Here is a 113,819-nt window from a genome sequence, read left to right on the forward strand (position 1 = left end):
CATCTGGTCGAAGACCGGCAGGTTGCCTGCATAGGTCAGGATGCGGTCTATGGCCTCTTGCGGAATTTCGGGGCCGATGTCGTTGATAATCAAACAGCGCAGACGTTCGGCCAAAGGCCCCGACGCCATGCGCATGCCCACCAGCCCGCCCATCGACGTGCCCAGCCAAGCGGCCTTATCGACGCCGAAGTGATCCAGCAGATCCACCGCGATGCCGGACAGATATTCGATGGAATATTCCGCCTCGGGGTCTTGGCTCCAACTTGATAGGCCGCGCCCGATGGTGTCAGGGCAGATGACGAAATAGCTGTCGCTTAGCGCGGCGGCGATTTCATCGAAATCGCGCCCCGTTCGCGCCAGCCCGTGCCACATCACCAGCGCGGGTTTGCCCGCATCGCCCCAAAGCGTGACGTGGATTTCATGGTCCATGACCGGGACAAAGGCAAAGCGCGGGCTCATGTGCGGGCCCCTTTCGCCATGATCGTGCCAGCCAGCCCTTTGGGAAAGAAGTAAACGAGCAGGATAAAGATGATCCCCAGCCAAAACAGCCAGCGATGCGGGTCAAGCAGATAGGGCAGGACGGGGATGTTTGCCGTAGCCTCGGCCGCGACGCCCATCAGATCGCGCAGGTAATATTGCGCCAGAACCATCAGGACCGCACCGTTCACCGCGCCCCACATGGTGCCCATGCCGCCGATCACCACCATCAGCAGAATGTCGATCATGATCGAAAAGTTCAGCGCGGTGTCCGGCCCGGTGTATTTCAGCCAGATCGCATAGACCGTCCCGGCCAGAGACGCGATGACAGCGGCAATCACGAAGACCGCCGTGCGATAGGCGACGACGCGATAACCGATTGCCTCGGCCCGCGCCTCATTTTCACGGATGGCTTTCAGGACCGTGCCAAAGGGCGAGGCGACGATGCGCAGCAAGGCGATGAACAGGATCAGGCTGGTGGCAAAGACAAAGTAATAGGCCGCCAGTTTGCCATTCAGTTTGACGCCGAACACCTTGACGACCTTGCCGTCGGCATCGGTGACCAGCTTGTAGGCGGTCTTGAACACTTCGGGCGTTTTGTAGGTGATCCCGTCCTCGCCCCCGGTCAGTTGCGATAGCTGAGAGGCCAGCACCATCACAACCGAGGCAACGGCCAGCGTGATCATCGCAAAGAAGATCGCCTTGACCCGCAGGGACAGAAGGCCAATTGCGATGGCCACAACGATGGACACCAAAACGCCCGCAAGCGCGCCCAATGCCACCGCGTCCCAGCCCGGTCCCATCTGGCGCAGGGCGATGGCGGCACCATAAGCGCCGAAGCCAAAGAACATGGTATGGGCAAAGCTGACGATGCCGGTGTAGCCGATCAGCAGGTCATAGCTGGCGACCAGAACGACGAAGATACAGATCCGGGCCGCCACCTCGATCGAGCGGACGTCTTGGAACAGGAAAGGGGCGAACAGCAGCAATGCTCCGATCAGCAGGACGATGGCTTTGACGATGCGGGTGCCGTTGGTAACTTGGGTCATCGGAGCCTCACTTCACTGCCGGACGCAGGCCATTGGGCCGCCAAAGCAGCACGGCCATCATCAGGATCATATTCGACGCAAGCGCCAGTTTCGGAGCCAGAAAGCCGATGTAATTGGCCATCAGCCCCACAAGGATCGCGCCAAGCAGCGTGCCTTGGATCGACCCAAGCCCGCCGATGATGACGACGATAAACACCACGATCATCATCTCGGCCCCCAGCGCGGGGGTGATCAGCGTTTCATACCCGGCCCACATGGCCCCGCCCAGCGATGCCAGCGCCGACCCGGCCATAAAGACGCCGATGAACAGCCGATCAATGCGGAAGCCAAGCGCCTCGACCATCTCGCGGTTCTCGACCCCGGCGCGGATCAGAAGACCAATGCGGGTGCGGTTCAGAACAGCGTAAAGCGCGATGTAGACGGCCAGCCCCAGCAGGAAGGCAAAGGCGCGGTAAATCTCGATCGTGACATCGCCAATCAACCACGACCCCTGAAGAAAGTTCGGGCGCGGCACCGATAGGGGCGATCCGCCCCAGATCGCCAGAATGGCCTGTTCGGCCACGATCAACGCGCCCATGGTGATCAGGATTTGGCGCAGGTGATCGGCATAGACCGGACGGATGACGACGGTTTCAAAGAACCAGCCCGCGGCAAGGCCAAACAGGATTGCCGCCGTAAAGGCCGCCATCAGCGCCAGCATGTTCAGCGCGATGCTATCGGCCCCCAGCCAGCCGCCCAGCCATGCCAGAACGGAGGCTGCAATAAAGGCGCCGAAGCTGACAAAGGCGCTATGCCCGAAGTTCAGAACATCCATCAGGCCAAAGACAAGGCTCAGGCCCGAGGCCATCAGGAAGATCATCATCCCCATCGCAAGCCCCGCGACGGTCAGCGTCACCCAAGAGGATGGTGCCCCGATCAGGATAAATGCGATGACGGACACCGCCACGGGCAACAGATACACGCCGCCAAGCCGCGACAGGGTTGCGGAAATTTGGGTCACGTTTTGTCCCCCTAAACCGATAGGCCAAGCAACTGGTCTTGCAGGGCGCTATTGGCGACGAAATCCTGCATGGTGCCAGCGTGGGCAATGCGCCCGTCGTCGATCACGGCCATGTTCTGACCAAGCGAACGAGCGAATTCAAAGTTCTGCTCCACAAGTAGGATCGTTGTGGATTGCGCGATTTCGCGGAAGGCCGCAGCCATGTTGTCGATGATCGCCGGGGCTAGGCCCTTGGTCGGCTCATCAATCAAGATCAGCTCGCGCGGTTCAATGATGGCGCGGGCCACGGCCAGCATTTGTTTCTGCCCGCCCGACAGCGACCACGCGGGTTTGTCCCAGAACTTTTGCAGCGCCGGGAACAGATCATAGATATAGGTCAGCCGCTTTGGGTCGAAGGTGCCTTTGGCGGTGGCGAGGATCATGTTTTCCTCGACCGTCAGCCCGCCGAAAATACCCATGTTTTCGGGTACAAAGGCGATGCCAAGCCGGGCGATGTCAACCGTGTGCAGCCCGGTCAGATCACGGCCACGAAAGGTGACGGACCCCGGTGATGGCTGCCAAAGCCCCATGATTGACCGTAGCGTGGTTGTTTTGCCCGCGCCATTGCGGCCCAGCAGGACAAAAACGCCGCCTTCGGGCACCTCGATCGAGACATCGTGCAACACAGCGTATTGGCCAATGTTGGTTTTCATATTTTGCAGCGAAAGCAGGGTCATGCGACCTCCGACGATTTGCCGAGGTAAACATCGCGCACGATCTGGCTGCTCATGACCTCATCGGGGGGGCCATCGGCCAGCAATTCACCGTTGTGCAGCACGATGATCCGGTCGGCCAGCGCGCGCACCACATCCATCTTATGTTCCACCAATAGGACGGTCTTGCTCTGGTCGTGCTTGATCTCGGCGATCAGGTCCAGCACGTCCGGCGCGTGGTCAAGGCTCATGCCTGCGGTGGGTTCGTCGAACATGTAAATGTCAGGCTCCATCGCCATCAAAAGCGCCACCTCCAGCTTGCGCTGATCGCCATGGGGCAGGGTGGCGGCGGCCACATGGCTCACGTCTTGTAGCCGCGTCGCCTCAAGATAGCGTTCGGCCTTGGCGGTCAGTTCGGTCATCCGGGCGGCAGGGCGGAACAGGCGGCGGCCATCGCCGCTTTTGGCTTGTACCGCCAGACGGATGTTTTCCAGCACGGTCAGTTGCGGAAACAGGTTGGTCAGCTGAAACGCCCGGCCAATGCCGTGATGCGCACGGGCCGAGGGGGCCATCGACGTCAGATCAACACCGTCTTTCAGAACCTTGCCCGCGCTTGCGGGCAATTGGCCGGAAATCAGATTGAAATAAGTGGTCTTGCCGGCACCGTTGGGGCCGACGATGACCGTCAACTCTCCGGGGCGAAATTCACAAGAGACCGCGTTCACGGCGACATGGCCGCCGAACCGAATGGTCAGATCCTGCGTGACAAGCGAAGGGTGGGACATGGGAAAACCTGTTGTAAATGGCCCCGGCACCTTGGGTTGGGTGTGTGACACGTGGTCAGCGCCGGGGCCTATCCAGATCAGTTGGTGCGACCGATCGGGATGTTCATTTCTTCGGGCTTGATTTCGCGGACCAGTTCCGGGATCGCCCAATCGACGTTGTCATCGACCTTGATCTTGAAGTGGTACATCGACTGAAGTGCCTGATGGTCTTCGGGGCGGAAGGTCATGGTGCCTTTGGGGGTTTCCCACGACATGCCTTCCATCGCGGCGATCAGGCTTTCGGTGTCCCACTCATCGGCGGTTTCCAGCGCCTTGACCACGGCCAAAGCTGCCGCCATGCCGCCTGCGGTGAAGAAATCGGGCGGGCCGTCAAAGCGTTCCTGGTGCGTGGCGACCAGCCAGTCGTTGATCTCGTTCTTGGGGGCTTCGTAGTAGTAGTAGATCGCGCCTTCCATGCCCGGCACGCGTTTGTACGTGGGCAGAACGGGCAGGATGTGACCACCGGTCGAGATTTCGATGCCATAGCGTTCGGGCTGCATGTCTTTGATCTTGCCCATCGGATCACCGCCGCCAGCAACATAGATCAAGATGACCTTGCGGCCTTCTTTGTCCTTCAGCGCGTTGAACATGCGTTCGGTCGCGGCGGTGAAGTCGGTGGTGCCTTGCGGGATGTACTCTTCGGTTTCCACGGTCGCGCCGGTGCCTTCCAGTGCCGATTTGAACGCGGCGATGCCGTCACGGCCAAAGGCATAGTCTTCGGCCAGCGTGGCGACGTGCAGGTTGGCGTCGGGCTTCAGCGCCAGCGCTTGGGCCTGCATATCCATCGAGCTGTTGCGCGAGGTTTTGAAGATATAGCGGTTGCTGTCCGGGCCGGTCAGGCTGTCGGCAACGGCGGGTTCAACGATCAGGATCTTTTCGTATTCCTCGGCGATGGGCAGCAAGCCCTTGGTCACGCCGGACGAGGTGGCGCCAACGGCCAGGATCACGTCGTCATCCTCAAACGCTTCGGCCAGAACGGCGCGGGCCACGTCGGGTTTGAACTGGGTGTCCTTGTGGACGATTTCGATCGGGTGCCCTTTGACGGTGTTTGTGCCGCCCGTGGCATATTCCAGACCCAAGGCAAACCCGGTTTGCGCTTGCTTGGAGAACACCTCGAACGAGTGGCCCGAAATACCATGGACCAATGCGATCTTGACCGGATCTTCGGCATATGCCGAACCGGCGACCGACAGCGCCACCGCGGTGGCACCGATCAGTTTAAAAACGGATTTCATTTCAACCTCCCTTGACGCCGGGGCTGTACAATCGTTGCGCGTGGCCGCTGCGTCCTGTTATGCCTCATGCATGGGGCACAGCCTTCCAGAGGGCGCGGAGTCGGGCAAGATCGTGGAAATACGTATCGAAGACAGCTATCGAGATGGGGCCTTTGCCGAGCTGGCATTCGCCTATGCGCCGGTGGGTTTGGTGGTGACCGAAAATCGGGTGATCCGCGATTGCAATCGGGCCTTCGCCGAGATGTTTCAATACACCTGCGATGATCTAAGAAATCAAATCTTTTCAATTCTCTATCCGTCGGACGAAGAATTCGTGAACATCCGCGACAGGGGCATTGAACAGCTGCGCGAAACCAACCGCTATTGGGATGAACGGATCATGGCGCGGAAGGATGGATCGCTGTTTTGGTGCCGCGTTCGGGGGCATTCTTTTACCCCTGATGACCCGCTGATGCGCGCAGTCTGGAGCTTTGCCGACCTAAGCGCCACGCGTCCTTATATGCCGCTGACTCGGCGCGAACGTGAAATCGTTTCGCATTTGGCCGAGGGGCTGACCAGCAAGGAAATCGCCCTGCGTCTGGATTTGTCGCACCGCACGGTCGAGGTGTATCGCGCCAAACTGCTGAAGAAATTCGGGGTCAACAACACCAGCGGGCTGTTCCAATCGCTGGGCGGGATCGGCAAGGATCATGTGGTCAACCGCGATAGCAAGGCGTGACGCGACGGGCGGATTGACGCCCCCGCACAGCCGCGCCACGATCCCGCAAAAGGAGAGGATCTGATGAACCCGGCAGAATGGCTCTATCGTACAGCGCGGCGCGTGCCCGACGCACCGGCTTTGATGACCGGCACCCAGTTGCGCATGGATTATGCCGCCTTTGACACGATGGCCGCGTCGCTTGGCGCGGCGTTGCAGGCGCAGGGGATTGGGTATGGCGAACGGGTCGGTGTGTTCATGTCCAACCGGATCGAATATCTGATTGCCCTATACGGCATCTGGTACGCCGGGGCGGCGGCTATTCCGATCAACAGCAAACTGCATGTGGCCGAGGCCGCTTGGATCTTGAACGACGCGCAGGCGCGGATGTGTTTTGTGTCGGGCGATATCGCGCAGGATCTGGACGCGCCTGGGGTGGAGCCGGTGTTCGTCGAAAGCGATCATTTCGCCCGGATGTCGTCGTTTCAGCCGATGGACACGCCCGCGACGCTGGATAGCGATGACATGGCGTGGCTGTTCTACACCTCAGGCACGACGGGCAAGCCCAAAGGCGTGATGATGACCGCCGGGAACATTCAGGCCATGGCGCTGAGCTATTTCGTCGACGCCGATGATGTCAGCCCCGAGGACGCCATTCTTTACGCCGCGCCCATGTCGCATGGGGCGGGGATTTATAACTTCATGCATGTGATGCGCGGGGCGCGCCATGTGGTGCCGGACAGCGGCGGGTTTGAACCGGCCGAGATTTTGGCATTGGCCCCCGAGGTCGGGCCGATCAGCATGTTCGCCGCCCCAACCATGGTGCGCCGTTTGGTCGATCACGCCAAAGCCACAGGTCAAACCGGCGAGGGGATCAAGACCATCGTCTACGCGGGCGGGCCGATGTATCTGGCCGATATCATTGATGCGGTCGACGTCATGGGGCCGCGCTTTGTTCAGATCTACGGTCAGGGCGAATGCCCGATGGCCATCACCGCACTGTCGCGGGCCGATGTGGCAGATCGAAGTCATCCGCGCTGGCGCGAACGGCTGGCCTCGGTCGGGGTGGCGCAATCGGTCAGCCGGGTGCGCATTCTGGGCGAGGACGGGGCCGAACTGCCACGCGGTCAGGTTGGCGAGATCGCCGTGCGGGGCGATGGCGTGATGAAGGGCTATTGGCAGAACCCTGAGGCTACGGAAAAGACCATTCGCGACGGCTGGCTTTGGACGGGCGACGTTGGGTTCATGGATGACGACGGCTATGTCACCATGCAGGACCGGTCCAAGGATATGATCATCTCGGGCGGGTCGAACATCTACCCGCGCGAGGTCGAAGAGGTGCTTTTGGCCCATGACGCCGTGCAAGAGGTGGCGGTTGTCGGCAAGCCGCATGTCGATTGGGGCGAAGAAGTGATTGCCTTCGTCGTGGCCAAGCCGGGAGCTGCCGTCAGCCCGGAAGATCTCGATGCGCTCTGCCTTGCCAACATCGCCCGGTTCAAGCGGCCCAAGGGCTATCGCTTTGTTGAGGCGCTGCCCAAGAACAACTACGGCAAGGTGCTCAAGACCGATCTGCGTCAGACCCTTACCCAAGAGACGGCCCCATAGGGCCGCCTCTGATGGTTTCGTGAGTGGTCTTAGCCGAACAGGAAGTGCCCGCTCAGATCCGAGAAGTTGACATCATCCACTTGCAGGATGTCGCCATCGCCAAAGTCGAAGATCACATCGCGGTCGTCTTCGATGACAAAGGCCTGCGCCTCGGCCTCGGATGTGATGTTGGCAAAAGCCAGTAGCAGTTTGTCATTGCCGTCGCCAAAGTCCCGGATCCGGTCGCTGCCCGCCCCGGCGGTAAAGACAAAGGTGTCGTTGCCAGACCCGCCATCGAGCGTATCGTTGCCCGACCCGCCGAACAGCAGGTCATTGTCATTGCGCCCATCGATATTGTCATCGCCAGAGCCGCCAATGATGGTGTCGTCGCCGTCATAGCCATCCAGCGTGTCATTGCCTTCGCGGCCTTCGATCCGGTTGTCGGCGTCATTGCCGTTGATGTCGTTGTTCAGCGCATTGCCCCAGACGTCGGCGGCGTCGTCAGTATCAAAGCGGCCAAAGTCCAGATCGGCCCCCATGATAAAGCTGGCATCGCCGCGACCATAGTCCGCCGTGCCTGCGATGCCTTCGACGACCAGGATGTCACCCGGCAGGGTTTCCGACCAATCGCCGGAGGCGGCAAAGCTGTCGGTGATCGCTGCCAGCTCATCCCCGCCTGTGCCGGTGGTGTCGTTTCCGGTGCCAGTGGTGTCTTCTCCGGTTCCCGTTGTGTCGTTCCCGGTGCCGGTTGTGTCTTCACCGGTGCCCGTTGTGTCGTTTCCGGTGCCGGTTGTGTCTTCGCCGGTTCCCGTCGTGTCGTTCCCGGCGCCCGCCGTATCATCACCCGTGCCAGTCGTGTCCGAGCCAGCCACGGCCGCATCATAGGCGGCCAGAAGGTCCGCATCGGCGACCGTCACATCGGCAAAGACAAAGGTTTCGAAGTTCTTGGCCAGCGTGGTTTCGCCGTTCAGGCTGACCATGCGGCTGGACGATCCGGTGATGGTGTAATCGGCGATATTGCCGGTGAAGATGATGGTGTCATCGCCCCCTTCACCATCGACAGTATCATTGCCAGTGCTGGCCAGAACGGTGTCATTGTCATTGCCGCCCTTGATGGTGTCGTTTCCGGTGCCGCCGAACAGCAGGTCATTGCCGCCCGCGCCTTCCAGCAGGTCATTGCCATCGTCGCCAAGCAAAGTGTCATCACCGCCGCGCGCGAACATGCGGTCATCGCCAGCGCCGCCCTCAAGCCGGTTGCCACCGTCGTTGCCCAACATGTTGTTGTCCATGGTGTTGCCAAAGGCGTCGAGGTCGGTCTGGTTTGAGAACTCCATCGCGTCCAGATCGGTGCCCATGACAAAGCTGACGTCCGAGGCGTGCCGATCCCACCAACTTGCCCCCGCGATCGTGGACAGGCCAGTCTGGTCGCCATTTTCGAAGACAGAGAGGTCGTAAGTCGTGTCGGTTCCCGATCCGTCGGTCGTGTCGGTGCCCGATCCGTCAGTTGTGTCGGTGCCGGACTCATCGGTTGTGTCGGTGCCGGACCCGCCGGTCGTGTCGGTGCCCGATCCGTCAGTCGTGTCGGTGCCCGATCCGTCGGTTGTGTCAGTGCCGGACCCGTCGGTTGTGTCGGTTCCCGATCCGTCGGTTGTGTCGGTTCCCGATCCGTCGGTTGTGTCAGTGCCCGATCCGTCGGTTGTGTCAGTGCCCGATCCGTCGGTTGTGTCTGTGCCCGATCCGTCGGTTGTGTCAGTGCCGGACCCGTCGGTTGTGTCAGTGCCGGACCCGTCGGTGGTGTCGGTGCCGGACCCATCGGTGGTGTCAGTGCCCGATCCGTCGGTTGTGTCTGTGCCGGACCCGTCAGTCGTGTCGGTTCCCGATCCATCGGTGGTGTCTGTGCCCGATCCATCGGTTGTGTCTGTGCTCGATCCGTCGGTTGTGTCAGTGCCAGATCCGTCGGTTGTGTCATTGGCAACGGCGTCGGTCCACGCGGTCATCAGGTCGGTTGCTGCGATCAGCGTGCCGTCGAAGACGAAATTCTCAACGCTGTTCGTGGTGGTCGTCCCTTCGGCGTTGCTGATAACAAAGCCGCCGCCCGTTTCCGAGATCGTGTAGTTGGCCAATGCGCCGATGAAGATCACCGTGTCGATATCGCCTTCGCCGTTGATCTGGTCCACGCCGCCGCTTGCCAGAATGACGTCATCGCCATTGCCCGCGTCAATTGTATCGTCGCCCAGATCGCCGAACAGCGCGTCATTCTGGTTGCCGCCATCAAGGTAGTCATTGCCTTCGCCGCCCAAAAGCGTGTCACTGCCGCCCTTGCCGAAGATCCGGTCATCGTCGCCGTAACCTTCCATCCGGTTGGCGTTGTCATTGCCGATCATGTTGTTGTCGAGCGCGTTTCCCACAACATCCAAATCCGAACCGGCGGCAAACTGCATCGCGTCCAGCAACGGCCCCATCACAAAGCTGACCGAGGCGTTCTCCCGTTCCCAACCGGTGGTTCCGTCGATGGTGGTCATGCCAGTGGTGTCCATCGGCGACCAGTCAATGTCAGATCCGGGGATCGTGCCGGGGTCATTGGCCCCGCCGGTGGTGTCATTGCCTGTGCCGGTCGTGTCCGTGCCGGACCCGTCCGTGGTGTCCGATCCGTCGCTGCCGTCGATCACAGTACCTTGATCGGGGCGCGGGGTCGGGTCGGGCAGGACGATTGCGCCGGGGTCGGCAGCCAAATCGGTGGCCATGTCCAGCAGCGTGTCATCGGTGACCGTCCCATCGGCAAAGGTGAACTTTTCCACCGTGTTGAACCGGGTCGTCGCGCCGTCCTTGGTCAGGAACAGATCGCCGCCCCATTGCTGAACCGTGTAATCGGCCAGCGCACCGGTCAGGATCACCGTGTCGGTGCCGCTATTGCCGATGATCGTGTCCTGCCCGCCCGAGGCATAGACCGTGTCATTGCCAGAGCCGGTGTCGATCAGGTCATCGCCAATGTTGGTGTGCACGATATCTGAGCTGTCGACAGTCTGAATGAACGATCCGTCCGCGTGGCTATAGACATCATCGGCCTTGTTCGAGGCGACCAGTTCACGGAAATAGATATCGTTGGTCGCCGGGTCCGTCGGCGCACCCCAGCGTTCGCCGGGGTTATAGTAGGTGGCAGTCGACATATAGGATTGTTCCGCGCCAAGGCGGATCATAGCGTCAACCGTCACCGTGTTGTTCTGGTCGCGCCCGCCGTGGAAGTTGACGTCGCGATTGGTCCAGTCCACCTGCACCGTATTGCCACTGGCCGAGGTGTAGGAGGCAAAGATCACCGCATGGCGGACATTGACGATGTCCAGCCCGGTGAATTCGCTGTCATAGACATCGCGCAGCCACAGCGCATAGCCATTGCCGCCGCCGCCCTTGTTATGAGTGCCGTCCATGCGGAAATCGGTGACGGTGACATCGGTGCTTCCGGCAAAGGTGATGCCGTGCGAAATCGCCTCATCAATGCGTAGATCGGTCAGGACGGCCTCGGTCACGCCGCCCATCATGATCATCATATGGCCCTGACCGGCCTTGGTGTTGTTGAAGTTCGACGCGACGGACTCGCCATAGGGGCCTTCCATGCGGAACCCGGTCAGGGTGTTGCCTTCCAGAATCTTGCGAGTCTGAACTTCAGAAATCGCCGGGTCATAATCGAAGGTCAGGGGGGAATCGAAGGTGATGTCATCGCCATTCACCTCAGTCACTTCGACAAGGATCGTGCGCAGGTCTTTGTCTTTGCGCCACGACGTGTCGCCGATTTCGTTCAGGAATTCGGTCGTGTTTTCCTGCGTGATGTAGATGAAGTCGCCCACAGCGATGGAATGGCCCGCATCCACCGTGATGGTGGTGTCGCCAACCGATGCCGCCTGTGCCAACCCGGTGGTGGCCAGAATTTCGGGCTTGTGCAGTTCGTGGCCCACCTGAATGCCTGGCGCGGTGCCAAGGCCCGAGGGCACGGTGATTGTGGTCAGGTTGCTGCCTGCGCCAATAAGCGAGACAAAGGATTTGCCGATAACGACGGTATCTTCGAAGTGATAGGTTCCTTCCTGCAAACGAAATGTTGTGTGTTCGCTCGCAGAATCAATCATAGATTGCAATTGCGCAGCAGTCGTGCCCAAAGGCACGTCGACGATCACGTCGGCCATGTGTCATTCCCCCAGAAATGTATCAGGCCCCCGAGTGGCAGCTCGGGAGTCGCAGCAGCAGTGCCGACACTTGGCAACTATGTGTCGGCTGAGTCATCTATGGGTTGTGTTTGGGAAGCGCTCAGGTCGCGGATTTTGACGTCAGCGACAGATTGGCAGCAGAGTGCATTCCCAGCGCAACCCCTTGCGCTCAACCCTTACGATAGCCAAGATTATCGTTAGATCAAGAGACAAAAACAACTTATCGACGTGATTGCGCCACCTTACAGGACGATTTTGATGTGATTTTCACATTGTTGTCACATTTCAAACATGTGAATTTGGGGCCGCTAGGGAGTCTGTTTGAACCACTTTATGTGGCAATTTGAAATGCGTCGGCGACGCTGCCGCTCCGATGGGCGGCGAATATGCATTTATAATCAATGCACTATATCGGCCCTTCGTTTGCTGCGTCTGGTTGGGGCGAAAGCGTTCTGCGCAAGGTGGATCGCTTAGGTACGGATCGGGCTTTTCTGGAAACAATAGTGGCCGACTCGCCTTTTGCGGGTGCCGAGTTTCTGTGCTGGTGATGGCTTACCGGGCGCGGTGTGCGCCGTAAGCGACAGAAGGTGCAGCTTAGAGGGATATTTTCATCCGTCGATGACACTTCGCCTCTGGGTTGATTCGCGGGTCGCTTAAGCCCTATTCGCCAGACGCGGGTTCACTCTACATGATCGGGCAGGCGGTACTGTTTGGTTTTGCAGTCGGGGGCCAGCTCGATATAGCCCATATCCAGAAGCCGTTTCAGGCTGCGGTGGAATGTTGCGTGTTTCATCTCGGAAATCGCACGGTCACGGCGCACGGCGTCGGATGTCACGATCCCTGAGCCTTCGGTCTGAGAAGCCGCGGAATGAAAAGCGTAAAGGACATCGCGTTCGTTCCGGGACAAATCGTCCAGGCCCATGTCTTTTTCCATCTGCCAAAGGGCCGACCGCAATTTTGCCAGCCCAGTGAGCGGCGACATCTCAATACCTTCCAAAAATCACTTGTTCCGTATTGGTAGAAATCAAAAGCCTATGAGGCAAGCGTTTTGAGCCGCTAGGCGGGCGCGTTTAGCGGGTATTCTGGCACGCCAATTCCCCGAAAATCTGCGCGGACTCTCTTTTCAATAGTTTCCGTGGATACAGTGCGCGGGTGCCAGCCCCCGTCATATTTCTTTGGTGGAATGTCCAAAACAAACGTCGGCAAGGCATCTCGGCCTTTTGGGGTGGTTGTATCGAAGGCAAGTCCGCCGAACTGTTGGAAAAATCGTTTCCATTTCCGGCGTAGATTGTTGGCATTGGCACGGGATTTTCCATTTGGTTTGCCGGGCAATGGTACACGCAATGGAACGGAAAACACGCGCCCCCATGTGTTGGAGGACGCGTGCCTAATTCATTCAATCAGTATCGAACTGATATTTATTTTTTGTCGAGGTATTAGGCGAGCAAATTGAACGTTTCACCACCGATAAGCAGATTAATCTCAGACTGGGCGCCGCCATCCACCAGCGCCCACAGAATTGTCTGCGTGGGTTTGTAGATGACGAAGGCCTCGGTCACGCCTGCAACGCCTGCGTTCGGCGTTTCGGTAAAGTTGACCTGGAACTGGTCGGCGGTGCCTGCCGCGCCGAACTGCAAAACGTCGCCATCAGCTGCATTGTAGTCCTGAATCCAGTCCGACCCGTGGTTCACATTGCCGATATGGAAAAACCGGTCCGCGCCCGCGCCGCCGTTCACCCGGTCATACCCAAAGCCGCCGTTGATGAAGTCATCGCCATTGCCGCCAAAGATTTGATCCGACCAAGCCTGCCCGGTCAGTTCGTCATTGCCGTCGCCGCCAAGGATCAGGTCAACGCCAAAGCCGCCAATGATCGTGTCGGTGCCGGCGTCGCCGCGCAATTCGTCATTGCCATAGCCGCCGTCCAGATAGTCGTCGCCGTTGCCGCCATAAATTACGTCGCGCAGGTCATCCTCGCTCGTGCCGCCGACAAGGCTATCGTTGCCGTCGGCCCCAATCAGCGTGTCGGTGCCATCAAGGCCCAGCAGAGTATCATTGCCGATATCGCCGCGCAGCAGGTCATCGTTGGCCGTGCCCTCGATCAACTGATCGGACATCGGAACCGCGACGCTGGCAGAGGTCACGGTTTCCGAGGTGTAGAAGGTGTCCTGCACAGTGACAGCGACGCTGAGGTCCTTGCCGCCTTGGGCCGAGGTAATTTCGAAAGTCGCTTCGGTCGCGCCCGCGATTTCAACGCCATCAGCAAGCCACTGATAGCTGTAGCCACGAATTCCGTCTTCGTCCGAAAGGCCGGAAACATCCGCCGTGACGGTTTCGCCAACCTCTGCCGTGCCGGTGATGCTGGCCGCGCCGGTCAGCGGATCCTGTACGTTGTTGATCCGGGCGGCAAAGCCGCGCGTCACAACCTCGTCGGACAGGAAGCGGTCGGTAAAGCTATATTGAACCGACATCGTATGGTTCACGTCGGCTTGGGTCAGGGTGTAGCTTGCGCTGGTGGCACCTTCGATCGCCTCGCCGCTTCGCAGCCATTGGAACGTGGCATCTGCCGGGTCAAACCCGTCGGTGTCACTGACGGCGGAAACGTCTGCCGTTAGGATCGCGTCTTCGTAGGCGTCGCCGCCGATCGAAATATTGCCTGAGGCTTGATAGTTCCGCGCCGTGGACAGAAGCGTTAGCGTGCTGCCGTCATGCATGGTGATGACGCGGTCATTGCCCACTTGCTCAACGCTCAGCTGGTCCATCTCGGCGTCGGTAAAGGCGCTGAAGTCCAGCACGTCGCCGCTGCGGCTGTAGCCGCTGATGGTGTCATTGCCGAAGTCGCGGTCAAAGACGAAGGTCGTGGGATGCACCGACGATCCGTTGCTGATGAGTAGGTCATCGCCCGCGCCGCCGTTCAGCGTGTCGTTGCCCTGATAGCCGTCCAGTGTGTCATCGCCGCCACCGCCGTTGATGTAGTCATCGCCGGTGCTGGAATAGACGCTGTCGGCGGCTTGGGTGCCAATGAAGGTCACGCCATCCTGATTGTCGAGGTCGAAGTTGAAGAACGTGCTATAGCCGTTCACCCCGCTCAGGTCCAAATGGGTGACCCAGTCGAAGGACAGTTGCGTCCGGTCTGCGCCGATTAGCTCGACGCCAGCCGCGTCATCCAAGGTCAAGGACCGCACGCTGCTAGAGATGGTGTAATCGTCGAACATGAAGGTGTCGGTGCCGTCACCGCCGATCACGGTGTCATCACCACCGCCGCCATAGATCAGGTCGTCGCCTGCACCCGCATCAATCAGGTTGCTGTCGCCATCGCCATAGATCGTATCGTTGCCCGCGCCGGACACTAGGTTCTCCATCGCAATCAGTGCTTCGCGGGTCGTTCCGGTCATGTTCTGGGCATAGCCGCTGGCCAGTGACAGCACATGATCGTCGTCCGAGTTCAGGATCAGCGTATCGGCACCTTCGCCGCCATCGAACCGATCCACCCCGCGCGATCCGACGATCGTGTCGTCGCCGCTACCGGCGCGCACCCAATCGTCGGTGCCGTCATTGGTGACCAGTGAATCGTGACCCGCCGTGCCGTCGATGACGGTATAGTTCGTGACGTCGTTGTATGCGGTCCACTGAAGGTCGGCGCCTTGCTGCCAGAACGCCAGAATGCCATCATCGGTGGCCGCTGTGATGTTCAGGCCATTATTGCCGATGTCGTCGATATTGTGGGCCACCATGAACCAATCGCCCACGGTGCCGTCATCCGCGATGTAGACGGTTTGCGACGTGCTGCCGTACTGCTCGGACAAGGTGCCAGTGATCTGCGACAGCTCTGCCGACAGGTAGGCCCCACCGCCGGGCGCCGCGATCAGAGAGATCTGGCCAGCGGCATAGTCGAACCCGTCGGGCATCACGGTTTGCAGAGTGACCGCGCCGTCTTTGTACACGGCCAGTTTCAGGGTCTGGTCGTCTTTGTTGTAGAAGGCCGCCGCAAAGGCACCATCGCCCAGATAGGCGTATGCCGCGTCGTGCTGGATATAGTCGTCGGGGTCAGAGCTGAACAGCGTGATCAATTCGTCCTTCGCGGCAGCGCCGCTATCGGTGTCGAATGTGTAGGTCTGGGCCATCACCTCATAGATGGTGTTGTCATCCCGGTCGCGGGTGGTGTCGTTTTCGTAGAACACGACAAAGCCATCATCCGTGGCGGCGATCCCGAATTGGTCGGGGAAATTGCCGACATCAAGAAAGGTGCTGTCCTGAATTGCGCCGGTGCTCGGGTCGACCACAACCATCGTGTAGTTGCCCGCATAGCGCCCCTGATAGCCGATCAGCACGTTGCCATTGGCCAAGGTCGTGACCGTCTGGCCGTTGAGCGGGTCATAGGTGCCGCCCACCGGGTCTTGATAGATGATATGCGGGGTGTCTTCGCGCGCGGTGCCATCGGCATCAAACGTCGCCATGTACAGCGTTGTTTCGATCGACGGGCGGGACGATGCGACGGTGCTTTCGTTTTCGTCGAAGGTTTCGATCCAAGTCACCGCAAAACCGCCGCCTTGCAGCTTGGTCAGCTGCGGCGCCAGCGTCTGGGCCTGTTCGAAGGGATTGTAATAGGTGTACGTGCCCTCGCCAAAGGGCAGGGTTGTGGCGATCTCGGTGCCGGTATTGTCGAAGATCTTCACATAGATCTGGCCCGAGTCCACGTCCTGATAGCCGCGCGCGACGGTTCCGTCTTCAAGGCTGATCACAAGGCGGCTGTAGGACGTCACTTCGCCGGAGGACACATAGGCGCGGTCTTCGTCATTGGTTTTCACAAAACCCTTAGCGAAAAACGGCAGGCTGCCGGTGGTCAGGTCTTCGGTGGTGCCGTCCGGGTGCTGAAGCGTTTCAACATCGCGCAGCAGGGTGTTCCCGGCCTGAAACAGGTTGATGCCCGACAGGTATTGGAAATGCGACAGGCGGTGGGTGTAGCCATCGTACAGAATCGGGTCGACTTCGGTCACGGCGAAATAGGGGTTGCGGTCGGTGTGGGTCTGACCGCTGGCCAGTTCAACAACCACGGTGTCGTCGCCCGCGCCCCCATCCACACGTTTGATCCAGCCGTATTGCATCGCTTCGACCATGATGGTGTCTTCGCCGTCATTGGTGTTCAGAATGTCCGTGCTGGTCATGTCGGAGGACTGAAAAACATCGTTCAGATTCGTGCCGATTTTGGTGGCCATGATGTGTCCTTTCGGTCCGGGGCAGTGTCGCGGCGGCGCGCGCAAATTGGAGGGGGCAAAGAGGCAAGCCGATTGGCTTGATTTATTTCAAGGATTGGAATTTTTCGATTTTCTTGATTGGGCGGATCGGGCCATCGGCATTGGAATTCTTGCCGATGGGCTGCGTAGAATGCGAAAACGCGGAGAATGGCGTAACGCATAGGAATGAAAGGATGTTTCCAAACACAATCCAAAATCCCTTTTTGCAACGGCCAAGTGACACTTGCCGCATTGGTTTCTGATTTTTGCAAAAAAGACGATCCTGCCCGAAAATCGGGCGCCGCGCAAACAGCACGGAAATCACGTACACGAAAACTACTGGGCTCAAAGAACCATGTTTCATGTGCGATGGCAACAATCTAGCCAGCGATTACGCTGTCATATACCGATCAAATCTATTGGAGATTTGGTGGAGCCAAGGGGAGTCGAACCCCTGACCTCTTGCATGCCATGCAAGCGCTCTCCCAACTGAGCTATGGCCCCGAACCGTGTCGTGCGTTTAAGCAACTGCGCGGGCGGGATCAAGTCGAAAAACCCCGCCTCGCAAACTTTTTTCGGATCAGACGTCGTCGTCTTCCGAAGCGACGTCGGCGATGTCGTCAAGCGACACGTTTTCGTCATCGTCATCGTCTTCCAGAACATCATCGCCCAGATCGACATCAACGTCATCATCCAACACATCGTCATCATCGATGTTCGATGCTTTGGCTTTGGCTTTTGCGGTCACCGCGTCTTCGGCGTCGGCGGCAATCATGCGCGCTTTCTGCGATTCGAACTCGACCACCTCGCCGGTGTACGGGCTGACGATCGGGTTGCGGTTCAGGTCATAAAACCGCTTGCCGGTCGTCGGGCAAACGCGTTTTGTGCCCCATTCTTCTTTGGGCATGGGTAATTCCCTTTTTCTGTTGTCTTGTCGACGATCGAGGCCACCTGCCATATCATGACGGATGTGTCAAAGCATTTGGCGGAATGGCAGCAAAGAGGCACTGTATATGGGCGAGTTAGAGCTTCCGGGCAACCCTCCGATCGCACTTGTTGTGCGTCGGTCGGCGCGGGCGCGTCGGATCAGTCTGCGGCTATCGCAGCTGGACGGGCGTGTGACGCTGACATTGCCGCAGCGATTGCCGCTGGATGAGGGGTTGGAGTTCGCCCGCGAAAAGGAACAATGGCTGCGCGATCACCTTCAGGCACAGGGCGCAGTCCGTCAGGTCGGCATCGGCGAGGCGGTTCCTTTGGAAGGGCGCATGGTGCCGGTCGTTGCGGGGCAGGGGCGGCGCGTGGTCGATACGGGCGATGCGCTGGCGGTGCCGGGGGCAGCCGATCAGGTGGCCAAACGGCTTGAGGCCTACCTCAAGCAACGTGCCCGTGACCGGCTGGCCGAAGCCTCTGACCACTATGCCGCCAAGCTGGGGCGCCCTTACACACGCCTGACGCTGCGCGATACGCGGTCCCGCTGGGGGTCGTGTAGCGCTGATGGCAAGCTGATGTATTCGTGGCGTTTGGTCTTGGCCCCGGCTTGGGTGCTTCGCTATGTGGCGGCGCATGAGGTCGCCCATCTGGCCGAGATGAACCATTCGCAGCGCTTCTGGGATGTGGTCACCGATCTTTACGGGCCATGGAAGGATGCGCGCGGGTGGCTGCACGAAAACGGCGCTGATTTGCATCGGTATCGCTTCGGCAATTGACGGCCCGCAGGTTTGTGATCACATTCGCCCTATGCTAGCGACTCAACGCCCTGCGGATTCCGCCTCTTCTGCCCATGATCGCGTCTATCGCGGTCTGCGCAGCCGTATCATGTTTGGTGAAATCCGCCCCGGTCAGGCCTTGACCCTGCGCGGGATCGGCAAGGAATTCGACGTGTCGATGACCCCCGCGCGTGAAGCGGTGCGCCGTCTGGTGGCCGAAGGGGCGTTGACCCTGTCCAGTTCGGGCCGCGTGTCCACGCCAGAGCTTAGCTCAGACCGGCTCGAAGAATTGGCCGCGCTGCGGTCGCTGATTGAGGTAGAACTGGCCAGCCGCGCCCTGCCACGGGCGCATATGGCGTTGATTGATCGCCTTCAGTCCATCAATAGCGTGATCGGCGATGCCGTCGCCAACCAAGATGCGGTTGGCTATATCCGCTACAATCTGGATTTTCACCGCACGCTATACCTGCGGGCGCAGGCCCCGGCGATGTTGGCCATGGCGGAAACCGTCTGGCTGCAATTGGGACCGACCATGCGGGCGATGTACAGCCGGTTGCGCGGGAACGAGCCGCCAAAGTTCCACCGCCTGATCATCGCCGCGCTAAAGGCCGGGGATGAGCCCGGCCTGCGGCTTGCAGTGCGGTCGGACGTGACGCAGGGGCTGCGCCACCTCAGCAGCTTGGGCTTAGATCTCTAGGCCGCGCTTGCCCATCGACATGAATTTCTTGCGACGGTCGCGGATCAACGCTTCGGGCGATTTGTCGGAAAGGCCAGCCAGCAGCGCCTGAATGGTTTTGCCCACCTCGGCAATCGCCTGTTTGGCGTGTCGATGCGCACCGCCCGACGGTTCGGGAATGATCCGGTCGATCACACCCAGCGAATGCAGATCTTGCGCGGTCAGGCGCAGGGCCTCGGCGGCTTCACGCATCTTCTCGGCGTCTTTCCACAGGATCGACGCGCAGCCCTCGGGCGAAATGACCGAATAGACCGAATGTTCCAGCATCGCGACACGGTTCGCGGTGGCAAAAGCCACAGCGCCGCCAGATCCACCTTCGCCGATCACCACAGAAATCAGCGGCACGCCGATTTGCAGGCATTTTTCGGTCGAACGGGCAATCGCTTCGGACTGGCCACGTTCCTCGGCGCCTTTGCCGGGGTAGGCACCGGGCGTGTCGACCAGCGTGATTACGGGCAGGCGGAACCGGTCGGCCAGATCCATCAGGCGGATCGCCTTGCGATAGCCTTCGGGGCGCGCCATGCCGAAGTTATGGGTGATGCGGCTTTGGGTGTCGTTGCCCTTTTCATGGCCGATCACCACAACCGGTTTGTCGTGGAACCGAGCAATGCCGCCCATCACGGCGTGGTCATCGGCAAAGTTCCGATCCCCGGCCAGCGGTGTGTATTCGGTGAACAGCGCATCGATGTAGTTTTTACAATGCGGGCGTTCGGGGTGGCGGGCCACCTGACATTTGCGCCACGGCGTCAGCTTTTTGTAAAGGTCGATCAGCATGGCGTCGGCCTTGGTGTCCAGCGCCTTTGCTTCGGCCTCGATATCCATATCCTCGTTGGTCCGCGCCATTGTGCGCAGTTCTTCTGCCTTGCCTTCAATTTCAGCCAAGGGTTTTTCGAAGTCGAGGTAATGTGTCATCGCGTCGCTCTCTTAACGTTGTGGCGTATATGGCGTGGGTTTGGCCCGGATGCAACAAAGCTTGATGCACGGGCGGCGCTTGATGCGAAATTCCCGGTGGGTTTCCCATTGACCGACACTTGCGATCTGACTTCAACTGATGGCGAATTTTGATCAGAGGTTTTGTCATGCATCCTGTTTCCATTTGCGAGCTTCCAGAGCAGCGCTATTTGGGTTTGATTCACACCGGCCCCTATCCGACGATCAGTTCGACCTTTGTTAAAGCCTTGGATGCGGTCACTGCGCACAATCTTTGGCCGCAGGCCAAGGCGGTTATGGCGACCTATTTCGACGATATGACACAGGTCGCACCCGAAAAACTGCGCAGTCTGGCAGGGATTTTTGTCGATCCTGGCGTTGCCGTTCCTGAAGGCATGACAGATGGTTATGTGGCGGGCGGGCGCTATGCCAAGATGGTCTATACCGGGCCTTACAGTGGGATCAGCCAAGCCTACGGCGACTTGTACGGCACGTGGATGGCGCAGAACGGCGAAACGCCAAGTTATGGGCCTTCGTTTGAGATTTATCCCAACTCGCCCAGTGACACGCCCGAAGATCAGTTGATCACCGAGATCTACGCGCCGCTTAGCTCAAAGCCCTAGCAGCACCGGAATCATCGACGCGATCAGAAGCGCGGCCATGGTCCAGTTGAACAAGCGTAGACGAACCGGGTTGGCCAATAGCCGCCCGACGTTTTCGCCGATCACCACCCAAGTGGTGGTCGATGCGCTGCCGGTCAGGACATAGGCGAAGGCGATCAGGGCCACTGCGGCCACTTCGCGCCCATGGGCATAAAGCGAAATCGCCCCGAGCGCCATGGCCCAGCCTTTGGGGTTTACCCATTGAAAGGCCGCCGATTGCAGGAAGGTCAGAGGCTTGCCAACGGCTTTGCCCTCTTTCGGGGCACCGGATTGGGCGATCTTCCACGCCAGATAGACCATGTACAGGATCGAGGCGACCTTCAGCACGGTTTGCAGGGGTGGCCAGATTTCAAACAGTTGCATCACCCCCAGACCGACCAGCATAATCATCGCCGGAAAGCCAAGAATGATGCCAAGCATATGCGGGAAGGACCGGCGCAGCCCATAGTTGGCGCCTGATGCCATCAGCATCAGGTTGTTCGGGCCGGGCGAAAACACGGTCACAGCAGAGAAGGTCAGAAGGGCGAGAAGAAGATCGAGTGTCATTTGGACAATATTGCGCTAAGTTCGCTGCATGAAATTGCGAATTTCACCAATTTGCGCATCTGGATGCAATAAATGTCTGAAATTGACGAAATTGACCGCAAGATATTGCGTGAGCTAACCCGCGATGGTCGGCAAAGCAATCTGGCCTTGGCGGACCGGGTTGGGCTGTCGCCCTCGGCTTGCTTGCGCCGGGTGGCGGCGCTTGAAAAATCGGGGGTTATCAAGGGCTATCGCGCGGTGTTGAACCCCGATCAGGTCGGCGCGGGCTTTGTGGTCTATGTGATGGTCGGGCTGAACCTGCACACCCGCGACTCGCAGCACGCGTTTGAAAAGGCGATCTCGCGCAGTCCTGAGGTGCGCGAATGCCATAACGTGACGGGCACCGTAGAATATCTGCTACGGATCGAGGCGGCGGATCTGGCCGCGTACAAGGTGTTCCATACCGAAGTGCTGGGCACGCTTCCGCAGGTGCATTCCATCACGTCATACGTTGTCATGGGCTCGCCCAAGGATGAACGTGCCTAGGGTCTAGGCGCGCATCAGGTCCGGCAGATCGCCCGTGATCCCCGCGGCTTCGCGTAGCGCCCCGCGCCGCAGGGACGGAACCGCGTTGACCAGCCCCATGCCGATGTCACGGCCAAGCCGCAGCAAGGGGTTGTCGTTGGAAAACAGGCGGTTGAACAGGTCTGTCGCGGTGGCCAGTGTGGCGGTATCAAACCGCCGCCATTGTTCGTACCGAGCCAGAACTTGTGGCAGGGTGAAATCTTCGCCGCGCCGCTGGGCATGCGTGATGACATGCGCCAGCGCGGCCACATCGCGCAGACCGGCGTTCAGGCCCTGACCCGCAATCGGGTGCATCCCATGCGCCGCATCGCCCACCAGCGCCAAACGGTCGCCAACAAAGCTATTGGCCAGCGTCAGGTTCAGCGGATAGGTGAAACGCTTGCCCGCCAGTTCGATCTTGCCCAGAAAATCGCCAAAGCGCGGGCGCAGCACGTCCATGTAGGCATCATCGGGCAGGGCGTTGATTTGTTGTGCCGTCGCGGTCCGCTCGCTCCAGACGATCGAGCTTTGGTTGCCGGGCAGCGGCAGAATGGCCAACGGGCCGGGCGGCATAAAGAACTGATGCGCCACGCCGTTGTGCGGCAATTCGTGCGAAATGGCGCAGACCAGCGCGGTCTGGCCGTAATCCCATCCGGTGCGCCGAATGCCTGCGCGGGCGGCGGTGCCAGACGAACGGCCATCCGCGCCAACAATCAGGCGGGCGGCAATCGTGTCGCCATTGGCCAAGGTCAGCGTTGCGCCTTCTGGGGTGACATCCTGCGCGACAACTGTCTGACCGCTCAGATGGTCGATCAGGTCTGCATCGCTCATCGCTTGCAGCAACCGGCGACGCAGGAACCGATCTTCCAGCATAAAGCCCATGGGGCCTTCTTCGATTTCCGCCGAATCGAAGTGCAGGCCCAGAAACACGCGGCTGTCGCCCACGCGCCCGTCTGTCACTTTGATCTCATGCATCGCTTGCGCGTGTTCGGCCAGATCGCCCCAAAGGCCCAAGGCGGCCAGCATCCGCTTGGATGATAGCGCCAGCGCATAGCCGCGCCCGTCAAATTCGGCCCCGCTGCGAACCGGTTCGGGCAGGGCGTCAATCACAATGCTGCTGAGGCCCGCACGGGCCACCGCAAGGGCAAGCGCGGGACCGTTCAGGCCGCCGCCGACAATGGCGATATCATAGCGTTTGGTCATGGGCTGAACTATGGTGCTCTGCCCGGCATTGTCCATGCGCTGCGCTGCCGCTACCCTGCAAAAAATCGTCAGCGGAGGATGGCATGGCCGATTGGACTGGGAAAAGCGCAGCAGAGCTGGGGCGTGGGATCGAAGCCGGGGACACCGACCCGCGTGATTTGACCGAATCCTTCCTTGAGGCCATTGCCGGGGCCGAAGTCGCGCCGCGAATCTACGCCCGCCTGACCGAAACCCGCGCCCGTGCCGAAGCCGCCGCCGCGGCGGAACGGGCCAAGCTGGGACTGCGTCGGTCGCCCTTGGACGGTGTGCCGATCAGCTGGAAAGACCTGTTCGATACGGCGGGATGCGCGACCGAAGCCGGGTCGGCCTTGCTTAAGGGCCGCGTGCCGGATGCCGATGCCGAGGTTCTGCGCAATGCGACCGCCATGGGTCTGGTGTGTTTGGGCAAGACGCATATGTCTGAACTGGCCTTTTCCGGGCTGGGCCTGAACCCGGTCACCGCAACGCCGCCTTGTGTGAACGATGCCGGTGCGGTGGCTGGCGGATCATCGTCTGGCGCGGCGACCTCGGTGGCGTTTAGGCTGGCTGCGGCGGGCATTGGCTCTGATACGGGCGGTTCGGTGCGCATTCCGGCGGGCTGGAACGATCTGGTGGGCTTGAAAACCACTGCTGGGCGGGTGCCACTGACGGGCACCGTGCCGCTGGCCACCAAGTTTGACACCATTGGCCCCCTGACGCGCACGGTTGAGGATGCCGCACTGCTGCTGGCGGCGCTTGAGGGTGGAAAAGCCGCCGATTTGGCCGGTGCACCCGATGCATCACAGCTGCGGTTTGCCGTGCTGAAAACCATCGCGCTTGACGATCTGCGCGATGCGCCGAATGCCGCCTTTGCCTCGGCAATCGAACGGTTGGAGCGTGCAGGCGCTCAGATCACCTATATTGACGCCCCCGAGGTTGAAGGGCCAATGGCCGATGCCGCGCTGCTCTATACGAGTGAGGCATGGGGGATTTGGTCTGACACCATCGAAAACGCGCCCGACTTGCTGTTCCCGCCGATCCTTGAACGGTTCCGGGCGGGCGGCGCGTTCAAGGCCAGTGACTATGTGGCGGCTTGGATCCGGCTGGAGCGGATGCGCGCAACCTGGGCGGCACGGGTCGCGGGCTTTGATGCGGTGCTGACGCCGACTGCGCCGAACCTGCCGCCGCAAGTGGACAAGCTGATGGAGCAGGGTGACTATTACGTCACCGAAAACCTTCTGACGCTTCGCAATACTCGCATCGGCAACCTGACGGGCGGCTGTGCGATCACCCTGCCAACGGGTGTTCCAAGCTGCGGCTTGCAGTTGATCGGCCCCGCAATGGGCGAGTCGCGGCTGCTGCGCGTGGCGACCTCGGTAGAGCGGGCGTTGCGCTAATAAGCGTTCAGAATTCATAAGAAAAACACAGTTGCGGCATTCTGGCCACAGATGCGGCAATGGCGTCCGTTTTTCTGGACGAAGTGGATGGCTGCGCGTATCCTCGGGGGAAACGGGGCGAAAAACGACCCCGAACCTTGAGGCGACATGGCAAACTATCCTGAGCGGTTTTCGAACCTACCGCTATACGCATTCCCGCGTCTGCGCGCGCTGCTTGACTCGCATGAGCCCGGCGGCCCGATCGTTCACATGACGATCGGAGAGCCCAAGCACGCATTCCCGTCATGGGTGCGCGATGAGATTGCCGAAGCCTCTGCTGAATTTGGGAAATACCCGCCGAACGACGGCTCGCCCGAATTGCTGGCCGCCATCGCAGCATGGCTTGAACGGCGCTATGGCGTGCAGGTCGATCCTGGCACGCAGATTATGGCGCTGAACGGCACGCGCGAAGGGCTGTACAACGCCGCGATGGCGCTTTGCCCGGAAACCAAGAACGGCAAACAGCCCAACATCCTGATGCCGAACCCGTTCTATCAGGTCTATATGATCGGCACGATGACCGCCGGTGCGCGGCCTGTTTTTGTCAATGCTACCGCCGAAACCGGGCACTTGCCTGATTTCAGCGCGGTCGCGAAGGACGTGCTGGACCAGACGGCGATGGTGTACATCTGTTCGCCCGCCAACCCGCAGGGCGCGATTGCCAGCCGGGACTACTGGGCAAACCTGATCCGTCTGGCGGAAAAGCACGATTTCCGCGTTCTGGCCGATGAATGCTATTCCGAGATTTACCGCGACACGCCGCCCGTTGGGGCCTTGCAAGTCGCCCGCGAGATTGGTGCGGACCCAGAGCGTGTGGTGATTTTCCATTCGCTGTCCAAGCGGTCCAATCTGCCGGGCCTTCGGTCGGGGTTTGTCGCGGGCGGGCCGGAAACGCTCCGGTATATCAAGCAGTTGCGGTCCTACTCCGGTGCGCCGCTGCCCCTGCCGATTGACCGCGTGTCGGCGCGGGTTTGGTCGGACGAAGACCACGTGACCGCCAGCCGCGACCTTTACCGCGAAAAATATGCGGCGGCGGATCAGATCTTTGCCGGGCTGCCGGGCTATCTGTCGCCTGCGGCTGGGTTTTTCCTGTGGTTGCCCGTCGAAGACGGTGAAGCGGCCGCAATGAAACTATGGACACAGACAGGCGTGCGGGTTCTGCCCGGCGCGTATCTGTCGCGCGATACCTCGGCCGGGAACCCCGGCACGGGCTATATCCGGGTCGCTATGGTGGCCCCAATAAACGAGACGCAAGACGCGCTTATCAAGCTGCGTGATTGCTTGTACGGATAGGACGAGGCGAAAATGGCATATCAGGCACGGGGCAGGGACCCTCTTTTCGATAGCAACATGCAAGCAGCCATCGAGAAACGCGGGAAAGAGTTGCTGGGGTTGGGGCTGATCGCCCTGGGCCTGATGGTTTCGGCCATGATCTATTCCTATTCGCCCGAAGATCCCAGCTGGCTGTCGTCCACCGACGCGCCGGTTCAGAACTGGATGGGTCATCTGGGGGCCTCGATTGCCGCGCCGCTGTTCATGATTGTCGGCATGGGAAGCTGGGGCCTTGCGGTTATCCTGTTGGCTTGGGGCCTGCGCTTTACACTGCACCGGGGCGATGAACGCGCCGCTGGAAGCCTTGTCTTTGCACCGATCTGGATCGCGCTGGCCGCCATTTACGGTGCGGGCCTTCCGGTGCCGGGCGGCTGGCCGCACAGCTTTGGTCTGGGTGGTCTGTTTGGCGATATGATGATGGGTAGCCTGATCAACCTGTCGCCCTTCAGCCCGGAAACCAGCCTGAACCTGATCTCGCTTGTTCTGGGGTTTGTGATTGTCGGGTTTGGCGCCTTTATCCTTGGCTTTACCCGTAGCGAATTGACGTTGATCGCCCGCTTCCTCGTGGTGGGTGTGATCATGGTTTATGCCACCTTCATGGCACTGCTGGGGCGTGGTGCCTCGGGTGCCGTGCATGCCGCACAGGCCATGCAGTCGCGTCAGGCTGAACGCCGAGATGCCGCGCGCCGTCAGGCCGAAGAAACCGCCGCCTTTGAGGCCGAGATGATGGGCCAAGTGCCTGCTGCACCGGCCCGCAGTCAACCGCTGGTGCAACGCGCTGCGCAGCCGGAATATGAAACCGATCTGGCCTTTGCTGACCCTGCGCCCGAACCGGACATGCCCGAGGCCGCGCCCAAAGGTGGTTTTCTGGCCCGTATGCCGAAGCTGGTGAAGCGTGCGCCTCAGGCCCAGCCGCTGCCCGAACCGGAGCTGTATAGCCCGCAGCCTTTGGCCCCCGTAGCCGAAGCGCCTGCCGATGACCGGATTCGCGCCAAGATCGCCGATGCGGTGAAATCGCGCGTGCGCACCGCGCCGATGGTCAATGTGCCCGCGCCCGCCGTCAAAAGCGCCGCTGCCCCGATGTATGTCGAAGAACCGCATCCGGCGCATAGCGTCCGATCCGAACCGCCGCTGCGTGCCCCAAGTGCCCAGCCGATGGTTGCGGCCCCGGCCGTTGCAGCGCCCAGCACCCTGCCGCCCGTTCCCGAAATGGCCGCGGCCCCGGCGGTGACCAATTTCACCCATGTGGACGATGATGATTTCGGCCAAATCGATGAATACGCGCGGGCCGATGACGATGACCAAATGGATGATTCCGTCATCGCCTTTGATGATGACGAGGACGACGACTACGACGATTACGACTACGCCGCCCCTGCCGCCCGCATCGCGGTAGAGCCCGCCAAGCCGAAGAAAGTTGTCCAGACGCCCGTTCGTAAGCCGACGCAACTTTCGCGTCGTGCACAGGCCGAAGCGCAGCCGCAACTGCGGTTCGAAGAGCCCGCGTCGGAATATGATCTGCCGCCGCTGGCCCTGCTGATGGACCCCGCCCAGATCGAACGCCACCACCTGAGCGAAGAGGCGCTGGAAGAAAACGCCCGCATGCTTGAGGCGGTTCTGGACGATTACGGCGTAAAGGGTGAAATCGTCTCGGTTCGTCCCGGCCCCGTTGTCACCATGTACGAATTGGAACCTGCACCGGGTTTGAAGGCCAGCCGCGTGATCGGTCTGGCCGATGATATCGCCCGCAGCATGTCGGCCCTGTCGGCCCGTGTCAGCACCGTTCCGGGGCGCAGCGTCATCGGTATTGAACTGCCGAACGCCAACCGCGAAATGGTGGCTTTGCGCGAAATCCTTGGTGCACGTGACTATGGCGACGGCAAGCACAAGCTGCCCTTGGCCTTGGGCAAGGATATCGGCGGCGAAGCGGTCATTGCCAACCTGGCCAAGATGCCCCACCTGCTGATCGCCGGTACGACTGGTTCGGGTAAGTCGGTGGCGATCAACACCATGATTCTGTCGCTGCTGTATAAGCTGACGCCGGATGATTGCCGCCTGATTATGATCGACCCCAAAATGCTGGAACTGTCGGTTTATGACGGCATTCCGCACCTTCTGTCGCCGGTTGTGACCGATCCCAAAAAGGCCGTGGTGGCCCTGAAATGGGTCGTGGCCGAGATGGAAGAACGCTATCGCAAGATGTCCAAGATGGGCGTCCGCAACATCGACGGCTACAACAGCCGCGTCGAAGATGCGCTTGGCCGTGGCGAAATGTTCAGCCGCACGGTTCAGACGGGCTTTGATGAAGAAACCGGCGATCCGATCTTTGAGACCGAAGAATTCGAGCCGAAGAAGATGCCCTATATCGTCGTGATCGTCGACGAAATGGCCGACCTGATGATGGTTGCGGGCAAGGAAATCGAAGCCTGCATTCAGCGCCTTGCGCAGATGGCGCGGGCCTCGGGCATTCACTTGATCATGGCCACGCAGCGCCCGTCGGTGGATGTGATCACCGGTACGATCAAGGCCAACTTCCCGACCCGGATTTCGTTTCAGGTGACCTCGAAAATCGACAGCCGCACCATCCTGGGTGAAATGGGTGCCGAACAACTGCTTGGTATGGGCGATATGCTGTACATGGCGGGCGGTGCGAAAATCACCCGCTGCCACGGTCCGTTCGTGTCCGACGAAGAGGTTGAGGAAATCGTCAACCACCTCAAGGCATTCGGCCCGCCCGAATATGTCGGCGGCGTGGTCGATGGCCCGGACGAAGAAAAAGAAGCCTCCATCGACGCGGTGCTTGGCCTTGGCGGCAACACCGATGGCGAGGATGCGCTGTATGATCAGGCCGTTGCGATTGTCCTGAAGGACCGCAAGTGTTCGACATCCTACATTCAGCGCAAATTGGCGATTGGCTACAACAAGGCTGCGCGTCTGGTGGAACAGATGGAAGATCAGGGCGTTGTGTCCGCAGCGAACCACGTCGGCAAACGCGAAATTCTGGTGCCCGAGCAATAAGCCAGGCCCGGTTATCCAATATCATCGGCATGCTATCGCTTGCGCGAGGCACCCGTGACATAAACAGGCCAAGGGGCGGGGTTGTATCCCCGCCTTTTTGTCATAGGTGAGGTTTATGAAAAAACTGCTACTCGCACCGGTCCTATGGGCCAGTCTGACAATCCCCGCGCTGGCCGATCAGCTATCGCTTGGCCAGATTTCGGATTACCTAAACTCATTCACCAACGCCCAAAGCCCGTTCACCCAGATCAATGCCGATGGCACGATCAGCACGGGCACGCTCTATATCAAGCGTCCGGGTAAGGTTCGGTTTGAATACAATCCGCCGGATGCCGCGCTGGTTTTGGCGCAGGCCGGGGCGGTGGCGATCTTTGACACCAAGCTGGGCGGACAGCCGGACACCTATCCGTTAAGTCGCACACCGCTGAGCATTATTTTGGCAAAAACGATCAATTTGGGACAGGCCGATATGGTGACAGGCGTTGCCTCGGACGGGACAACGACCACTGTCACGGCCCAAGACCCGGAGAATCGTGAATATGGCAGTATTGATTTGATCTTTACCGCCGACCCGACCGAGCTGCGCCAATGGGTCGTCAAAGATGACACAGGCGGGGCGACGACGGTGATCCTTGGGGCGCTCGAAACAGGGGGCGACCTGCCGAACCGTCTGTTCGACATCGAAGCGCAGAAATTGAAGTAAGGTCTAGCGGGCTGGCGCGGCTTAGAAACCGCGCCGCCCTATCCGATCAGCGGCGTGCCGCCCGGCACGATGCCAACTGCGCCTGATATACGCGCGACCGTTCGCCGACCTCATCCGCCACACGCATCAGCCAGCTTTTGGCGCGATAGGTGCCGCGGGAAAACCCGGTGCGGCCTTCGTGATAGGCCAGATACTGCGACCGCGCGTCATGCAGAGAAATTCCCAGCTCTTCCGTGGACTTGGCCATGTACCACCCCATGAAATCGGTCGCGTCGCGAATGTCATCGCGCTGCGCGCCGCGCTTGCCGGTGATGTGGCGATATTCATCCCAGGTGCCATCCAGTGCCTGCGAATACCCATAAGCCGAGCTTTGACGCCCAACCGGAATGACGCCCAGCTTGAACCGCAGCGGCGTGCGTGCATTCGCGATGAATTTGCTCTCTTGATAGATCGTCGCCATCTGAACATGGACCGGCACGCCGTAACGGCGTTCGGCCGCGCGGAAGGCACGGATAAACGTCGGACGCTGTTGCAAGATCGAACAAGCGTCATCCAAACCGCGCGGCGCGGTGTTCCGTCCCCCGCCGCAGGATGCCACCAGCAGCAAGATCATCAAAATGCGAAGAGTTCTGCTCATCTGCCTCTCGCTATGTTTTTCTGTTTTTTTGCAGTGTAACGGATGCTGCCGCGATGGCAAATCACTTTCGGCCGCCATGATTTTGACGCACGGCATTCCGCCGATTGGACTCTAAAATGATACAATCCCGATGTATCGACTGTACTAGTCTGCGCCACAGTCTGTTTCTGGCGAAATTCGTTCGAAAGTTGGACAAGCCGCCCAGAAAGGGTCTAAATTTGGCCACAGAGAATGAGGCCAATACCATGATGCAAGCACACCGCGCCAAGTACAACCTGGGTCAGGTCGTTCGCCACCGGAAGCACCCGTTCCGGGGAGTCGTGTTTGACGTTGATCCAGAATTCAACAACACCGAGGAATGGTATCAGGCCATCCCTGAGGAAAGCCGCCCGACCAAGCACCAGCCGTTTTACCACCTGCTGGCGGAAAACGATCAAAGCTATTACGTCGCCTATGTGTCTGAACAGAACCTGATCGCCGACTATTCGGGCGAGCCTGTGGCACATCCCGACGTGCCGGATCTTTTCGATGATTTCGAAGACGGCAGCTATTCGCTACACTTCCACATGAACTAAACGCAGTTTGCGCAATGCCCGCCCGGCGGCTGATCCGCCGGACGGGGCACGTTGTTTCACATCAGTAGCCTAGCGCGCAACCATCTTTGCGCGGGTCTGATGCCCCTTCCAACACACCGGATTCATGCAGGAAAATCGCCTGCGCGCCGCCGATTGGGCCCTCGGCCTCCACCACTTTGTGGCCAAGGCTGGCAAGTTCTGCTGCGACCTCGGGGCGGTATCCACGCTCGACCTTTAGCACACCATTTTCGGCAAAACTGCGGGCGCCATCGATGGCGGCTTGCGGGTCCATGCCGTAGGTTTCGATGTTCGAGATCAGGCGCGCATGGCCGTTCGGTTGGTACTGACCGCCCATCACACCAAAGGGCATAATCACCCGCCCGCCTTCACGCATCATGCCCGGAATGATCGTGTGCATGGGGCGTTTCCCGCCAGCCAATTCGTTCGGGTGACCCGGCTCCAACCGGAAGCCCGCGCCGCGGTTCTGGAACAGAATGCCGAACTTTTCCGACGCGATGCCAGAGCCGAAACTGTGGAAGATTGAATAGATCAGCGACACCGCCATCCGGTCCTTATCGACGACCGTGATGTAGATCGTTTCCTTGTGAACCGATTCGGTTAGCGGCGCGGGATCGCCCATCGCGGCCTTCGGATTGATCAGTGCGGCCAAGGCATCGGCGGTTTCTTGCGACAACATATGCGCCACGCGCACGTTTTCATCAGGGTCGGCGATGATCCGGTTGCGGGCGTCATAGGCCAGCTTGGTCGCCTCAGCCTCAATATGCGCGCGTTCGGCCCCGAACGGGTCCATGCCTTTCAGATCGAACCGCGACAGGATGTTCAGAATCAGCAGCGCGGTCGCGCCTTGGCCGTTTGGCGGATGCTCCATCACCTCGCGGTTGCCATAGGTGCCACTGATTGGGATGGTTTGGGTACAAGCGGTGCCTGCGAAATCTTCTGCGCTGTGAACACCGCCAAGGGCGTTCAGCGTGGCCAGCATATCTTCAGCCACTTCGCCTTCGTAGAACGCGCTGCGCCCGTCTTTGGCGATCCGGCGCAGCACTTCGGCCTGACCGGTCAGCGCGAATTTCTCGCCCGTGCGATAGGCTGCGCCACTGTTCAGATACCAATCACGCGCATGGCCTTGCAGCTGTTCGGTCGACCCGGCCCAGTCAAAGGCGACGCGCGGTGCGACGGGAACACCTTCATCGAAATAGCGGATGGCCGGGGCAAGGCTATCGGCGATCCCAAGGCGACCCCAACGGTCCGACATGGTGCAAAAGGCATCGACCGCGCCGGGAATCGTAACGGCGTGGGGCGACAGAATCGGCACTGTGCTATGGCCTTGGGCGCGCAGCATGTCAGCGGTGGCAGCAGCCGGGGCGCGGCCCGATCCGTTCATGCCAATCACGTCTTCGGTTCCCGCATGCGAGATAAGCGCAAAGCAATCGCCGCCGATTCCGGTCATTTGCGGTTCACATACGCCAAGCAGGACAGCCCCGGCGATCGCCGCGTCCATGGCATTGCCCCCGGATTTCAAAACGTCGATTGCGGCGGATGCGGCCAAAGGGTGCGAGGTCGCACACATGCCGTTTTCGGCCAGAACGGGTGATCGGCCGGGGAATTGGAAATCTCTCAAGGGGGCTCCTCCTGTTTTGGCAGAGAATATTCCGCCAAGCCGGGCCGTCAATCTAACGATGTCGAAGGAGAGTAGTACCTCGGCGTCACACACTGGGTGGGGGCTGTTAAAGGTGTGACGCCGAGGGAAGCCATATGCAGCTACAGGTACATGTATGCTGTTTGTTTCAGGCGGGATTACGGACTCAATGGGGCATGTTTGCGGCACCATGAATTTTTGGCGGGAAGGTGCGTAACTGTATGAAAATATGTTAAAAAAGTTCCAGTTTTGGGCAAAAGGAAAATTAGTATCGTCGAAATGACAGGGTCCATTCGTTGCTGGCAGCCCTTCGGCGATACTGAAATGCCGATGTGACGGTCTGAATCAGGTATAGGCCGAATCCACCTTCCGGCAGGTCACCGCCATTTTCACCAAATCCGGGCAGCATCACGTTCTGCAAAAGCCCCGCAGGCATGGGTCGCCCGAAATCTTGCAGGTAGACGTTGATGTGCCGGGGGGTGCGGGCCACGGACAACCCGATGCGGCCCAGTTCAGAGCCGCGATACCCATGTTCGGAAATATTGTTGATCGCCTCTGCCGAGGCGATCTGTAGGTTCGATGTCAGGTCGCCGCCAAACCTGTGCCGTTTCGCGATGGCCGAGATATGCGCCATCACTTTGGTCACTTTGGCGGGATGCGACAGGAAGGTCATGTTCAACAGCGGTATTTCGTACCGATGCCGCGTGTGAATGTGCCTAGGCATTGCCTGCTCTGCCCTGATGCGTCAGCCGGCGCGGGACTGTAGGGCAATGTCCAGATCAGGGTGAATGGTGAACACAGAATTCATGCGCGTCAGTTCGAAGACCTTGCGCACGGCGTCGTTCATTCCAGCAAGTTCCAGCGTTTGCTGGGCATCCAATTGTTTCATGGCACCGACCACGGCGCCAAGGCCGCTTGAATCGATGAACGTGACCGGGGACAGGTCCAATACAAACCGGCCATGGCCACTGCGGGTGATTTCGCGCATCTGGTCCTTGAACTGAATGGCGACCGAGGCATCGATTCGCTGAGTGTTCACCGCGATGACATTGGTCAGACCGACACGACGGGACGTAAGGTTCATTGTTATTTTCCCTAATTGTTGCCCACCGGACGCTAGACGCCAAACCTTACCATTCGGTAAGACTGGCCTGAGTTTTCTGTGGGAGGAAAAAATGCATCAGGTCGTCATCACCGGCGCGTCGCGCACGGCTATGGGTGGGTTTCAGGGCGTCTTTAGCGAGGCGTCGGCCGCTGACTTGGGCGGTGCGGCCATCAAGAACGCCGTTGCGCAGGCAGGAAGCCCGCAGATCGACGAAGTGCTGATGGGCTGCGTTTTGCCCGCAGGTCAGGGCCAGGCCCCGGCGCGTCAGGCCGGGTTCGCGGGCGGGCTTTCGGATGCGGTGCCTGCAACCACGCTGAACAAGATGTGCGGATCCGGCATGAAGGCGGCGATGCTGGCCTTTGACCAGATCGCGCTTGGTCATTGCACCACGATGATCGCGGGCGGGATGGAAAGCATGACCAACGCGCCGTATTTGCTTCCGAAGATGCGGGGCGGGGCGCGGATTGGTCATGGTCAGGTGATCGACCACATGTTCCTTGATGGGCTTGAGGACGCCTATGACAAAGGCCGCCTGATGGGCACCTTTGCCGAAGATTGCGCCGAGGCTTTCCAGTTTACCCGCGAAGCCCAAGACGAATACGCGCTGCGGTCCCTGTCGAACGCGCTTGAGGCGCAGAAATCCGGGGCTTTTGATCAGGAGATCGTGCCGGTTACCGTGTCCAGCCGCCGCGGTGATACCGTGGTGAGTGAGGATGAACAGCCCGGCAATGCACGGCCTGAAAAGATCCCAACCCTGAAACCGGCTTTCCGCCGTGATGGCACGGTGACGCCCGCCAATTCGTCCTCCATCTCGGACGGGGCGGCGGCCTTGGTTCTGACCACGGCCGAGGCAGCAGAGGCGGCGGGCCAGGCACCGCGCGCCCGCATCCTTGGTCATGCCAGCTTTGCCCATGCTCCGGCGATGTTCCCGACGGCCCCGGTGCCTGCGGCGCGCAACTTGCTGGACCGGATTGGCTGGTCGGTGTCCGATGTCGATCTGTGGGAGGTGAATGAGGCCTTTGCCGTTGTGCCCATGGCCTTCATGCATGAAATGGGCCTGCCGCGTGACATCGTCAACGTGAACGGCGGAGCCTGCGCCTTGGGGCATCCCATCGGGGCGTCGGGTGCGCGGATCATCGTGACTTTGCTGAACGCGCTGGAAAAGCGGGGGCTGAAGCGCGGGGTGGCTGCGATCTGTATCGGCGGCGGCGAAGGCACGGCCATCGCGATTGAGCGGCCTTGACGCCCAACGGTCAGGCCCATAGCACCAGACGGGCGCGGCATCATCGCGCCCGCAACAAAGGCATTTTCGCGTGACGACTGACTATTCCGAACTGGCGAACACCATTCGCGCCCTGACCCATGGTGAGACCGACACGGTTGCCCTGATGGCCACCGTCGCCTGCGAAGTGCATCACAGTGACGACCGGTTTGACTGGACCGGGTTTTACCGTGTCACGGCGCCTGAGGTGCTGAAGATCGGGCCCTATCAGGGCGGGCACGGGTGCTTGGTCATTCCGTTTTCCAAGGGGGTCTGCGGGGCCTGCGCCACGCAGAAGCGCGTGCAATTGGTTGGGGATGTTGAGGCCTTCCCCGGCCATATCGCCTGTTCTTCTTCGACCCGGTCAGAACTGGTTCTGCCGGTGGTGAGTGGCGACGGCACACTGCTTGGTGTGTTCGACATTGATAGCAATCAGCCTGATGCCTTCACGGAAAGGGATGCCGAGGCATTGACCGCCATTCTGAATGAGGTCTTTGCCCATGCCCGCTAAGGACCGCCGCGCATGAGCTTTGAGGCTTGGACCGTTTTTGCCCTGTTCTGGGTGCTGTTTGTCACCTCGCCGGGGCCGAATGCGGTGAACTGCATTCAAAACGGCATGACCTTTGGGTTCTTTCGGTCGCTTTGGGGCGTTCTGGGGATTCTGACGCAGGCGCTGTTGTTTCTTGTGCTGTCGGCCGCTGGGATCACCGCGCTGATTGCGGCCTCGCCCACGGGGTTTCTGATTGCCAAGATCGTCGGGGCCGGGTTTCTGATTTTCACCGGCATTCGCAACTGGATCGCGGCCCGCAAACCGCTTGCCGGGGCCAGCCCGGCCAATGGGCGGTCGATCTACGGGCGGGCCTTTATGGTGGCCACGATCAACCCGAAATCCGTGGCGGGGTATCTGGCGGCCTTTTCGCAATTCGTGCAACCCGATGTGCCGATCATGGCGCAGATGTCGGCCATCGTGCCGACCGCGCTGACGATTACTGCGCTAAGCTATTGCGGCTATACTGCACTTGGGGCCTTTCTTGGCCGGTTGGCGCTTGGGGCGGTTGGCAACCTGATCGTGCGCCGGGTGCTGGCGCTTTGCTTTGTGGTCTATGGCGTGCTGCTGGGGGCAAGCGCACTGCCGGGCCGTGGCTGAGGCTTGCCTCTTGGCGCGGCATTTGACATGAGCGTGAGCCATGAGTTCTGACTATGCCCCGCCAAACGATCCGCTAGAGATCCTGCACGCCGATCATGAGATTCTGGTGGTCAACAAACCTGACGGTTTGCTGTCCGTGCCGGGCAAAGGCGAACATCTGGCCGATTGCCTGATCGCGCGGGTGCAGGAGGCCTTTCCGCAGGCGCTGTTGGTGCATCGGTTGGACCGCGATACCTCGGGCGTTATGGTCTTTGGTCTGACGCCCCATGCGCAGCGGCACCTTGGTTTGCAGTTTGAAAAACGCCAGACCCGCAAGGTCTATGTGGCGCGGGTGCATGGGCGGTTGGAGCCGAAATCCGGCACGATTGATCTGCCGTTGATCGTGGATTGGCCGAACCGGCCGCGCCAGATGGTGGACCACGACAATGGCAAGCAAGCAGTGACCGATTACAAGGTGGTCAAAACCTCGGACGTGGAAAGCCGTGTGCGCTTGATGCCCAAGACCGGGCGGAGCCATCAGCTGCGTGTACATATGCTGGCGCTTGGGCATCCGATCCTGGGCGATCCGCTATATTCGGAAGACCATGCCGATTTCCCCCGTATGATGCTGCATTCTGAGGAATTGCGCTTGCGTCACCCGGATGGCGGTTTGGGCATGAGTTTCCGCGCCAAAGCGCCGTTCTGATTTGGTAATCCAGCGGTGCGCCGCTGTCGCGCCGCTCTTTGGGAGCTTGGCCTTGCGGCCAAGCGGCTAGGGGCGTTGCCCCTCTGGGGCCTTCGGCCCCATTCACCCCGCGTATTTGTCAAAGAGAAGAAGCAGGGGGGCTGTGTTCTGCCGCTGACGTGGCGTTTTTGTTTTCTGTCCCTCCGTTCCTTTGTTTGGTGGTCGGAACAAATAAGGAGGACGTGCCGTGGTTGAGGTGGCAGAGCAGGTAAGCGTTTTGGATTTTGGCCGGGTGGCCAAGATGACCGGGCTTGAGGTGTTTCAGGCGATGATGGCGGGCGAGATGCTGCCGCCACCGCTGTCGGCGCAGATCCCGATGGCGATGACCGAGGTGTCGGAAGGGCGGGTTGTGTGGACGACCCGCGCACCGGAGTGGTTCATCAATCCGATGGGGCAGGTGCATGGTGGTTTTGCCATGACCTTGATCGACAGCGCCTGCGGCTGTGCGGTGCATTCAGCGCTGCCCGCGGGCAAGGCCTATACAACGATTGAGACCAAGGTGAACATGACACGGGCCGCCCCGCGTGGTGAGGACATGCGCGCCGAAGGGGTGCTGATTACGATGGGGAGCCGGGTGGCCACATCTGAGGCCAAGATCTATGACCAGAAAGGCAGGGTGGTGGCCTTCGGCACCTCGACCTGCCTTGTGTTCGACATGTAATGGGGTGCCCCGGCCCGTGTGGACCGGGGCGATTTGTTTATGCGTCTTCGGGCGACCAGGCAGAAATGGCTTTGACTTCGAGGAAGTCTTCGAGGCCAAACACGCCGCCTTCGCGGCCATTGCCCGATTGCTTCATCCCGCCGAAGGGCGAGCCAGCGCCGCGCGGCACGCCGTTCATCTCAACCATGCCGGAGCGCAGAACGCGGGCCAGTCGGTTGCGGCGGGCGCCGTCTGCGGATTGGACGTAGTTCGTCAGGCCGTAGGGCGTATCGTTGGCGATGGCGATTGCCTGTTCTTCGGTGTCGAACTTCATGATCGACAGGACCGGGCCAAAGATTTCTTCGTTTGCGATGGTCATATCCGGGGTCACGTCGGCAAAGACGGTGGGACGGACATAGAAGCCTTTGTTCAGGCCCTCGGGGCGGCCCACGCCGCCGGCGACCAGACGCGCGCCTTCGTCGATGCCCTTCTGGATCAGATCCTGGATCTTGTTCCACTGGGTTTCATTGACCACCGGCCCGATGTGGCGACCTTCTTCCGAGGCGGGGCCAACGGTGACTTTGGCGGCGGCTTCGGCGGCGGCATCAACGGCCTGATCGTAGATCGAGGCCTCAACCATCATGCGGCTGGGCGCGTTACAGGACTGGCCCGAGTTCTGCATCATGTGCAGAACGCCGCGCTTGACGGCTTTTTCATCGGCGTCTGCGAAGATCAGGTTCGCGCCTTTGCCGCCCAGTTCAAGGTGGACCTTTTTCAGCGTGTCGGCAGCCGCCTTTGAAATCAGCTTGCCCGCGCGGGTCGAGCCGGTGAAGCTGACCATGTCCACGTCTTTGTGGCTGGACAGCTGCGAGCCGACGCCCACGCCGTCGCCGTTGACCAGGTTGAACACGCCTTTGGGGAAGCCGGCCTCATCCATCATTTCAGCGAAGAGGATGGCGTTCAGGGGGCTTTCTTCGGACGGTTTCAGAATCATCGTGCAGCCCGCGATGGCCGCTGCGATCACCTTGAGCGTCACCTGGTTCATCGGCCAGTTCCACGGGGTGATCAGGGCGCAGACGCCGACACCTTCAAACCGGATCAGATCGTTCGGCGCGTGATCGCCAAGGGGGCGTTCGAACGTGAAGGTTTTCGCGGCGGTCAGGAAGTTTTTGATGTGGTAATAGCCTGCGCCCCATTGCGAACTGCGCGACAGGTCAATCGGTGCGCCCATCTCAAGGCTCATCGCCTGCGCCATTTCCTCGGCGCGGGTTTTGTAGATTGCGGCCAGTTTTTCGACCAGAGCGATACGCTCTTCGACTGGCGTCATCATCCACGCAGGAAACGCGGCCTTGGCGGCGGCGACGGCGGCGTCGGTATCCGCTTGCCCGCCAAGCGAAATCACCGCGCAGGGTTCCTCGGTGGAGGGGTTGATGACCTGATGGTCGCGCCCGTCGATCGGATCGACCCAAGCGCCGTTGATATAGAATTGACGTTTCTCAATCATGGCTAGCCTCCCAGCTGTCTGGAAAAACCCGACCACACGGTCGGGGTTTAAGGGCACTCTGTCACTCGGCTGCGGAACGTGCAAGATGGGCTTGGAAACGAGTCATCACGACCCTACGTCGCATGGTGACCTGCAATACCCTAAAAGGAGGAACCCATGGGCCTGCGCATCAATGACACCATCCCGAATCTGACCGTTGAGACCGATCACGGCACCCTGTCGCTGCATGATTGGATCGGCGATAGCTGGGCGATTCTGTTTTCGCACCCCAAAGACTTTACGCCGGTCTGCACGACCGAATTCGGCGCCGTGGCACAATTGGCGGCAGAATGGGAAAAGCGCGGCACAAAGGTGATGGGCATTTCCGTTGATAGCGCCGAGGACCACAAGAAGTGGAAGGGCGATATCGAATCCTTCGCCGGTCAGCCCGCTGGCTTCCCGATCATCGCCGACACCGATCTGGCCGTGGCCAAAGCTTTCGACATGCTGCCCGCTGAGGCTTATCTGCCCGATGGCCGTACCCCGGCAGACACCGCGACTGTGCGGTCGGTGTTCATCGTTGCGCCGAACAAGAAACTGCAGCTGACCATGACCTATCCGATGTCGGTGGGCCGCAACTTTGCCGAAGTGCTGCGCGCGCTGGACGGTTTGCAGCGCACCTTTGGTCAGCCGCTGGCCACACCGGCGAACTGGCAGACCGGTCAGGACGTGATCGTTGCGCTGTCGCTGGATGATGCGGCGGCGTCTGAAAAATACGGCGATCTGGACAAGAAACTGCCCTACCTGCGCTTTGCCAAAAACCCGGCCTAAGTGGTAGCCCTTGGACCTTGGAAACGCCCGTGCCCCATGGCGCGGGCGTTTTGTTGTGCAAATGTAGCGCAATCGGCCAAGCAATTTCATTCTGCGGTGACTTTGCACCTCGTGCACGGTATCTTTTGACGCAATAACCACAACAATGTGGGCACGAGGCGAGCAATGGTGAAACCGGACAGCTTTTCTGCGCGGTGGACGCAGTTCATGAACCGTTGGGCGGCGCGGTCCAGTGCGCGCGCAAAACCGGCGACCGGATTCGTGTCTCAGCCAGAACCGAAGACGGTTGGATCGGTCGCGCGGGCGCGGCAGTTGCGGGCCGGGAACCTGATGTTCGCGGGACATTTGGTCGAAGCGCCCGGCGCGATGATCTGGGATGTGGATCCGCCGGACGAAGCGTTTGAGGAAGATATCCACGGGTTTTCCTGGCTGGATGATCTGGCCGCTGTGGGCGATGCCCCGGCGCGGGCCTTGGCACAGAAATGGGTTTGGGGCTGGATTGCCCGATACGGGCGCGGCACCGGGCCGGGATGGTTGCCCGAATTGGCCGCCCGACGGTTGATCCGCTGCATTCATCACGCCTTGTTCCTGCTGCGTGGCAAGGAAAAGGCCGAATCTGATCTGTTTTATCGCTCGCTTGCCCAGCAGACGATTTTCCTAAGCCGCCGCTGGCATGTCACCCCGCCGGGTGTGGGGCGGTTTGAGGCGATGGCCGGGGTTATCTACGCGGGTCTGTCGCTGGAAGGCATGAGCCATCACGTGGAACCGGCGCTTAAGGCGCTTTGCCTTGATTGCACCCGCCAGATTGATGCGGGCGGCGGCATTCCAACGCGCTGTCCCGAAGAATTGCTGTTGGTCTTTACCCTGCTGATCTGGACGGCCACGGCATTGGATGGGGCCGATCAGGAAATCCCCGACGAAATCGTGGACGCAGTCACGCGGATTGCGCCGAACCTGCGGGCTTTGCGCCATGCCGATGGTGGGCTGGGGCGGTTCCACGGCGGCGGGCGCGGGTTGGAAGGCCGGTTGGATCAAACCTTGGCCGATTCCGGCGTGCGCAAACAGGTAAGCGGCAAATTGGCCATGGGCTTTGCCCGGTTGGCGTCTGGCCGGACCTCGGTGCTGATTGACTCGGCCCCGCCGCCAACCGGGGACGCATCGTTCAACGCCCACGCCTCGACCCTCGCGTTTGAGCTGACATCGGGACGCAGGCCGCTGATTGTGAATTGCGGATCGGGCATGGTGTTTGGCGAAGACTGGCGCAGGGCCGGGCGGGCGACGCCGTCGCACACCGCACTGTCGCTGGATGGCCTGTCCAGCGCCCGGCTGGGCAAAACGCTTTATATCGGGTCGGCCAAGCGCGAATTGCTGGATGCCGCGCCCAAAACCGTTCCCTATGAGCTGAAACAGGACACCGACGGGTTCCGCTATGAAGGCGGGCATGATGGCTATGTCGGCACCCACGGCCTGACTGTTGCGCGTATTCTGGAGCTGTCCAAAGACGGGCGGACGCTCGCGGGCGAAGATATGCTTCTGGCGCTAGAGGACGATAACAAGCGCCTGTTCGACCGGAAATTCGATGAAAGCAACCTGCACGGCATCCCCTTTGCCCTGCGGTTTCACCTGCACCCAGATGTCGACTCAGCCGTGGATCTGGGCGGCGCGGTTGTGTCGCTTGCACTCAGAAGTGGTGAGATCTGGGTCTTCCGACCGGATGGGGATGTCGAAATGTCGATTGAACCCTCTGTTTATCTGGAAAAAGGCCGTTTGCGGCCCCGCGCGACGAAACAGATCGTTTTATCTGGTCGGGCAATGCAGTATGCGACCCGCATCCGCTGGACCTTGGCCAAGGCGCAGGACACTGCGGTCGCCATTCGCGACTTGGCACAGGACGAGCTGGACCTGATGACCTGAACAATCTGGATGCACACATGACAGACCTTTCGCCCGTTCGCCGCGCCCTTCTTTCTGTTTCCGACAAAACCGGTCTGATCGACCTGGCCAAGGCCCTGGCCGCGCGCGGTGTCGTTCTGCTTTCGACCGGTGGCAGCGCCAAGGCGATGCGCGATGCGGGTCTGGATGTGACCGATGTTGCCGATGTCACCGGCTTTCCCGAAATGATGGATGGCCGCGTCAAGACCCTGCACCCCAAGGTGCACGGCGGTCTGCTGGCGCTGCGCGACAACGATGACCACGTCGCCGCGATGAACGATCACGGCATCGAAGGTATCGACCTGCTGGTCGTGAACCTTTACCCGTTTGAAGCTGCACTGGCCCGCGGTGCCGACTATGACGAGATGATCGAGAACATCGACATCGGTGGCCCGGCCATGATCCGCGCTGCTGCCAAGAACCATTCGTTTGTGACCACCATCGTTGACGTCGAAGACTATGACGCGCTGCTGGCCGAGCTGGACGCCAATGACGGCGCGACCACCTATGCCTTCCGTCAGCGTCAGGCCCAGATCGCCTATGCGCGCACCGGTGCCTATGATGCCGCCGTCAGCACGTGGATGGCCGCAGCCATTGGCGAAACCCAGCCGCGCCGCCGCGTCTTTGCTGGCACCTTCGCGCAAGAACTGCGTTACGGCGAAAATTCGCATCAGTCGGCGGCCTTCTATACCGATGGATCGAACCGTCCGGGCGTTGCTGCAGCCCAGCAGCTTCAGGGCAAGGAACTGTCCTATAATAACATCAATGACACCGATGCCGCGTTTGAGCTGGTATCGGAATTCTTGCCCAAAGAAGGCGCGGCCTGCGCGATCATCAAGCACGCCAACCCCTGCGGTGTGGCCAAAGGCGACAACCTGCTGGACGCCTATACCAAGGCCTTTGATTGCGACCGCACCTCGGCTTTTGGCGGGATCGTGGCGCTGAACCAGCCGCTGGATGCCGTCACCGCCGAAAAGATCACCGAGATTTTCACCGAAGTGGTCATCGCCCCCGGTGCGGATGACGCGGCCAAGGAAATCTTCGCCAAGAAGAAAAACCTGCGCCTTCTGATCACTCCGCAACTGGCCAACACCGCCGAGGCCGGTCTGGCCTATCGTCAGGTGTCGGGCGGGATGCTGGTGCAGGACCGTGACAACGGCTTCCTGACGCTGGACGATCTGAAGGTCGTGACCAAAAAGGCTCCGACAGATGAGCAGCTCAAAGACCTGCTGTTCGCATGGAAAGTGGCCAAGCACGTCAAATCCAACGCGATTGTCTACGTCAAAGACGGTGCGACCGTTGGCGTTGGCGCAGGTCAGATGAGCCGTCTGGATTCGGCTCTGATCGCCGCCAAAAAGGCCGAGCGCATGGCAGACGCCATGGGCCTGCCGCAACCGCTGACCATTGGGTCGGCCGTGGCGTCGGACGCGTTCTTCCCCTTTGCTGATGGTCTGCTTGAGGCCGCCGCCGCTGGTGCCACTTGCGTTATCCAGCCGGGCGGTTCGATGCGTGATGACGAAGTGATCGCCGCCGCCGATGAGGCCGGATTGGCGATGGTCTTCACCGGGATGCGTCATTTCCGTCACTAATTTCGAAAAATCGTGTATAATCACGGGGCGGCCCACCATAGGGCCGCCGAACCTGCCGGGGCCTGCCGCGTGCACCAGTGGGATAAATCGGGAAAACCCGAACCAAAAACAGGTGCGGCATCGAACGAGGCGAGGCAGGCCATGAGCGTTATATTCTGGGCAGGATTCTGGACATTCCTGCTGGATCAGGCGACCAAATATCTGGTTGTCCACACGATGGATCTTCGCACTTTGGGCGAAATCGACGTGATCCCGCCCTATCTCAACTTCCGCATGGCTTGGAATTATGGCGTGAATTTCGGCCTGTTTTCAGGCGAAGCCGATGCGCTGCGCTGGGTATTGATCGGGTTGGCGGTTCTGGTGATCCTGTTCGTGCTGGTCTGGACATGGCGCACGCCTCCGGGACGGCTTGGGCTGATTTCCGCCGGGCTTTTGGTGGGCGGTGCGATTGGCAATATCATTGACCGGGTGCTTTATGGCGCGGTGGCGGACTTTCTGAACATGTCCTGCTGCGGCATCGAAAACCCTTATGCCTTCAATGTCGCCGATATCGCGATTTTTGCGGGCGCTTTGGGGCTTGTCCTGTTCGCCGAAGGCAAAAAGGGCGCGTGACCTTGGCGAGGCAATCCGCTAAAGCTGGGCCAAGACGATTTGGAGGGTGGCAATGACAGGACCGCGTCTGGCAATCCTGCTGGGGCTTTTAGCTGTATCTGCCTGTGGCGGACGGCAAGAGCGTGACATCACGTTGCATGATATGCGGACTAATCAGCGCTCGCCCGAAGAATTCTCGATCCTGCCGGTGAAACCGTTGCAGATGCCTGAAACCACGGCGCTGCCGACGCCTACGCCGGGCGGGGCCAACCTGACCGATCCCACCCCGCTCGAAGATGCCGTCGCCGTTCTGGGCGGCAAGCCGCAGCGCGTGGCCGGTACGGGTGTTCCTGCCGCCGATGTCGGGATGCTGGCGCATGTGGGCCGCTTTGGCACCGATCCGAACATCCGCGCCGATCTGGCCGCCAAGGATCTGGAACTGCGCAAGACCAAGTCGCGCTTCACATGGTCGATCGTCCCGCGTGACGATTACCGCCGCGCCTATCGCAGCCACTTGCTGAATCCCTATTCCGAACTGTCGCGCTTCCGTAAGCTGGGAATCAAGACGCCGGCAGCCCCGTCTGAGGAATAAGCCCTCACAAGGTCGTGCGGTCCCTTGAAGCGGGGCGAGCAAAGCGTAGATTTGCATCGCTGGCCAAAGGAGGGACTGCATGCTTCGGAATGTCTTGAAGGCAACGGTTATTCTTGTGTCATGGGCCTGTGCCGCTATCGCGCAAGAGGCCGAAGACCAAGTCACCACCTTTTCGTTGGACAACGGCATGGAGGTCGTCGTGATCGAAGATCACCGCGCCCCGGTTGTTGTGCATATGGTCTGGTACAAGGCCGGATCGGCGGATGAACCCGCCGGATCGTCGGGCGTTGCGCATTTTCTGGAACATCTGCTGTTCAAAGGCACCAAAACGCTGGAGCCGGGCGAGCTGTCGCGGGTGGTGGCGGAAAATGGTGGGTCTGACAACGCGTTCACCAGCTACGACTACACGGCCTATTACCAGCGCATCGCCTCGGACCGGCTAGAGCTGATGATGCGGATGGAATCCGACCGCATGGTCAATCTGCAACTGGATGAAGGCGATATTGCCACCGAACGCGCGGTCATCATCGAAGAACGCAACCAGCGCACGGAAAACGATCCAAGCGCCCTGTTCCGCGAACAAAACAGCGCAGCGCTTTATATGAACCACCGCTATGGCGTGCCCGTGATCGGCTGGCGCCATGAGATGGAGGGGCTGAATCTCGATCAGGCGCTGGCCTATTACAAACGCAACTATGCCCCCAACAACGCGGTGCTGGTCGTTGCAGGCGATGTTGAGGCCGAAGACGTCCGGCAGCTTGCCGACACTTACTATGGCGCATTGCCTGCCAATCCTGACCTGACCGACCGGGCGCGCCCGCAAGAGCCGCGCCAACTGGCAGAACGGCGGTTGGTGTTCGAAGATCCCCGCGTCGCGCAGCCCTATGTCATGCGCAGCTATCTGGCCCCGGAACGCAACGCGGGCGATCAGAAAGACGCCGCAGCCTTGGTGATCTTGTCGGAAATTCTGGGCGGCGGGCAGACCTCAGTTCTGACGCGCAAACTGGCATTCGATCAAAAACTGGCGGTCTATGCCGGGGCCTATTACGACGCCATGTCGCTGGATCAGTCGAACTTTGGCCTGATCGTTGTGCCCGCGCCGGGGGTGACATTGCAACAGGCCGAAGATGCGATGGATCAGGTTGTGGCCGAGTTCATGGTCGAAGGCGTGGACCCTGCCCAGCTGGAACGGATCAAATTCCAGATCCATGCCCAGCAGATCTATGCCCGTGACAATGTCGATGGTCTGGCCCGCACCTATGGCAGCGCGCTGACCTCGGGGCTGACCATTCAGGACGTTCAGGACTGGCCCGATGTGCTGGCCGCCGTGACCGCCAATGACATCATGGAAGCCGCCCGCAAAGTGTTTGACCGCAAATCCTCGGTCACGGGCTGGCTGCGCCAACCGCAGGAGGCGGCAGAATGAAATATCTACTGGCCTTTGCCCTGACCATCCTGAGCGCCCTGCCACTGCGGGCCGAGATCAACATCCAAGAGATCGAAACTCCGGCAGGCTTTGACGTCTGGCTAGTCGAGGAACATTCGATCCCCTTTGTCGCGCTGGAGTTGCGCTTCAAAGGCGGGGCATCCTTGGATCTGCCGGGAAAACGCGGCGCGACCTATCTGATGACCGGCCTTCTGGAAGAGGGGGCTGGCCCCTATGATGCCCGCGGCTTTGCCGAAGGGGCCGAGGCGATTGCCGCCAATTTCGACTATGACACCTATGACGATTCCATCGCGATTTCAGCCAAGTTCCTGACCGAAACCAGCGATCAGGCCTTGGCGCTGCTACGGGAAAGTCTGATCAACCCGCGCTTTGACGATGTGGATGTGGACCGTGTGCGCCAGCAGGTGCTGACCGGGCTTCAGGGCGATGCAAAAGACCCCGACACCATCGCCAGCAACCGTTTCAGCGCCTTGGCCTATGGGGACCATCCCTATGCCACCGCCTATGAGGGCACGATTGAATCGGTGCAGGCCCTGACCCGCGAAGACCTGCAAGCCGCGCATCAGGGCGCTATGGCCAAGGACCGGGTCTATATCAGCGCGGCAGGCGATATCACGCCCGACGAACTGGCCCGCTTGGTTGACGCGTTGTTGGCCGATCTGCCGGAAACCGGGCTTCCGATGCCCGGCCATGTCGATGTGGCGATGCCGGGCGGCACGATCGTTGTGCCCTTTGAGACGCCGCAGTCCGTGGCGCTGTTCGGGCATGAAGGCATCGCCATCGAAGACCCGGATTATTTCGCGGCCTATGTGATGAACGTCGTGTTGGGCGGCGGCGGGTTTGAGGCGCGCTTGATGGATGAGGTGCGCGAAAAGCGCGGGCTGACCTATGGCGTCTATTCCTACCTCGTGTCGCGCGATCATGCGGCGATTTACGCGGGGCGGGTGGCTTCGGCCAATGACCGCATCGCCGAGGCGATTGAGGTGATCCGCGCGGAATGGGCCAAGATGCGCGACAATGGCGTGTCAGAGGACGAGCTGCGCCGCGCCAAGACTTACCTGACCGGGGCCTATCCGCTGCGGTTTGATGGCAATAACGCGATTGCGAACATTCTGGTGGGCATGCAGATGCAGGGCTTTCCCGCCGACTATGTCGAAACGCGCAATGACCGGGTGACCGCCGTCACGCAAGACGATGTCGCCCGCGTGGCGAAGCGCCTGCTCAAGCCTGAGGCCCTGACCTTTGTGGTTGTGGGTCAGCCCGAGGGGCTGGAGGCCACCGCCAACTGAATGCGAAAAGGGCGGGTCACTGGACCCGCCCTTTTGCAATTACGATCAGACCGAAATCAGTTGATCAGGCCAAGGCCGCGCATGGCGGCGTCCAGCTTGGCGCGAGTGTCTTCGGTGACCGGCATCAACGGCAGGCGCACTTCGTCTTCGCACATGCCCAAACGGCTGAGGGCGTATTTCGCGCCGCACAGGCCCGGTTCGGCAAAGATCGCGTGATGCAGGGGCATCAGCTTATCCTGCAGTTCCAGCGCCTTGACGAAATCGCCCGCTTGGCAAGCGGCCTGCATTTCGGCGCATTGACGCGGGGCCACATTGGCCGTGACCGAAATAAAGCCCTGACCGCCTTGGGCGTTGTAGCCGTGGGCGGTTGCGTCTTCGCCTGACAGGTAGGCGAAATCGGGTGCGCAAACGGTGCGTTCCTTGCAGATGCGCGCCAGATCACCGGTGGCATCCTTCACCGCGACAATGCGCGGCAGCTTGGACAGTTCGGCCATGGTGTCGGGCAGGATGTCCACGGCGGACCGGCCCGGAATGTTGTAAACCACGATCGGAATATTCGCGCTGTCGTGCACGGCTTTGTAATGGGCGTAAAGCCCGCGCTGAGTCGGCTTGTTGTAATAGGGTGCCACAACCAGAACCGCCGATGCGCCAACGCGTTCGGCATGCTGGGTGAAGTGAATGGCTTCTGCCGTGTTGTTCGACCCGGCCCCGGCAATCACCGGAACGCGTCCCGCTGCGGCTTGAACCACGGTTTCGATCACTGCTTCGTGTTCGGCATGGCTTAGCGTCGGGCTTTCGCCCGTGGTACCAACAGGAACCAGACCAGTGCTGCCCTGTTCGATATGCCATTCGACGAGGCGTTTGAGCGCATCGAAATCCACTGCGCCGTTTTTGAACGGCGTGACCAATGCAGGCATCGATCCTTTGAACATCTTACGCTCCTTGTTTCTACGATCGTTCAACATTTCCGTGAAGATTGCGCCAACATGCACCTGAGGTGTTGAAGACGCCTCCTCCGACGATATCCTTCAAGGGGTGTCTATTCCTTTTCACAACGGAAAATGCAAGCAAATGCGACGTCTCCTGCCGGTCCTTTTCCTATTCCTCGCGACGATTTGTCAGGCCCAAGAGGATGTCAGGCCCTTGGCCAAAGCCATGCAGTCCATGCGCGAAGGCAATTGGGCCGCCGCCAAGATCGAGGCGCGGGGCGATGGTCAACACGCGCTGGACGTCATTCTGTGGCATTTTCTGCGGGATGGGCAGGGGGATGTGGCGACGCTTATGGCGTTCTTGGGCCGCAATCCCGATTGGCCGGGGCTTCCCTACCTGAAACAAAAGTCCGAGGCGTTGCTGGCCGAGGGTGACACCGGCGATGTTCTGCGGTTTTTCGCCGGGCATCCCCCGCGCACGGGCGACGGGGCGTTGACCTTGGCGCGGGCGCTACGGGCCAGCGGCAAACAGGCTGAGGCCGACAAGGTGCTGATCGAGGCTTGGACCACGCTGCCGATGTCCGATTCTGAGGTCGCGCTCTATCTGGCCGATCATGGCAAACTGCTGGCTCCCCACCATGAAGAGCGGCTGGACACGGCCTTGTGGAACGGTTGGGAGGTAAACGCCCGCGCGATCCTGCCGCTGGTGTCCGATGGCTATCGCGCCTTGGCCGAGGCGCGGCTTGCTCTGCGCAATATGGACAACGGTGTGGATGGGCTGATTGCCGCCGTGCCTGCCAAACTGGCGAATGATCCGGGCCTTGCCTATGAGCGGTTCTATTGGCGCGACCGCAAAGGCCGCGATGACGATGCGGCGGCGTTGATGCTAGAGAGGTCGGGCGATGTGGCCTCGCTCGGGCGGCCTGAATTCTGGGCCGGGTTCCGCCGCACCGAAGCGCGGGATCTGATGCGCCGGGGCGATTATGCGCTGGCCTATAAGGTGGCCGCGACGCATCAACTGAAAGAAGGCAATGATTACGCGGATCTGGAATGGGTGGCAGGCTATCTGGCGCTGCGGTTTCTGGACCGTCCTAAGGATGCGCTGACCCATTTCGAACATCTGCGCGACGCGGTGGTCACCCCCATTTCGCGTGGGCGCGCCGGTTATTGGATGGGCCGCGCCTATGAGGCGATGGGTGACCCGGCAGGTGCTGCCAAGGCCTATGCCTATGGCGCGGATTACCAAACCTCGTTCTATGGGCTGCTGGCGGCGGAAAAGGGGCGCATCCCCTTCGATATCACCCTGCGCGGGGATGAGACCTTTCCGAATTGGCAAGAGGCGACGTTTTTGGACAGTTCGGTCTTTAAGGCGGCGATCCTGTTGCTGGCCGCTGGGGAGCTGAGCCTGTCGGAACGGTTTCTGACCCATCTGGCCGAATCGCTTGACCGGGTTCAGATCGGGCAGATGGGGCAAATGCTGGTGGATCTGCGGCAACCGCATATTCAGGTGATGCTGGGCAAACGCGCTGCCGATTACGAAATTCAGGTGCCGGGGCCATATTACGCGCTGCATCCCGTCGCCGAAAAGCGCTGGCCCGTGCCAACAGAATTGGTTCTGTCCATCGCGCGGCGCGAATCTGAATTTGACCCGAACGTCATTTCCGGCGCGGGGGCGCGCGGGTTGATGCAATTGATGCCCGGCACCGCCCAAGAGGTGAGTGGCAAGTTGGGGCTCGACTACAGTCAGGGCAAGCTGCTGTCCGACCCGATGTATAACGCAACGCTTGGGTCGGCCTATCTGGCCGAATTGGCCGAACGCTATCAGGGCAACGCGGTTCTGATCGCGGCGGCCTATAACGCCGGGCCAAGCCGCCCTGACCGTTGGATGGAAGACTTCGGCGACCCCCGCACATCGAAGGTTGATGTGGTTGATTGGATTGAATTCATTCCCTTCACCGAGACGCGCAACTACGTGATGCGCGTCACCGAAAGCCTGCCGGTCTATCGCGCCCGGTTGGGCCAGCCGCCGCATCCGGTGCCCTTCAGTCAGGAACTGACCGGTTCAACGCTTTTGCCGCTCTCTCCATAGGGTGAACAGACCCGCCAAAACGATGATCGACGCGCCAATCGCCACATTCGGGCGCAGGGTTTCGGCAAAGACGAAAATCCCGATGGCCGAGGCGATGGGCAATTGCAGATAGGCAAAGGGCTGGACTGCGCTGGCCTCGGCGGCCTCATAGCATTTGATCAGCAGGAAATGCCCGGTGGCGGCGGTCATGCATAGGGTCGCCATCCAGATCCAGTCATACGGGGCCAGCGGTTGCCAGTGGAACACGCCAACAGCGGTGGCCGCCAATGCGCCAACGGTGCCCGTCCAGAAGAACGACGTGGCGGCGGTGTCCCGGCGTGCGGCAAAGCGGGTCAGCAAACCATAGAGCGCAAACATCAGCGAAGCGGCCAAAGCAATCAGCGACTTGGCCGAGAACACGTCCGACCCCGGCTCCAGAATGATGACGACGCCAATAAACCCAACGCCGATCGCCGACCAACGCCGCCAGCCAACGCTTTCGCCAAGGATCGGGCCGGATAGGGCGGCGATCAGCAGCGGATAGCTGGCAAAGACCGCGTGCGTTTCCACCAGCCCCAATTGGGTAAAGGCGATCACGGTGACGCAAATCTCGGCCACCAACAGGACGGCCCGGAACCCTTGCAGCCACGGCTGGCTGGTACGGGCCACATCACGCAGACCGTCGGCACGACGTTGGGAAATCGCGATGACAAAGGCGGCAAAGAACCAGTAGCGGATCATCACCACCATGTAGACGTTGTAAGTGTCCGCAAGATAGCGCGAGATCCCGTCCTGCGTGGCAAAGACGAAGGTCGTGGCGATCATCAGCCAGATGCCAAGTTTGGTGTTGTTGCTGGTCATTCTCAGGCCTTTGCGGCGATGGTCATATGGCGCTTGCGGCCAAATCCGGGAATGCGCTGGGTCTGAAGCCCGGCGGCATCCAACGCGCGGCGCACTGCCCCGGCGGCGGAATAGGTGGCGGCGGTTCCATCCGGCGCGGTGTGCTGGGCCACGGCCGTCAGAAGGTCAGGTTCCCACAGTTCGGGGTTCTTGGCAGGGGAAAATCCGTCCAGAAACCAAGCATCTGCGACATGATTCCATGCTGGCACCGTTTCGCGGGCATCGCCCACGATCATCTCAAACGTCAGATCGGGCAGGGTGATCCGGGTCGCGCCTGCCTCCCAATGAGGGCGCAGTTCCGTGGCGATGTCTTCGACCCCCGGAAACTGGGCCTGCGCGCGCAGCATGTCCGGGGCGGCCAACGGATACAGCTCAAAACTGGTGAAGCGCAGCATGCCGGTCTGGCCGGTGTCGCGCCACAGTTTCAAGGTGGCCAGCAGGTTTAGACCGGTGCCAAAGCCCAACTCGGCAATCTGAAACCCGTCGCGAAGCCGCTCAGGCAGCCCGTTCCCGGTCAAGAACACATGGCGCGTTTCTTCCAACCCATTGTCGAGCGAATAGTAAGGATCATCAAAGCGGCGCGAGACCGGCACATTTCCATCGCGCCAGTCCAGCCCATTCGTCTGGTCGATCATGAGGTAAACCTTTAGGTGTCGGGCAAACGGTGCAGTGATCCGAAGGGAAGATCAATGGCTGACGTGACAATTCGTGGGGCCGGGGCCTTTGGTTTGGCGATCGCCTGGGCGTGCGTTCAGCGCGGGGCGACGGTGCAAGTGGTTGACCCCTACGGCGCGGGCAGCGGATCATCCGGCGGGCTGGTCGGGGCTTTGGCGCCGCATGTGCCGGAGAACTGGAACGACAAGAAAGCCTTTCAACTCGATAGCTTGCTGATGGCCGGGGCCTTCTGGTCCGAGGTTGAGGCGGCAGGCGGCGTGACGGCAGGCTATGGCCGGTTGGGGCGCATTCAGCCGCTACTGGATGACCGCGCGGTGGACCTGGCCAAGGTGCGGATTGAAACGGCGCAGCAGTTTTGGGCCGATCACGCCGAATGGCGTGTGGTGGATCGGGCGGATCTGGGTGATTGGTGCCCGCCGTCGCCCACCGGGCAATATGTGTTCGACACGCTTAGCGCCCGGATGCACCCGCGCCGGGCCTGTGCGGCGCTGGTGGCGGCGCTGGCGGCCAAGGGCGTGACAGTGGTGCCCGAGGCACCGGACAGCGGGCAAGTGGTCTGGGCGGCCGGGTGGCGCGGCCTGCTGGATCTGTCCGATGCGCTGGGCAAGCCGGTTGGAAACGGTGTCAAAGGGCAGGCCGCCTTGCTGCGCTATTCCGTCCCCGACGCGCCGCAGCTTTACGCCGATAGCCTGCACATCGTGCCGCATGCCGATGGGACGGTCGCCATCGGGTCCACCTCAGAACGCGAATTCGACGCGCCGGACAGCGTGGATGCGCAATGCGATGCACTGATCGAAAAGGCCGTGCGGCTGATGCCGGTTTTGCAGGGCGCTGCGGTATTGGAGCGTTGGGCCGGTGTGCGCCCGCGTGCCAAATCCCGTGCGCCAATGCTGGGCGCTTGGCCGGACCGCGCGGGCCATTTCATCGCCAACGGCGGGTTCAAGATCGGCTTTGGCATGGCCCCCAAGGTGGCGCTTGTCATGGCCGATCTGGTTCTGACCGGCCAAGACACCATCCCTGACGATTTCCGGGTTGAGGCGAGTCTCTGACGTAGCGCTTGGCTTGCGCCGACCCGCGCCATGGTATCCCCTGCCCCAAAACGGGAGGATACGATGATTGGTGTGATTTTTGAGGTCGAACCGGCAGACGGCAAAACCGAGGCTTACTTGGAAATGGCGGCCAAGATGCGCCCCCTGGTCGAAGAGATCGAGGGCTTCATCAGTGTTGAACGGTTCGAGAGCCTGACAAACCCCGGCAAGCTGCTGTCGCTGTCGTTCTTTGAGGATGAAGCCGCGCTAGAGCGGTGGCGCAAGCTGGAAGACCACCGCCGCGCCCAAGCAGCTGGGCGCAACGCCTTGTTCGCGGATTATCACCTGCGCGTGGTGCAGGTGATCCGCGACTACACCAAGACCGACAGGGCCGAAGCCCCGCAAGACAGCCGCGACGTGCATGGCGCATGAAAAAGGGGCCTTTCGGCCCCTTTGACGTTTAGCCAAAGACCTTGGTCAGAGCCTTGTCCACCGTATCGGTGATTTGGTCGATGTCATCTGGCGTCGCGATCAGCGCGGGGCTGAAGCACAGCGTGTTGTTATAGCCGGGAACCGAACGGTTGGTCGCCCCGATCATCACGCCCTGCGCCGCGCATTCCGCCACAACGGCCTGCACGCGCTTTTCGTCCATCGGCTCGCGGGTGGCGCGGTCTTGCACCAGCTCGGCGCCTAGGAACAGGCCCTTGCCGCGCACATCGCCCACAACCGCGTGCTTGTTCATCAGCTCATGCAGGTTGCCCATCATCCGATCACCCATGCGGGTGGTGTTGCCCAACAGGTCTTCGTCTTCGATGATGCGCATGTTTTCCAGCGCGGCGGCAGGGCCAGCGGTGCAGCCGCCAAAGGTGCTGATATCGCGGAAATAGTTCAGCGGATCGCTGGTGTCGTCTTTGAACATGTCAAAGACCTTTTCCGTTGTGACCATACAGGCAATCGCCGCATAGCCCGAGGCCACGCCTTTGGCCATGGTCACGAAATCGGGCTTGATGCCGTAATGCTGATAGCCGAACCATTCGCCGGTTCGGCCAACGCCGCAAACCACCTCATCGATATGCAGCAGCACGTCATACTTGGTGCAGATTTCCTGCACACGCTCCCAATAGCCGGGCGGGGGCGCGATGACGCCGCCGCCAGCGGTCACGGGTTCTAGGCACAGCGCACCCACGGTATCGGGGCCTTCGCGCAGGATCACCTCTTCAATCGCATCGGCGGCGCGCTGGCCATAAGCCTCGCCCGACAGATGGCCCCAGCCCTGATCCGCTGCGTGATACTCAAGGCAATGCGGCACCTCGACGAAATCGGGCGCGAATGGGCCGTATTGCGCGTTGCGCTGTTTCTGGCCGCCAGCGGACAGGCAGCCGATGGTGGTGCCGTGATAATCGCGGTCACGATAAAGGATCTTGGTTTTCTTGCCGCCATAGCGTTTGTGCGCGATCTGGCGAACCATTTTGAACGCCTTCTCGTTCGCCTCGGACCCCGAGTTGCAATAGTAGACGCGGGTCATGCCCGGCATCTTCTGAATCAGGCGTTCGGCAAACAGGGCGCCCGGCACGCTACCGGCGGCGCCGGCGAAGTAGTTCAGCTTCATCAACTGGTCGGCAATCGCTTTGACGATGGTTTCGCGGCCATAGCCGACGTTCACCGTCCAAACCGCGCCCGAGACGGCATCAAGGTATTCCTTGCCGTTCTGGTCCCACACGCGCATGCCTTTGCCTTCGACGATGATCCGTGGATCGGACGTTTCAAAGGCTTTGTGCTGAACAAGGTGGTGCCACACATGGGCCTTATCGGCATCAACGACATGGCTTAGATCGTTCTGGGAATAGGTGCCGTCCATGGTGTCCTCTCTCTGCGGGGCGGGTTGCGGGGCAAGACTAGCATGGATCGGGGAAATTTTATCAAGTGGTAAATTGTCGATCCGCAGCGTTTGGTACTGTGCCGCTGCGTTCGTGCCTGACGGATGGGCAAAGCGGGTGCTTTGAGAAAAAATCCACCTTCAGCGAAAAAAGTTTGATTTCGCTCTTGCGCCTCTGAGCCGTGCAGTCTAAATCCCGCCTCCACGGACCGATAGCTCAGCTGGATAGAGTACTTGACTACGAATCAAGGGGTCGGGGGTTCGAATCCTCCTCGGTCCGCCACTTACCCCTAAAGCAGGTAAGTAGACGGAAAAAGCCGCCCCTCGGGGCGGCTTTTCTGCTTTTGGGTCAATGGGTTTTACTGCGGGGAATGCCGCGCCTTGCGGCGCGGCACTGGCTTACCAAACGGCGTGCGCTTCCATTGCGACGGGACCGCCGGGGCGGGCTGTCCAAAGCCGCAGGCCTTTGCCGTCAGAATCGGCGTTCAGACGGATCGGCGCATCATCGAACAGGGGCGACAGGCTGCGGAAGGTAAACTCGGTGGGGCTGCGCCCTTCCAGATCGGCGGCCATCTGGCACAGCATTGTTGCCTGCATCGGACCATGTACCACAAGGCCCGGATAGCCTTCGGTCGTCGTGCAGAATTCCTTGTCGTAATGGATGCGGTGGCCGTTGAAGGTCAGGGCGGAATAACGGAATAGCAAGGTGGGCGTCGGGATCAGCCCCTTGTTTTCCTGTCCGTCCGGCGCTGTGGGCGCGGGTTTCGGTGCGGGCGCACCGGGGGGCGGCACATCGCGGTAAACAATATCCTGCCGCTCGGAAATCACGGTGCGGCCATTGCTGGTGACTTGGTGATCGACGGTCACGAAACACAGCGCGCCCGAGCGCCCTTCTTTCAGCGTCACATCGCGGATGGTCGAGGTGCGCGTGACCTCATCCCCCACAAGGATCGGCCCGTGGAAGGCAAACGACCCCCCTGCCCACATCCGGCGCGGCAGCGGCACGGGCGGCAAAAAGCCCCCAAGTGCGGGGTGGCCATCGCGCCCTAGCGCCGACATGGGCGCGATGGGCTGTGCCAGACACAGGTGGATCAGCAGCGGCGCTTCTGCCCCTACCTCGGACGGCCAGTCGCGGTCGAACGTGGCGGCGAACTGGCGGACGGTGGTCGGGCGCAACACTTCGCTGTCGCTTTGGGTGTTGCCGATCCACTGGCGTAGATGGTCGATATCGACGTGCATTCAGTCCTCCTTGGGTTTCAGGGCGGGCACGGGCCCATAGGGGCGCGGATCGCCTACGACGATGGCGGCGGGCGCAGGATAGGCCACGGGACCGTTCGGGGTATCGACTGTGATGCGCCGCAGGTGCGGATGCGCCGACAGCCCCGCCATATCATTTACCGATGCCAGCGCGATGCCAGCCGCCTCAAGCGCGGTGACGGCTTCGGCATTGGTGCGGCGGGCAAAGGCGGCCTGCACCAGCCCATCGGTCACATCGCGGTTCTTCACACGGTCTACATTGGTGGCAAGACGCGGATCGGTGCCAAGGGCGGCGTCGCCAAGGAACACCTCGCACAGCTGGCGCCATTCGCGGTCCGACTGGATCGAGATCAGGATCGGAGCGCCTTCGCTGGGGTGGAACACGCCATAGGGCGCAATCGACGGATGGGCGAGGCCGACACGTTGCGGGGTCTTGCCGCCTTCGTGGTTCAGCAAAGGCACGGTCAGCCAATCGGCCAGCACATCGAACATCGAGATCTGGATCTCGCAGCCCTGCCCGGTGATCCCGCGTTGGATCAGCGCCTCAAGGATCGCGGCATGGGCCGTGGCCCCGGTTGCGATATCCACCACCGATGTGCCCACGCGCGACGGCTCGGACGGGCCGCCGGTGATCGAACAAAGGCCGGACTCTGCCTGTATCAGCAGATCATAGGCCTTGCGGTCGGCCATCGGCCCCGTTTCGCCATAGCCCGAGATCGAACAGACGATCAGGCGCGGATGCTGGCGGCGCAGGTCTTCGGGCGCAAAGCCCAGCCGTGCCAGCGAACCGGGTTTCAGGTTCTGGATCACCACATCGGACCCCGCGATCAGATCGGCCAGCGCCGTCTTGCCCGCATCCGTCATCAGATCCAGCGTCACGGTTTCTTTGCCACGGTTCAGCCAGACGAAATAGCTGGATTGCCCCTTGGCCACGGCGTCATAGCCGCGCGCGAAATCGCCCTCGGGCCGTTCGACCTTGATCACCCGCGCGCCCGCATCGGCCAAACGCGACGAGGCAAAAGGCGCGGCGACCGCCTGTTCAATCGCCAGAACGGTCAGCCCCTCCAAAGGACGCATCAGAACGACCTCGGCATACCGAGCACGTGTTCGGACACGTAGGACAGGATCAGGTTGGTCGAAATCGGCGCGACTTGGTACAGGCGCGTTTCGCGGAACTTGCGTTCGACGTCATATTCATTGGCAAAGCCGAATCCGCCGTGGAACTGAAGGCAGGCATTCGCCGCCTCCCAGCTGGCCTTGGCCGCCAGCAGTTTGGCCATGTTCGCTTCAGTCCCGCAGGGAAGGCCCGCGTCATACAGCTCACAAGCCTTGTAGCGCATCAGATCGGCGGCCCGCACTTCGATATAGGCCTCAGAGATCGGGAATTGCACGCCTTGGTTCATGCCGATTGGGCGGCCAAAGACTTCGCGTTCAGAGACGTATTTGGTGACCTTGTCGGTGAACCAATAGCCGTCCCCGATGCATTCGGCGGCAATCAGCGCCCGTTCGGCGTTCAGCCCGGTCAGGATGTATTTGAAGCCCTTGCCCTCTTCGCCGATCAGGCTGTCTTCGGGCAGTTCTAGGTTGTCAAAGAACAGCTCATTGGTTTCGTGGTTGACCATATTCGGGATGGGATTGACCGTCATGCCGGTCTTCATCGCCTCTTTGATATCCACAAGGAAGATTGACAGCCCTTCGGACTTCTTCTTCACCTCGGACAGGGGCGTGGTGCGGGCCAGCAGGATCATCAGATCCGAATGCTGAACGCGACTGATCCAGACTTTCTGGCCATTGATCACCCAGCGCCCATCTTTTTTTACGGCAGTGGTTTTTAGCTGCGTGGTGTCGGTGCCCGTGGTCGGTTCCGTCACGCCCATGGATTGCAGGCGCAATTCACCGCTGGCCAGTTTGGGCAGGATGCGCTGGCGCTGCTCTTCCGATCCGTGCCGGACCAGCGTGTTCATATTGTACATCTGCCCGTGGCACGCGCCCGAATTGCCGCCCGCACGGTTGATTTCCTCCATGATCACCGACGCTTCGGTCAGGCCAAGGCCCGAACCGCCGTATTCCTCGGGGATCAGGGCGGCCATCCAGCCCTCTTTGGTCAAGGCGTCAACGAAGGCTTCGGGGTAGGCTTTTTCCTCATCAATCTTGCGGTGATATTCGGCAGGAAACTGGGCGCAAAGCGCCTGAATGCCGTCTCGGATGTCCTGATAGGGATCGGTTGTCATGACGCTCTCCTGCGATCTTGTTGGCGGCAGATAAGCGTCTTAGGGGATATTGCGCAAATATATGTTTTCGATAATTTGCATACAGGATTTGTATGGATAGGCGGAAATGGCACTCGACACCCGGCAGATGCGCTATTTTCTTGAGATCGCCGAACAAGGCAGCATCACCCGCGCCGCGCAGGTGCTGAACGTGGCGCAGCCTGCGCTATCTCTGCACTTGAAGACCTTGGAGGAGCGCCTTGGCACCCAACTGCTGATCCGCAGTCGCAGTGGCGTGACGCCCACCGAAGCGGGGCAAGTGTTGATGCGCCGCGCCCGCGCGATCTTGGACGACATGGCCCGGACTGAGGATGAAATCCGCACGCTAGACGCGGATCCGGCGGGCGTGGTGCGTGTGGGCCTGCCCGGAACCATCAGCGCCCTGCTGACCCTGCCGCTGATCAAAGCAGCCCGCGCACGCTATCCCCGGATCACGATCAACATCGCCGAGGCGATGAGCGGGTTTATCGCCGGTTGGATGAGCGAGGGGCAGGTGGATCTGGCCGTGCTTTACAATCGCAGCAGCGCAGCGGGCGTCATGGCCCGGCCCTTGCTGGAGGAAGAACTGGTCGTGCTGTGGCCCGCCAACGCAAAGCGCCCCGAGGTGATGGCCCTATCTGAACTGCGGGATGAACCGATGGTCCTGCCAAGCGCGCCGCACGGGCTGCGCCAACAGCTTGAACGGGACTTGGGCGCGCTGGATATTCGGCCCGCAATCGCGATGGAGGTGGATTCCTACGCCAATATCAAAGCGCTGGTCGCGGCGGGATATGGCGCATCGGTGCTGCCGCGCCATGCCGTTCAGGCCGAGGTCGCCGAGGGCAAGCTTGGCATCTCGCGCTTGGCGGCGCCGGGGTTGTGGCGTCAGGCGGTGATGGTCACGCCCACAAACCGTCCGGTTACCCGCGCACAGCAGGCGGTGCAGGACGTGCTAAGCCAAGTCGTGGCCGACATGCTGGCCAATGGCGATTGGTCCGGTGCGCGGGCGGTGTCGCCTTAATCGACGGGCAGGCCGCTTGGGACGCTGTCAGGCCGCCCCAGCGGGCGCGACTGTGCGGTTTCCCCGGTCAGGCAATTCAGGAACGCCTCAATGTCGATGATATCCTGTTCGCTCAGATGCACCGGCTGGGTGTCGACAATCGCGGCCTGACGCGCCATTTCCAGCGCGTCACTTTGCACACGGAAATCAGTGCTTTGCAGCCAAGGCACGCGGGGCAGGGTGGCCTTATCGGGCGTCCAACTGGCCCGCATTGCGACGGGATCGGCCATATGGCGGATCATGTCCTTCAGGTCACTATAGGCCCCATTATGCCCATAGGGTCCGGTTAGCGCGACATTGCGCAAGGACGGCGTGCGGAACTTGTAGGCATCGAGCAGGTTTGACGTGGCAAACATCCGGCCCACATCGCGCGGTACGGGGTCGTATTTATCGGTCCGGCCGGGGCCGAATTGCGGGATCGCCATCGCGTGGAACTGCTGATCGCTGAACAGAGGGCCGTTGTGGCAGGCCACGCAGTGCGCCTCACCAAAGAACAGCTCGCGCCCGCGCTCGGCCTCTTCCTGTAAGGGTTTGCCTTGGGTGACATAGGCGTCATAGACGCTGTCGTAGCTTTGCCATTCCGATCCGATGAACGCCGCGATGGAATTGACGATCTGCACGATGGTCAGGTCATCGGGGCCGTTCACCTCGGGGTAGGCCGCAGTGATCATCTGTGTATAGGCTGGGATGTCGCGCACGCGATTGGTGATCTCGGCCCAGCCCAGGTCAATCCGCTTGGCCACGGCCGCGCCGATGGGGTTTTCATGCGCCCCGCCTGCCATTTCATCGGCAGATGTCATCGGGAATAGCGCCTGCGCGGCGATGATCGTGTCCAAACCGGTGGGCAGCAAATCCTTGGCGGGGGTGTCGAATCCCCCGGCGTATTTATCCGACACGGCCACGCGGCCATCGTGGAACAGGTTGGTGATGTCCTTGTGGGCGATGTTCCAAAGCGCAGGCGCATTGCGTGGAATTCGGGCCGAGATTTTGTCCAACCCCTCGGGCGATAGCCGCGTCGGCCCAAGCCCTACGCCGCCTTCGCCAATACCAAGGCTAACGGAATCAGTGCCTGCCATATCGTGGTGATGACACGTCGCGCACGAGATATTTTTGTTCCCGGACAGGATCTTATCGTAAAAAAGCAACTGGCCGATGCGGGCTTTGGCGGGGTCGAATTCATAAAATTGTGACGCGTCTAGACGGTCTGCCACGCTCGGGCTTGCAAGGGTGGTGGCCATAACCAAGGCCGTCCCCAATGTGGAAAGGGTCAATGTGATTTTCATAGGTCCGAACAATTCTGGCAAACGCATAGCGAGGTGAACGAAAGATATAAACAAGTGCGAGCCGCCGAAAAAAAGGCGCTGTTGGGGCAATATTCCCCAGTTTGAGACGATTCACCAAGGAAACAATCTGTTGGCGTTCGGCCAACAGTGGCCAATTGCCTAGCCGTCGAAGGTGCCGAATTGCCCGGCCGAGAAGATCAGCGGCGCACCATCGCGGGTTTCCACCTCGATCACCTGACCGATGACGACCGTATGATCGCCGCCGTCGTGCTGGGCTATGTTGCGGCATTCAAAGCGCGACAGGCAGCCTTCGATCAAGGGGGTGCGATGTGCGCTTTCGCGCCAGTCGATAGCACCGAAGGCGTCGCCGGACCGGGCAAAGCCACTGGACAGCGCGGCTTGACCTGCGCCCAGAACGTGGATCGCGAAATAGTCGGCAGCAACATAGAACGGATAGCGCGAAGACCGTTTGGCAGGTGACCAAAGCACCAGCGGCGGGGTCAAAGATAGGCTGGCAAAGCTATTTGCGGTGATCCCGATCGGGCCGGTTGGCGTCATGCAGGTGATCACCGTGACGCCCGTGGCAAACTTGCCCAAGGCATCGCGGAAGCTGCGGGGGTCTGCCTCCGCCGGGTCGAATATTTGCGCCTGCTCGCTCATGCCATTGCTCTTACGTCAGATTGCCAGATAGGGCCAGCACCCAAGCGGGTACGGCCCTAATCTGGCGCGGTGCGGTGCAATCTCAAGGCTTAATCGTCTGTGTCCATCCAGATGGTGATCGGGCCATCGTTGACCAAGGCGACTTTCATATCGGCGGCGAACTGACCCTTGGCCACAGGAACGCCCTGCTCGGCCAGTTGATCGGCAAAGTAGAGATACAGCGCTTCACCTTCTGCGGGCGGGGCTGCGGTGGAAAATCCGGGGCGATTGCCGCGCCGCGTATCGGCGGCCAAGGTGAACTGGCTGACCACCAAGGCGCTGCCGCCGATGTCCAGAACGGACCGGTTCATCTTGCCTGCCTCATCGGCAAAAATGCGCAGCTTGGCGATCTTGGCGGCCAGCTTATCGGCCTCGGCCTGTGTGTCGCCCTGCATCGCGCAGATCAGGATCACCAAGCCCTGACCGATTTCGCCGATCACGGTGCCATCCACCGTGACCGACCCTTCGGTGACGCGCTGAAGAAGCGCTCTCACAGCTCGTTCGCCCAGGGCGGGTTGGCCCCGGCGCGGCTGACGGTGATGGCGGCGGCGCGGGCGCCCAGATCAATCGCCGGTGTCAGATCCTGTTCCGAGGCATCGGTCAACGCGTCTTTGGTCAGCAGGCCATCGCGGGCCAAACCGGCCAAAAGCCCTGCGTTGAACGTATCGCCCGCGCCCACGGTATCGACCACGGTCGCCTTATGCGCCGGAACCGAGAAACGGCCCCAACGGGTGTAGGCGTCAATGCCTTCCGCGCCTTTGGTGATCAGCACCAACTTGGCCCCACCTGCGACCAGCCCTTCGGGGGAATCGCCGATCCACTCCAGATCTTCGTCAGACACTTTGATGATGTCGGCCTTGGCCAGCATCGCGCCAAGGCGGTTGCGATAGCGTTCTTCGTCCTGAATGAAGCCGGGGCGAATGTTCGGGTCGATCATGATGACGCGCGACGCGGATTCGCGGGCGCATAGCACCGCGTAGCTGTCGGCGGCGGGTTCGGACACAAGGCTGATGCCGCCGAAAAAGCACGCTTCAACACTGTCCGGCAATTCCGGCAGGTCGTCTTGGGCCAGCATGCGGCCCGCCGTGCCTTCGTCATAGAATGCGTATTTGGCGTGACCATCGACCAGCGTCACAAAGGCCAAGGTCGTCGGACGGTTCGAACGCGGGCAGTACTGCACATCGACCTTCGATGCGGCCAAAGTGTCTTGGAGCAGTTGGCCAAACAGGTCAGACGACAGCCCGCCGAAATAGCCCGCAGGGGCGCCAAGCCGTCCAAGCGCAATCGCGGTGTTGAACACAGCGCCGCCCGCATAGGGCGCGAAGGCTTGTTCATCTTGCGTTGAGACACGCGGCAGCATGTCGATAAGGGCTTCTCCGCAGCATAGGATCATGGCTGTCCCTCTTCATTGATGTTTGCGCTAACTGCCCCTGAACCTGCCTTCAGGTCAAGCTCAGATTTCAGTCGGGTCATTGGTTCTGCGCAACGATATAGCCGATCCCGCCGGCGACAATCAGGCCCAGAACAACGGCAATCGCGATTTTCCATGCCGACCACGGACGTTCGCCCTGCACGCGGCCCGTGCGCCCGTTCACCACAAAACGATAGGTCTTGCCCCGGTATTTATAGGCGGCCAGCCAGACCGGCAGCAGGATATGCTTGAAGGTGACATCTGAAATCGTGGTTTCGATCTTGTTGATGCGCTGCGCGTCGCCGCCAATGTCAAAGCGCACGTCCCGTTCGATCACCCGGTCTATGTGCTGGCGGGCCAGAACCATGCCTTCCTCAAGATCGACGGAATAGGCCTCGGCCCGGAACCCGGCAAGGTATTCGGGGCGATACGGTTCCATCGCGGGCAGATCCCAGGGTTCCAACGCCTCGGTGTATTTGCGCGGCAGGGATTTCGACGCCAGCACCAGCACGTCGTCAAAGAACCGCGCCACCCGGCCCGAAGCAAAGCTCCAACGGATTTTGCGTTCCTGTACGGTTTCTTGCTTGCCGTCGCGCATGACGGTTTTGGTGACGTAATAGGCATCGCCACGTTGGCCGGTGTAGCTTGATTTCGTATCGGCGTCGAAGGTCCAGTAGGGCACATATATGCCCTGCATTTTCCGGCCCTTGCGCGCATATTCCTGCAACCCGTTTGGTGCGAACCACAGCTTGCCCAGCCATGTGTTCATCGCATCGCGGGCGCCCTTTTCATCCAGGGCAAAGGGCAACAGCCCCTTGGGTTTGAAATGCCGGTGGGTTCCGGTGTCTGTCACAACGGGCGTGGCGCAGAACGGGCATTCGGTGGCGTGAATGTCGGGGTCAAATTCGATCTGCGCGGCGCAGTTCGGGCAGGTTGTCACACGGGTGGTTTCGATCTCCTGAAGCGGGATCTGGTTCTTCAGCGCTTGGTTGAAGTCCAACTCCTTCACGCCGCCGTCCCACGGGCCTTTTTCCGCCACGGGCTGCGTGTTGCCGCAATGATCGCAGATCAGCTGACCACGCTCGGGATCAAAGGTCAGATCCGCGCCGCATTGATTGCAAGGAAAGCGGTGCTCATCGGTCGGGGCGGCAGGGGGCAGGTCAGTCATGGCGCTTTCTAGGCTGAAGTGGGCCAGATTTTTTGCGATGACCGCTAAATCGTCCAGCCCCGGATCCGTTTAAAATAATAACCGGTTGGTAAAGTAGTGAGTGCGCCCGGCTCTGGTTCCTCTGACAAGCAAGAGGCGGGCGAAGGTTTGTATGGTTACAAGTATCGGTGCAACGCCTTCGGAGTCATGATCCGAAGTGCGTTGTCCCGCAGTATGTAGTGCCGCCATAGGTGGAACACCGCATGCGCGACGATTGTGAACAACAGGATGTTGAACGCGATCTCATGCACTTCGACAAACACCCCTTGCAACGCCTTGGTTCCGCCGCCCGTGTTGAGCGGGACGATGCCGAACGCCTTGATGACATAGGGCGCGCCGATGGCCGTCATGGCGCCGGTAAATACCACGAATGGCAGGCCGAAATACAAGATGCGGTGCACAACCGGGTGCACGCGCTTGGCCAGCGGCGGCAGCTTGGGGCCTGCCCGGCCCGCAAGCCCCTTGATCGCGAAAATCACAAACCACACGACCGACGCGATGGCCAGCAGCAGGCCCACGCCCGCGTGGGTGGCCAAAGCCGCAGCGCCAAGATTGCGCACGTCCTCGGGTTCTACCAAGAAGAAATAGAGGATCAGAAAAGCGCAGGTCCAATGCAGGGTTTTGATGGCGGTGCGTCTTGTCATGGTGTGTTCCTTATGCGCCGGGCGGCGGCGGGGGTGGCATGATGGTGAACAGCTGCGCCAGTTCCTGCACGTCGCCCGCGCGCTTCCAGCCGTCCTGACCGGGGGTCCAGACATGTGTATCGCGTGCCAAACCGCCTGTCTGGGCCATCTTGCCCATATCCGCCTTTGAGAACGGGCCTTGCGTCTGGCCGTTTACGGCGATGTGCCATACATGTTCAACGGGCGGCGGCGGCGGGGCCACGGGTGCGGCCTGCGCGGCGGGCTGCGCGCCCCAGGGGCCTTGGTTGGCCATCATATTGCCCATCTGCATACCCAGACCTGCGCCCATACCCATGCCCATGGCTTGATCGGCCGCGCCGCCTTTGCCCATGGCTTCGGCTGCTTTCCACTTCATGTGGTCGTCCAGATTGCCCGCGATGCCGCGGCTGGTGCGGGCGTCCAGCGCCTTTTCGACCGCCGGCGGCAGCGAAATGTTCTCGATGTACAGTTCCGGGATCGAGACGCCGTAGTCCTTCATCACCGGGTCGATGGCTTGCGCGATCAGCTTGCCCACCTCGGCGGTATTGGCGGCCATGTCCAAGACGGGAATGCCCGATGCCGCAATCGCGCGGCTGAATTCCTGTACGATGATGTTGCGGATCTGAAAGCTGATCTCATCGGCGGTGAATTCACCATCCGTTCCGACGATCTCGGTCAGGAACAGGGCCGGGTCGTTGACCTTGATCGTATAGGTGCCAAAGGCGCGAATGCGGGTCGGCCCGAATTCCGGGTCGCGCAGCATGATCGGGTTCTTGGTGCCCCACTTCAGATCGGTGAAGCGGTTGGTGTTGACGAAATAGATCTCGGACTTGAACGGCGACTGGAAGGCGTGGTCCCAGTGCTGCAAGGTCGTCATGATCGGCATGTTGTTGGTTTCAAGCATGTAAAGGCCGGGTGTGAACACATCCGCCAACTGGCCTTCGTGAATGAACACCGCCGCCTGACCTTCGCGCACCGTCAGTTTGGCGCCGTACTTGATTTCATGCCCTTCGCGTTCGAACCGCCAGACCATCGTATCGCGGGTGTCATCGACCCAATGGATGACGTCGATGAATTCGCCCTTGAGGAAATCGAAAATGCCCATGTCAGGCCCTCCTTCTTAGCTTGGTCCGCCCATCAGCGAGGCGGCAATCTCACGCACGATGGGGCGCGCGGTTTCGGCGCTCATGCCCGGTGTTAGGCGTGAATTGTACAGGATTTTCAGTAAAAGTTCGTCATGCCCCGTCAGCAGCGCGAATTCATCGTCATCGTTAAAGATCGACGGACGCGCGCGCGGGCTGTCATTTCCAAGGCCAAGGCCCTGCGCCACCTCTTCGTGGATGCAGGACAGGCGCATCAGATCGGGGTGTTCGGCGCGGATCACAGCCACCGCCTGCCCATAGGAATACCCGCCCGGCTGGCTGGAAAAGGCGACCACAAGGCAATGGATCGAACGCGGCAGCGTGTCGAAGATGCGCAAGGATGCAGTGTTCAGGTTTGGCACCAGCGACAGGATGCGCGGCTTGATGATCGCTTTGTCATCTTCGCCCACGAACATCACCACGAAATTCGGGTCGCTATCCACCATCGACATGCTGTGCCCGGTCAAAGCCGACAGGCGCTGAACATAGCGGGCAAGGCTGGTGCGGTCTTTTTCGCGCTGGCTGGCGGGGACGGTCGCGCCAAATTCGGCGGCAACGCGGATCGGCCGTTGCCATTTCTTGACCGGCCCAAGCGTGCCGCCGCTGCGTTCCAGCCCGCGGCCCCGCACGTATTCGTCTTGTAGCGCGATGTATTCGAAGTTGCGGGCCAAGGTGGCGGCGTCGAACGGGGTATCGGGCCCGTTTCCTGCATCCGTGCGCAAAAGTCCCTGATCGAGCAAGTCTTGCTCAACACGGGCATAGTACTGGGCAAGCGCCCGGCTTTCGCCGGATCGCTGCGGGGTGGGTGCGCCGGTGGTTTGCAGATTGTCCGGGCGTGCCTGTGGTTTCACGCCATGCGTCACCGGACCCTGAGGGCCCGGAACGCACGCGGCCAGCCAAAGCAGGGCCGCAAAGCCTACGCCACGAATGGGCCAGCCACCGGCCATGTAAATCAGCCCGGCACTGCGGTGCCGGCATTGTCGCCGGTGCCGGTTTTGCGGGCCTTGGCCGATGCCAGCGTATCGCGCAGATCGCTTTCCATCTTCTTCAGCTCGGTCTCGGCGGCAGCGCGGCGGGCCTTGCCTTCGTCGGCGATGCGCAGGCTGTCTTCGATGGTGCCGATCAGATCGGCATTGGCCTGTTTGACAGCTTCGATATCAAACACACCGCGCTCCATTTCCTGACGGATCATGGCGTTGCTGTCGCGCAGGTTCTTGGCATTCGCGGTCAGCAGTTCATTGGTCAGATCATTGGCATCGCGCACAGCAGCGGCGGCTTCGGCGCTGCGCTGGATGGTGACGGCCTGTGCCAGCTGGGTTTCCCAAAGCGGCACGGTGTTGACCAGGGTGGAGTTGATCTTGGTCACCAGCGACTTGTCGTTTTCCTGCACCAGACGGATCGAGGGCAGCGACTGCATCGTCACCTGACGCGTCAGCTTCAGATCGTGAACGCGGCGTTCCAGATCGTCGCGGGCGGCGCGAAGATCACGCAATTCCTGCGCTTTCATCACCTGATCGCCTTCGGCAGCGGCCTGAACTTCGGCTTCTTTGGCCGGGATGTCGTTTTCGTCCAGATCTTTCAGCTTCTGTTCGCCTGCCGCGATATAGAGGGCCAGTTCGTCGTAGAAGTTCAGCGTTTTTTCATACAGCAGATCCAAAGACTTGATGTCCTTGAGCAGCGTATGTTCGTGCTTCAGCAGGTCATCGGTGATCTTGTCGATCTGGCCCTGCACCTCTTCGAAACGGGCGGTGAACTTGGCGAAGGGCGCGGCCTTGCCCAGCAGCTTTTCCCAGAAAGACCGTTCGCGGCGCACATCCAATTCCGAGATCGAAAACCCGCGGATGGTGGTGACAATGCCGCGCAGGCTGTCGCCCGCCGGGCCGACGTCTTTGTTGCGGACGTCTTGCAGCATCGCTTGGCTGATTTCCTGCAATTCGGCCTGCGCAGCGGATCCGAATGCAACGATCGAGTTGGTGTCGCCCATGTCGATTTCGGCCATGCGCGACCGGATTTCTTCGCTGGTGGCCGGATCTGCCTGTTCCAGCGTTACGACAGCAGTGGCCTCTTTGGGTTCGGGCAGAACCACGGCGTTCACTTCGTCCACAAGGGCCAGTGCCTGTTCGGCTTTGGCGCGTACATTCTCTGACATCAGGAGTCCCCTTTCCCAGTTTTACCGCCTCAATCGAGGCGGACTCCTTCGCGCTGCAATCTTTCGCGCAGCACGTCAATTTCGACCGTTAGATCGGCGTTGTTGTCCAACAAAAGCTTTTCAGTTTTCTGACCGAAGCTTTCCTCCAGATCCGTCAGCAGCATCATGTAGTTGCTACGGGCAGTCAGATCTTGGGACCGGCTAAAGATATCGGCGAATTTGGCGGACGCATCACGCGCGCCCATCAAATAAACCCCTAGGTATTTCTTGGCCGCCGTCAGATCGCGCGGGTCTTCTTCGACAGTGCGGATCATTTCGCGTACTTTGACCTGAAACCGTTCGACCCGTGCTTCGACCTGACGGTCGCCAGCGCGGCGGATGGCGTCGGCCATTTCGGTCAGGTAACGCTCGGCCTCATCCACGACTTTGGCAACGCGGTCTTGCTGGAAGGTGTCAACGCCTTCCATCCCTTTGTCTTTCATCGGATCAAGGCCAAAAGCCGCCAGTTGCAGGCCCGTTGCCGCCGCGCCAAAGATCACCGGCGCAATCAGGCCCGGATCGTTTTTCCAAGCGGCTACCGCAACGCCCAGCCCCGTCAGGACCGAGGCGGCAATCTTGCGCGGCATGGCCGGGCGACGCGCCACACGGCGTTCGTTGAACGCGGCCTCAGCCCGCAATCCTTCGCGCAGCAGCCACGCGCCCAAAACCAACAGCCCTGCGCCAACCAAGCCCGTTGCCAGCCCGATCGCGCCATCACTGATCGATGTGAAGGCCAGGATCACCGGCGGGACGAACAACACGTTCGACCGTGCGCCTGCGGGGTCAACCTTGGCGCCACGGAATGTAGATTGCTGGCCCGGTTTGGAGGTTTCGCCGCCCGGACTAAACTTACCGCCGAATCGTTGTGCCATGCTCAAAGCCCCCCAAGCCAACCGCTAGAGGCGCCAAACAACATGATCAGCAATAGAACATAGGCTATTTTCTGTAGGCCGGTTCCCGACATTAAGCTCCACCCAAAACCCTCAAATCTGAGGTAAATCTAGGTGATGCGGCGCAATGCTGCTAGGGGGAACCGTTTGGTTTTCGTCTCAGGCGACCGATCTGCGCGTCATCTGATCGAACAGCTTGTCATTTCGGCTGTCGTCGCCTTCGTCGCGGGCTGTTGCTTCGCGGAAGGTGGCAACCATTTCTTCGGCCAGATCGCCAAGCGCGCGGATATAGCGGCGCTTGAAATCCGGGTCGGGATTTTCCTGATAGTCGATATAGAAGGTGTCGGTGGCCATGGCCGCCTGCGTGATCGTGTTGCGGATATCTTCCAACAACTCTTCTTGGACGGCCGGGTTGTTCTCGACGGTGTCCATGAACACTTCGCGGAAGGCGACGGCATGGGTGGTCAGGTCGTCTTCGTCCAGCGTTTCGATGCGGCGAACGATGGCATTGAGAACGCGGTCGGCGGTTTCAATGAACTTGGCCTCTTCCCCGGCAGACAGGGTGCGGGCGCGGGGGCGGGCATTGGGCGAATATTCGTCCAAACCAAAAGCCAGCAGGCACAGCCCGAAACCGACAAAGCCAATCGCGACGGCCATCAGGGCCGAATCGAATTTCATCAGGCCCAGCATCAGCAGGGCAACCGCCATAAGGCCCGATCCGATCATCTTGCGCGGCCAGTTGGCCACATCGTCCAGCGACTCGCCATTTTGGGCGCGGATGCCTTGGATCAGGAAATGGCCAGCCACCCAAATCACCGCAAAGATCAACGCCCCGGCCACCATGCGGCCCGCGTCGCCGCTGACAAACCAGATCAACAGCGGCAGCGCCGCCAGCTTTAGCAGGTTGACGTTTTCAGGGGTACGGTTTGCACCGATACGACCGATTTTGCCATGCATCGCCATTGGTCCGCTCACATGAAGGTCAGCCAAAAGATCAGGCACCACAGCGCCGACAGCGCCAGGTTCGACAAAGCTCGGTCAGGCGAGGCGAATTTGACGGCGGCCGTGACGGCGACGTCGTAGGTGTCCCGCAGGACAGCGCGCAAATTGCTGAAGATCAGCCAATAAGACGCAAGAAGAATCAAAAGTGCCAGAACCGAGATCATCATGATCCCGAAACTGACGTCCAAAACGGGCGGAAACGTGGCGCTTTGCGGGTATTGTGCTGACACGGGCGCAAATGGCCGTAAATCTGCTAGCGTGTTGCGCGATCAGGTCTTTTTGGTCCACGTGCGGGTTGTTTTGGGGCCGGGGCCGGTGGGCTTGGGGCCACGCCCCGGACCCTTGGGGCCTTGGCCGGGTTTGCCGCCGGTTGGGCGGCCCGCGCCCGGTTTGCCAAAGCTTGGCTTTGCCGCGCCGGGCTTGCCAGCACCGGGTTTGCCTGTGCCCGGTCGACCTGCGCCCGGTTTGCCAAAGTTCGGCTTTGCCGCGCCGGGTTTGCGGGTGCCGCGCAGCGACTGGCCGGGATCGTCGGCGCCTTTGGCGGCCGGTCCGCCCGGACGGCGGCGCGTCGGGGTTGGTTTATCGGACTTTGCGCCCTCAAGGCCCAACTGGTCCCGCATGATCTTGGAGCGCACCTCTTCGACCTCGCCGGTCTTTAGCTGGCCCAATTGGAACGGGCCATAGGACACGCGGATCAGGCGGTTCACCGTCAGGCCGATATCGGTCATGGCGCGGCGAATTTCGCGGTTTTTCCCTTCGCGCAGACCAACCGTCAGCCAAGCGTTGGCCCCCTGTTGGCGGTCTAGCGTGACGATCATCGGCTGAAAGGTCTGACCATCCACGACGATTCCCTTGCGCAAGGGTTCCAGCGTTTCGTCGGAAGGGCGGCCATTGACGCGCACGCGGTAGCGGCGCAGCCAGCCGGTGCTGGGCAGTTCCAACTTGCGCTTGATCGCGCCGTCATTGGTCAGCAGCAACAGCCCTTCTGAATTCAGGTCAAGACGCCCAACGCTGAGGACGCGCGGCATATCTTCGGGCAATTTGTCAAAGATCGTCTCGCGGCCCTTTTCATCGCGGTCGGTGGTCACAAGGCCCACGGGCTTGTGGTACAGCCAAAGGCGCGCGCGCTCAGGCTCGGCGATGGGCTGGCCGTCGACGGCGATCTTATCGGCGTCGGTGACGTTCAGGGCCGGTGAATTGATGATCGCGCCATTGACCGACACGCGGCCTGCTTCGATCATGCGTTCCGCATCGCGGCGGCTTGCGACGCCAGCGCGGGACAGGACTTTGGCGATGCGATCGCCCGGAGGGGTTTCGTTGCTCATACACTGGCCATACTGTATGGCGCGGGTCTGGGCAATCGGGCGTTCGAGAGGCGCGAGAGGCAAATGACATTTACCAGCTTCATGGATCACGCCTTGACCGAGGCGCAGGCCGCCGCCGACCGTGGCGAAGTTCCGGTGGGCGCAGTGATCGTCGATGCCGCTGGTGCAATTGTGGCCGCCGCTGGCAACCGAACGCGGGAACTCAATGATCCAACCGCCCATGCCGAGGTTCTGGCCATTCGCGCCGCCTGCGCCGCATTGGGGCAGGAACGGCTGACGGGCTATGACCTCTATGTCACGCTGGAACCCTGCCCGATGTGTGCCGCCGCCATTTCCAACGCGCGAATTCGGCGGCTGTACTATGGGGCATCAGATCCGAAAACGGGCGGTGTCGAACAGGGGGCGCGGGTGTTCAGCCATCCACAGTGCCACCATGCGCCCGAAGTCTATGAAGGCATCAATGCCCGCCCATCCGAAGAGATGTTGCGCCGGTTTTTCGCGGAGAAGCGCCAATGAGCAAGATTTACCTGTTCAACAAGCCATTTGGCGTGTTGACCCAGTTCACCGACAAAGGACACGAAGGCGCAGAGCGCGAGACGCTGTCGAATTATATCAATATTCCAGATATTTATCCTGCGGGGCGTCTGGACCGGGATAGTGAAGGTCTGTTGGTGCTGACTGATGACGGCAAGTTGCAGGCGCGGATATCCAGCCCGAAATTCAAACAGCCCAAGACCTATCTGGTGCAGGTCGAAGGCACGCGGGATGAGGCGCAACTGGACCAGCTCCGCAAAGGCGTGACACTGAAAGACGGCCCGACCCGGCCCGCACAGGTCGAGGCGATTGACCCGCCCGAGTTGTGGGAGCGTGACCCGCCGGTGCGGTTTCGCAAGACGGTGCCGGATGGGTGGCTGAAGATTACCATCACCGAAGGGCGCAACCGGCAAGTGCGGCGGATGTGCGCCCATGTGGGGCTGCCCTGTCTGCGACTGGTGCGTTGGTCTGTGGGGGCGTGGGATTTGCGGGGGATGCGTCTGGGTGAAGTGCGCGAGGCGCCGCTGTCGGACTTTTATCGCCCGCGCCGCCGGTGAAATCGTAATCCAGCGGTGCGCCGCTAACGCGGCGCGCATGGGGTGCTTGGCCATTCGGCCAAGCGGGTGGGGGCGCTGCCCCCGGCTTCCTGCGGAAGCCCCCCCTGGCGGTATTTACCAAAGAGAAGAAGAGGCGGTCAGACCCATTTGGCCAAGGGCGGCAGGCTCATCAATACGGCATTGGCGTCATGGCCGGTTTCCAGCCCGAATTTGGTGCCGCGGTCGTAGACCAGATTGTATTCGGCATAGAGCCCGCGGTGGATCAACTGCGCGTCTTTGTCGGCTTCGGTGAAATCCTCAACCCGGCGCTTTTCAATCAACGGCAGGAAGGCCGGTAGGAAGGCGCGGCCGATGTCTTGGGTCAGGGCAAAGTCGCGTTCCCAATCGCCTGAATTCTGATCGTCCATAAAGATGCCGCCGACGCCCCGTGCCCGGTTGCGGTGCGGGATGTAGAAATATTCATCGGCCCATTCCTTGAGGCGCGGATATTCATCAGGCCCATGCGGGTCGAGATGCGCCTTTTGGGTGGCGTGGAAATGCGCGGTGTCTTCGGCAAATTCCAAGCAGGGGTTCAGGTCTGACCCACCGCCGAACCACCATGCGTGCGGGGTCCAGAACATGCGGGTGTTCATATGAACCGCCGGGCATTTGGGGTTGCGCATATGGGCAACCAGACTGATGCCTGAGGCCCAGAAGCGTGGGTCGTCCTTCATGCCGGGGATGCCTTTGCGCGCGGCCATGGCCATTTGCGCCCGTTCGCCCAAGGTGCCGTAGACGGTCGAGACATTGACGCCGACCTTTTCGAACACGCGGCCGCCGCGCATCACGCTCATCAAGCCGCCGCCCGCGTCGGATCCGTCGTCGCTTTGGCGTTTGGTGTCGGTAACCTCGAACCGGCCTGCCGCCATGTCCGCGAAGGGGCCAATGCTATGGCTGTCTTCTAGCGCTTCGAAGGCGGCAACGATCTGGTCGCGCAGGTCGCGGAACCATGCGCTGGCGCGGTCGCGTTCGGTCAGAAGCTCTTGGGTCATGTCGGATCTCCGGTGGTTTGGAGCTTGGTAGCGGCTGATCGGGTGGGGGCGCAATGCGGCGCTAGTGCGCGGGGGCCGAGACCGGATCAACCAGCGTGCGCCCGCCATCGACCGTCAGGATCTGGCCGGTGACAAAGCCCGCGCTTTCCGAGGCGAGGTATTGCACGGCTTCGGCCAGTTCCTGCGGGCCTGCGATGCGGCCCATCGGCGTGCGGCTGAGGATATCGTTTCGGAAGTCCGGCTTTTCCTTGAGGATGCCCTTCAGGCTGGCGGACATCACCGATCCGAAGGCCACGGCGTTCACGCGAATACGGTGCGGCGCGTAGGCCACCGCAAGCGAGCGGGTCATCTGATCGAGCGCGGCGGTCGAGATGGAGTAGCCCAGCAAATCTGGGTGCGATCGGCGCGAGGCGATGGAGGACAGGTTGATGATCGAGCCGATTTGACCTTCGGTCTGGCCTTCGGCCTGTTTGATCATCCGTTTGGCCACCATCTGCGACAGGCGCAGTGAGGTCAGCATGTTTTGCTGAAGCAGCGCCTCAACCGAGTTGTCGTCCAGATCCAGCGGATCGCTTGGCAGAATCTGACGACTGCCATTGACCAGAATATCGACGCGGTCGAAGGCATCCAGCGTGGCCGACAGAAGGTTGGCGATGGTCAGCCGTTCCCGCAGATCACCGGCGAAATAGCGGATATGCCCGTCTTCCGGGGCATCGCCGATTTCGGCCTGTAGGCGGCTTTCGTCCATATCGGCAAACATGACATTCGCGCCGTGGTCGGTGAAATGACGGGCAATGGCCAGACCGACGCCATTTGCGGCACCTGTGACAATTGCCGTTTTGCCTTCGATGGAAAAGGACATGCTTGGCTCCTTACGGCTTATCGCCGGGTGCGTTTGGGTTTGCTGGCCCGTAGGATTTTGAACTTCGATCCGCCGCCCAGATCCTCAACCACTCCGAACAGCGTTTCAAGCGTTGCCTCATAGGGCAAGTGGCGGTTGGCCACCATCCACAGTTGCCCGGTCGGTTTTAGGCAAGTTGCGGCATGGGTGATGAAGGCTTGGCCTAGGCCGGGATCCCCGCTGCGGCCCACGTGGAAGGGTGGGTTCATGACGATGGTGTCGGCCAATTGGCGGGCCTGCCATGTGGTGGCATCATCCCAGTGAAAGCGGACGCGGTCATCCGCGACATTCAGCCGGGCGCAGGCCAGCGCATTGTGATCCACCTCAACCAGATCGACCGAGGTGACACCGTCACGTTTCAGCACTTCGGCGGTCAGATACCCCCAGCCGCCGCCTAGATCGGTCACATGCGGGCCAAGTTTGCTTGGAAGTGCCGCGACCAGCGCGGCAGAAGCCGGGTCAATGCCGTCGGCGGAAAACACGCCTTCGATGGTCATATAGCCGTCGCGGTTGGCCGTCGGTCCGGGGCTGGCCCAATCGTCAAAAACGGGCGCGGCGCGGAACCAGAAGACCTTGCCATGGGCCTTGGACTGGGTGCCGTCAATTTCGATGCGGGATTTGACGGCCTTTAGGATCGAATCCACGCCGTCGGTTTTTGCACCGTCCACGATGATCCAGCCGTCAGGCGCCAGCGCCGCAGCTTGATGGATCAAGGCATGGGCCAGCGCACGGGCGCGCGGGATCTGAACGATGCAGGCGGCGATATCGCCGTCAGGCGCGGTTTTCGTCGCAGCGTGGCTGCGGCCAAGGGCGCGATGAACCATCCAATTCGGAGAGATGATTTGCAGACGGTCCGCCGCAATCGCGGGTAGGCTGCCATCGGGGACACCCCCGAAGACAGCGATTGTGCCGCTTTCGGGAAGGGGCACTGCGCCATGGCGCAGGCAATGGTTTATTCTGTCGAAGGTCATATCACTCAGGGCCAGCGCGACGCGCGGGTTATTCCCGTTCCATCGTGCATTGCAGCGGATGCTGGTGGCGGCGGGCAAAATCCATCACCTGACCAACTTTGGTTTCGGCGATTTCATGACTAAAGACGCCGACCACGGCGACGCCTTTCTTGTGTACGGTCAGCATGATTTCAAAGGCCTGCGCATGGGTCATGCCAAAGAACCGTTCAAGGACATGCACGACGAATTCCATCGGCGTGTAGTCATCGTTCAGCAGCATCACCTTATAAAGCGGCGGGCGTTTTGTTTTCGGCTTCGTCTCAACCACGACATCGGATTGATTGCCGCCGTCAAACGGTGCGTCCGGCCCGCATGTCACCACGCGGTTTGGTCTGGGCAGTCGGTCAGTCATGTGAGTCCAATCATGGATCGCTTGTTCTGCAGTAGCCCGTGTATATAACCTGTAAGGCCAGCGAGAAAAGAGGCAGGCAGGGGGCGATTTCAAGAATGGGCCGGAATCTGTTAACAATTGCCTTCGATGCGGACGACACGCTCTGGCATAACGAGCGGTTTTTCAAACTCACACAACAGCGATTCGCCGAACTTCTGGCCGATTATGCCGACCCCAGGGACTTGGATGCGCGGCTATTGGCAGCCGAGCGGCGCAATATTGGGCACTACGGTTTCGGCATCAAAGGCTTTGTCCTGTCGATGATCGAAACGGCAATTGAGGTGACGCAGGAACGGGTGCCAGCCTCGGTGATATCTGAGTTGATCCTGGCGGGCCAAGAGATGTTGCAGCATCCGATTGACCTGCTGCCGCATGCGGCGGACACGTTGGATGCCTTGGCCAGCGATCATCATATCGTTTTGATTACCAAGGGCGACTTGCTGGACCAGGAACGCAAACTGGCGCAGTCCGGTCTGGGCGAGATGTTCGACGCGGTCGAGATCGTCTCGGACAAGAACGCGGCGACCTATTCGCGGATCTTTTCCGGCACGCCGGGGCAGGCGCGGGCGGCGCTGATGGTCGGGAATTCGGTGAAATCCGATGTTCTGCCCGCGATTGAGGCGGGCGCATGGGGCGTTTGGGTGCCGCATGATCTGGCGTGGGATTTGGAACATGCAACGCCCCCTGACACCCACGGGCGCTACCGCGAAATTGCCCATTTGGGCGAATTGCCCGGCCTTGTGTCCCGGATCAGAGAACAATCCACCGAATAGCGATCCATCGCCGGTCTTGCGTTTCCCCAGGGGTAGTGCGCCTATATCTAGTTGTATTGCGACTCGTTCGATACAAAAAACTGTTCAAAAGTAATGCTTTATAAGTTGGCATTGTTGTGATATCCTGACCAAAAGAACAAATCCCACCGGAAAACCGGGGGTGAGGCAGAGAAGGCAGATATCGTGACGGGACGGCGTAAATGGCCGGGCCGAAAGGGCCTATACGTGTTCACCTTTGTGTGGATGTTGATTGTGTTGCCGCTTAGCGTGGCAGCCGCAACATACGCCGCATTCGTTATGGATGCCCGAACCGGTGAAGTTCTTCATGCCAGCAACGCCGACGCTCGGTTGCATCCGGCATCTCTGACCAAAATGATGACGCTCTATGTCGCTTTTGAGGCGGTGCAGAATGGCGAAATTTCCATGGATACGATGGTGCGGGTGTCGCGCATGGCCGCCAATGAAGAACCGTCGCGCCTTGGCCTGAAGGCCGGTCAGCGGATCAAGCTGCGCTATCTGGTGCGTGCCGCTGCGGTGAAGTCGGCCAACGACGCCGCTACCGCGATTGGTGAGGCGATCTCGGGGTCGGAGGCGGCGTTCGCACGCCGGATGAACCGCACGGCCAAAGCCATGGGCATGACCCGCACAACCTTCAAGAACGCCAATGGCCTGACGGAATCGGGCCACCTGTCCACAGCGCGTGATATGTCGATCCTTGGGCGGCACCTGATCTATGATTATCCGCAGTATTATAACCTGTTCCAGCGCCGCACGGCGGATGCCGGCGTGCGGACCGTGTCGCATACCAACCGCCGCCTGCTTGATAGCTACCCCGGCGCGGACGGGATCAAGACCGGATACACCCGTGCTGCGGGCTTTAACCTAGTCGCCTCGGCCGAGCGCGGCAATGAACGTATTATTGCGACAGTGTTTGGTGGCCGATCCACCGCCAGCCGCGATGCCCGCGTCAAAGAGCTGCTGGATATGGGCTTTAAGCGGGCACCATCCAGCGTATCGGTTCAGGCACCGGGCAAGCCTGCGTATTCGGGCAATGTCGCCGCCAAGATCGAAACCGCCGATCCGCGCGCCGGAACGCGGGCGAAATCCATCCGCGTGGCCTCGGCTGCTGTGACCCGGTCCTTGCGCCCTGTGGCCCGTCCGGGCAGCGGATCGACCCCGGCCCAGCCGCTGCTGTTGGCCGAAGTGGATCAGGACAGCCTGCAAGAGCTGCTGCGTGAGGCCCAAGACACAGCCTTGCCGAAAGATGCCGTTCTTGCATCCGCCGAAGTGCCTTCGACCAAGCCCGCCATGCGGCCCGAACATATTTCTCAGGCAGCCCGAGAGGTTGCTGAAATTGCAGAGGTTGAACCCGCGGTTGCCGAACCCGAAGAGCTGGAAGTGGTGGAGCGTGTCTCAACCTCGGGCGGGCGGCATTGGGGTATCAATATTGGCCGCTTCCCGACCAAATTCCACGCGCAAAAGGCGATCCTGAAGACCGCCCTGACCGAGATGGCTTCGCTTGAAGGGTCGCTGCGCAAGATCGTGGACCGCCCAAACGGATATGACGCGAATTTCATGGGGCTGACGCGGGATTCCGCTGACCTGGCCTGCCGCCGCCTGCAAGCGCGGCAGATGGCCTGCTTCATGATTGGGCCCAGCAGTTAGTAATGCAGCTACAGATGGTGCCTTGAAAGGCCGGGTGGGGGCACCCGGCCTTTTTCATTCAGGCCTTTGGCGCGTCGTCGTATTCGCCGCTAAGGATGCGCTGCGCATCGCCTTCGGGGTCTTCGTACTGGCGCGATTTGACCGTAAAGACAAAGGCCGCAAGGCCAATGCCGCCCAGCAACAGGGAAATCGGGATCAGGTAGGCAATAACGTTCATCTGTTTACCTTACGCGCAGCGCATTCAGGGACACCGTAATCGACGAGGCCGACATCGCCAAGGCGGCGATCAGGGGCGAACATAGCCCGGCCACGGCCAAAGGCACGGCAATCAGGTTGTACCATGTCGCAATGCGGAAGTTTTCGCGAATGCGCTTGGTCGCTTTGCGCCCGGTCCGTAGGGCGTCGGCAATTGGAACAAGCGTGCTGCCCAGCAAGACAATGTCTGACGCGACCCGCGCGGCATCTAGCGCCGAAGCGGGCGAGATCGAGACATGCGCACCGACCAGTGCGGCAGTGTCGTTCAGCCCGTCGCCCACCATCAGGACTTTGCGCCCTTGATCGGCCAGATCTAACACCCGCGCGGCCTTATCTTGCGGCAGCGCCTCGGCCACCCATTGTGCGATGCCCAGCCGGTTGGCCAGCCGTTCGACCGCCGGGGTCGTATCGCCCGACATCAGAATGACGGTCTTGCCGTCGGCCTGAAGTTCTTGGACCAGCTGCTCTGCGCCGACGCGCAGGCGGTCAGTGAACAATATGGGCTGCGCCGGGGCGCCCCCGATGCGAATCCAGGCAGCGGTTTGATCGGTCTGGCCGCCGCCGACCCACGCCGCGCGTCCAAGGCGCACGATCTGACCGTTCCAGCGCCCTTCGGTGCCGTATCCGGGGCGTTCAGAGATGTCCGACACGGTCTCAGGCTTGGTGCCAATGGCCTGCGCGGCACGTGTCAGCGCCTCGGACAAAGGGTGCGATGATCCCATGGCCAACGCCATCGCCACACGCAGGGTTTCGGGCGACAGTTGGTTCAGGTTGGTCGGCTCTGGCGCACCAGCGGTTAGGGTGCCGGTCTTATCGAAAACCACTGTGTCCACTTCGGCCAGACGTTCCAGCGCGGTGGCGTGTTTGATCAGCAGACCCTTGCGGAACAAGCGGCCCGACGCGGCGGTCGTCACCGCAGGCACGGCCAGACCCAAGGCGCAGGGGCAGGTGATAATCAGAACAGCGGCGGCAATGTTCAGCGCGGTCCGCAGATCGCCCGACCAAATATACCACCCAAGGAAGGACAGGGCCGACAGGATGTGCACGCCGGGGGCATAAAGCTTGGCTGCTTTGTCCGCCAGCGAGGTATAGCGCGACCGCCCCGATTCCGCGATAGCCACCAGATCGGCCATCCGATGAAGCGAGGTGTCGCGCCCAACGGCGGTGGCGCGGATGGTCAGCGGACCGGTCAGGTTCACTTCGCCCGCGCTGACCGCGATGCCGGGTTCGGCAAACACAGGCAAGGTTTCCCCGGTCAATAGCGACCGATCCAGTTCAGATAGGCCTTCGGTGATCGTGCCGTCCACGGGCATGCGTGCACCGGGGCGGATGCGGATCAGATCGCCGACGCGCAGGTCGGCCACGGCAACTCGTTCTTCGCCTTCGGGCGTCACACGCCACGCGCGGGGCACTTCAAGCGCGGCCAGTTCCTCGGCGGCAGATCGGGCCACGGCACGGGTGCGGTGATCCAGATAGCGGCCAGCCAGCAGGAAAAAGGTCAGGGCAATGGCGGCGTCGAAATAGGCGTGTTCCCCCGACAGCGAGGTTTCCCAAAGCGACGTGCCAACCGCCAGAAGGATCGCCAAGGTAATCGGCACATCCATATTCAATTTGCCGTGCTTCAGCGCAGCCCAGGCGTTGCGATAGAAGGGCTGGGCGGAAAAGCCGATCACCGGCAGGGCGATCAGCGCGGAAATCCAATGGAACATGTCGCGCGTTGCGCCCTCGGCGCCCGACCAAACGGCAATGCTCAGTAGCATTACGTTCATCGAGGCAAAGCCAGCCACCGCCAGCCGCATCAGCAGATCACGACCCGCCTTGTCGGTCTGCGTGGCCGATAGCGCGGTTGCGTCCAGCTCATGCGCCTCATAGCCCGCAGCGGTCAGAACAGGGATCAGGTCCGAGGCCGCTGTGTCAGGCGCGGCTTCGATCTGAACGCGCTTCAGGGTCAGGTTCACACGGGCGGAGTGCACGCCCGGTGTCTTGGCCAAGGCCCGTTCCACCGTCGCGATGCAGGCCGCGCAGTGGATGGTCGGCAAGGACAGCACGATATTGGTGTCCTGATCGGGTAATTCGGCCATGGCTTCGGCAGCCGGGGCCGCCGAACAGGCCGGGCAAGCGCTGATTTGGGGGCGCATGGCTGCCGTCATGATCAGTCCTCGATGTGCAGAATGACACGTTGCTCGAATAGTGTGCCGTCAAGTGCGTTGGCCGACATACGGATGTTCCAGTTGCCCGGCGCCAGCGTTTCGCGGGCCACGTAGGAATGACCGTCGAAGGTGAAATTCGGCGTACGGTCATCTTTGACATGCGTGGCGCGGCCCAGGGTGGCCTCTAGCCGGCCTGCCTGCACGGGTTTGCCATCGGCATCGGTGATCGACAGGATCACCAGCCCGCCCTTGGCATCGGCCCGCACGGTCCAGCCCAGCGATTGCTGTTCTTCCAGACGGTCGTTGAAGCTTTGCGATGCGACGTAAGAGTTTTTGACCTCAAGGCCGGGGAAGGTTTTGACCGCCGAATAGGCTAGGGCAATGTTCACCCCGATGATGACGGCGAAAGCCCCGCCAAAGATCGCCAGTGCATGCCAGCCGGTCAGTCGGAATTCGCGCTTTTCCATCAGTTGGCCTTTCCGTTGAAGATTGTGTCTTTGTAGGCGCGGTCACCGTTCGTCAGGTCTTCGACCCAGAAACGGAAATCGCTGCGCTCGGCCTCGGCCGGATCAGAGCCCGGAGGAGCGATGACATAGACCTTTTGCAGGTACATTTCATTGGCCGTCACATTGACCGAGTCGTAGGGCGTCGCCTCAAGCTGGACCCGCAGATAGGGGTTGCCGGTCAGGGTGATACGGAACGGACGGTCTTCGCCGTGCTTGTTCAGCAGGCGCACGTCATAGGTGTTGCGGATCGACCCGTCAGACAGGGTTACAAAGGTCGGGTTGCGCACCGGGGCCACAGTCATTTCGATCTCGGGGCGAATGAACAGCGCAAAGACCAGACCAATGCCCACAAGGCTCCAGAGCGAGGTGTACATAATGGTCCGGGCGCGGAAAATGTGCTGCCAAACCGGGCGTGGCGGATGGCCTTCGCGTTCGCGCGGCTCATCCGAGAAGGCCAGATAGTCGATCAAGCCACGCGGCTTACCGACCTTCGCCATCATGTCGTCGCAGGCGTCGATGCACAACGCACAGGTGATGCATTCCAGCTGCTGACCGTCGCGAATGTCGATCCCCACGGGGCAGACGTTGACGCAGGCCATGCAGTCGATGCAATCGCCCATACCTTCGCGGTCTTTGCCTTTGCCGCGCGGCTCGCCACGCCATTCGCGGTAACCCACGGTCAGCGTGTCTTCGTCCATCATGGCGGCCTGAATGCGCGGCCACGGGCAGGCATATATACAGATCTGTTCGCGGGCGAAGCCGCCAAAGAAGAAGGTCGTCGCGGTCAGGATCAACATGGTCGTGTAGGCCACGGGATGGGCCTGACCTGTGACCAGATCCACCAGAAGAGTCGGCGCGTCGGTAAAGTAAAAGACCCAAGCGCCGCCGGTTGCCAGACCAATCAGGAACCAGACGAAAAACTTGGTGGCCCGCAGGCGGACCTTACGCAGATCCCACTTTTTCTGGCGGTGCAGGCGCAGACGCGCGTTGCGGTCGCCCTCGATCCAGCGTTCGACAAGGATATAAAGATCGGTCCAGACAGTCTGGGGGCAGGCATAGCCGCACCACACGCGGCCAAGCGCCGAGGTGAACAGGAACAGGCCAAGCCCGGCCATAATCAGCAGGCCCGCGACGAAATAGAATTCATGCGGCCAGATTTCGATCCAGAAGAAAAAGAACCGGCGGTTCGCCAGATCGACCAGAATGGCCTGATCGGGCAGGGCGGGGCCACGGTCCCAGCGGATCCACGGGGCAAGGTAGTAAATGCCCAGCGTGACGATCATGATGATCCACTTCAGGTTTCGGAAATTACCCGATACGCGGCGCGGAAAGATCGGTTCGCGTCCGGCGTACAGGGATGGCGGTTGGCTGTTGTCAGATGAAGACACGGCAGAATCGCTCCGCTTCGCTAATTGGCGTTGTTGCCGTTCTTTCAGGCTGGCTCTTCTGCCTCTTTGACCTGCATCAAATACTGAATCTTTGATCTATCTATTTCGGGCTTCGCGCCGCACCCATTTCAGAAATGCCTTAACCGAGGCACGCTGCACCCCCGGCGCGGTGACAAGGTGGTAGCCTTGGGTTTCTGAGTTCTCGAACAAGCACAGCAGTCGCCCTGATCGCAGGTCTTCTTCGACCCACAGGCGTGCAGTTACGGCGATCCCTTGGCCGCTGCGGGCCCCGTCCAACATCAGGTTGCCGGGCACATGCAGCAAGGACGCAACCCGCGCATTGGTCACGCCTTGCAGCGCCAGCCATTTGCTGGCCTCCGAGGTGCCCAGTTCCTGTAGCCAGGGAAAATCCAGCAGATCATGTGGCGATGACACATCGCGGCCCTTGACCACATCCGGCGCGACCACGGCGGCGATCGAGGTCGGCACCAGCATTTCCGAGTCCAGATCCGGCCAGCCGCCTGCGCCATATCGGATGGCCACATCCACTGCGCCGGGCGTTGGGTCGTTCAGATTGGCATCCACGCTGATCATGATCTCAATGCCGGGATGTTCGGCGCGGAATCCGGCGATGCGCGGCATCAACCAGTTCGAGGCAAAAGACGGCGTGGTGTCGATGTTCAGCGGGCGGGCGGCGTCGGCTTCGGTCAGGTCTTCGACGCAGCGCCAAATCCGCCCGAACCCATCGTGTAAAGCGGCGGCAAGGCGCTGCCCTTCAGGCGTCAAAATCATCGTGCGGCCTGATCGGTCCAGCAAGGTGACGCCCATGTGCGTCTCTAGGTTTTTGAGGTGCTGACTGACTGCTGCATGGCTGACATTCAGCCGCGCCCCGGCCTCGGTCAGTGATCCATAGGTGGCAAAAGCCTCAAACGCCCGCAGGGTCGACAGGGGCGGCATATGTGACCAGTTCATCTGAAAGTCCTGCTTACATGTTTGCAGCCATTCTGATTAAGGGATTGGCCTATTTTCAAGCATATCTTGAACATCACCCTTCAAAAAGGAATTATCGATATGTTGGGAATTCTGTCACGCAGCTTCATGATCGCCACGCATCAGGCGGATCGTCATCATTCGGCCGATTTTGGCCCGACTGAGTCGCAGCGGAAACCCGCGCGGAAGTATCGCAAATCGCAGCGGTTTCAGACCAAAGTTGAAACTTGCGACCTAGACGCGATGATCGGTTCGGCGGCTCGCCGAAACTGACACAAATCGGGGTAAAACCGACCGATTCTGGTTATTGCGCCGCAAATAAGTGCCATTTAGACAAACTATTATATCAGATTGTCTCATGGGGATGCGACGCTGATGCGGTAGGTCTGTACTGGTTGCAGGCTTGTGACGGGCCGGTTTCGGCCGGGCCGTCAATGGTCGACCCGCTGGCTTCGAAGTGTCGGAGCTGACCAAAAAAGGCGCCGGTGACCCTGGAAACGCGCGAACAGGACGGGTCACCGGCGTTGATCCAGCCGATTGATCAACTGGAAAAGAGAAACGCACGCCGTGTTGGCTTAAACACGACATGCACAAAGTTTAGGCCGCCTGTCGCCTGCCAGCTTTGATATGTGTCAAGTCCGCAGGAAATCTAACGTTTGGCCAACGAAAAACGCCGCCCCGAAGGGCGGCGTTTGCTGTTCAAAGGGCGCAGTGATTATTCGCCGCCGCCCAGACCGTGGACATAGGTTGCCACGGCGCGGATTTCGGCTTCAGACAGGCGGCCCGTCCAGTTCGGCATAACGCCATAGCGTGCATTCCAGACCGTTTCACGAACCGCGTCGTAATCGCCGCCATAGAGCCAGATCGCGTCGGTCAGGTTCGGCGCACCTTGGAAGATGTCGCCGCTGCCGTCCTCGGCGTGGCAGGCTGCACAGTTTTCTTCGAAGACCACAGCGCCGGTTTCAACAACCGATGCATCCTTCGGAGCCCCAGACAGGGACATCACGTAGTTGACCACTGCGTCGACATCGCCTTCCTCAAGCAGCTCATCGCGGCCAAAGGCGGGCATTTCCGAATAACGGGCGTCTGCGTCCGTTTCGTTGCGGATACCGTGGCTGATCGTGGTGTGAATGTCCTCGATCGTGCCGCCCCAGAGCCAGTCATCGTCCAGCAGGTTGGGGTAGCCAACAGCACCAGCCGCACCGGACCCGTGACACTGCGCACACCAGGTGCGGAATACAGCGCCACCGGCGTTCAGGGCGTAACCGTTCAGTTCAGGGTCACCCGCGATCTCGGTCAGCTCGGCCGCGGCCAGCTTTTCGTTGATCGCACTGTTTGCCTCTTCGAACTTCGCGATGTCCTCGGCGACCTGGCCGCGGGTCGAGAAGCCAAGAACACCCGGCGTTGCGCCTGTCAGGCCCGGCCATGCCGGATAAGCGATCGAGTAACCGATGCCCCAGACGATGCAGATGTAGAAGGTCCACAGCCACCACTTCGGAAGCGGTTTGTTGTATTCCTTGATCCCGTCCCATTCATGGCCGGTCGTCTCATAATCGAGATCGTCGTGCTTTTTATCGCTCATGTCCTCGCCTCCTTGGTTGCGGCGGGTTTGTCGTCGTGCCGGAACGGGATGTTCGAGACGTCTTCATAGACTTTGCTGCTGCCGGGGCGCATGACCCAGACGATCATGCCCACGAAGAAGGCAAACAGGGCCAGAAGCATCCAGCTGTCGGCGAATTGGCGGAGTAGAGAATAGGTTTCCATTCCCGGCCTCCTTAGCGGCTTGCGTCAGGCGTGAAGGTCGAGAAATCAACCAACGTGCCCAGCATCTGAAGGTACGCAACCAGAGCATCGGCTTCGGAAATTCCGGGCTGACCGTCGAAGTTGCGGACATTCACGTTGTCGCCATAGCGTTCCAGCAGGCCGTCATAGTCGCTGTCGGGATCTGCCTGCGCGGCAAAGTCTTCCTGACCGTTTTCGACCATTTCCTGCGTGTAGGGCACGCCAATCAGCTTATGGGTCCCCAGAAGATCTTCGATGTATTTGCCATCGATCATCTTCTCTTCGAGGAAGCCGTACTTGGGCATGACCGATTCAGGCACAACCGACTGTGGGCTGCGCAGGTGGTCTACGTGCCATTCGTCCGAATAACGGCCGCCAACGCGGGCCAGATCCGGGCCGGTCCGCTTGGAGCCCCACTGGAACGGGTGATCGTACATCGATTCCGCTGCCAGGCTGTAGTGGCCATAGCGTTCGACTTCGTCGCGCATCGGGCGGATCATCTGGCTGTGGCAGACATAGCAGCCTTCGCGCAGATAAACGTCACGACCCGCAAGTTCGAGCGGCGTATAGGGGCGCATGCCCTCTACTTCTTCGATGGTGCTGTCGAGGTAAAACAGCGGTACGATCTGAACCAGACCCCCGATCGTCACCACGAGGAAGGCGAAGATAGCCAACAGCGTGACGTTCTTTTCGAGGATCGCGTGTTTGTCGAGAATTGCCATTATCTCAGACCTCCTTATTCGGCCGGGGTGGCATGTGCCGCGGCGGAGTCGGCATCAACTGCCGGCGAACGCGTCGCGGTCATGTAGAGGTTGTAGACCATGATGATCGCGCCCGTCAGGAACATCACACCACCAAGTCCGCGGACCACATACATCGGGAGTTTCGCAGCAACGGTGTCAGCGAACGAGTTCACGAGGAAACCGTTGGCATCGACTTCGCGCCACATCAGGCCTTCCATGATGCCGGTTACCCACATCGACGCGGCGTAGAGCACGATACCGATGGTGGCCAACCAGAAGTGCCAGGACACCAGGCTCAGGCTGTACAGACGTTCACGGTTCCACAGCTTCGGCACCAGATAGTACAGCGCGCCAAAGGTGATCATGCCGTTCCAGCCAAGTGCGCCAGAGTGTACGTGACCAATGGTCCAGTCGGTGTAGTGCGACAGCGAGTTCACAGCGCGGATCGACATCATCGGACCTTCGAAGGTCGACATGCCGTAGAAGCCCACAGAAATCACCATCATGCGGATCACCGGGTCGGTGCGCAGCTTGTCCCAAGCACCCGACAGGGTCATCAGGCCGTTGATCATACCACCCCAAGACGGCATCCACAGCACAACCGAGAACACCATGCCAAGGGTCGAGGCCCAGTCAGGCAGCGCGGTGTAGTGCAGGTGGTGCGGACCGGCCCAGATGTAGATGAAGATCAGCGCCCAGAAGTGGATGATCGACAGCTTGTACGAGAAAACCGGACGTTCGGCCTGCTTCGGGATGAAGTAGTACATCATGCCAAGGAAGCCCGCAGTCAGGAAGAAGCCCACAGCGTTGTGGCCATACCACCACTGGGTCATGGCGTCCTGTACGCCCGCGAAGACCTGAACAGACTTGGAACCGAAGACGCTGACAGGGATGCTCAGGTTATTGAACACGTGCAGCATGGCTACGGTGATGATGAAGGACAGGTAGAACCAGTTGGCCACGTAGATATGCGGCTCTTTGCGCTTGACGATCGTGCCGACGAAAACGGCCAGATAGGCAAGCCAAACAACGGTCAACCACAGGTCAACATACCATTCGGGTTCGGCATATTCTTTGGATTGGGTTGCCCCCAGCAGATAGCCGGTAGCAGCCAGCACGATCACCAACTGGTATCCCCAGAAAACGAACCATGCCAGATTGCCGCCCCAAAGGCGCGATGCGGTCGTGCGCTGCACCACGTAGAACGAGGTGGCCAGCAGCGCGTTGCCGCCAAATGCAAAAATAACCGCCGAAGTGTGCAGCGGGCGCAGGCGGCCAAAGTTGGCAAAGCCATCCGCCCACTCAAAGTTCAGCACCGGAAAGGCCAACTGAAATGCAATGAACGTCCCGGCCAGAAAGCCGACAACGCCCCAAAGCGCGGTTGCGATTACGCCGGCGCGTACCACGCCATCATTGTAGGAGGTCGCCAATTCAGCGGCCGGAACTTTTTCATCGGTACGGCGAAGTGTCCACAAAAACAGTCCGCCAGCGACCAGCATCACGGTCAAAGCGTTGACCAGGTAAGCCAAATCACGTGCATAGTTGGCCGCGATCATCGCCAAAAGCGTGATGAGGCCAAGCACGATCAGCTTGATATAATTCATCATTTTACGTCCCTTCGTCTGACCCACACGATTCGTGCCCGCGCGGGCGGTTTTAGACTGAGGCGTTAATGCTGTGTTTTTTGTCACCTTATCCTTGATCTGCATCAAGAGTTTCACGCTTGTCTTTTGACCCGCGTCAAAGAGCGCAGGGATAGCGTGCTGTTAGGCTGGTTTCACAAACATGGAGAGGAGAAAGCCATGGCTTTCAAAACTGTTTTGACCGTGGCCACCGATTCATCGCTGGCCGGGTCGCTGATTGATCACGCTGAAACCGTTGCCGCCGCCACAGATGCCCATCTGGATGTTCTGTGCCTTGGCGTCGACCGGACCCAGACCGGATATTACTATGCAGGGGCCAATGCGGTTGTCCTGCAAGAGACGCTGGAACGGGCGACCGTAGATGCAAAGGCCCTAGAGACACAGGCACGGGCCAAACTGGCCGGCTCTCAGGTGCGGTGGTCGGCTGAACATGGGGTTACGCAGCTTGCGGATATCGGCAGACATGTCGCGTCACGCGCCCGTTTCAGCGATCTGGTCGTTCTGCCCAAACCTTATGGCAAGGATCACGGGGTCGAGCTCGAGCCGGTGATTGAAGGCGCAATGTTTGAAGGCAAAGCGCCGGTGCTGGTGGTGCCGGACGATGTCAGCCCGACGACCACGCCGAAACGTGTGGTGATTGGCTGGAACGAAGGCGATGAGGCGCTGCGCACCATCAAGGCCGCGCTGCCGATCCTGACAACGGCGGATGTCGTGCATATCGTGGTCATCGACCCGCCGCAGCATGGGCCGAACCGGTCGGACCCCGGCGGGCTGTTGTCGCAATATCTGGCGCGCCACGGCGTGAAGCCTGAAATCGACGTCCTGTCGAAGACCATGCCGCGCGTCTCGGATATCCTGCTGCGCCACGTGCAGGATGTTGATGCCGACATGATCGTTATGGGGGCTTACGGCCATTCGCGGTTCCGCGAAGCGATCCTTGGCGGGGCCACCCGCAATATGCTGGAACAGGCCACTGTGCCGGTGTTCATGGCGCATTAATTGGCGCGATACCCAAAGGGGGGCAGGGCGGTGGCCTTGCCTCCTTTGGTGCATTCTTGCGACAGGTTGGGGCAATGGCCATCGTTTGCCAGACACGACCGGTTGACCTTCGGGAAATGTCCAGCTAATCGCCCTGCCATGTTTACGATGTTCAAAACCAAGACCACCAAGAAAACCACCGCTCCGGCGGGGGTGCTTCTGGTGCGCGCGGTCTGAACAGACTGACCTGACCAAAAAGCCCCGCCGGAGATGGACGGGGCCAAGCAGTCAAACGGTCCCGCCCTCCGCCACCACCCGGAGAGAGACCATGACCCAACATTCCCCCATCCAAGCCGCAGACGCCGCAAACGCCCCCGTTGTCGCCATTGTCGGTGCCACCGGCGCTGTTGGCGTTGAGCTGATCCGCAGCCTAGAGATGCGCAATTTTCCATTGTCCAGCCTGCGCCTTCTGGCCTCGGCCCGCTCGGCCGGGCGCACGATGGACTTCCGCGGCGCTCAGGTGCCAGTCGAAGAGCTGACCGAAGACAGCTTTGCCGGTGTCGATATCGCGCTGTTTTCGGCAGGCGCGACCATTTCGCGCAAGTTTGGCCCGATTGCCGTGGCCGCTGGTGCGCAGGTGATCGACAACTCTTCGGCCTTCCGCATGAATGACGACGTGCCGTTGGTGGTGCCTGAAGTGAACGGCGATACCATTGGCAATCAGTCGGGCATTATCGCCAACCCCAACTGTGTGGCCGCGATCCTGACCGTTGCGCTTGCTCCGCTGCACCGCAAGCACACCATCCGCCGTCTGAACATTGCCACCTATCAGGCCGCTTCGGGCGCCGGTGCCGCCGCAATGGAAGAACTGCGTCAGGGCACGCTTGCCGCAATCGAAGGCCGTGATTTCACCCCCGAGGTTCTGCCCCATCCCTACGCCTTCAACATCTTCAGCCACAACGCCGATGTGGACCCGGAGACCGGCTACAACGGCGAAGAGCTGAAAGTCATCGCCGAAACCCGCCGTATTCTGGCCCGCCCCGATCTGCCGGTTGGCATCACCTGCATCCGCGTGCCGATCCTGCGCGCCCATGCCATGGCCGTGACTGTTGAGTTTGAAGAGCCGGTGGACGAAGCCGAAGCCCGTGCATTGCTGGCCGAAGGCGCCGGTCTGCGTCTGGTCGATGACCGCGCCGCGAACCATTTCCCCATGCCTTGCGAAGTGTCGGGCGGTGAAGATGTCCACGTTGGCCGTATCCGCCGCGATCTGGGTGATCCGTCGGGCCGTAGCCTTGCGCTGTTCATCGCAGGCGATCAGTTGCTGAAAGGCGCGGCGCAAAACGCGGTGCAAATCGCCGAGGCCCTGCGCGCCTAAAGAAAAGCCCGGTCGAGTGATCGGCCGGGCATTGCTCTGCTGGAGGGTGCGAATTTAGGCGAACATGCCCCCGTCCGCATCGTCGCCCGCTTCTTCCAGCAGACGCTCCATATCCGGGACGGTGACATGACGCTTGCCCTCAAGCGTGATCACCCCATCCTTCTTCAGCGCCGAGATTTGGCGGCTGACCGTTTCCAGCGTCAGACCAAGATAATCGGCCATCGCTTCACGCGTCAGCGGCAGATCAAAGGTCAACGGACCGCCGCCACCGGATTTCAGGTGCAGCGTTGCATCCCGGCGGGCAATGATCGACAGCAGTGACGCGATCTTTTCGCGGGCGGTTTTGCGCCCCAGAACCAGCATCCATTCCCGCGCGGCGTCCAATTCATCCAGCGTCATTTCCAGCAAACGCTGGGCAATATGCGGGGTCCGGCCCATCAGCTCTTCGAACGGGGATTTGCGGAAACAACACATCACCAGATCCGTGGTGGCCACAACGTCATAGGCCGCCGTTGAACGGCCCGGACGGCCAACGAAATCGGACGGCAGCAGCAAGCCAACCATCTGCGTGCGGCCATCTTCCATGGTCTGGGTCAGCGTGGCGATGCCAGACACGACCGAGCCGACGAAATCCATCTTATCGCCAGACCAGATGACGGTCTGACCAGCTTCGAACTTTCGGTAATACTTAATCTCTTCCAAACGATCGAGCTCATCCGATTCGCACCGGGCGCAAACAGCACGGTGGCGGATCGGGCAGTCCCCGCAATCTTGAGTTACCGATAGGCTTCTTTCGTTCAGCATTGGGACCACATTCTTGATCTGCGTCAAAGTTTACGCGCGATTACCTTTTTAAGTGTATGCGCATGGTGACGCGAACACAACTTTCCAAGCTAGGTCTCTTTGACGCGAAAGTGCCAAGATACACCAGCTACCCGACGGCCCCTCACTTCTCAAAGGAAGTGGGGCCCGGTGAATATTCATCTTGGATACAGCAAATCCCCGAAGATTCGGCCATATCGCTTTATGTGCATGTGCCGTTTTGCCGCCGCCTTTGCTGGTTCTGTGCCTGCCGCACGCAAGGCACCGCCACGGCATCGCCGGTTGCGGCCTATGTGGATAGTTTGCTTCAGGAAATTGCCCTTGTGAAAGCGCAATTGCCGCGTGGCGTGACGCTATCGCGGCTGCATTGGGGGGGCGGTACGCCCACCTTGTTGACCCCGGATTTGATGCGCCGACTGTCTGATGCCTTGGGCGATCTGGCGCCTTTTGCGCCGAATGCCGAATTCTCGGTGGAAATCGACCCGAATGAGATCGATGAGGAACGGTTGGACGTGCTGGCAAAAGCCGGGATGAACCGCGCGTCCATCGGTGTTCAGGACTTCGATCCCGAAATCCAGCAGACCATTGGCCGGGCGCAGGGATTCGAAGTGACCCGCCGCGCCGTCGATATGATTCGCGAACGCGGGGTGCACAGCTTGAACGCCGATATCCTGTTCGGCCTGCCGCATCAGTCCAAGGCGCGGATCACCGAAACGGTGCAAAAGCTGTTGTCCTTCGCCCCGGACCGCGTGGCGCTATATGGTTATGCGCATGTGCCATGGATGGCCAAGCGTCAGCAGATGATCCCGTCCGATGCGCTGCCAACCCCGACTGAACGGCTGGACCTGTTCGAAACGGCGCGCCGTCTGTTCGTTTGGGACGACTACGCCGAGATCGGGATTGACCACTTTGCCGCCAAGGGCGACGGGCTGGAAATCGCGCAGCGCACCGGCAACCTGCGCCGGAATTTCCAAGGCTATACCGACGACACGTCTGAAGTGTTGCTTGGCATCGGGGCCTCGTCGATTTCGCGCTTCCCGCAGGGCTACACCCAGAATGCGCCCAGCACCTCGGCCCATGTGGGCGCGGTGCGCGACGGGCAATTCTCGGTGTCGCGCGGGCATAAATTCACCGCCGAAGACAAGATGCGCGCCCGCGTGATTGAGGCGTTGATGTGTGATTTCGCCGTGTCGGCGGATGAAATCAGCAACGGCTTTGACCTGCCCAAAGATCAGGTCGCTGCAATGTTGCGCCGGGCAAATGATGAATTCGATGGGCTATTTGTCGTGGACGACTGGGGTTTGAAGATCCCCGAAAAGGCCCGTCCGCTGACACGGATGGTTGCCCGCCATTTCGACGCATACGATCTGTCCAAAGCGGGCCACAGCTCGGCCATCTAAGGCCGAGCTTTACGCCGCCTCGAACGCTGCGTTCAACAGGGCGCGGGTGTAGTCGGATTGCGGATTGGCAAAAATCTGGTCCGCGTCGCCCGCTTCGACGACATCGCCTTGCTTCATCACCATCAGCTTATGGCTCATGGCGCGGACGACCTTCAGATCGTGCGAGATGAACAGGTAGGCCAAGTTGTGCTTTTGCTGCAAATCGCGCAGCAGGTCGACGATCTGCGCCTGCACCGTCATATCCAGCGCCGAAGTTGGCTCATCCAGAACCACCAGCTTGGGACGCAGCACCATAGCGCGGGCAATCGCGATCCGTTGCCGTTGCCCGCCGGAAAATTCGTGCGGGTAGCGGTGGCGCATTTCCGGGTCCAACCCCACCTCTTGCATGACGGTGGTCACCGCGTCCTGATGCGCCAGCCCATCGGGCGATCCGTGCACCTCTAGGCCTTCGGCGATGATCTGTTCGCAGGTCATGCGCGGGCTGAGCGATCCGAAGGGGTCCTGAAACACGATCTGCATTTGACTGCGCAATTGGCGCAAGTCACGGCCCGACAAGCGGCGCAGGTCGCGCCCTTCGAAATGTAGCCCGCCCTCTGACTGGATCAGTCGCATCAGAGCCAGCGCCAGCGTACTTTTGCCCGATCCGCTTTCACCGACGATCCCGATGGTTTCGCCCGCCCGAACGGTCAATGTCGCGTCATTCACCGCCTTCACATGGCCGGTGACTTTGCGCATGAAGCCGGTCTTGATCGGGAACCAGATGCGCATATTGGTGCCTTCCGCCACAACGGGCGCGTTTTCTGCCACCGCTTCGGGCAGGCCCGTAGGTTCGGCGCTAAGCAGCATCTGGGTATAAGGGTGCTGCGGATTGGCAAAGATCTGCTGCGTTGGGCCGGACTCGACGATCTGACCATCTTTCATCACGCACACCCGGTCGGCGATTTTGCGCACGATGCCAAGGTCATGGGTGATGAACAGCATCGACATGCCTTCGTCGCGCTTAATGTCTTCCAGCAAGTCAAGGATTTGCGCCTGAATGGTCACATCAAGCGCGGTCGTCGGCTCATCCGCGATCAGCAGCTTGGGCCGGTTGGCCAGTGCCATGGCGATCATTACGCGTTGACGCTGCCCGCCGGACAATTCATGCGGATAGGCGGTCAGGCGGCTTTCGGGGTCGTGGATGCCGACGCGGGTCAAAAGCGACACGATCCGCGCGCGCGCCTCAGCCCCGACAAGGCCCTGATGCAGGGCCAGCGCCTCGGCCAATTGCTTTTCCAGCGTATGCAGCGGGTTGAGCGATGTCATCGGCTCTTGGAAGATAAAGCTGATGTCATTGCCGCGCACTTTGCGAAGCTCTGCCTCGCTCGCGCCGATCAATTCGCGGCCATCAAAGGTGGCGGACCCCCCAACTCCGGCTGAATCGCCCAATAGCGACACGGTCGACAGCGCCGAGACCGATTTGCCGGACCCGGATTCGCCCACCAAAGCGACGGTTTCGCCGTGGCCCACGTCAAAGGACACGCCCTTGACGGCCTGTACGGTCGCGCCGTCCTGACGGAAGCTGACGGTCAGGTTTTTGACGGAAAGAACGCCAGTCATGAGAAGGTCTTTCTGGGGTCGAATGCGTCACGCACCCCTTCGAAGATGAACACCAGCAGCGATAGCATCAGGGCAAACACGCCAAAGGCGGTAAAGCCCAGCCACGGGGCCTGAAGGTTCTGCTTGGCTTGCAAGGTCAGCTCGCCCAGCGACGGTGCCGAGGAGGGCAGTCCAAAGCCAAGGAAATCCAGCCCGGCCAGCGTGCTGATGGTGCCGGTGACGATGAAGGGCAGCATGGTCAGGGTGGCGACCATGGCGTTGGGCAGCATGTGGCGGAACATGATCTTGGTGTTGCTAACGCCAAGCGCCTTGGCCGCCCGGACATATTCAAGGTTCCGCGCCCGCAGGAATTCGGCCCGCACGACGCCCACAAGGGCCGTCCAGCCAAACAGCACCGTCAGGATGACCAGAAGCCAGAAACTACGCCCCAAGATCGCGAACAGGATGATGATAATATAGAGCGACGGGGTCGCGCCCCATATTTCAATCACACGTTGGAAAATCAGGTCGATCTTGCCGCCGAAATAGCCCTGCACCGCGCCTGCGATGATCCCGATGATAGAAGAGGCGACGGTGACCAGCAGCGTGAACACGATCGACAGCCGGAAGCCATAGATCACACGGGCCAGCACGTCGCGCTTCGTGTCGTCCGTGCCCAGCAGGTTGTGGCTGTTGGGCGGCAGCGGGGCCGCGCCGGGGCGGTCAACCGGGGTGCGGTAGGAATAGGGGATCGGCGGCCAGATCATCCAGCCTTTGTCAAAATCCCCATCCAGCTTTTCGCCCTCGTCCACAGCTTCGATCAGCCCTTCGGGGTCGTCAAAACATTCCTCCAGCCCGCCGGTGCGGATCAGGCATTTGACCTCGGGGTCGCGATAGGCGGCTTCGGTTCGAAAATCCCCGCCAAATTCGGTTTCGGCATAGAAGTTGAAAATTGGCGTGTAATACTGGCCGCGATACTGAACCAGCAGCGGTTTGTCATTGGCCAGAAACTCAGCGAACAGCGACAGGCCAAACAACACCGAAAAGATCACCAAAGACCAATAGGCGCGGCGGTTGCGTTTGAAGTTGGTCCAGCGACGTTGGTTGAGCGGTGAGAGTTTGAACATGCTCATCCCTCCCGCCGTTCAAAGTCGATCCGGGGATCAACAAAGACATACATCAGGTCCGACAGAATGCCGATCAGCAGGCCCATCAGGCCAAAGACGAACAGCGTGCCAAAGATCACCGGGTAATCCCGCGCGACCGCAGCCTCAAAGCTGAGGCGGCCCAGCCCGTCGAGCGAAAAGATCGTCTCGATGATCAGGCTACCCGCAAAGAACACGCCGATGAACACGGATGGAAAGCCCGCGATCACGATCAACATCGCATTGCGGAAGATGTGCCCATACAGAACGCGGCTTTCGCTCAGGCCCTTGGCGCGGGCGGTCATGACGTATTGTTTTCGGATCTCGTCTAGGAACGAGTTTTTGGTCAGCAAAGTCAGCGTCGCAAAGGCCGAAATCGTTGATGCGATGACCGGCAGGGCGATGTGCCAGAAGTAATCAAGGACTTTGCCCACAAGGCTAAGCTGGTCCCAATTGTCCGAGGTCAGGCCGCGCAGCGGGAAGACCTGAAAATACGACCCGCCTGCGAACAGCACCAACAGCAGGATCGCGAACAGAAATCCGGGGATTGCATAGGCGACGATGATGATGCTGCTGGTCCAGGTGTCGAAACTGGTGCCATCGCGCACGGCCTTTCGGATCCCCAGGGGGATAGACACGATATAGGCGATCAGCGTTGACCATAACCCGAGCGAGATGGACACAGGCATCTTTTCCAGCACCAGATCCACCACGCTGATCGACCGGAAATAGCTTTCACCGAAATCCAGCCGCATATAGTTCCACATCATATTCAGGAACCGTTCCAGCGGCGGCTTGTCAAAGCCGAATTCCTTTTCCAGTTCGGCGATGAACTCGGGCGGCAGACCGCGCCCGCCGATGTAATCGCCGGTTTCGCCCGATCCTCCGACCTCACCTTCGGACCCGTTGCCAGCGATCGTGCCAAAGACGTCACCTTCGCCCTCCATCTGGGCGATGATCTGCTCAATCGGGCCGCCGGGCACGAACTGAACCAGCGCGAAGTTGATGATCATGATCCCAAGCAGGGTTGGGATGATCAACAACAAGCGCCGTAGGATATAGGCTCCCATGCGTGGATTACCTCAGAACGCCGGCCGCAACCAAAGCGTCGTGTTTTTCTTGGTTGAACCACCAGAAATCCAACTCGCCCAAGGCCAGCGGCGGCAACTCCGGGTGCTCGAACTGATCGAAATAGGCGACCGTGTGGACGTTCTTGTTCCACTGCGGCACCCAGAACAGTTTCGCCCGAAGCACGCGGTCCAGCGCGCGCACGCCGTTTTTCATGTCCTCTTGGGTTTCGGCTGCAACGATGATGTCGATCAGCCGGTCCACAGCCGGATCGGCCAGCCCCATTAGGTTGCGCGAACTGTCATCCACCGTTTCCGAACTGAACCACTGTTTCAGCCCGGTCGAGGGTTCGAACGCCATGGCAAATTGGTGCGTCGTCAGGTCGAAATCATAGTTCCGCGTGCGTTCGGTTTCCTGCGCAGGGTCCACCCGGTCCAGCTTGGCCTGAACGCCCAAACGTTCAAGGTTCTGGACATAGGGGTTGATGACCCGGTCGAAGGTGGGTGAGCTTTCGAGGAATTCCACCGTCAGCACTTCGCCGTCTTTGCGGCGCAGACCGTCGTCGCCGACGATCCAGCCCGCCTCATCCAGCAGGGCGGATGCCTGACGCAGGGCCTTGCGGTCCAAGGGGCGGTCTTCGCCCGAGACGCCCGGCAAAACCGCCTCATCGGTCAGGATAGACGCTTCCAACAAGCCTTCGTCCACCATTGGCTTCAGGATCGCCAATTCGCCCTCGGTCGGGGCACCGGCGGCTTTCATGTCGGAATTGTCCCAGAAGCTTTCGGTGCGGTCATAAAGCCCGTAAAACAGCGACGTATTGGACCATTCGAAGTTGAACATCAGGCCAATCGCCTGACGCACGCGGATGTCGTCGAACTTGTCGCGGCGCAGGTTAAACACAAAGGACTGGCCCGATCCAAGCCCGCCATCGGGCAGTTCGGTCTTGACCACATGGCCATCGTTCAACGCCGGGAAGTCATAGCCCGTTGCCCATTCTTTCGAACTGTTTTCGGTGCGGAAGGTGTAGGTGCCCGCCTTGAACGCCTCAAACGCGGCGCTGCTGTCGGCGAAATATTCGATGCGAATGCGGTCAAAGTTGTTGCGCCCAACGTTTTGCGGCAGATCCTTGCCCCAGTAATCATCGCGACGCTTATAGACGATCCGTTCGTTGAAATCGTAGCGGTCCAGAGCATAGGCTCCGGTGCCCATAAAGGGTTCGGTCGTGCTTTCATCAAGCCGTGCGCCGGTCTTTTCAAACCAGTCTTGCGAAAAGGCCGGGAAAATCCCTGCCAGCCCGATCCGGTCGCGTTTCGGGCTGTCAGGTTTGAAGTTAAATCGGATCTGGTGTTCACCCAGCACTTCGACGCTGTCGATCATCGATCCAAAGGCCGCGCGGAAGGACGGCAGGCCCTGTTCCATGAAGATGTCATAGGTGAATTTCAGATCGCTGGCTTTCCAAGGGGTGCCATCGGCAAACCGGACCTCGGGGCGCAGGTTGAAGATCACCCAGTCGAGGCTTTCGGGATATTCCAGTGTCTCGCACAGCAGGCAATACAGTGCGGTAGGATCGTCGGCGAAGGTGGTCAACAGATCTTCGTGCCCAATGGTGGACAGCGCGCCAGCGCGGCCTTTGCGGGTGTATAGGTTGAAGCTGTCAAAGGTGCCGGGCGCCCATTCGGCGATTTCGCCGCCCTTGGGGGCCTCGGGATTGACGTAGTTCAGGTGGGGGTAATCCGCAGGATAGACCAAAGCGCCGAAGTAGTTGTAGCCGTGGCTTTTGATGATCACGTCTTCGGCCTGCGCGCTGGCCGCGAGGGACAGCAGGCTTGCGCTGGCAAGAAGTCCAAGGCGGGCGAGGGCGGGAATGGTCATTCTGGGGGTCCTCCGAGTTTTGGTCGGCTTGTTATGTGAACCAAGCTAAAGGTCTGCTCTGGCGACATTCAAGGGCAGAATGCGTGCTTGGTCCATTTGCCTGAGAGGAATATAGAAAAGCGCCGCCCCAAAGGGACGGCGCTTTCGAAATTGTGATCAAGTGTGACGCGAAGTGCGATCAGCCGCCGATGGTCTTCAGGTAGGCGATCAGGTTCACGCGGTCGTCGGCTTTCTTCAGACCGGCAAAGCCCATCTTGGTGCCGGGCGCGTAGCCCTTCGGGTTTTCCAGGAAGCCAAACAGGTGCTCTGCGTCCCAAACGTCGGCAACAGCAACCAGTGCGCCCGAGTAGCCGAAGCCATCGATCGAGCCAACCGCGCGGTCAACTACGCCGTACAGGTGCGGGCCGGTGCCGTTGGCGCCGTCTTCCAGCTTGTGGCAGGCTTTACACTTGCCGAATACTTTTTCGCCTTTGGCAGGGTCAGCAGCGGCCAGTGCAGCCACCAGATCAAAGGCTTCTTCTTCCTCGCCTGCGCCGCCGGCATCATCCACTTCGATGTGGTAGCCTTGCGCGTGCTCTTCGTCGCCATGCGCACCACCCATGTGATACAGGCTTTCAGCTGCCCAGTTCCCCAGAAGGAAGATCAGCAGCGCCCCGCAGAAACCGCCGAGGATCTTGGTCATCGTCATCGTGTCAAACATGGCTCGCGTGTCCAGAATTCGTGTCCGTCGAGGCGGGTATCTACGGCTTCCCCTTCCTCAAGGCAAGGTGTAGAAGGCGCGACCAAACGCCCATCTCGGGCAAAAAATCGAATTTGGACGGTGGATCATGTCAAATCGCATCGCTTTTCAGGGGGAACCCGGCGCTTATTCGCACGAAGCTTGTATTGCTGCGCGCCCCGATATGGAGGCGCTTCCCTGCCGGACATTTGACGATGTGATTGAGGCCGTGCGCAGCGGAGAGGCCGAATTGGCCATGCTGCCGGTGGAAAATTCGACCTATGGGCGGGTGGCCGACATCCATTCGCTTTTGCCCAATTCGGGCCTGAACATCATCGACGAACATTTCGTGCGCGTGCGCATTGCCCTGATGGGCCGCAAGGGTGCGAAGCTGGAAGATATTCGCCATGTGCGCGCCCATCTGGTGTTGCTGCCGCAGGCCAAGACATTTCTGAAAGCGCATGGAATCACCTCTGAGGCGGCGGTGGACAGCGCCGGGGCCGCCAAGGACTTGGCCAAGAACGGTGTGAACAGCGATGGCGTGATGGCCAGCGCCGTGGCCGCCGATATCTATGGGCTTGATGTTCTGGCCCGCGGGGTTGAGGACAATGACACCAACACCACGCGGTTCCTGATCATGTCGCCGAAGGCCGATCATTCGCGCCGTGGGGACCATGGCATGATGACCAGCTTCGTCTTCGAAGTGCGCAACATTCCTGCCGCGCTGTACAAAGCGATGGGCGGGTTTGCGACCAATGGCGTGAACATGACCAAGCTGGAAAGCTATATGGTCAACGGCTCGTTCACGGCGACGCAGTTCTATGCCGATATCGAGGGCCATCCCGATGATCCCGCCGTGCGTTTGGCCTTGGAAGAGCTGGATTATTTCACCTCGCAATTCGAGATTCTGGGCGTTTACCCGCGCGATCCGGCCCGCGACTGAGTTTTCTTGATCCAATTGTGCGGCTGCGCCGCGCATGATGTCTCGCCTCTGCCTTGCGGCAGCGGCTCGTGTATTTTTTGCGTATTTCTTAAAGAGAAGAAGCAGGCGGGTCAGATCAGCAGGCTGGCCGCGCCCTCGTGCTTCAGCAGCCAGATTTTGGTCTCGATCCCTGTACCGCCTGAGAAACCGCCGAGGCCTGTTGCGGACAAGACGCGGTGGCAGGGGATCAGGATGGGAATCGGGTTGCCGCCGCAGGCTTGGCCTATGGCTTGCGCTGGTTTGCCCAGGGCTTTGGCCAAATCGCCATAGGTGCGGGTTTCGCCGAAGGGGATGGCGCACATGGCTTGGCAGGTGGCGATTTGCAGGTCTGAGCCGTGCGGGGCGAGGGGGAGATCAAAGCTGGTGCGTTGACCATTGAAATAAGCGTCGAGCTGCGCGGCGGCCTCGGTCAGCAGCGGCGTCGGGTCATTCGGGGCGGTGCCCCATGTCAGGCGCGTGATGGCGCCGTTCGTTTCAGCGAGTGTGAGTGGGCCGAGGGGGCTATTGGTGGTGAGGCTTGGCATTGGGCCAGTTTGCCTAGGGCTTGGGTTTGGTCAACAGCGCTTTGAGACCGGAGGGGTAAAGCTCGGGACCACCCGGTTGATCGAGGTCGGCCAGATCGAACCAGCGGGCAATGCAAGGGGTGCCGCTGTCTTCGGTAAAGTGGATGGTGTCGCCGAAGTTGTTGCTTGGGAAGGTGAGGGGGAAGAGGAAGATCACCTCGTGCCCTTGTTGGCCTTCGTGGCTGTAGAGGTTTTCTATCACCAGCGGGGCGCCCGTGATGGTGGCCTGAACGCCCAGTTCTTCTTGGAATTCACGAATGACGGCGGCTTCGGCTGGTTCGCTGAAATTGACGGAGCCGCCGAGCGGGCGCACGCCTTTGAGGTGGCCTGCGTCGTCATAGACTTCGGCGGCGAGCAGTTTGCCGCCGCGCCAGTGCAGGCCAAGGGCTTTGACGCGGATGGATTGGGCGGGGCGCCAGCGGTGCATTGGGGGCCTCATGCGAAAAGGGCGGCCTTGTGAGCCGCCCTTTTGTGTTTAGCTGAGTGCGTCGTCGCAGCGTTTGCAGGTGCCTGCGTGGGTGTGGGTGCCCACATCCGGCAGGATTTTCCAGCAACGCTGACATTTTTCACCGTCGGCTTTTTCGAAGACCACGCCAATGCCTTCGATTTCCGGCAGGCGGAAAGCCTCGGCCGGGGCGGGGTCAGCGGTCAGGGCCATGCCGGACGTGATGCAGATATCGTCGAAAGCCACAGATTTCAGCGCCTTAAGCGTGGTGGCATCGTCGATATGCACGACCGGGGCGGCCTCAAGCGAGGCGCCGATTACCTTATCCGTCCGCTGGATTTCCAGCGCGGCGGTGACAACGCGGCGGGCGCGGCGCACCTTGGTCCATTTCTCGGCCAAGGGGGTGTCGAGCCAGTCTTTCGGCGTGGCGGGGATATCAATCAGGTGGACCGAGCTGTCTTCGCCGGGGAAGCGTTCGAGCCAGACATCTTCCATCGTGAAGACAAGGATCGGAGCGAGCCAAGTCGTCAGGCGGTGGAAGAGGATATCCATCACGGTGCGGGCCGAGCGGCGGCGCAGCGTGTCGCCATCGCAGTAAAGCGCGTCTTTGCGGATGTCGAAGTAGAAGGCCGACAGTTCGACGGTGCAGAAGTTGAACAGCTGCTGGAACACGCCTTGGAAGTCATAGGCGTCATAGCCCTTGCGCACGACATGGTCCAATTCGGCCAGCCGGTGCAGAACATAACGCTCCAGTTCCGGCATGTCCTTGGCCTCGATGCGGTCGGCCTCGGTGAAGCCGTTCAGCGCACCCAGCATATAACGCATGGTGTTGCGCAGGCGGCGATAGCTGTCGGCCACGCCTTTCAGGATCTCAGGCCCGATGCGCAGATCGGCGGTATAGTCGGACTGGGCCACCCAAAGGCGCAGGATATCGGCGCCGTATTGCTTGGTCACATCCTCGGGCGAGACAGTGTTGCCCAAGGATTTGGACATCTTGTTGCCCTTCTCATCGAGCGTGAACCCGTGGGTCAGCACGCCGCGATAGGGGGCGCGGCCCTTGGTGCCGCAAGCCTGAAGCATGGACGAATGGAACCAACCGCGGTGCTGGTCGGTGCCTTCGAGGTACAGATCCGCGATGCCATCGGCGGCACCGTCTTCGCGGTCGCGCAGCACAAAGGCGTGGGTCGAGCCGGAGTCGAACCACACGTCAAGCACGTCAAAGACCTGATCGTAGTCTTCGGGGTTGTAGTCGTTGCCAAGGAAACGCTCTTTCGCGCCGTCCATGTACCACACGTCCGCGCCTTCGGCCTCGAACGCCTCGACGATGCGGGCGTTGACCGCCGGATCGCGCAGCAGGAAGTCGTCATCCGTGGGCAAAGCACCCTTCTTGGTGAAGCAGGTCAGCGGCACGCCCCAAGCGCGTTGACGCGACAGAACCCAATCGGGGCGTGCCTCGATCATCGAGTAAAGGCGGTTGCGGCCCGAGATCGGGGTCCATTTCACCAGCTGGTCGATGCTGGTCAGGGCGCGTTCGCGGATCGTCTTGCCGTAGTCGTCCTGCCCGTCGTTCACCGGCTTGTCGACCGAGGCAAACCACTGCGGCGTGTTGCGGAAGATCACCGGAGCCTTAGAGCGCCACGAATGCGGATAGCTGTGCTTGACCTGACCGCGGGCCAGCAGGCCGCCGACCTCAATCAGTTTGTCCATGACGGCGCGGTTGGCTTTGCCTTCCTTGCCTTTGCGATCAAACACTTGCAGGCCAGCGAACAGCGGTACGTGGGGCAGGAATTCGGATTCTTCGCCCACGTTATGGGTCATCCGGTCCAGCCAGTTGCGCTTGACAAAGCATTCATAGTCGTCCGCGCCATGGCTGGGGGCGGTGTGTACAAAGCCCGTACCGGCATCGTCGGTGACATGGTCGCCGTCGATCATCGGAACGTCGTAGTCCCAGAAGCCGTTTGCGTTGTCGATTCCTCTGAAAGGATGAGCCAGAGTCATTGTATCTAGTTCATCGTCAGTAACCGCGCTGCGCCGCACGTACATGCCCGGCTCAAGTCTAGCTTTTTGGAGAACCTCAGCGGCTAGCTTATCCGCAATAATGTACAAGTCGCCCACGGACGCCCAGCATTCATCCGGTGTTTTGGTTACTTCGTAAAGACCGTAGTTAATTGCTCGATTGAATGCGACGGCGCGGTTCGAAGGAATTGTCCATGGCGTCGTCGTCCAGATCACGACTTTTGCGCTAAGCAATTCTTGTTGGCGAGCACGGTCTGCCGTTTCGTGTGCTTCCAGCAAAGCGGCGTCTTTTGTGGGGTCGCCTGTGCCTTCAACGTACGTTCTTGGGTAAAATTCGGTGATTTCAAACGGTACCCAGATCGTGTGGGACTTGTGGTCGTGGTATTCGATCTCGGCCTCGGCCAGCGCGGTTTTCTCAACCGGCGACCACATCACGGGCTTGGAGCCCTGATACAGCGTGCCGTTCATCAGGAACTTCATGAATTCTTCGGCGATCACGCGTTCGGCGTGGAAATCCATCGTCAGATAGGGGTTTTCCCAGGTGCCGGTGATGCCCAGACGCTTGAATTCCTTGCGCTGGATGTCGATCCAGCCTTCGGCGAACTTGCGGCATTCCTGACGGAAGTCGACGACATTCACGTCGTCCTTGTTTTTGCCCTTCTTGCGGTACTGTTCTTCGATCTTCCATTCGATGGGCAGACCGTGGCAGTCCCAGCCGGGGATATAGCGGGCGTCGCGGCCCATCATCTGCTGGCTGCGAACGATGAAGTCTTTCAGCGTTTTGTTCAGCGCGTGGCCGATGTGCAGGTTGCCGTTGGCATACGGCGGGCCATCGTGCAGAACGAACGGCTTGCGGCCCTCGGCCTTTTCGCGCAGGCGGTCATAGATGCCGATCTTTTCCCACCGGGCCAGCCATTCGGGCTCGCGCTTGGGCAGGCCCGCGCGCATCGGGAAATCGGTTTTCGGCAGATTCAGCGTGTCTTTGTATTCAGGCGTGTCGGCGCACATTGGGGGCGTCCTTGGCATACATATCAATGTCTGGGGTTCGTGCGGCGCGGTGGTCCATACGCCTTGTCCCGGCGGCTCGTGTTATCAGAGCGCCGGGCATGTAATTCGAATAATGATCGCGCAAGCGTACATCATGCGGGCCTTATAGGCCTGCGCCTCTGGCCCGTCCAGAGCGGTATTGCGACGCGGGCGGGCCTTAGACGGTGAACAATGTCCCAACAAAATAGGCGATTGAGGCGGCGACCCCGCCGATGGCCAGCGTCTCAAATCCTGATCGCCACCAAGGGTGCAGCGACCACTGGCTTTTGTAGGCTCCGATGGCGAAAAAGGTGATGCCGGTCAGCACGGATGACACGGTAAAGGCCGATGGCAGGCCAAAGATGAACGGCAGCAGCGGGATCATCCCAGCGATCAGAAAGGCGATGAACGTGGCCGTGGCGGCTCGCATCGGGTGCGGATCAACCGGGGCCAGCCCGTATTCACCCTCCAGCATGAACTGTATCCACTGTTCCTTGTCGCTGGAAATCTGCGCGACCGCCTTATCAAGCGCATCGCCCGACAGGCCTTTCATGTGCAGGATCTGGCGCAATTCGCGTTTTTCGCCTTCGGGATGGGTTTCGATATGGCGTTCTTCGATGCGGCGGATGCGTTTGATGTCGTCGAGTTCGGCCTTGGTGCCGGAATAGTTGCCCGCCGCCATAGAGAACCCATCGGCCAGCACGTTCGCCATGCCAAGCGCCACGATGATCATCGGCGACAGGCCTGCACCGGCCACGCCTGCCACGATGGCAAAGGTGGTCACTGACCCGTCGATCCCGCCATAGATGATGTCACGCAGATATCCGCGCCCCGGCGGCTTGCCGATCCGGGCTTCGATTTCCTTTTGCGAATGCCCGTGTTCGGTCAGTTCTGTCAGGTCGCTCATGTCGCGTCGTCCGTCTGAGGTTTTGGCGTGCTGCGGCCCGTGTCAAACAGGCCGGTCAGCGATGTTCGGATGATACTGCGCACCGAGGGGCGCTTGGTGCGGGTGAAGGGCAGGGGGCGGCACACCTCGATTGCGGCGACGCCGACGCGGGCCGTCAGCGAGCCATTGACCAGCCCTTCGCCAAACCGGCGCGACAGTTTGCCCAGCAGGCCCGCGCCGAGGATCGGCTCTAGCATGTCATCGCCCACGGCCACCGCGCCCGTGGCCACCACATGCGCCATCACGGCGCGGGTCAGCCGCCAACTGCCAAAGGTGCCAGAGCGCCCGCCGTAGATTTCGCCAATGCGGCGGATCATGCGGATGTTTGAAGTCAGCGCGGCGGCCACATCTGCCAGCGCCAGCGGAACCAGCGCGGTGACAGTGGCGACTTGGCGGGCGGCGGCCTCAACCTCTTTGCGGGCGGCAATGTCGAGGGGGGCCAGAATTTCGGCCTCGGCCAGCCCGATCAGCCCTTCGGCGTCAAACACATCGCCTTGGCGCGTGGCAAAGGCCTCGCGCCCCCAGCGGGTATCAGCGCGCGACGCATAAAGCGCAGTCAGTTGCCCGGTCACCTTTCGCGCCGCGCCAAGATCTTCGCTGGCCAAGGCCGCCTCGGCCCCGCGGTGCAACTCGTCGATCCGGCGCAGGCGTGAAAAGACCGACACTTCGCGGATCACGATCATCAGCGCCACCAGCACGAACAGCGCCAGTAAGGCCCCGAACGCATAGCCCAGCAGCGGGACGCGCGTGATCAGATCGGTCACGATGTTCCAAACGGCGAGCGAGGCAAAGGCGGCGATGACGGCGGCCAGAAGGCCCCAGAACCACCGCGCAAGGGGCGACGACAGGCGCGTTGTCAGCGCCGCGACGGTGGCCATGGCCTGGCCAGAGGGGGCAGGTAGATCTGTGTCGGGGACCGGCGGAGCCTCTGCCGGGCTGGCGGCGGGGGCGTCTTCGTCCAACTCGATCAGGACAGGGCCTTTTGGGGTGCTCATGCCATTGCCTTTCGTGTCCAGTGAAAACCGATATCGGGCAGGGATTCATCGTTATGCAGCCCCGATGTTCGGCCCGTTTCTTCAAACCCAAGCTGCGCGTAGAAGGCGCGGGCCGCGTCATTGGCCTGATGGGTCCATAGTTCCAGCCGGGGCGCGCGCGATTGCGCATCGCGGATAAGGGCTGTTCCGACGCCTTCGCCGCGATGCGTGCCCGATACGAACAGCGCATGCACATAGCCATCATCCCGCGCCAGAAATCCGGCGATGGTTCCGGCGGCAGATTGCGCCACAGTGACCCAGCCCCGTTCGATCATCTGCGCGGCATGGGCGATATCCTGCGCCGCGCTATGCAGGCGCGGTAGCCACGCGGTGGCATCTGTCCAATCGGTCAGAATGCCGCCAAGCCGCCCGGCATCCAGCGGGGTGGCGGGCCGGATTTGCAGGCTCATAGCGCATCCCCGATCAGAAACTGTGCTGCCCGGTCCAGCCGGATGTGCGGCGGACCTTCGCCGGGGCGCAGGTTTAGCCTTGCCGGGGCAAAGCGCATGATTTGGTAATCGCCGTCCAGCCAGCGGTCAGCCCCCTGCCGCGCAGGGGCCAGCAGCGCATTTGGGTCTTGCGGCAGATCGCCGGGGTAAAAGGCCGCCTGTTTGCCACTGTCCAGCAGCGTGCCCTGCACCAGATCGAGCGACGCGCCGTTATGGTCGCGCGTCACCTCGGTCGTGGCCCGAAGCGATGCGATGGCCATGGCGGCGGTTTCGGCCCCGGCAAAGCGGGCCTTATCGCGGGCGTCGCGGGTCAGCGCCTCCATTATGGCGGTCAGGCGGGCGTGTTGGCTGTGATGCAGGTGGTCGGCCTTGGTGGCGGCAAACAGGATCTTTTCCACCCGTTTGCCCATCAACAGCTGGGTCAGAAAGGCATTCCGCCCCGGACGGAAGGCCGACAGGATATCTGTCATGGCGCGGCGCATGTCTTCGACCGCCGCAGGGCCGCTGTTGATCGCGCCAAGCGCATCGACCAGCACGACCTGACGGTCAATTCGGGCAAAATGGTCGTTGAAAAAGGGTTTGACCACGCGGGATTTATACGCCTCATACCGGCGTTCCATTTCCCGCCAGAGCGACCGGCGCGGCGCGCTGTCTTGTGGAGGCAGGGGCGCGAAGGTCAACACCGGGCTACCGGCCAGATCGCCGGGCAGCAAGAACCGCCCCGGCGTACAGTCCGAAAACCCGGCGGCGCGGGCGGCGGTCAGATAGCCGCTGAAGGCTTCGGCCAGACGTTTGGCGTTTGGTTCTTCGAAATCACCCGTGACATCCGCGCCCTTCACTTGGCTCAGAAACCCCATTGCCATATCGCGCGTGGCGATGCGGTCTAGGGTCTCTCGGCTCCACTCCTTGTAGGATTTGTCCAGCAGTCCCAGATCCAGAAGCCATTCGCCGGGATAGTCCATGATGTCCAGATGCACGGTGCGCGGCCCTTGCAACCCGCCCAGCAACCCGTTGGGCCGCACGCGCAGCGACAGGCGCAGTTCGGACGTGGCCCGCGTGCTATCGGGCCAATGCGGCGTGGGCGAGGTCATGGCCCCAAGGTGGGTTTCATAGTCAAAGCGCGGCACGGTGTCGTTGGGCTGCGGTTGCAAATAGGCCGCCGTGATCCGCCCATCGGCAGCAGGCAACAGTTGCGGCATTCGCCCCCGGTCCAGCAGATTGGCCACAAGCGATGTGATGAACACCGTTTTGCCAGACCGCGCCAGCCCGGTCACACCAATGCGGATCACCGGTTCAAAGAAGGTTTCGGATACAGTGTCTGTCAGGCTTTCGACGCTTCGCGTCAGCGTGTCGGCGATGGCAGTAAAGACCAAATCTGCATCCCTTCTTCCGTTGCTTCCTTTAGATAGCCATCCGATGCCCTGCCTGCCAGCCCTGATCGGGGGATTGCCCAGATCGGCCCTGCACGCTATGCGCGGCATATGTTCAGAATTGCGCTCAAGGTCGAATATAATGGCGCCCCGTTTGCCGGATGGCAGCGGCAGGCGGATCAACCGTCGGTGCAGGGCGCGATTGAGGATGCCTTGGCCAAGCTGGAAAAGCGCCAGCACACGATTGCCGCCGCTGGGCGCACCGACGCGGGTGTGCACGGGCGGGGGCAGGTGGCCCATTGCGACATGGAGCGTGATTGGGAACCGTTCCGCCTGTCCGAGGCGCTGAACTACCATCTGAAGCCCGCGCCCGTAGCGATTGTCGATGCGGCCCGTGTGCCGGATGATTGGCACGCCCGGTTTTCTGCGATCGAACGCCGCTATCTGTTCCGTATCCTCTGCCGCCGCGCCCCCTGCACGATGGAGGCCGGGCAGGTCTGGCGTGTGTCCCATGATCTGGACGTAAGTGCGATGCATGAGGCCGCGCAGCGCCTTGTGGGCCTGCATGACTTCACCACCTTTCGGTCGGTGATGTGCCAATCCAACAGCCCGGTAAAAACGCTGGACCGTTTGGATGTCACCCACGTCGAAACCGCCGCAGGCCCGGAAATCCACTTCGATGTGCGCGCCCGGTCATTCCTGCACAATCAGGTGCGCAGCTTTGTCGGCACGCTGGAACGGGTCGGGGCAGGCGCATGGTCCGCCGATGACGTCACCGCCGCGCTTGAGGCCCGCAACCGCGCCGCTTGTGGCCCGGTCAGCCCCCCCGATGGGCTCTACCTCATGGGCGCAGGCTATCCCGACGACCCGTTTGAGGCCGGCGGTCTGCATCGCTAATTCCGCAGCGCCAACGCAAATCCCCCTTCCCAAGGGGCAATCAATGCTGTATCGCGGCGCTATGACCAAACTGGCAATCATCCGACGAGCCTAAGCTCTCATTCCCGCACCATCCCCGGTGCGCCTGCCGCCATTTGGCCCATCCCCCTATCAAAACTTGACTTGGCCCCGCGCCCTTGGCACCAATCGGGCTTCCATTCCTGAGGACAAATCCATGATCCCATCCGTATTGCCGACCTATATTCGCGCCCCTCTGCATTTCGTCAAAGGTGAAGGCAGCTGGCTGATTGAGGAAGACGGACGCCGATTTCTGGATCTGGGATCGGGCATCGCGGTGAACGTTCTGGGCCATGCCAATCCCGATCTGGTGGCCGCGCTGACCGAACAGGCCAACGCGCTTTGGCATGTCTCGAACCTCTATGAGATCCCGCAGCAGGAAAAGCTGGCCAAGAAATTGGTCGACAACACCTTTGCTGACACCGTGTTCTTTACGAACTCGGGCACTGAGGCATGCGAGCTGGCGGTCAAAATGGCGCGTAAGTACTGGTACGAACAAGGCCAGAAGGAAAAGACCGACATCATCACCTTCTCTGGCTGTTTCCATGGCCGGTCCTCGGCGGCCATCGCAGCCTCAGGCGCGGAAAAAATGGTCAAAGGCTTCGGCCCGGTTCTGCCCGGCTTCGTGCACCTGCCGTGGGGCGATCACGACGCGCTGAATGCCGCGATCACCGACACCACCGGCGCAATCCTGATCGAACCCGTCCAAGGCGAAGGCGGCATCCGCCCCGTTCCCGCGCAATGCCTCAAGGGCCTGCGCGACCTTTGTGACGAAAAAGGCATCCTGTTGATCTTCGACGAAGTGCAATGCGGCATGGGCCGGACAGGCAAGCTCTTTGCCCATGAATGGGCCGGCGTGACCCCCGATATCATGATGGTCGCCAAAGGCATCGGCGGCGGCTTCCCGCTGGGCGCGGTTCTGGCCACCGAAGAGGCGGCACAGGGCATGGTCGCTGGCACGCACGGCTCCACCTATGGCGGCAACCCGCTGGCCTGCGCTGTGGGCAACGCCGTGATGGACAAGGTCTCCGACCCGGCCTTCCTCGATGAAGTGAACCGCAAGGCGGGCCTGCTGCGCCAAAAGCTAGAAGGCCTCGTCGCCGCCCACCCCGATGTCTTCGAAGCCGTGCGCGGTGAGGGCCTGATGATCGGCCTCAAGTGCAAAATCGCCCCCGGCGATCTTGTGAAAGCGGGCTACGACAACCTCGTCATCACCGTCCCGGCGGCCGACAATGTGGTCCGCCTTCTGCCGCCGCTCAACCTGACCGAAGATGACATCGCCGAGGCCGCAACCCGCCTCGACAAGGCCGCCGCCCAAGCGGCCCCGCAGGGATAACGCACCGCGCCCCTGTCATTTTCTGACCTGAAATATCCCGGGGGTCCGGGGGCAGCGCCCCCGGCTCCGGCACCCGAAAAGAACCGACATGAACCACTTTCTTGATATCCACACCACAGACAAAGCCGATCTTCGGCGGATCATCGATCAGGCCCGCGCCACGAAAGAAGCGCGCAGCGGCAAACCCAAAGCGACACTAGACGATGACCAACCGCTCAAGGACCGGATGGTCGCGCTGATCTTCGAAAAACCCTCGACCCGCACCCGCGTGTCGTTCGACGTCGGCGTGCGCCAGATGGGCGGCCAGACCATGGTGCTCTCGGGCAGCGATATGCAGCTGGGCCACGGTGAAACCATCGCCGACACCGCCCGCGTCCTAAGCCGCTATGTCGATATGATCATGATCCGCACCTTCGACGAATCCGTGCTGCATGAAATGGCTGAACACGCCACCGTGCCGGTCATCAATGGCCTGACGGACCGCACTCACCCCTGCCAGATCATGGCCGATATCCTGACCTTCGAAGAACATCGCGGCCCGATCGCGGGCAAAAAGGTGGTCTGGTCCGGCGACGGCAACAATGTCTGCGCCTCGTTCCTGCATGCCGCGGCGCAATTCGGCTTTGACCTCACCTTCACAGGCCCCGTCCAGCTTGACCCCGAGATGGAGTTCGTCGGCCTTGCCCGCAACGCCGGTGTCGAGGTCTGCATTGAACGTGATGCGTTCAAAGCCGTCGAAGGCGCAGACCTGATCGTCACCGACACTTGGGTGTCGATGCATGATGCCCAATCCTCGCGCGAACGGCGCCACAACATGCTGCGCCCCTATCAGGTCAACACCGACCTGATGAAAGCGGCAAAACCTGACGCGCTGTTCATGCATTGCCTGCCTGCCCACCGCGGCGAAGAGGCCACCTCCGAAGTCATGGACGGGCCGAACTCGGTCATCTTCGACGAGGCCGAAAACCGCCTGCATGCCCAAAAGGCCATCATGCGCTGGTGCGTTGAAGGCTAACCATATCCGCGCCCGGTTCCGATCCGCATTCGAAAACCGGGCGCGTCCCCCTGCTTCTTCTCTTTGATAAATACCGCCGGGGGTGAATTGGGCGAAAGGCCCAAGAGGGGGCAGCGCCCCCTGCGCCGCTTGACACAAGGCGCAAAACACGGCCCATACGGGCCCATGCGTTTGCCCATCGATCCCATCCTGCCTGACCTGATCGCCGCCCTCAAATCTGAAGGGCGCGCCGTGCTGCAAGCACCGCCCGGCGCGGGGAAAACCACGCGTGTGCCGCTGGCGATGTTGGACGCAGGGTTGACCCAAGGCCGCATCCTGATGCTTGAACCCCGCCGTTTGGCGGCGCGGGCGGCGGCGGAACGCATGGCCGATACGCTGGGTCAGCAGCCGGGGCAGACCGTGGGTTACAGGGTACGGGGCGATGCGAAGGTCTCCAGATCCACCCGGATCGAAGTGGTCACCGAAGGCATCCTGACCCGGATGATCCAATCCGACCCCGAACTCAACGGCGTCGGGGCGGTGATCTTTGACGAATTTCACGAACGTTCGCTCAATGCCGATCTGGGCCTTGCGCTTTGCCTCGAAATCGCAGGGGCCTTGCGCGATGATCTGATTTTGGTGGCGATGTCCGCAACGCTTGATGCCGCACCGGTGGCCGAGCTGATGCAGGCCCCGATCCTGACTTCTGAGGGGCGCAGCTTTCCGGTTGAGATGATCTGGCAGGACAAACCGCTGTCCAAAGACGCGCGTTATGAGGACGCTGTCGCCGCGCAGGTGATTGAGGCCGCGCGCCTGCGCAAGGGCGGCATTCTGGTGTTCCTGCCGGGCGAGGGCGAAATCCGCCGGGTTGAGGCGCGCCTCAAGGGCAAATTGCCCGGTGATTGTGTCGTTCAGCCCCTGTTCGGCGCGATGGACTTTTCCCGGCAGCGCGAGGCGGTGCAGCCACTCGCCCATGGGCGCAAGGTGGTGCTGGCGACCTCGATTGCCGAAACCTCGCTGACCATTCCTGATATCCGCATTGTCATTGATGGCGGGCGGGCGCGGCGGGCGCGGTTTGATCCCGGCTCTGGCATGTCGCGGCTGGTGACAGAACGTGTCACCCGCGCCGAGGCCGAACAGCGGGCCGGTCGCGGCGGCCGCGTGGCCGAAGGCACCTGTTTCCGGCTTTGGACCAAGGGCGAGGAGGGCAGCCTGCACGCCTTCCCTCCGGCTGAAATTGAGGCCGCCGATCTGTCGGGGCTGGCGTTGGAACTGGCGCTTTGGGGCGCGGGGCCTGAGGATCTGCCGCTTTTGACCCGCCCGAACCCCGGCGCCTTTGCCGAGGCGCAGCGCCTGTTGCAGATGCTGGGCGCGTTGGATGCGTCGGGCGGGATCACGGACCATGGGCGCAGGCTGGTTGGCTTGCCGCTGCACCCGCGCCTTGCGCATATGCTGGCCACGACCGGGTCTGAGGCCGCGCCGCTGGCCGCGCTCTTGGCCGACCGCGATCCGCTGAAAGGTGCGCCTGGTGATTTGCTGCTGCGGCTTGAGGCGCTGAAAGATACCCGCAGGTTTATGCAGGCCCGGCCCTATGGCGTGAATCGCCCCGCGCTTGACCGTATCCGCGCCGAGGCCAAGCGCCTGTCCAAGGGTGCGTCTGGCCGCGATGGGCTGTCGCCCGCGCAGATGGCCGCCTTGGCCTATCCTGACCGTGTGGGCCTGCACCGCAAGGGCGATGCGCCACGGTTCCAACTGTCTGGCGGCAAGGGGGCGATTCTGGATGCGGGCGATCCGCTGGCCGGGATGCGCCTGATCGTGGCGACGGATCTTGATGGCAACCCGCGTGAGGCGCGTATCCGGCAAGCGATTGCCATCACCGAAGGCGAAATTCGAGATCTGTTCGCCGATCAAATCGCATGGCAGGACACCTGCGAATGGTCCAGGCGCGACCGCCGCGTTGTGGCCCGCCAGCAGGAAATGTTCGGGGCAATCGCGCTGGATGACCGGCTTTGGAAAGACGCGCCGCCCGATAGCGTGGCCTTGGCGATGCTGGACGGGGTGCGCGATCTGGGTCTGCGGTTCTCGGACGCGGCGGCGCGATTCCGGGCGCGGGTGCTCTTGGCCCGCGAAGCCGACGAGAGCCTGCCTGACCTTGGCGATGATGCGCTGATGGCCGATCTGGAAGGGTGGCTTTTGCCGCATCTGTCCGGCCAGCGCAGCGCCGAGGACTGGAAGCGGTTCGATCTTCTGGAGCCGTTGCGGGCGATGCTGGATTGGGATGCGCTGCAACGGCTGGATCAATTGGTGCCTGCCAATTTCACCACGCCCTTGGGGCGCAAGGTGCCGATCGATTATTCCGGCGACCACCCCGAGGTCGCCCTGCGCCTGCAAGAACTGTTCGGCCAGACCCGGCATCCGATGGTGGGCAAACGGCCCTTGCGGCTGACGCTTTTGTCGCCCGCGCAGCGGCCCGTTCAGACGACGATGGATCTGCCCGGATTTTGGTCGGGGTCTTATGAGGACGTGCGCAAAGATATGCGTGCGCGCTATCCCCGGCACCCTTGGCCCGAAGATCCGACCGTCGCCGATCCGACCCTGCGTGCCAAACCGCGCGGCACCTGACCCTGCGTGAGCGCTAAACCCGCCAAAGGGGACAGGGGGCCGCAGGTCCTGCACTGGACATCCCGCACTTGGGCGGGCATCTGAAAGGCATGGAGGTGGCCGATGGATACTGCTGACTTGGCAAAACGCATTCTGGCGGGCGAACGCCGTGCCTTGGCGCGGGCGATCACGCTGGTGGAAAGTTCGCGCAGCGATCACCGGACGCAAGCGCTAGAGCTGCTCGATGCGCTGCGCAGCCACGACCGCGAAGCATTGCGTATTGGTCTGTCTGGCACGCCGGGCGTCGGCAAATCCACCTTTATCGAATCGTTTGGCTGTATGCTGACTGCGCAGGGGCTGAAAGTTGCCGTTCTGGCGGTGGACCCGTCTTCGGCGCGGTCTGGCGGGTCTATCTTGGGCGATAAAACCCGGATGGAGCGTCTGTCGCGCGACCGCAACGCCTTTATCCGCCCGTCGCCGTCGCAGTCGCACCTTGGCGGTGTGGCCCGCCGCACGCGCGAAGCGATTGATCTGTGCGAGGCCGCGGGCTTTGACGTGATTCTGATCGAGACGGTGGGCGTTGGCCAATCCGAAACCGTTGTCGCGGAAATGTCGGATCTGTTCTTGCTGTTGCTGGCCCCTGCGGGCGGCGATGAATT

At 60.8% G+C, this 113,819-nt stretch carries 104 protein-coding genes and 2 tRNA genes (2 of these 106 cut by a window edge); 41 read left to right on the plus strand and 65 right to left on the minus strand.

Going from position 1 to position 113,819, the window contains the following annotated elements; all coding sequences use genetic code 11:
• The 6 genes from PRI8871_RS08200 to PRI8871_RS08225 all read right to left on the minus strand — a co-directional run.
• Positions 1-459: the 5' portion of an alpha/beta fold hydrolase gene (locus PRI8871_RS08200; RefSeq protein ID WP_108885690.1), read on the minus strand. It extends 390 nt beyond the left edge of the window; the window shows 459 of its 849 coding nt (coding positions 1-459); the start codon lies at positions 457-459; its stop codon lies off the left edge, out of view.
• Complete coding sequence (locus tag PRI8871_RS08205) at positions 456-1,526, minus strand: branched-chain amino acid ABC transporter permease (RefSeq protein WP_108885691.1); 1,071 nt, start codon at positions 1,524-1,526, stop codon at positions 456-458. Before PRI8871_RS08205 ends, PRI8871_RS08200 begins: the two co-directional genes overlap by 4 nt.
• Before the next feature lie 7 nt (positions 1,527-1,533).
• Positions 1,534-2,526 (minus strand): branched-chain amino acid ABC transporter permease, encoded by a 993-nt coding sequence (locus tag PRI8871_RS08210; RefSeq protein ID WP_108885692.1) that lies wholly within the window; start codon positions 2,524-2,526, stop codon positions 1,534-1,536.
• 11 nt (positions 2,527-2,537) lie between these two features.
• Positions 2,538-3,242: an ABC transporter ATP-binding protein gene (locus PRI8871_RS08215; protein WP_108885693.1), complete on the minus strand. Its 705-nt coding sequence runs from the start codon at positions 3,240-3,242 to the stop codon at positions 2,538-2,540.
• Positions 3,239-4,003: an ABC transporter ATP-binding protein gene (locus PRI8871_RS08220; protein WP_108885694.1), complete on the minus strand. Its 765-nt coding sequence runs from the start codon at positions 4,001-4,003 to the stop codon at positions 3,239-3,241. Before PRI8871_RS08220 ends, PRI8871_RS08215 begins: the two co-directional genes overlap by 4 nt.
• 77 nt (positions 4,004-4,080) lie before the next feature.
• On the minus strand, positions 4,081-5,277 hold the full coding sequence (locus tag PRI8871_RS08225; RefSeq protein ID WP_108885695.1) for a substrate-binding domain-containing protein: 1,197 nt from the start codon (positions 5,275-5,277) through the stop codon (positions 4,081-4,083).
• 70 nt (positions 5,278-5,347) lie between these two features.
• Here PRI8871_RS08225 and PRI8871_RS08230 point away from each other — a divergent pair, with 70 nt between their 5' ends.
• Positions 5,348-5,995: a LuxR C-terminal-related transcriptional regulator gene (locus PRI8871_RS08230; protein WP_108885696.1), complete on the plus strand. Its 648-nt coding sequence runs from the start codon at positions 5,348-5,350 to the stop codon at positions 5,993-5,995.
• A 63-nt stretch (positions 5,996-6,058) separates the two neighbouring features.
• Positions 6,059-7,579: a class I adenylate-forming enzyme family protein gene (locus PRI8871_RS08235; RefSeq protein ID WP_108885697.1), complete on the plus strand. Its 1,521-nt coding sequence runs from the start codon at positions 6,059-6,061 to the stop codon at positions 7,577-7,579.
• Positions 7,580-7,608: 29 nt separating this feature from the next.
• Here the strand turns inward: PRI8871_RS08235 and PRI8871_RS19555 are convergent, their stop codons facing one another.
• From PRI8871_RS19555 to PRI8871_RS08265, 5 genes are all read right to left on the minus strand, one after another.
• Positions 7,609-11,733, minus strand: a complete 4,125-nt coding sequence (locus PRI8871_RS19555) for a calcium-binding protein (RefSeq protein WP_181389410.1) — start codon at positions 11,731-11,733, stop codon at positions 7,609-7,611.
• A gap of 700 nt (positions 11,734-12,433) precedes the next feature.
• Entirely contained in the window at positions 12,434-12,736 is a 303-nt protein-coding gene (locus tag PRI8871_RS08245) for a MarR family transcriptional regulator (protein WP_108885912.1), read from the minus strand.
• Positions 12,737-13,190: 454 nt separating this feature from the next.
• Entirely contained in the window at positions 13,191-16,967 is a 3,777-nt protein-coding gene (locus tag PRI8871_RS08250; protein ID WP_108885698.1) for a calcium-binding protein, read from the minus strand.
• 446 nt (positions 16,968-17,413) lie between these two features.
• Positions 17,414-17,489 (minus strand) — tRNA-Ala (locus tag PRI8871_RS08260).
• Positions 17,490-17,565: 76 nt separating this feature from the next.
• Positions 17,566-17,892 (minus strand): TIGR02300 family protein, encoded by a 327-nt coding sequence (locus tag PRI8871_RS08265; protein WP_108885700.1) that lies wholly within the window; start codon positions 17,890-17,892, stop codon positions 17,566-17,568.
• Positions 17,893-17,998: 106 nt separating this feature from the next.
• On the opposite strand from PRI8871_RS08265, the gene PRI8871_RS08270 reads away from it, so the two are divergent.
• Positions 17,999-18,691: a M48 family metallopeptidase gene (locus PRI8871_RS08270; RefSeq protein ID WP_108885701.1), complete on the plus strand. Its 693-nt coding sequence runs from the start codon at positions 17,999-18,001 to the stop codon at positions 18,689-18,691.
• Between the two features lie 31 nt (positions 18,692-18,722).
• Positions 18,723-19,388 (plus strand): GntR family transcriptional regulator, encoded by a 666-nt coding sequence (locus tag PRI8871_RS08275; RefSeq protein ID WP_108885702.1) that lies wholly within the window; start codon positions 18,723-18,725, stop codon positions 19,386-19,388.
• On the opposite strand, the gene PRI8871_RS08280 is transcribed toward PRI8871_RS08275, so the two are convergent.
• Positions 19,377-20,339, minus strand: a complete 963-nt coding sequence (locus PRI8871_RS08280; RefSeq protein WP_108885703.1) for an acetyl-CoA carboxylase carboxyltransferase subunit alpha — start codon at positions 20,337-20,339, stop codon at positions 19,377-19,379. The two genes, PRI8871_RS08275 and PRI8871_RS08280, sit on opposite strands and share 12 nt — an antisense overlap.
• A gap of 167 nt (positions 20,340-20,506) precedes the next feature.
• Between PRI8871_RS08280 and PRI8871_RS08285 the strand changes: the two genes are divergently transcribed.
• On the plus strand, positions 20,507-20,980 hold the full coding sequence (locus tag PRI8871_RS08285; protein WP_108885704.1) for an AraC family transcriptional regulator: 474 nt from the start codon (positions 20,507-20,509) through the stop codon (positions 20,978-20,980).
• On the opposite strand, the gene PRI8871_RS08290 is transcribed toward PRI8871_RS08285, so the two are convergent.
• Complete coding sequence (locus PRI8871_RS08290) at positions 20,969-21,565, minus strand: LysE family translocator (RefSeq protein WP_108885705.1); 597 nt, start codon at positions 21,563-21,565, stop codon at positions 20,969-20,971. The genes PRI8871_RS08285 and PRI8871_RS08290 overlap by 12 nt on opposite strands.
• Positions 21,566-21,637: 72 nt before the next feature.
• Between PRI8871_RS08290 and PRI8871_RS08295 the strand changes: the two genes are divergently transcribed.
• Positions 21,638-22,090, plus strand: coding sequence for an Lrp/AsnC family transcriptional regulator (locus PRI8871_RS08295; RefSeq protein WP_108885706.1), 453 nt, complete (start codon positions 21,638-21,640; stop codon positions 22,088-22,090).
• 3 nt (positions 22,091-22,093) lie between these two features.
• Here the strand turns inward: PRI8871_RS08295 and PRI8871_RS08300 are convergent, their stop codons facing one another.
• On the minus strand, positions 22,094-23,347 hold the full coding sequence (locus tag PRI8871_RS08300) for an FAD-dependent monooxygenase (RefSeq protein ID WP_108885707.1): 1,254 nt from the start codon (positions 23,345-23,347) through the stop codon (positions 22,094-22,096).
• Positions 23,348-23,394: 47 nt separating this feature from the next.
• Between PRI8871_RS08300 and PRI8871_RS08305 the strand changes: the two genes are divergently transcribed.
• The 4 genes from PRI8871_RS08305 to PRI8871_RS08320 all read left to right on the plus strand — a co-directional run bounded on the left by PRI8871_RS08305 (position 23,395) and on the right by PRI8871_RS08320 (position 29,818).
• The gene (locus tag PRI8871_RS08305; protein ID WP_108885708.1) at positions 23,395-24,726 is read left to right on the plus strand and encodes an amidase; all 1,332 of its coding nucleotides are present in this window, start codon (positions 23,395-23,397) and stop codon (positions 24,724-24,726) included.
• A gap of 147 nt (positions 24,727-24,873) precedes the next feature.
• Complete coding sequence (locus PRI8871_RS08310; RefSeq protein ID WP_108885709.1) at positions 24,874-26,058, plus strand: aminotransferase class I/II-fold pyridoxal phosphate-dependent enzyme; 1,185 nt, start codon at positions 24,874-24,876, stop codon at positions 26,056-26,058.
• Positions 26,059-26,070: 12 nt separating this feature from the next.
• Positions 26,071-29,115, plus strand: a complete 3,045-nt coding sequence (locus PRI8871_RS08315; RefSeq protein WP_108885710.1) for a DNA translocase FtsK — start codon at positions 26,071-26,073, stop codon at positions 29,113-29,115.
• 115 nt (positions 29,116-29,230) lie between these two features.
• Positions 29,231-29,818: a LolA family protein gene (locus tag PRI8871_RS08320; protein WP_108885711.1), complete on the plus strand. Its 588-nt coding sequence runs from the start codon at positions 29,231-29,233 to the stop codon at positions 29,816-29,818.
• A gap of 46 nt (positions 29,819-29,864) precedes the next feature.
• Here PRI8871_RS08320 and PRI8871_RS08325 read toward each other — a convergent pair whose 3' ends face one another.
• On the minus strand, positions 29,865-30,455 hold the full coding sequence (locus PRI8871_RS08325; RefSeq protein WP_108885712.1) for a transglycosylase SLT domain-containing protein: 591 nt from the start codon (positions 30,453-30,455) through the stop codon (positions 29,865-29,867).
• A 248-nt stretch (positions 30,456-30,703) separates the two neighbouring features.
• Between PRI8871_RS08325 and hspQ the strand changes: the two genes are divergently transcribed.
• The gene (hspQ, locus tag PRI8871_RS08330) at positions 30,704-31,030 is read left to right on the plus strand and encodes a heat shock protein HspQ (RefSeq protein WP_108885913.1); all 327 of its coding nucleotides are present in this window, start codon (positions 30,704-30,706) and stop codon (positions 31,028-31,030) included.
• Positions 31,031-31,091: 61 nt separating this feature from the next.
• On the opposite strand, the gene PRI8871_RS08335 is transcribed toward hspQ, so the two are convergent.
• The 3 genes from PRI8871_RS08335 to PRI8871_RS08345 all read right to left on the minus strand — a co-directional run bounded on the left by PRI8871_RS08335 (position 31,092) and on the right by PRI8871_RS08345 (position 33,771).
• Positions 31,092-32,669, minus strand: a complete 1,578-nt coding sequence (locus PRI8871_RS08335; protein WP_108885713.1) for a gamma-glutamyltransferase family protein — start codon at positions 32,667-32,669, stop codon at positions 31,092-31,094.
• Between the two features lie 283 nt (positions 32,670-32,952).
• Complete coding sequence (locus PRI8871_RS08340) at positions 32,953-33,360, minus strand: ATP-binding protein (RefSeq protein WP_219929011.1); 408 nt, start codon at positions 33,358-33,360, stop codon at positions 32,953-32,955.
• A gap of 72 nt (positions 33,361-33,432) precedes the next feature.
• Complete coding sequence (locus PRI8871_RS08345; RefSeq protein ID WP_108885715.1) at positions 33,433-33,771, minus strand: STAS domain-containing protein; 339 nt, start codon at positions 33,769-33,771, stop codon at positions 33,433-33,435.
• 91 nt (positions 33,772-33,862) lie between these two features.
• Between PRI8871_RS08345 and PRI8871_RS08350 the strand changes: the two genes are divergently transcribed.
• The 5 genes from PRI8871_RS08350 (at position 33,863) to PRI8871_RS08370 (ending at position 37,585) form a co-directional block, all read left to right on the plus strand.
• Positions 33,863-35,035, plus strand: a complete 1,173-nt coding sequence (locus tag PRI8871_RS08350) for an acetyl-CoA C-acyltransferase (protein ID WP_108885716.1) — start codon at positions 33,863-33,865, stop codon at positions 35,033-35,035.
• A gap of 70 nt (positions 35,036-35,105) precedes the next feature.
• A complete protein-coding gene (msrC, locus tag PRI8871_RS08355; RefSeq protein WP_108885717.1) occupies positions 35,106-35,564 on the plus strand; it encodes a free L-methionine (R)-S-oxide reductase MsrC in 459 nt (152 codons plus the stop codon).
• A 12-nt stretch (positions 35,565-35,576) separates the two neighbouring features.
• A complete protein-coding gene (locus PRI8871_RS08360; protein ID WP_108885718.1) occupies positions 35,577-36,200 on the plus strand; it encodes a LysE family translocator in 624 nt (207 codons plus the stop codon).
• A gap of 40 nt (positions 36,201-36,240) precedes the next feature.
• The gene (locus PRI8871_RS08365) at positions 36,241-36,885 is read left to right on the plus strand and encodes an RluA family pseudouridine synthase (RefSeq protein ID WP_108885719.1); all 645 of its coding nucleotides are present in this window, start codon (positions 36,241-36,243) and stop codon (positions 36,883-36,885) included.
• Between the two features lie 226 nt (positions 36,886-37,111).
• Positions 37,112-37,585 (plus strand): PaaI family thioesterase, encoded by a 474-nt coding sequence (locus PRI8871_RS08370; RefSeq protein ID WP_108885720.1) that lies wholly within the window; start codon positions 37,112-37,114, stop codon positions 37,583-37,585.
• A 37-nt stretch (positions 37,586-37,622) separates the two neighbouring features.
• On the opposite strand, the gene PRI8871_RS08375 is transcribed toward PRI8871_RS08370, so the two are convergent.
• Complete coding sequence (locus PRI8871_RS08375; protein WP_108885721.1) at positions 37,623-39,068, minus strand: aldehyde dehydrogenase family protein; 1,446 nt, start codon at positions 39,066-39,068, stop codon at positions 37,623-37,625.
• A gap of 156 nt (positions 39,069-39,224) precedes the next feature.
• Here PRI8871_RS08375 and PRI8871_RS08380 point away from each other — a divergent pair, with 156 nt between their 5' ends.
• The 7 genes from PRI8871_RS08380 to PRI8871_RS08410 all read left to right on the plus strand — a co-directional run bounded on the left by PRI8871_RS08380 (position 39,225) and on the right by PRI8871_RS08410 (position 47,318).
• Complete coding sequence (locus PRI8871_RS08380; protein ID WP_108885722.1) at positions 39,225-39,878, plus strand: peroxiredoxin; 654 nt, start codon at positions 39,225-39,227, stop codon at positions 39,876-39,878.
• A 165-nt stretch (positions 39,879-40,043) separates the two neighbouring features.
• On the plus strand, positions 40,044-41,792 hold the full coding sequence (locus tag PRI8871_RS08385) for a heparinase II/III family protein (protein WP_108885723.1): 1,749 nt from the start codon (positions 40,044-40,046) through the stop codon (positions 41,790-41,792).
• Between the two features lie 17 nt (positions 41,793-41,809).
• Complete coding sequence (gene purH / locus PRI8871_RS08390; protein WP_108885724.1) at positions 41,810-43,399, plus strand: bifunctional phosphoribosylaminoimidazolecarboxamide formyltransferase/IMP cyclohydrolase; 1,590 nt, start codon at positions 41,810-41,812, stop codon at positions 43,397-43,399.
• Positions 43,400-43,540: 141 nt separating this feature from the next.
• Complete coding sequence (lspA, locus tag PRI8871_RS08395) at positions 43,541-44,011, plus strand: signal peptidase II (RefSeq protein ID WP_108885725.1); 471 nt, start codon at positions 43,541-43,543, stop codon at positions 44,009-44,011.
• A 52-nt stretch (positions 44,012-44,063) separates the two neighbouring features.
• Positions 44,064-44,582, plus strand: a complete 519-nt coding sequence (locus PRI8871_RS08400) for a DUF3035 domain-containing protein (protein ID WP_245897804.1) — start codon at positions 44,064-44,066, stop codon at positions 44,580-44,582.
• Between the two features lie 79 nt (positions 44,583-44,661).
• Positions 44,662-46,008, plus strand: a complete 1,347-nt coding sequence (locus PRI8871_RS08405) for a M16 family metallopeptidase (protein WP_108885727.1) — start codon at positions 44,662-44,664, stop codon at positions 46,006-46,008.
• Entirely contained in the window at positions 46,005-47,318 is a 1,314-nt protein-coding gene (locus PRI8871_RS08410; RefSeq protein ID WP_108885728.1) for a M16 family metallopeptidase, read from the plus strand. The genes PRI8871_RS08405 and PRI8871_RS08410 overlap by 4 nt, the downstream gene beginning before the upstream one ends.
• A gap of 56 nt (positions 47,319-47,374) precedes the next feature.
• On the opposite strand, the gene dapA is transcribed toward PRI8871_RS08410, so the two are convergent.
• On the minus strand, positions 47,375-48,250 hold the full coding sequence (gene dapA, locus PRI8871_RS08415) for a 4-hydroxy-tetrahydrodipicolinate synthase (RefSeq protein WP_108885729.1): 876 nt from the start codon (positions 48,248-48,250) through the stop codon (positions 47,375-47,377).
• Positions 48,251-48,389: 139 nt separating this feature from the next.
• Here dapA and PRI8871_RS08420 point away from each other — a divergent pair, with 139 nt between their 5' ends.
• Complete coding sequence (locus PRI8871_RS08420) at positions 48,390-50,336, plus strand: lytic transglycosylase domain-containing protein (protein ID WP_108885730.1); 1,947 nt, start codon at positions 48,390-48,392, stop codon at positions 50,334-50,336.
• Here the strand turns inward: PRI8871_RS08420 and PRI8871_RS08425 are convergent.
• Both PRI8871_RS08425 and mnmC2 read right to left on the minus strand, forming a co-directional pair.
• Positions 50,310-51,176 (minus strand): DMT family transporter, encoded by an 867-nt coding sequence (locus PRI8871_RS08425; protein ID WP_108885731.1) that lies wholly within the window; start codon positions 51,174-51,176, stop codon positions 50,310-50,312. The two genes, PRI8871_RS08420 and PRI8871_RS08425, sit on opposite strands and share 27 nt — an antisense overlap.
• A gap of 2 nt (positions 51,177-51,178) precedes the next feature.
• A complete protein-coding gene (mnmC2, locus tag PRI8871_RS08430) occupies positions 51,179-51,850 on the minus strand; it encodes a tRNA (5-methylaminomethyl-2-thiouridine)(34)-methyltransferase MnmC2 (RefSeq protein ID WP_108885732.1) in 672 nt (223 codons plus the stop codon).
• Between the two features lie 54 nt (positions 51,851-51,904).
• Here mnmC2 and PRI8871_RS08435 point away from each other — a divergent pair, with 54 nt between their 5' ends.
• Entirely contained in the window at positions 51,905-52,939 is a 1,035-nt protein-coding gene (locus PRI8871_RS08435) for an NAD(P)/FAD-dependent oxidoreductase (RefSeq protein WP_108885733.1), read from the plus strand.
• A 63-nt stretch (positions 52,940-53,002) separates the two neighbouring features.
• Positions 53,003-53,350 carry an antibiotic biosynthesis monooxygenase family protein gene (locus PRI8871_RS08440; protein WP_108885734.1) on the plus strand — a complete coding sequence of 116 codons (348 nt, stop codon included), beginning with the start codon at positions 53,003-53,005 and terminating at the stop codon, positions 53,348-53,350.
• 28 nt (positions 53,351-53,378) lie between these two features.
• On the opposite strand, the gene PRI8871_RS08445 is transcribed toward PRI8871_RS08440, so the two are convergent.
• Positions 53,379-54,776, minus strand: a complete 1,398-nt coding sequence (locus PRI8871_RS08445) for an aminotransferase family protein (protein ID WP_108885735.1) — start codon at positions 54,774-54,776, stop codon at positions 53,379-53,381.
• A 224-nt stretch (positions 54,777-55,000) separates the two neighbouring features.
• Here PRI8871_RS08445 and PRI8871_RS08450 point away from each other — a divergent pair.
• Positions 55,001-55,077, plus strand: a tRNA-Arg gene (locus PRI8871_RS08450).
• Between the two features lie 116 nt (positions 55,078-55,193).
• On the opposite strand, the gene PRI8871_RS08455 is transcribed toward PRI8871_RS08450, so the two are convergent.
• The 3 genes from PRI8871_RS08455 to PRI8871_RS08465 are packed head-to-tail and all read right to left on the minus strand — an operon-like array spanning position 55,194 to position 58,282.
• Entirely contained in the window at positions 55,194-56,033 is an 840-nt protein-coding gene (locus tag PRI8871_RS08455; RefSeq protein WP_108885736.1) for an HTD2 family dehydratase, read from the minus strand.
• Entirely contained in the window at positions 56,034-57,128 is a 1,095-nt protein-coding gene (locus PRI8871_RS08460) for a CaiB/BaiF CoA transferase family protein (protein WP_108885737.1), read from the minus strand.
• Complete coding sequence (locus tag PRI8871_RS08465) at positions 57,128-58,282, minus strand: acyl-CoA dehydrogenase family protein (RefSeq protein ID WP_108885738.1); 1,155 nt, start codon at positions 58,280-58,282, stop codon at positions 57,128-57,130. Before PRI8871_RS08465 ends, PRI8871_RS08460 begins: the two co-directional genes overlap by 1 nt.
• Positions 58,283-58,388: 106 nt before the next feature.
• Between PRI8871_RS08465 and PRI8871_RS08470 the strand changes: the two genes are divergently transcribed.
• On the plus strand, positions 58,389-59,321 hold the full coding sequence (locus PRI8871_RS08470; protein ID WP_108885739.1) for a LysR family transcriptional regulator: 933 nt from the start codon (positions 58,389-58,391) through the stop codon (positions 59,319-59,321).
• Here the strand turns inward: PRI8871_RS08470 and PRI8871_RS08475 are convergent.
• The 13 genes from PRI8871_RS08475 to PRI8871_RS08535 all read right to left on the minus strand — a co-directional run bounded on the left by PRI8871_RS08475 (position 59,318) and on the right by PRI8871_RS08535 (position 71,169).
• A complete protein-coding gene (locus PRI8871_RS08475; protein WP_306418445.1) occupies positions 59,318-60,670 on the minus strand; it encodes a cytochrome-c peroxidase in 1,353 nt (450 codons plus the stop codon). The genes PRI8871_RS08470 and PRI8871_RS08475 overlap by 4 nt on opposite strands.
• A 132-nt stretch (positions 60,671-60,802) precedes the next feature.
• On the minus strand, positions 60,803-61,303 hold the full coding sequence (locus tag PRI8871_RS08480; RefSeq protein WP_108885741.1) for a flavin reductase family protein: 501 nt from the start codon (positions 61,301-61,303) through the stop codon (positions 60,803-60,805).
• 89 nt (positions 61,304-61,392) lie between these two features.
• On the minus strand, positions 61,393-61,836 hold the full coding sequence (gene dtd / locus PRI8871_RS08485; RefSeq protein ID WP_108885742.1) for a D-aminoacyl-tRNA deacylase: 444 nt from the start codon (positions 61,834-61,836) through the stop codon (positions 61,393-61,395).
• Positions 61,833-62,735, minus strand: a complete 903-nt coding sequence (locus PRI8871_RS08490) for a carbohydrate kinase family protein (protein WP_108885743.1) — start codon at positions 62,733-62,735, stop codon at positions 61,833-61,835. Before PRI8871_RS08490 ends, dtd begins: the two co-directional genes overlap by 4 nt.
• A 76-nt stretch (positions 62,736-62,811) precedes the next feature.
• Complete coding sequence (locus PRI8871_RS08495) at positions 62,812-63,921, minus strand: TFIIB-type zinc finger domain-containing protein (RefSeq protein ID WP_108885744.1); 1,110 nt, start codon at positions 63,919-63,921, stop codon at positions 62,812-62,814.
• Positions 63,922-64,076: 155 nt separating this feature from the next.
• Positions 64,077-64,604, minus strand: a complete 528-nt coding sequence (locus tag PRI8871_RS08500) for a cytochrome b (RefSeq protein WP_108885745.1) — start codon at positions 64,602-64,604, stop codon at positions 64,077-64,079.
• A 10-nt stretch (positions 64,605-64,614) separates the two neighbouring features.
• Positions 64,615-65,727 carry an SPFH domain-containing protein gene (locus PRI8871_RS08505; RefSeq protein ID WP_108885746.1) on the minus strand — a complete coding sequence of 371 codons (1,113 nt, stop codon included), beginning with the start codon at positions 65,725-65,727 and terminating at the stop codon, positions 64,615-64,617.
• 15 nt (positions 65,728-65,742) lie between these two features.
• The gene (locus PRI8871_RS08510; RefSeq protein ID WP_108885747.1) at positions 65,743-66,711 is read right to left on the minus strand and encodes a DUF2927 domain-containing protein; all 969 of its coding nucleotides are present in this window, start codon (positions 66,709-66,711) and stop codon (positions 65,743-65,745) included.
• Between the two features lie 5 nt (positions 66,712-66,716).
• Positions 66,717-67,913, minus strand: coding sequence for a toxic anion resistance protein (locus PRI8871_RS08515; RefSeq protein ID WP_108885748.1), 1,197 nt, complete (start codon positions 67,911-67,913; stop codon positions 66,717-66,719).
• Between the two features lie 29 nt (positions 67,914-67,942).
• Complete coding sequence (locus PRI8871_RS08520; protein WP_108885749.1) at positions 67,943-68,824, minus strand: 5-bromo-4-chloroindolyl phosphate hydrolysis family protein; 882 nt, start codon at positions 68,822-68,824, stop codon at positions 67,943-67,945.
• A 177-nt stretch (positions 68,825-69,001) separates the two neighbouring features.
• A complete protein-coding gene (locus tag PRI8871_RS08525) occupies positions 69,002-69,799 on the minus strand; it encodes a hypothetical protein (RefSeq protein WP_146188664.1) in 798 nt (265 codons plus the stop codon).
• A 14-nt stretch (positions 69,800-69,813) separates the two neighbouring features.
• A complete protein-coding gene (locus tag PRI8871_RS08530) occupies positions 69,814-70,074 on the minus strand; it encodes a hypothetical protein (protein ID WP_146188665.1) in 261 nt (86 codons plus the stop codon).
• 39 nt (positions 70,075-70,113) lie between these two features.
• Complete coding sequence (locus PRI8871_RS08535; protein WP_108885752.1) at positions 70,114-71,169, minus strand: pseudouridine synthase; 1,056 nt, start codon at positions 71,167-71,169, stop codon at positions 70,114-70,116.
• A gap of 63 nt (positions 71,170-71,232) precedes the next feature.
• Here PRI8871_RS08535 and PRI8871_RS08540 point away from each other — a divergent pair, with 63 nt between their 5' ends.
• Both PRI8871_RS08540 and PRI8871_RS08545 read left to right on the plus strand, forming a co-directional pair.
• The gene (locus PRI8871_RS08540; protein ID WP_108885753.1) at positions 71,233-71,685 is read left to right on the plus strand and encodes a nucleoside deaminase; all 453 of its coding nucleotides are present in this window, start codon (positions 71,233-71,235) and stop codon (positions 71,683-71,685) included.
• Positions 71,682-72,260, plus strand: a complete 579-nt coding sequence (locus tag PRI8871_RS08545; protein ID WP_108885754.1) for a pseudouridine synthase — start codon at positions 71,682-71,684, stop codon at positions 72,258-72,260. Before PRI8871_RS08540 ends, PRI8871_RS08545 begins: the two co-directional genes overlap by 4 nt.
• Positions 72,261-72,397: 137 nt before the next feature.
• On the opposite strand, the gene hemF is transcribed toward PRI8871_RS08545, so the two are convergent.
• The 4 genes from hemF to clpS all read right to left on the minus strand — a co-directional run bounded on the left by hemF (position 72,398) and on the right by clpS (position 75,554).
• Positions 72,398-73,291, minus strand: a complete 894-nt coding sequence (hemF, locus tag PRI8871_RS08550; protein WP_108885755.1) for an oxygen-dependent coproporphyrinogen oxidase — start codon at positions 73,289-73,291, stop codon at positions 72,398-72,400.
• 61 nt (positions 73,292-73,352) lie between these two features.
• Positions 73,353-74,153 (minus strand): SDR family NAD(P)-dependent oxidoreductase, encoded by an 801-nt coding sequence (locus PRI8871_RS08555; protein WP_108885756.1) that lies wholly within the window; start codon positions 74,151-74,153, stop codon positions 73,353-73,355.
• Between the two features lie 17 nt (positions 74,154-74,170).
• Positions 74,171-75,121 (minus strand): class I SAM-dependent methyltransferase, encoded by a 951-nt coding sequence (locus tag PRI8871_RS08560; protein WP_245897805.1) that lies wholly within the window; start codon positions 75,119-75,121, stop codon positions 74,171-74,173.
• Between the two features lie 70 nt (positions 75,122-75,191).
• Entirely contained in the window at positions 75,192-75,554 is a 363-nt protein-coding gene (clpS, locus tag PRI8871_RS08565) for an ATP-dependent Clp protease adapter ClpS (protein ID WP_245897806.1), read from the minus strand.
• A gap of 95 nt (positions 75,555-75,649) precedes the next feature.
• On the opposite strand from clpS, the gene PRI8871_RS08570 reads away from it, so the two are divergent.
• A complete protein-coding gene (locus PRI8871_RS08570) occupies positions 75,650-76,366 on the plus strand; it encodes an HAD family hydrolase (protein ID WP_108885759.1) in 717 nt (238 codons plus the stop codon).
• Between the two features lie 243 nt (positions 76,367-76,609).
• Positions 76,610-78,031, plus strand: a complete 1,422-nt coding sequence (locus PRI8871_RS08575) for a serine hydrolase (RefSeq protein WP_108885914.1) — start codon at positions 76,610-76,612, stop codon at positions 78,029-78,031.
• Between the two features lie 58 nt (positions 78,032-78,089).
• On the opposite strand, the gene ccoS is transcribed toward PRI8871_RS08575, so the two are convergent.
• The 9 genes from ccoS to ccoN form a co-directional block, all read right to left on the minus strand.
• Complete coding sequence (gene ccoS, locus PRI8871_RS08580; RefSeq protein ID WP_108885760.1) at positions 78,090-78,248, minus strand: cbb3-type cytochrome oxidase assembly protein CcoS; 159 nt, start codon at positions 78,246-78,248, stop codon at positions 78,090-78,092.
• 4 nt (positions 78,249-78,252) lie between these two features.
• Positions 78,253-80,436, minus strand: a complete 2,184-nt coding sequence (locus tag PRI8871_RS08585) for a heavy metal translocating P-type ATPase (RefSeq protein ID WP_108885761.1) — start codon at positions 80,434-80,436, stop codon at positions 78,253-78,255.
• A 2-nt stretch (positions 80,437-80,438) separates the two neighbouring features.
• Complete coding sequence (locus PRI8871_RS08590; RefSeq protein ID WP_181389411.1) at positions 80,439-80,903, minus strand: FixH family protein; 465 nt, start codon at positions 80,901-80,903, stop codon at positions 80,439-80,441.
• Positions 80,903-82,330, minus strand: coding sequence for a cytochrome c oxidase accessory protein CcoG (gene ccoG / locus PRI8871_RS08595; protein WP_108885763.1), 1,428 nt, complete (start codon positions 82,328-82,330; stop codon positions 80,903-80,905). Before ccoG ends, PRI8871_RS08590 begins: the two co-directional genes overlap by 1 nt.
• Positions 82,331-82,426: 96 nt before the next feature.
• Entirely contained in the window at positions 82,427-83,302 is an 876-nt protein-coding gene (locus tag PRI8871_RS08600; RefSeq protein WP_108885764.1) for a LysR family transcriptional regulator, read from the minus strand.
• A gap of 733 nt (positions 83,303-84,035) precedes the next feature.
• Positions 84,036-84,902, minus strand: a complete 867-nt coding sequence (ccoP, locus tag PRI8871_RS08610) for a cytochrome-c oxidase, cbb3-type subunit III (RefSeq protein ID WP_108885766.1) — start codon at positions 84,900-84,902, stop codon at positions 84,036-84,038.
• A complete protein-coding gene (locus PRI8871_RS08615; protein ID WP_108885767.1) occupies positions 84,899-85,084 on the minus strand; it encodes a cbb3-type cytochrome c oxidase subunit 3 in 186 nt (61 codons plus the stop codon). The genes ccoP and PRI8871_RS08615 overlap by 4 nt, the downstream gene beginning before the upstream one ends.
• Before the next feature lie 11 nt (positions 85,085-85,095).
• Positions 85,096-85,824, minus strand: coding sequence for a cytochrome-c oxidase, cbb3-type subunit II (ccoO, locus tag PRI8871_RS08620; RefSeq protein ID WP_108885768.1), 729 nt, complete (start codon positions 85,822-85,824; stop codon positions 85,096-85,098).
• Positions 85,825-85,838: 14 nt separating this feature from the next.
• Positions 85,839-87,452 (minus strand): cytochrome-c oxidase, cbb3-type subunit I, encoded by a 1,614-nt coding sequence (gene ccoN, locus PRI8871_RS08625; RefSeq protein WP_108885769.1) that lies wholly within the window; start codon positions 87,450-87,452, stop codon positions 85,839-85,841.
• A gap of 195 nt (positions 87,453-87,647) precedes the next feature.
• Between ccoN and PRI8871_RS08630 the strand changes: the two genes are divergently transcribed.
• Complete coding sequence (locus tag PRI8871_RS08630; protein WP_108885770.1) at positions 87,648-88,487, plus strand: universal stress protein; 840 nt, start codon at positions 87,648-87,650, stop codon at positions 88,485-88,487.
• 307 nt (positions 88,488-88,794) lie between these two features.
• The gene (locus PRI8871_RS08640; RefSeq protein ID WP_108885772.1) at positions 88,795-89,841 is read left to right on the plus strand and encodes an aspartate-semialdehyde dehydrogenase; all 1,047 of its coding nucleotides are present in this window, start codon (positions 88,795-88,797) and stop codon (positions 89,839-89,841) included.
• 54 nt (positions 89,842-89,895) lie between these two features.
• Here the strand turns inward: PRI8871_RS08640 and fnrL are convergent, their stop codons facing one another.
• A complete protein-coding gene (fnrL, locus tag PRI8871_RS08645) occupies positions 89,896-90,645 on the minus strand; it encodes a transcriptional regulator FnrL (RefSeq protein ID WP_108885773.1) in 750 nt (249 codons plus the stop codon).
• A 62-nt stretch (positions 90,646-90,707) separates the two neighbouring features.
• On the opposite strand from fnrL, the gene hemN reads away from it, so the two are divergent.
• Positions 90,708-92,063, plus strand: coding sequence for an oxygen-independent coproporphyrinogen III oxidase (hemN, locus tag PRI8871_RS08650; protein ID WP_108885915.1), 1,356 nt, complete (start codon positions 90,708-90,710; stop codon positions 92,061-92,063).
• Positions 92,064-92,072: 9 nt separating this feature from the next.
• On the opposite strand, the gene PRI8871_RS08655 is transcribed toward hemN, so the two are convergent.
• The 5 genes from PRI8871_RS08655 to PRI8871_RS08675 form a co-directional block, all read right to left on the minus strand.
• On the minus strand, positions 92,073-93,662 hold the full coding sequence (locus PRI8871_RS08655; protein ID WP_108885774.1) for an ABC transporter ATP-binding protein: 1,590 nt from the start codon (positions 93,660-93,662) through the stop codon (positions 92,073-92,075).
• Positions 93,659-94,768 (minus strand): ABC transporter permease, encoded by a 1,110-nt coding sequence (locus PRI8871_RS08660; RefSeq protein ID WP_108885775.1) that lies wholly within the window; start codon positions 94,766-94,768, stop codon positions 93,659-93,661. Before PRI8871_RS08660 ends, PRI8871_RS08655 begins: the two co-directional genes overlap by 4 nt.
• Before the next feature lie 2 nt (positions 94,769-94,770).
• A complete protein-coding gene (locus tag PRI8871_RS08665) occupies positions 94,771-95,856 on the minus strand; it encodes a microcin C ABC transporter permease YejB (protein ID WP_108885776.1) in 1,086 nt (361 codons plus the stop codon).
• Between the two features lie 7 nt (positions 95,857-95,863).
• Positions 95,864-97,726 carry an extracellular solute-binding protein gene (locus PRI8871_RS08670; protein ID WP_108885777.1) on the minus strand — a complete coding sequence of 621 codons (1,863 nt, stop codon included), beginning with the start codon at positions 97,724-97,726 and terminating at the stop codon, positions 95,864-95,866.
• Between the two features lie 178 nt (positions 97,727-97,904).
• Entirely contained in the window at positions 97,905-98,426 is a 522-nt protein-coding gene (locus PRI8871_RS08675) for a c-type cytochrome (protein ID WP_108885778.1), read from the minus strand.
• Positions 98,427-98,553: 127 nt separating this feature from the next.
• Between PRI8871_RS08675 and PRI8871_RS08680 the strand changes: the two genes are divergently transcribed.
• Positions 98,554-99,387 carry a prephenate dehydratase gene (locus PRI8871_RS08680; RefSeq protein WP_108885779.1) on the plus strand — a complete coding sequence of 278 codons (834 nt, stop codon included), beginning with the start codon at positions 98,554-98,556 and terminating at the stop codon, positions 99,385-99,387.
• Between the two features lie 110 nt (positions 99,388-99,497).
• Here PRI8871_RS08680 and PRI8871_RS08685 read toward each other — a convergent pair whose 3' ends face one another.
• From PRI8871_RS08685 to PRI8871_RS08715, 7 genes are all read right to left on the minus strand, one after another.
• Positions 99,498-99,950, minus strand: coding sequence for a methylated-DNA--[protein]-cysteine S-methyltransferase (locus PRI8871_RS08685; protein WP_108885780.1), 453 nt, complete (start codon positions 99,948-99,950; stop codon positions 99,498-99,500).
• 13 nt (positions 99,951-99,963) lie between these two features.
• The gene (locus PRI8871_RS08690) at positions 99,964-100,416 is read right to left on the minus strand and encodes an NUDIX hydrolase (RefSeq protein ID WP_108885781.1); all 453 of its coding nucleotides are present in this window, start codon (positions 100,414-100,416) and stop codon (positions 99,964-99,966) included.
• 48 nt (positions 100,417-100,464) lie between these two features.
• Positions 100,465-103,458, minus strand: a complete 2,994-nt coding sequence (gene ileS, locus PRI8871_RS08695) for an isoleucine--tRNA ligase (RefSeq protein ID WP_108885782.1) — start codon at positions 103,456-103,458, stop codon at positions 100,465-100,467.
• 196 nt (positions 103,459-103,654) lie between these two features.
• Positions 103,655-104,383, minus strand: a complete 729-nt coding sequence (locus tag PRI8871_RS08700; RefSeq protein ID WP_181389412.1) for a VIT1/CCC1 transporter family protein — start codon at positions 104,381-104,383, stop codon at positions 103,655-103,657.
• Positions 104,380-105,417, minus strand: a complete 1,038-nt coding sequence (locus PRI8871_RS08705) for a YcjF family protein (protein ID WP_108885783.1) — start codon at positions 105,415-105,417, stop codon at positions 104,380-104,382. Before PRI8871_RS08705 ends, PRI8871_RS08700 begins: the two co-directional genes overlap by 4 nt.
• Entirely contained in the window at positions 105,414-105,866 is a 453-nt protein-coding gene (locus tag PRI8871_RS08710; protein ID WP_108885784.1) for a GNAT family N-acetyltransferase, read from the minus strand. The genes PRI8871_RS08705 and PRI8871_RS08710 overlap by 4 nt, the downstream gene beginning before the upstream one ends.
• A complete protein-coding gene (locus PRI8871_RS08715) occupies positions 105,863-107,278 on the minus strand; it encodes a YcjX family GTP-binding protein (RefSeq protein WP_108885785.1) in 1,416 nt (471 codons plus the stop codon). Before PRI8871_RS08715 ends, PRI8871_RS08710 begins: the two co-directional genes overlap by 4 nt.
• A 108-nt stretch (positions 107,279-107,386) precedes the next feature.
• Between PRI8871_RS08715 and truA the strand changes: the two genes are divergently transcribed.
• The 5 genes from truA to meaB all read left to right on the plus strand — a co-directional run.
• Positions 107,387-108,172 (plus strand): tRNA pseudouridine(38-40) synthase TruA, encoded by a 786-nt coding sequence (truA, locus tag PRI8871_RS08720; protein WP_108885786.1) that lies wholly within the window; start codon positions 107,387-107,389, stop codon positions 108,170-108,172.
• A gap of 214 nt (positions 108,173-108,386) precedes the next feature.
• A complete protein-coding gene (locus PRI8871_RS08725; protein WP_108885787.1) occupies positions 108,387-109,565 on the plus strand; it encodes an aspartate aminotransferase family protein in 1,179 nt (392 codons plus the stop codon).
• An 88-nt stretch (positions 109,566-109,653) separates the two neighbouring features.
• Positions 109,654-110,580, plus strand: coding sequence for an ornithine carbamoyltransferase (argF, locus tag PRI8871_RS08730; RefSeq protein WP_108885788.1), 927 nt, complete (start codon positions 109,654-109,656; stop codon positions 110,578-110,580).
• Between the two features lie 165 nt (positions 110,581-110,745).
• A complete protein-coding gene (gene hrpB / locus PRI8871_RS08735) occupies positions 110,746-113,181 on the plus strand; it encodes an ATP-dependent helicase HrpB (protein ID WP_108885789.1) in 2,436 nt (811 codons plus the stop codon).
• A 102-nt stretch (positions 113,182-113,283) separates the two neighbouring features.
• Positions 113,284-113,819, plus strand: partial view of a methylmalonyl Co-A mutase-associated GTPase MeaB gene (gene meaB / locus PRI8871_RS08740; RefSeq protein ID WP_108885790.1) — the 5' portion only. Its footprint extends 460 nt past the window's final position; the window shows 536 of its 996 coding nt (coding positions 1-536); the start codon lies at positions 113,284-113,286; its stop codon lies beyond the right edge, outside the window.

It is taken from the genome of Pseudoprimorskyibacter insulae, from assembly GCF_900302505.1.
Taxonomy (GTDB): Bacteria; Pseudomonadota; Alphaproteobacteria; order Rhodobacterales; family Rhodobacteraceae; genus Pseudoprimorskyibacter; species Pseudoprimorskyibacter insulae.

Coding starts and splice junctions, on each gene's coding strand:
- PRI8871_RS08205 (WP_108885691.1), bottom strand. CDS start 1,526: ATGACCCAAGTTACCAACGGCACCCGCATCGTCAAAGCCATCGTCCTG.
- PRI8871_RS08215 (WP_108885693.1), bottom strand. CDS start 3,242: ATGACCCTGCTTTCGCTGCAAAATATGAAAACCAACATTGGCCAATAC.
- PRI8871_RS08220 (WP_108885694.1), bottom strand. CDS start 4,003: ATGTCCCACCCTTCGCTTGTCACGCAGGATCTGACCATTCGGTTCGGC.
- PRI8871_RS08225 (WP_108885695.1), bottom strand. CDS start 5,277: ATGAAATCCGTTTTTAAACTGATCGGTGCCACCGCGGTGGCGCTGTCG.
- PRI8871_RS08230 (WP_108885696.1), top strand. CDS start 5,348: ATGGGGCACAGCCTTCCAGAGGGCGCGGAGTCGGGCAAGATCGTGGAA.
- PRI8871_RS08235 (WP_108885697.1), top strand. CDS start 6,059: ATGAACCCGGCAGAATGGCTCTATCGTACAGCGCGGCGCGTGCCCGAC.
- PRI8871_RS19555 (WP_181389410.1), bottom strand. CDS start 11,733: ATGGCCGACGTGATCGTCGACGTGCCTTTGGGCACGACTGCTGCGCAA.
- PRI8871_RS08245 (WP_108885912.1), bottom strand. CDS start 12,736: ATGTCGCCGCTCACTGGGCTGGCAAAATTGCGGTCGGCCCTTTGGCAG.
- PRI8871_RS08250 (WP_108885698.1), bottom strand. CDS start 16,967: ATGGCCACCAAAATCGGCACGAATCTGAACGATGTTTTTCAGTCCTCC.
- PRI8871_RS08265 (WP_108885700.1), bottom strand. CDS start 17,892: ATGCCCAAAGAAGAATGGGGCACAAAACGCGTTTGCCCGACGACCGGC.
- PRI8871_RS08270 (WP_108885701.1), top strand. CDS start 17,999: ATGGGCGAGTTAGAGCTTCCGGGCAACCCTCCGATCGCACTTGTTGTG.
- PRI8871_RS08275 (WP_108885702.1), top strand. CDS start 18,723: ATGCTAGCGACTCAACGCCCTGCGGATTCCGCCTCTTCTGCCCATGAT.
- PRI8871_RS08280 (WP_108885703.1), bottom strand. CDS start 20,339: ATGACACATTACCTCGACTTCGAAAAACCCTTGGCTGAAATTGAAGGC.
- PRI8871_RS08285 (WP_108885704.1), top strand. CDS start 20,507: ATGCATCCTGTTTCCATTTGCGAGCTTCCAGAGCAGCGCTATTTGGGT.
- PRI8871_RS08290 (WP_108885705.1), bottom strand. CDS start 21,565: ATGACACTCGATCTTCTTCTCGCCCTTCTGACCTTCTCTGCTGTGACC.
- PRI8871_RS08295 (WP_108885706.1), top strand. CDS start 21,638: ATGTCTGAAATTGACGAAATTGACCGCAAGATATTGCGTGAGCTAACC.
- PRI8871_RS08300 (WP_108885707.1), bottom strand. CDS start 23,347: ATGGACAATGCCGGGCAGAGCACCATAGTTCAGCCCATGACCAAACGC.
- PRI8871_RS08305 (WP_108885708.1), top strand. CDS start 23,395: ATGGCCGATTGGACTGGGAAAAGCGCAGCAGAGCTGGGGCGTGGGATC.
- PRI8871_RS08310 (WP_108885709.1), top strand. CDS start 24,874: ATGGCAAACTATCCTGAGCGGTTTTCGAACCTACCGCTATACGCATTC.
- PRI8871_RS08315 (WP_108885710.1), top strand. CDS start 26,071: ATGGCATATCAGGCACGGGGCAGGGACCCTCTTTTCGATAGCAACATG.
- PRI8871_RS08320 (WP_108885711.1), top strand. CDS start 29,231: ATGAAAAAACTGCTACTCGCACCGGTCCTATGGGCCAGTCTGACAATC.
- PRI8871_RS08325 (WP_108885712.1), bottom strand. CDS start 30,455: ATGAGCAGAACTCTTCGCATTTTGATGATCTTGCTGCTGGTGGCATCC.
- hspQ (WP_108885913.1), top strand. CDS start 30,704: ATGCAAGCACACCGCGCCAAGTACAACCTGGGTCAGGTCGTTCGCCAC.
- PRI8871_RS08340 (WP_219929011.1), bottom strand. CDS start 33,360: ATGACCTTCCTGTCGCATCCCGCCAAAGTGACCAAAGTGATGGCGCAT.
- PRI8871_RS08345 (WP_108885715.1), bottom strand. CDS start 33,771: ATGAACCTTACGTCCCGTCGTGTCGGTCTGACCAATGTCATCGCGGTG.
- PRI8871_RS08350 (WP_108885716.1), top strand. CDS start 33,863: ATGCATCAGGTCGTCATCACCGGCGCGTCGCGCACGGCTATGGGTGGG.
- PRI8871_RS08360 (WP_108885718.1), top strand. CDS start 35,577: ATGAGCTTTGAGGCTTGGACCGTTTTTGCCCTGTTCTGGGTGCTGTTT.
- PRI8871_RS08365 (WP_108885719.1), top strand. CDS start 36,241: ATGAGTTCTGACTATGCCCCGCCAAACGATCCGCTAGAGATCCTGCAC.
- PRI8871_RS08375 (WP_108885721.1), bottom strand. CDS start 39,068: ATGATTGAGAAACGTCAATTCTATATCAACGGCGCTTGGGTCGATCCG.
- PRI8871_RS08380 (WP_108885722.1), top strand. CDS start 39,225: ATGGGCCTGCGCATCAATGACACCATCCCGAATCTGACCGTTGAGACC.
- PRI8871_RS08385 (WP_108885723.1), top strand. CDS start 40,044: ATGGTGAAACCGGACAGCTTTTCTGCGCGGTGGACGCAGTTCATGAAC.
- purH (WP_108885724.1), top strand. CDS start 41,810: ATGACAGACCTTTCGCCCGTTCGCCGCGCCCTTCTTTCTGTTTCCGAC.
- lspA (WP_108885725.1), top strand. CDS start 43,541: ATGAGCGTTATATTCTGGGCAGGATTCTGGACATTCCTGCTGGATCAG.
- PRI8871_RS08400 (WP_245897804.1), top strand. CDS start 44,064: ATGACAGGACCGCGTCTGGCAATCCTGCTGGGGCTTTTAGCTGTATCT.
- PRI8871_RS08405 (WP_108885727.1), top strand. CDS start 44,662: ATGCTTCGGAATGTCTTGAAGGCAACGGTTATTCTTGTGTCATGGGCC.
- PRI8871_RS08410 (WP_108885728.1), top strand. CDS start 46,005: ATGAAATATCTACTGGCCTTTGCCCTGACCATCCTGAGCGCCCTGCCA.
- dapA (WP_108885729.1), bottom strand. CDS start 48,250: ATGTTCAAAGGATCGATGCCTGCATTGGTCACGCCGTTCAAAAACGGC.
- PRI8871_RS08420 (WP_108885730.1), top strand. CDS start 48,390: ATGCGACGTCTCCTGCCGGTCCTTTTCCTATTCCTCGCGACGATTTGT.
- PRI8871_RS08425 (WP_108885731.1), bottom strand. CDS start 51,176: ATGACCAGCAACAACACCAAACTTGGCATCTGGCTGATGATCGCCACG.
- mnmC2 (WP_108885732.1), bottom strand. CDS start 51,850: ATGATCGACCAGACGAATGGGCTGGACTGGCGCGATGGAAATGTGCCG.
- PRI8871_RS08435 (WP_108885733.1), top strand. CDS start 51,905: ATGGCTGACGTGACAATTCGTGGGGCCGGGGCCTTTGGTTTGGCGATC.
- PRI8871_RS08440 (WP_108885734.1), top strand. CDS start 53,003: ATGATTGGTGTGATTTTTGAGGTCGAACCGGCAGACGGCAAAACCGAG.
- PRI8871_RS08445 (WP_108885735.1), bottom strand. CDS start 54,776: ATGGACGGCACCTATTCCCAGAACGATCTAAGCCATGTCGTTGATGCC.
- PRI8871_RS08455 (WP_108885736.1), bottom strand. CDS start 56,033: ATGCACGTCGATATCGACCATCTACGCCAGTGGATCGGCAACACCCAA.
- PRI8871_RS08460 (WP_108885737.1), bottom strand. CDS start 57,128: ATGCGTCCTTTGGAGGGGCTGACCGTTCTGGCGATTGAACAGGCGGTC.
- PRI8871_RS08465 (WP_108885738.1), bottom strand. CDS start 58,282: ATGACAACCGATCCCTATCAGGACATCCGAGACGGCATTCAGGCGCTT.
- PRI8871_RS08470 (WP_108885739.1), top strand. CDS start 58,389: ATGGCACTCGACACCCGGCAGATGCGCTATTTTCTTGAGATCGCCGAA.
- PRI8871_RS08475 (WP_306418445.1), bottom strand. CDS start 60,670: ATGCGTTTGCCAGAATTGTTCGGACCTATGAAAATCACATTGACCCTT.
- PRI8871_RS08480 (WP_108885741.1), bottom strand. CDS start 61,303: ATGAGCGAGCAGGCGCAAATATTCGACCCGGCGGAGGCAGACCCCCGC.
- PRI8871_RS08490 (WP_108885743.1), bottom strand. CDS start 62,735: ATGATCCTATGCTGCGGAGAAGCCCTTATCGACATGCTGCCGCGTGTC.
- PRI8871_RS08495 (WP_108885744.1), bottom strand. CDS start 63,921: ATGACTGACCTGCCCCCTGCCGCCCCGACCGATGAGCACCGCTTTCCT.
- PRI8871_RS08500 (WP_108885745.1), bottom strand. CDS start 64,604: ATGACAAGACGCACCGCCATCAAAACCCTGCATTGGACCTGCGCTTTT.
- PRI8871_RS08505 (WP_108885746.1), bottom strand. CDS start 65,727: ATGGGCATTTTCGATTTCCTCAAGGGCGAATTCATCGACGTCATCCAT.
- PRI8871_RS08510 (WP_108885747.1), bottom strand. CDS start 66,711: ATGGCCGGTGGCTGGCCCATTCGTGGCGTAGGCTTTGCGGCCCTGCTT.
- PRI8871_RS08515 (WP_108885748.1), bottom strand. CDS start 67,913: ATGTCAGAGAATGTACGCGCCAAAGCCGAACAGGCACTGGCCCTTGTG.
- PRI8871_RS08520 (WP_108885749.1), bottom strand. CDS start 68,824: ATGGCACAACGATTCGGCGGTAAGTTTAGTCCGGGCGGCGAAACCTCC.
- PRI8871_RS08525 (WP_146188664.1), bottom strand. CDS start 69,799: ATGCATGGCAAAATCGGTCGTATCGGTGCAAACCGTACCCCTGAAAAC.
- PRI8871_RS08535 (WP_108885752.1), bottom strand. CDS start 71,169: ATGAGCAACGAAACCCCTCCGGGCGATCGCATCGCCAAAGTCCTGTCC.
- PRI8871_RS08540 (WP_108885753.1), top strand. CDS start 71,233: ATGACATTTACCAGCTTCATGGATCACGCCTTGACCGAGGCGCAGGCC.
- PRI8871_RS08545 (WP_108885754.1), top strand. CDS start 71,682: ATGAGCAAGATTTACCTGTTCAACAAGCCATTTGGCGTGTTGACCCAG.
- hemF (WP_108885755.1), bottom strand. CDS start 73,291: ATGACCCAAGAGCTTCTGACCGAACGCGACCGCGCCAGCGCATGGTTC.
- PRI8871_RS08555 (WP_108885756.1), bottom strand. CDS start 74,153: ATGTCCTTTTCCATCGAAGGCAAAACGGCAATTGTCACAGGTGCCGCA.
- clpS (WP_245897806.1), bottom strand. CDS start 75,554: ATGACTGACCGACTGCCCAGACCAAACCGCGTGGTGACATGCGGGCCG.
- PRI8871_RS08570 (WP_108885759.1), top strand. CDS start 75,650: ATGGGCCGGAATCTGTTAACAATTGCCTTCGATGCGGACGACACGCTC.
- PRI8871_RS08575 (WP_108885914.1), top strand. CDS start 76,610: ATGTTGATTGTGTTGCCGCTTAGCGTGGCAGCCGCAACATACGCCGCA.
- ccoS (WP_108885760.1), bottom strand. CDS start 78,248: ATGAACGTTATTGCCTACCTGATCCCGATTTCCCTGTTGCTGGGCGGC.
- PRI8871_RS08585 (WP_108885761.1), bottom strand. CDS start 80,436: ATGACGGCAGCCATGCGCCCCCAAATCAGCGCTTGCCCGGCCTGTTCG.
- PRI8871_RS08590 (WP_181389411.1), bottom strand. CDS start 80,903: ATGGAAAAGCGCGAATTCCGACTGACCGGCTGGCATGCACTGGCGATC.
- PRI8871_RS08600 (WP_108885764.1), bottom strand. CDS start 83,302: ATGAACTGGTCACATATGCCGCCCCTGTCGACCCTGCGGGCGTTTGAG.
- ccoP (WP_108885766.1), bottom strand. CDS start 84,902: ATGAGCGATAAAAAGCACGACGATCTCGATTATGAGACGACCGGCCAT.
- PRI8871_RS08615 (WP_108885767.1), bottom strand. CDS start 85,084: ATGGAAACCTATTCTCTACTCCGCCAATTCGCCGACAGCTGGATGCTT.
- ccoO (WP_108885768.1), bottom strand. CDS start 85,824: ATGGCAATTCTCGACAAACACGCGATCCTCGAAAAGAACGTCACGCTG.
- ccoN (WP_108885769.1), bottom strand. CDS start 87,452: ATGATGAATTATATCAAGCTGATCGTGCTTGGCCTCATCACGCTTTTG.
- PRI8871_RS08630 (WP_108885770.1), top strand. CDS start 87,648: ATGGCTTTCAAAACTGTTTTGACCGTGGCCACCGATTCATCGCTGGCC.
- PRI8871_RS08640 (WP_108885772.1), top strand. CDS start 88,795: ATGACCCAACATTCCCCCATCCAAGCCGCAGACGCCGCAAACGCCCCC.
- fnrL (WP_108885773.1), bottom strand. CDS start 90,645: ATGCTGAACGAAAGAAGCCTATCGGTAACTCAAGATTGCGGGGACTGC.
- hemN (WP_108885915.1), top strand. CDS start 90,708: ATGGTGACGCGAACACAACTTTCCAAGCTAGGTCTCTTTGACGCGAAA.
- PRI8871_RS08655 (WP_108885774.1), bottom strand. CDS start 93,662: ATGACTGGCGTTCTTTCCGTCAAAAACCTGACCGTCAGCTTCCGTCAG.
- PRI8871_RS08660 (WP_108885775.1), bottom strand. CDS start 94,768: ATGTTCAAACTCTCACCGCTCAACCAACGTCGCTGGACCAACTTCAAA.
- PRI8871_RS08665 (WP_108885776.1), bottom strand. CDS start 95,856: ATGGGAGCCTATATCCTACGGCGCTTGTTGTTGATCATCCCAACCCTG.
- PRI8871_RS08670 (WP_108885777.1), bottom strand. CDS start 97,726: ATGACCATTCCCGCCCTCGCCCGCCTTGGACTTCTTGCCAGCGCAAGC.
- PRI8871_RS08675 (WP_108885778.1), bottom strand. CDS start 98,426: ATGTTTGACACGATGACGATGACCAAGATCCTCGGCGGTTTCTGCGGG.
- PRI8871_RS08680 (WP_108885779.1), top strand. CDS start 98,554: ATGTCAAATCGCATCGCTTTTCAGGGGGAACCCGGCGCTTATTCGCAC.
- PRI8871_RS08685 (WP_108885780.1), bottom strand. CDS start 99,950: ATGCCAAGCCTCACCACCAATAGCCCCCTCGGCCCACTCACACTCGCT.
- PRI8871_RS08690 (WP_108885781.1), bottom strand. CDS start 100,416: ATGCACCGCTGGCGCCCCGCCCAATCCATCCGCGTCAAAGCCCTTGGC.
- ileS (WP_108885782.1), bottom strand. CDS start 103,458: ATGTGCGCCGACACGCCTGAATACAAAGACACGCTGAATCTGCCGAAA.
- PRI8871_RS08700 (WP_181389412.1), bottom strand. CDS start 104,383: ATGAGCGACCTGACAGAACTGACCGAACACGGGCATTCGCAAAAGGAA.
- PRI8871_RS08705 (WP_108885783.1), bottom strand. CDS start 105,417: ATGAGCACCCCAAAAGGCCCTGTCCTGATCGAGTTGGACGAAGACGCC.
- PRI8871_RS08710 (WP_108885784.1), bottom strand. CDS start 105,866: ATGAGCCTGCAAATCCGGCCCGCCACCCCGCTGGATGCCGGGCGGCTT.
- truA (WP_108885786.1), top strand. CDS start 107,387: ATGTTCAGAATTGCGCTCAAGGTCGAATATAATGGCGCCCCGTTTGCC.
- PRI8871_RS08725 (WP_108885787.1), top strand. CDS start 108,387: ATGATCCCATCCGTATTGCCGACCTATATTCGCGCCCCTCTGCATTTC.
- argF (WP_108885788.1), top strand. CDS start 109,654: ATGAACCACTTTCTTGATATCCACACCACAGACAAAGCCGATCTTCGG.
- hrpB (WP_108885789.1), top strand. CDS start 110,746: ATGCGTTTGCCCATCGATCCCATCCTGCCTGACCTGATCGCCGCCCTC.